General features: G+C 45.6%; 95 protein-coding genes and 3 pseudogenes (2 of these 98 only partly in view). 11 read left to right on the forward strand and 87 right to left on the reverse strand.

Features of this window, described 5'->3' with window-relative positions:
* The 8 genes from KB559_RS13410 to KB559_RS13445 all read right to left on the reverse strand — a co-directional run.
* Positions 1-13 carry the 5' end (the start) of a DUF2975 domain-containing protein gene (locus KB559_RS13410; protein WP_211022434.1) on the reverse strand. 506 nt of this gene lie to the left of the window's left edge, so only the first 13 of its 519 coding nucleotides appear in the window; it begins with the start codon at positions 11-13; its stop codon lies off the left edge, out of view.
* Between the two features lie 134 nt (positions 14-147).
* On the reverse strand, positions 148-567 hold the full coding sequence (locus tag KB559_RS13415) for a Na+/H+ antiporter subunit G (RefSeq protein ID WP_211022435.1): 420 nt from the start codon (positions 565-567) through the stop codon (positions 148-150).
* Positions 551-832 (reverse strand): Na(+)/H(+) antiporter subunit F1, encoded by a 282-nt coding sequence (locus tag KB559_RS13420; RefSeq protein ID WP_211022436.1) that lies wholly within the window; start codon positions 830-832, stop codon positions 551-553. The genes KB559_RS13415 and KB559_RS13420 overlap by 17 nt, the downstream gene beginning before the upstream one ends.
* Positions 829-1308, reverse strand: coding sequence for a Na+/H+ antiporter subunit E (locus KB559_RS13425; protein WP_211022437.1), 480 nt, complete (start codon positions 1306-1308; stop codon positions 829-831). The genes KB559_RS13420 and KB559_RS13425 overlap by 4 nt, the downstream gene beginning before the upstream one ends.
* Before the next feature lie 14 nt (positions 1309-1322).
* Positions 1323-2798 (reverse strand): Na+/H+ antiporter subunit D, encoded by a 1476-nt coding sequence (locus KB559_RS13430; RefSeq protein WP_211022438.1) that lies wholly within the window; start codon positions 2796-2798, stop codon positions 1323-1325.
* Complete coding sequence (locus KB559_RS13435; RefSeq protein WP_211022439.1) at positions 2791-3129, reverse strand: Na(+)/H(+) antiporter subunit C; 339 nt, start codon at positions 3127-3129, stop codon at positions 2791-2793. The genes KB559_RS13430 and KB559_RS13435 overlap by 8 nt, the downstream gene beginning before the upstream one ends.
* A 1-nt stretch (position 3130) precedes the next feature.
* Positions 3131-3553, reverse strand: coding sequence for a Na(+)/H(+) antiporter subunit B (locus KB559_RS13440; RefSeq protein ID WP_211022440.1), 423 nt, complete (start codon positions 3551-3553; stop codon positions 3131-3133).
* On the reverse strand, positions 3540-5951 hold the full coding sequence (locus tag KB559_RS13445) for a Na+/H+ antiporter subunit A (protein ID WP_211022441.1): 2412 nt from the start codon (positions 5949-5951) through the stop codon (positions 3540-3542). Before KB559_RS13445 ends, KB559_RS13440 begins: the two co-directional genes overlap by 14 nt.
* A gap of 124 nt (positions 5952-6075) precedes the next feature.
* Here KB559_RS13445 and KB559_RS13450 point away from each other — a divergent pair, with 124 nt between their 5' ends.
* The gene (locus KB559_RS13450; protein WP_211022442.1) at positions 6076-6759 is read left to right on the forward strand and encodes a universal stress protein; all 684 of its coding nucleotides are present in this window, start codon (positions 6076-6078) and stop codon (positions 6757-6759) included.
* A 98-nt stretch (positions 6760-6857) separates the two neighbouring features.
* On the opposite strand, the gene KB559_RS13455 is transcribed toward KB559_RS13450, so the two are convergent.
* The 3 genes from KB559_RS13455 to KB559_RS13465 form a co-directional block, all read right to left on the reverse strand.
* Entirely contained in the window at positions 6858-7421 is a 564-nt protein-coding gene (locus tag KB559_RS13455) for a tyrosine-type recombinase/integrase (protein WP_211022443.1), read from the reverse strand.
* A gap of 151 nt (positions 7422-7572) precedes the next feature.
* On the reverse strand, positions 7573-8691 hold the full coding sequence (locus KB559_RS13460; protein ID WP_211022444.1) for a response regulator: 1119 nt from the start codon (positions 8689-8691) through the stop codon (positions 7573-7575).
* A 275-nt stretch (positions 8692-8966) separates the two neighbouring features.
* Positions 8967-12089: an S-layer homology domain-containing protein gene (locus KB559_RS13465; protein WP_247681818.1), complete on the reverse strand. Its 3123-nt coding sequence runs from the start codon at positions 12087-12089 to the stop codon at positions 8967-8969.
* Between the two features lie 327 nt (positions 12090-12416).
* On the opposite strand from KB559_RS13465, the gene KB559_RS13470 reads away from it, so the two are divergent.
* On the forward strand, positions 12417-12785 hold the full coding sequence (locus KB559_RS13470; protein ID WP_211022446.1) for a hypothetical protein: 369 nt from the start codon (positions 12417-12419) through the stop codon (positions 12783-12785).
* Positions 12786-12890: 105 nt separating this feature from the next.
* Here KB559_RS13470 and KB559_RS13475 read toward each other — a convergent pair whose 3' ends face one another.
* The 23 genes and pseudogenes from KB559_RS13475 to KB559_RS13585 form a co-directional block, all read right to left on the reverse strand.
* On the reverse strand, positions 12891-14699 hold the full coding sequence (locus KB559_RS13475; RefSeq protein ID WP_211022447.1) for a sugar-binding protein: 1809 nt from the start codon (positions 14697-14699) through the stop codon (positions 12891-12893).
* Between the two features lie 190 nt (positions 14700-14889).
* Positions 14890-15177, reverse strand: a complete 288-nt coding sequence (locus KB559_RS13480) for a DUF6809 family protein (RefSeq protein ID WP_211022448.1) — start codon at positions 15175-15177, stop codon at positions 14890-14892.
* Between the two features lie 84 nt (positions 15178-15261).
* A complete protein-coding gene (locus KB559_RS13485; protein ID WP_341048842.1) occupies positions 15262-15594 on the reverse strand; it encodes a type II toxin-antitoxin system HicA family toxin in 333 nt (110 codons plus the stop codon).
* The gene (locus KB559_RS13490) at positions 15476-15892 is read right to left on the reverse strand and encodes a hypothetical protein (RefSeq protein WP_211022450.1); all 417 of its coding nucleotides are present in this window, start codon (positions 15890-15892) and stop codon (positions 15476-15478) included. The genes KB559_RS13485 and KB559_RS13490 overlap by 119 nt, the downstream gene beginning before the upstream one ends.
* 166 nt (positions 15893-16058) lie before the next feature.
* A pseudogene (locus KB559_RS13495) lies at positions 16059-16901 on the reverse strand (nuclease domain-containing protein); the annotation flags it as partial.
* A 339-nt stretch (positions 16902-17240) separates the two neighbouring features.
* A complete protein-coding gene (dpdD, locus tag KB559_RS13500) occupies positions 17241-19460 on the reverse strand; it encodes a protein DpdD (protein WP_211022451.1) in 2220 nt (739 codons plus the stop codon).
* On the reverse strand, positions 19457-19963 hold the full coding sequence (gene dpdK, locus KB559_RS13505; RefSeq protein ID WP_282103157.1) for a phospholipase D-like domain-containing protein DpdK: 507 nt from the start codon (positions 19961-19963) through the stop codon (positions 19457-19459). The genes dpdD and dpdK overlap by 4 nt, the downstream gene beginning before the upstream one ends.
* Positions 19956-24416, reverse strand: coding sequence for a protein DpdJ (dpdJ, locus tag KB559_RS13510; RefSeq protein WP_211022453.1), 4461 nt, complete (start codon positions 24414-24416; stop codon positions 19956-19958). The genes dpdK and dpdJ overlap by 8 nt, the downstream gene beginning before the upstream one ends.
* A gap of 1 nt (position 24417) precedes the next feature.
* Complete coding sequence (locus KB559_RS13515) at positions 24418-25080, reverse strand: hypothetical protein (protein ID WP_211022454.1); 663 nt, start codon at positions 25078-25080, stop codon at positions 24418-24420.
* Positions 25061-28336, reverse strand: coding sequence for a hypothetical protein (locus KB559_RS13520; RefSeq protein WP_211022455.1), 3276 nt, complete (start codon positions 28334-28336; stop codon positions 25061-25063). Before KB559_RS13520 ends, KB559_RS13515 begins: the two co-directional genes overlap by 20 nt.
* Before the next feature lie 5 nt (positions 28337-28341).
* Entirely contained in the window at positions 28342-29160 is an 819-nt protein-coding gene (locus KB559_RS13525; protein WP_211022456.1) for a hypothetical protein, read from the reverse strand.
* An 11-nt stretch (positions 29161-29171) separates the two neighbouring features.
* Positions 29172-31775, reverse strand: coding sequence for a protein DpdF (dpdF, locus tag KB559_RS13530; protein ID WP_282103158.1), 2604 nt, complete (start codon positions 31773-31775; stop codon positions 29172-29174).
* Entirely contained in the window at positions 31759-35088 is a 3330-nt protein-coding gene (locus KB559_RS13535; protein ID WP_211022458.1) for an SNF2-related protein, read from the reverse strand. The genes dpdF and KB559_RS13535 overlap by 17 nt, the downstream gene beginning before the upstream one ends.
* Positions 35089-35768: 680 nt before the next feature.
* On the reverse strand, positions 35769-38978 hold the full coding sequence (locus KB559_RS13540; protein ID WP_247681793.1) for a hypothetical protein: 3210 nt from the start codon (positions 38976-38978) through the stop codon (positions 35769-35771).
* Positions 38971-39735: a hypothetical protein gene (locus KB559_RS13545; protein ID WP_211022460.1), complete on the reverse strand. Its 765-nt coding sequence runs from the start codon at positions 39733-39735 to the stop codon at positions 38971-38973. The genes KB559_RS13540 and KB559_RS13545 overlap by 8 nt, the downstream gene beginning before the upstream one ends.
* Positions 39701-40630 carry a tRNA guanosine transglycosylase family protein gene (locus KB559_RS13550; RefSeq protein WP_211022461.1) on the reverse strand — a complete coding sequence of 310 codons (930 nt, stop codon included), beginning with the start codon at positions 40628-40630 and terminating at the stop codon, positions 39701-39703. Before KB559_RS13550 ends, KB559_RS13545 begins: the two co-directional genes overlap by 35 nt.
* Positions 40631-40734: 104 nt before the next feature.
* On the reverse strand, positions 40735-41532 hold the full coding sequence (locus KB559_RS13555; protein WP_211022462.1) for a hypothetical protein: 798 nt from the start codon (positions 41530-41532) through the stop codon (positions 40735-40737).
* A 65-nt stretch (positions 41533-41597) separates the two neighbouring features.
* Positions 41598-43634 (reverse strand): tRNA-guanine transglycosylase DpdA, encoded by a 2037-nt coding sequence (gene dpdA, locus KB559_RS13560; protein ID WP_211022463.1) that lies wholly within the window; start codon positions 43632-43634, stop codon positions 41598-41600.
* Between the two features lie 91 nt (positions 43635-43725).
* Complete coding sequence (locus KB559_RS13565) at positions 43726-44271, reverse strand: VUT family protein (protein ID WP_211022464.1); 546 nt, start codon at positions 44269-44271, stop codon at positions 43726-43728.
* Between the two features lie 1100 nt (positions 44272-45371).
* Positions 45372-46157 (reverse strand): sensor domain-containing protein, encoded by a 786-nt coding sequence (locus KB559_RS13570; protein WP_211022465.1) that lies wholly within the window; start codon positions 46155-46157, stop codon positions 45372-45374.
* A gap of 143 nt (positions 46158-46300) precedes the next feature.
* On the reverse strand, positions 46301-47200 hold the full coding sequence (locus KB559_RS13575; RefSeq protein ID WP_211022466.1) for an alpha/beta fold hydrolase: 900 nt from the start codon (positions 47198-47200) through the stop codon (positions 46301-46303).
* Entirely contained in the window at positions 47197-47820 is a 624-nt protein-coding gene (locus KB559_RS13580; protein WP_211022467.1) for a TetR/AcrR family transcriptional regulator, read from the reverse strand. Before KB559_RS13580 ends, KB559_RS13575 begins: the two co-directional genes overlap by 4 nt.
* A 159-nt stretch (positions 47821-47979) precedes the next feature.
* Positions 47980-49332 carry an ABC transporter substrate-binding protein gene (locus KB559_RS13585; RefSeq protein WP_211022468.1) on the reverse strand — a complete coding sequence of 451 codons (1353 nt, stop codon included), beginning with the start codon at positions 49330-49332 and terminating at the stop codon, positions 47980-47982.
* Positions 49333-49535: 203 nt separating this feature from the next.
* Between KB559_RS13585 and KB559_RS13590 the strand changes: the two genes are divergently transcribed.
* Both KB559_RS13590 and KB559_RS25585 read left to right on the forward strand, forming a co-directional pair.
* Complete coding sequence (locus KB559_RS13590) at positions 49536-50231, forward strand: response regulator transcription factor (protein ID WP_211022469.1); 696 nt, start codon at positions 49536-49538, stop codon at positions 50229-50231.
* A gap of 57 nt (positions 50232-50288) precedes the next feature.
* Positions 50289-51458: pseudogene (locus KB559_RS25585) on the forward strand (sensor histidine kinase); the annotation flags it as partial.
* An 890-nt stretch (positions 51459-52348) separates the two neighbouring features.
* Here KB559_RS25585 and KB559_RS13600 read toward each other — a convergent pair.
* The 9 genes from KB559_RS13600 to KB559_RS13640 all read right to left on the reverse strand — a co-directional run bounded on the left by KB559_RS13600 (position 52349) and on the right by KB559_RS13640 (position 59002).
* On the reverse strand, positions 52349-53422 hold the full coding sequence (locus KB559_RS13600; RefSeq protein ID WP_211022471.1) for an SGNH/GDSL hydrolase family protein: 1074 nt from the start codon (positions 53420-53422) through the stop codon (positions 52349-52351).
* 123 nt (positions 53423-53545) lie between these two features.
* Positions 53546-54244 carry an ABC transporter permease gene (locus KB559_RS13605; protein WP_211022472.1) on the reverse strand — a complete coding sequence of 233 codons (699 nt, stop codon included), beginning with the start codon at positions 54242-54244 and terminating at the stop codon, positions 53546-53548.
* Positions 54237-55160 carry an ATP-binding cassette domain-containing protein gene (locus KB559_RS13610; protein WP_211022473.1) on the reverse strand — a complete coding sequence of 308 codons (924 nt, stop codon included), beginning with the start codon at positions 55158-55160 and terminating at the stop codon, positions 54237-54239. The genes KB559_RS13605 and KB559_RS13610 overlap by 8 nt, the downstream gene beginning before the upstream one ends.
* 153 nt (positions 55161-55313) lie before the next feature.
* Entirely contained in the window at positions 55314-56249 is a 936-nt protein-coding gene (locus KB559_RS13615; protein ID WP_211022474.1) for a sensor histidine kinase, read from the reverse strand.
* A 3-nt stretch (positions 56250-56252) separates the two neighbouring features.
* On the reverse strand, positions 56253-56954 hold the full coding sequence (locus KB559_RS13620) for a response regulator transcription factor (RefSeq protein ID WP_282103159.1): 702 nt from the start codon (positions 56952-56954) through the stop codon (positions 56253-56255).
* A 237-nt stretch (positions 56955-57191) separates the two neighbouring features.
* Positions 57192-57482 carry a cold-shock protein gene (locus tag KB559_RS13625; RefSeq protein WP_348772918.1) on the reverse strand — a complete coding sequence of 97 codons (291 nt, stop codon included), beginning with the start codon at positions 57480-57482 and terminating at the stop codon, positions 57192-57194.
* Positions 57483-57484: 2 nt separating this feature from the next.
* Entirely contained in the window at positions 57485-57685 is a 201-nt protein-coding gene (locus KB559_RS13630) for a cold-shock protein (protein ID WP_114497440.1), read from the reverse strand.
* A 203-nt stretch (positions 57686-57888) separates the two neighbouring features.
* Positions 57889-58617 (reverse strand): alpha/beta fold hydrolase, encoded by a 729-nt coding sequence (locus tag KB559_RS13635; RefSeq protein ID WP_211022475.1) that lies wholly within the window; start codon positions 58615-58617, stop codon positions 57889-57891.
* A gap of 22 nt (positions 58618-58639) precedes the next feature.
* Complete coding sequence (locus tag KB559_RS13640; RefSeq protein WP_211022476.1) at positions 58640-59002, reverse strand: hypothetical protein; 363 nt, start codon at positions 59000-59002, stop codon at positions 58640-58642.
* Positions 59003-59146: 144 nt separating this feature from the next.
* On the opposite strand from KB559_RS13640, the gene KB559_RS13645 reads away from it, so the two are divergent.
* Complete coding sequence (locus KB559_RS13645; RefSeq protein ID WP_211022477.1) at positions 59147-60259, forward strand: DUF4303 domain-containing protein; 1113 nt, start codon at positions 59147-59149, stop codon at positions 60257-60259.
* 578 nt (positions 60260-60837) lie between these two features.
* Here the strand turns inward: KB559_RS13645 and KB559_RS13650 are convergent.
* The 15 genes from KB559_RS13650 to KB559_RS13720 all read right to left on the reverse strand — a co-directional run bounded on the left by KB559_RS13650 (position 60838) and on the right by KB559_RS13720 (position 78978).
* Positions 60838-64221: a GH36-type glycosyl hydrolase domain-containing protein gene (locus tag KB559_RS13650; protein WP_211022478.1), complete on the reverse strand. Its 3384-nt coding sequence runs from the start codon at positions 64219-64221 to the stop codon at positions 60838-60840.
* 49 nt (positions 64222-64270) lie between these two features.
* Positions 64271-66436 carry a glycoside hydrolase family 3 N-terminal domain-containing protein gene (locus KB559_RS13655; RefSeq protein ID WP_211022479.1) on the reverse strand — a complete coding sequence of 722 codons (2166 nt, stop codon included), beginning with the start codon at positions 66434-66436 and terminating at the stop codon, positions 64271-64273.
* 241 nt (positions 66437-66677) lie between these two features.
* On the reverse strand, positions 66678-67445 hold the full coding sequence (locus KB559_RS13660; protein WP_211022480.1) for an alpha/beta hydrolase: 768 nt from the start codon (positions 67443-67445) through the stop codon (positions 66678-66680).
* A 39-nt stretch (positions 67446-67484) separates the two neighbouring features.
* Positions 67485-68492, reverse strand: coding sequence for a LacI family DNA-binding transcriptional regulator (locus tag KB559_RS13665; RefSeq protein ID WP_211022481.1), 1008 nt, complete (start codon positions 68490-68492; stop codon positions 67485-67487).
* A gap of 43 nt (positions 68493-68535) precedes the next feature.
* Positions 68536-69354 carry a carbohydrate ABC transporter permease gene (locus tag KB559_RS13670; protein ID WP_211022482.1) on the reverse strand — a complete coding sequence of 273 codons (819 nt, stop codon included), beginning with the start codon at positions 69352-69354 and terminating at the stop codon, positions 68536-68538.
* 20 nt (positions 69355-69374) lie between these two features.
* A complete protein-coding gene (locus KB559_RS13675) occupies positions 69375-70274 on the reverse strand; it encodes a carbohydrate ABC transporter permease (RefSeq protein WP_211022483.1) in 900 nt (299 codons plus the stop codon).
* 118 nt (positions 70275-70392) lie between these two features.
* Positions 70393-71640 (reverse strand): sugar ABC transporter substrate-binding protein, encoded by a 1248-nt coding sequence (locus tag KB559_RS13680; protein WP_348772920.1) that lies wholly within the window; start codon positions 71638-71640, stop codon positions 70393-70395.
* Between the two features lie 524 nt (positions 71641-72164).
* Positions 72165-74699, reverse strand: a complete 2535-nt coding sequence (locus KB559_RS13685) for a M28 family peptidase (RefSeq protein WP_211022484.1) — start codon at positions 74697-74699, stop codon at positions 72165-72167.
* 152 nt (positions 74700-74851) lie between these two features.
* On the reverse strand, positions 74852-75115 hold the full coding sequence (locus tag KB559_RS13690; protein WP_211022485.1) for a hypothetical protein: 264 nt from the start codon (positions 75113-75115) through the stop codon (positions 74852-74854).
* Positions 75116-75221: 106 nt separating this feature from the next.
* Positions 75222-75641: a DUF1259 domain-containing protein gene (locus KB559_RS13695; RefSeq protein WP_211022486.1), complete on the reverse strand. Its 420-nt coding sequence runs from the start codon at positions 75639-75641 to the stop codon at positions 75222-75224.
* 56 nt (positions 75642-75697) lie between these two features.
* Positions 75698-76108: a DUF1259 domain-containing protein gene (locus tag KB559_RS13700; RefSeq protein WP_211022487.1), complete on the reverse strand. Its 411-nt coding sequence runs from the start codon at positions 76106-76108 to the stop codon at positions 75698-75700.
* A gap of 179 nt (positions 76109-76287) precedes the next feature.
* Positions 76288-76770, reverse strand: a complete 483-nt coding sequence (locus tag KB559_RS13705) for a GNAT family N-acetyltransferase (protein WP_211022488.1) — start codon at positions 76768-76770, stop codon at positions 76288-76290.
* A 59-nt stretch (positions 76771-76829) separates the two neighbouring features.
* Entirely contained in the window at positions 76830-78092 is a 1263-nt protein-coding gene (locus tag KB559_RS13710) for a mechanosensitive ion channel family protein (protein WP_211022489.1), read from the reverse strand.
* Positions 78093-78201: 109 nt separating this feature from the next.
* A complete protein-coding gene (locus KB559_RS13715) occupies positions 78202-78486 on the reverse strand; it encodes a hypothetical protein (protein WP_247681794.1) in 285 nt (94 codons plus the stop codon).
* A 42-nt stretch (positions 78487-78528) separates the two neighbouring features.
* A complete protein-coding gene (locus KB559_RS13720; RefSeq protein ID WP_211022490.1) occupies positions 78529-78978 on the reverse strand; it encodes a MerR family transcriptional regulator in 450 nt (149 codons plus the stop codon).
* A 171-nt stretch (positions 78979-79149) separates the two neighbouring features.
* On the opposite strand from KB559_RS13720, the gene KB559_RS13725 reads away from it, so the two are divergent.
* The gene (locus tag KB559_RS13725; protein ID WP_211022491.1) at positions 79150-80001 is read left to right on the forward strand and encodes an aldo/keto reductase; all 852 of its coding nucleotides are present in this window, start codon (positions 79150-79152) and stop codon (positions 79999-80001) included.
* Between the two features lie 118 nt (positions 80002-80119).
* On the opposite strand, the gene KB559_RS13730 is transcribed toward KB559_RS13725, so the two are convergent.
* From KB559_RS13730 to KB559_RS13785, 12 genes are all read right to left on the reverse strand, one after another.
* Positions 80120-80878 carry an ABC transporter ATP-binding protein gene (locus tag KB559_RS13730; protein WP_211022492.1) on the reverse strand — a complete coding sequence of 253 codons (759 nt, stop codon included), beginning with the start codon at positions 80876-80878 and terminating at the stop codon, positions 80120-80122.
* Positions 80879-80883: 5 nt separating this feature from the next.
* Entirely contained in the window at positions 80884-83202 is a 2319-nt protein-coding gene (locus tag KB559_RS13735) for an ABC transporter permease (RefSeq protein ID WP_211022493.1), read from the reverse strand.
* A gap of 24 nt (positions 83203-83226) precedes the next feature.
* On the reverse strand, positions 83227-83859 hold the full coding sequence (locus tag KB559_RS13740) for a TetR/AcrR family transcriptional regulator (RefSeq protein ID WP_211022494.1): 633 nt from the start codon (positions 83857-83859) through the stop codon (positions 83227-83229).
* Positions 83860-84047: 188 nt separating this feature from the next.
* Positions 84048-84683 (reverse strand): polysaccharide deacetylase family protein, encoded by a 636-nt coding sequence (locus tag KB559_RS13745; protein ID WP_211022495.1) that lies wholly within the window; start codon positions 84681-84683, stop codon positions 84048-84050.
* A gap of 34 nt (positions 84684-84717) precedes the next feature.
* The gene (locus KB559_RS13750) at positions 84718-85692 is read right to left on the reverse strand and encodes an aldo/keto reductase family protein (protein ID WP_211022496.1); all 975 of its coding nucleotides are present in this window, start codon (positions 85690-85692) and stop codon (positions 84718-84720) included.
* A 37-nt stretch (positions 85693-85729) separates the two neighbouring features.
* Positions 85730-87217: an alpha-N-arabinofuranosidase gene (locus tag KB559_RS13755; protein ID WP_211022497.1), complete on the reverse strand. Its 1488-nt coding sequence runs from the start codon at positions 87215-87217 to the stop codon at positions 85730-85732.
* 34 nt (positions 87218-87251) lie between these two features.
* Complete coding sequence (locus KB559_RS13760) at positions 87252-88109, reverse strand: carbohydrate ABC transporter permease (protein ID WP_211022498.1); 858 nt, start codon at positions 88107-88109, stop codon at positions 87252-87254.
* A gap of 11 nt (positions 88110-88120) precedes the next feature.
* Positions 88121-88990 carry a carbohydrate ABC transporter permease gene (locus KB559_RS13765; RefSeq protein WP_211022499.1) on the reverse strand — a complete coding sequence of 290 codons (870 nt, stop codon included), beginning with the start codon at positions 88988-88990 and terminating at the stop codon, positions 88121-88123.
* A gap of 70 nt (positions 88991-89060) precedes the next feature.
* Positions 89061-90380, reverse strand: coding sequence for an extracellular solute-binding protein (locus KB559_RS13770; RefSeq protein WP_211022500.1), 1320 nt, complete (start codon positions 90378-90380; stop codon positions 89061-89063).
* 120 nt (positions 90381-90500) lie between these two features.
* The gene (locus tag KB559_RS13775) at positions 90501-92081 is read right to left on the reverse strand and encodes a response regulator (RefSeq protein ID WP_211022501.1); all 1581 of its coding nucleotides are present in this window, start codon (positions 92079-92081) and stop codon (positions 90501-90503) included.
* Positions 92069-93772: a sensor histidine kinase gene (locus KB559_RS13780; RefSeq protein ID WP_247681795.1), complete on the reverse strand. Its 1704-nt coding sequence runs from the start codon at positions 93770-93772 to the stop codon at positions 92069-92071. Before KB559_RS13780 ends, KB559_RS13775 begins: the two co-directional genes overlap by 13 nt.
* Before the next feature lie 289 nt (positions 93773-94061).
* Positions 94062-95762 (reverse strand): ABC transporter substrate-binding protein, encoded by a 1701-nt coding sequence (locus KB559_RS13785; RefSeq protein ID WP_211022552.1) that lies wholly within the window; start codon positions 95760-95762, stop codon positions 94062-94064.
* 205 nt (positions 95763-95967) lie between these two features.
* On the opposite strand from KB559_RS13785, the gene KB559_RS13790 reads away from it, so the two are divergent.
* Positions 95968-96828: a helix-turn-helix domain-containing protein gene (locus KB559_RS13790; protein WP_211022502.1), complete on the forward strand. Its 861-nt coding sequence runs from the start codon at positions 95968-95970 to the stop codon at positions 96826-96828.
* 2 nt (positions 96829-96830) lie between these two features.
* Here the strand turns inward: KB559_RS13790 and KB559_RS13795 are convergent, their stop codons facing one another.
* Positions 96831-98330: a glycoside hydrolase family 43 protein gene (locus tag KB559_RS13795; protein ID WP_211022503.1), complete on the reverse strand. Its 1500-nt coding sequence runs from the start codon at positions 98328-98330 to the stop codon at positions 96831-96833.
* A gap of 146 nt (positions 98331-98476) precedes the next feature.
* On the opposite strand from KB559_RS13795, the gene KB559_RS13800 reads away from it, so the two are divergent.
* Positions 98477-99052 carry a hypothetical protein gene (locus tag KB559_RS13800; RefSeq protein WP_211022504.1) on the forward strand — a complete coding sequence of 192 codons (576 nt, stop codon included), beginning with the start codon at positions 98477-98479 and terminating at the stop codon, positions 99050-99052.
* Between the two features lie 9 nt (positions 99053-99061).
* On the opposite strand, the gene KB559_RS25475 is transcribed toward KB559_RS13800, so the two are convergent.
* The 7 genes and pseudogenes from KB559_RS25475 to KB559_RS13830 form a co-directional block, all read right to left on the reverse strand.
* Positions 99062-100024 carry an amidohydrolase family protein gene (locus KB559_RS25475; protein WP_211022505.1) on the reverse strand — a complete coding sequence of 321 codons (963 nt, stop codon included), beginning with the start codon at positions 100022-100024 and terminating at the stop codon, positions 99062-99064.
* A gap of 123 nt (positions 100025-100147) precedes the next feature.
* Entirely contained in the window at positions 100148-100516 is a 369-nt protein-coding gene (locus KB559_RS13810) for a PAS domain S-box protein (protein WP_211022506.1), read from the reverse strand.
* Positions 100503-101336 carry an alpha/beta fold hydrolase gene (locus KB559_RS13815; protein WP_211022507.1) on the reverse strand — a complete coding sequence of 278 codons (834 nt, stop codon included), beginning with the start codon at positions 101334-101336 and terminating at the stop codon, positions 100503-100505. Before KB559_RS13815 ends, KB559_RS13810 begins: the two co-directional genes overlap by 14 nt.
* A 380-nt stretch (positions 101337-101716) precedes the next feature.
* The gene (locus KB559_RS25175; RefSeq protein WP_348772922.1) at positions 101717-101947 is read right to left on the reverse strand and encodes a cold-shock protein; all 231 of its coding nucleotides are present in this window, start codon (positions 101945-101947) and stop codon (positions 101717-101719) included.
* A gap of 45 nt (positions 101948-101992) precedes the next feature.
* Positions 101993-103447, reverse strand: a pseudogene (locus KB559_RS25590) (P-loop ATPase, Sll1717 family); the annotation flags it as partial.
* A gap of 398 nt (positions 103448-103845) precedes the next feature.
* A complete protein-coding gene (locus KB559_RS13825) occupies positions 103846-104952 on the reverse strand; it encodes an endonuclease NucS domain-containing protein (RefSeq protein ID WP_211022508.1) in 1107 nt (368 codons plus the stop codon).
* A 282-nt stretch (positions 104953-105234) separates the two neighbouring features.
* A complete protein-coding gene (locus KB559_RS13830; RefSeq protein WP_211022509.1) occupies positions 105235-105723 on the reverse strand; it encodes a MarR family transcriptional regulator in 489 nt (162 codons plus the stop codon).
* 160 nt (positions 105724-105883) lie between these two features.
* Between KB559_RS13830 and KB559_RS13835 the strand changes: the two genes are divergently transcribed.
* Entirely contained in the window at positions 105884-106627 is a 744-nt protein-coding gene (locus tag KB559_RS13835; protein ID WP_211022510.1) for an NADPH-dependent oxidoreductase, read from the forward strand.
* Positions 106628-106687: 60 nt separating this feature from the next.
* On the opposite strand, the gene ptsP is transcribed toward KB559_RS13835, so the two are convergent.
* Genes ptsP through KB559_RS13865 form a run of 6 tightly spaced genes read right to left on the reverse strand, consistent with a single transcriptional unit; the run spans position 106688 to position 112086 of the window.
* On the reverse strand, positions 106688-108418 hold the full coding sequence (gene ptsP / locus KB559_RS13840) for a phosphoenolpyruvate--protein phosphotransferase (RefSeq protein ID WP_211022511.1): 1731 nt from the start codon (positions 108416-108418) through the stop codon (positions 106688-106690).
* Complete coding sequence (locus tag KB559_RS13845) at positions 108411-108683, reverse strand: HPr family phosphocarrier protein (RefSeq protein ID WP_211022512.1); 273 nt, start codon at positions 108681-108683, stop codon at positions 108411-108413. Before KB559_RS13845 ends, ptsP begins: the two co-directional genes overlap by 8 nt.
* Before the next feature lie 39 nt (positions 108684-108722).
* Positions 108723-110174, reverse strand: a complete 1452-nt coding sequence (locus KB559_RS13850; RefSeq protein WP_211022513.1) for a glycoside hydrolase family 1 protein — start codon at positions 110172-110174, stop codon at positions 108723-108725.
* Positions 110175-110179: 5 nt separating this feature from the next.
* The gene (locus tag KB559_RS13855) at positions 110180-111427 is read right to left on the reverse strand and encodes a PTS sugar transporter subunit IIC (RefSeq protein WP_211022514.1); all 1248 of its coding nucleotides are present in this window, start codon (positions 111425-111427) and stop codon (positions 110180-110182) included.
* 12 nt (positions 111428-111439) lie between these two features.
* Positions 111440-111766 carry a PTS sugar transporter subunit IIA gene (locus KB559_RS13860; RefSeq protein ID WP_211022515.1) on the reverse strand — a complete coding sequence of 109 codons (327 nt, stop codon included), beginning with the start codon at positions 111764-111766 and terminating at the stop codon, positions 111440-111442.
* Positions 111767-111768: 2 nt separating this feature from the next.
* Positions 111769-112086: a PTS sugar transporter subunit IIB gene (locus KB559_RS13865; RefSeq protein WP_211022516.1), complete on the reverse strand. Its 318-nt coding sequence runs from the start codon at positions 112084-112086 to the stop codon at positions 111769-111771.
* Positions 112087-112339: 253 nt separating this feature from the next.
* On the opposite strand from KB559_RS13865, the gene KB559_RS25180 reads away from it, so the two are divergent.
* A complete protein-coding gene (locus KB559_RS25180) occupies positions 112340-112945 on the forward strand; it encodes an HTH domain-containing protein (protein WP_348772921.1) in 606 nt (201 codons plus the stop codon).
* On the forward strand, positions 112888-114171 hold the full coding sequence (locus KB559_RS13870; RefSeq protein WP_247681796.1) for a BglG family transcription antiterminator: 1284 nt from the start codon (positions 112888-112890) through the stop codon (positions 114169-114171). The genes KB559_RS25180 and KB559_RS13870 overlap by 58 nt, the downstream gene beginning before the upstream one ends.
* A gap of 73 nt (positions 114172-114244) precedes the next feature.
* Here KB559_RS13870 and KB559_RS13875 read toward each other — a convergent pair whose 3' ends face one another.
* The 3 genes in view from KB559_RS13875 to KB559_RS13885 are tightly spaced (each overlapping or abutting the next) and all read right to left on the reverse strand, a layout consistent with a single transcriptional unit that may run on beyond the window.
* The gene (locus KB559_RS13875; RefSeq protein WP_211022517.1) at positions 114245-114607 is read right to left on the reverse strand and encodes a DMT family transporter; all 363 of its coding nucleotides are present in this window, start codon (positions 114605-114607) and stop codon (positions 114245-114247) included.
* Positions 114604-115197, reverse strand: coding sequence for a TetR/AcrR family transcriptional regulator (locus tag KB559_RS13880; RefSeq protein WP_211022518.1), 594 nt, complete (start codon positions 115195-115197; stop codon positions 114604-114606). The genes KB559_RS13875 and KB559_RS13880 overlap by 4 nt, the downstream gene beginning before the upstream one ends.
* Positions 115194-115343: the end of a YvaD family protein gene (locus tag KB559_RS13885; protein ID WP_211022519.1), read on the reverse strand. It continues 261 nt past the right edge of the window; only the last 150 of its 411 coding nucleotides appear in the window; the start codon falls outside the window, past its right edge; it ends in the stop codon at positions 115194-115196. The genes KB559_RS13880 and KB559_RS13885 overlap by 4 nt, the downstream gene beginning before the upstream one ends.

The following is a 115343-nucleotide window of genomic DNA, read 5'->3' on the forward strand; positions in this document are numbered from 1 at the left end:
TGATTATACACATTATTTATCGATAATCAATAAATAATTGTTAATTATCATGATATTATTATCGATTAATCAGCGAGTCATAATGAAATAAAAGGGCATCGAATTCATCATTATGGCTGATGAACCCGATGCCCTCATGCCGGTGCTTCAGTTTGTGGGTAGTGGTTTACTTCCTTGCTCCACTTCGTCCGTCAGATCTTCCGAATCTAACTCCATATTCTCATTCTCCATATAATAGTCCTTCAACTCGTCTTGAACCGTACTCTCGGTCATCGGCACGTGGTGCCGGTAGGCCGACCGACAGATCATATGCGCAGCCACCGGAGCCGTCAGGAATACAAAGAAGATTCCCAGAATGAGGCGGATGCTGAAATAACCGTCGGAGATTAAAAAGTACAGCAAGGTTCCAAGCAGCGCGCACAGCACGCCGAGCGTAGAACTTTTAGATGCAGCATGAGATCTTGTATATACATCCGGCAACCGGACATTCCCGATCGCGCTGATCAGACTGAAGATCGCCCCGATCAGGATCAGGACAGCTCCAATGACTTCACCGCTTCCGCTCAATGACAACACCCCTCTCCAGGAATTTGGCAAAGGCGGTCGTCCCTATAAAGGATAAAATTCCGATGAGCAGAATCAGGTCAAAGAAAGCATGCGTGTGAAAAAGGACGGAGAATACCGCGATACTGGCAATGATATTGATGCCGACCGAATCCAGCGCCTGCACGCGATCCGCACTGGACGGCCCTTTCACGATCCGGTACAGATTAGCCATGATCGCCAGTACCAGCAAGCATAAAGCAATAACCAAGATTGTCTCGAATATCATTTTCTTGTCACATCCTTTATTGCTTTTTCGAAAATCGATTTGGACTTGATGACAGATTCCTTAGAGTCAGGCATATTCAGGCCATGAATATACAGCATCTTCGAATCGGTGGATACTTCTATCACGACCGAGCCCGGCGTTAGGCAGATCAATAAGGATAGCAGCGTGATCTCCAAGTCCCCTTCCAAATCGGTCTCCACCTTAAAAATCCCCGGCTTTACATCCAGCTTGGGCTGAAGCACATGCTTCATGACCATGATGGAGGAAGTAAACAATTCGTGGATGAAAATCACGAACAGCTTGCCGACAGCCGCTAACGTAAATAAATAATACGGCTTCTTAAAAAACCGTCGCATGAAGAATAAAATAATCAAGCCGACAAAATAGCCGCTGATGAAGTTGAGAACACTCGTCTCATCCTGGAGAAACATCCATAAATATGCGATGAATATATTGAGCAAAACCTGAATGGGCATAGCCTTCTCCCCCTTTAGTCAAACACGGCTTGAATATAGAGACTCGGATTCAACAACTCCTCGGCAGCCTGGGTCACATAGCCCGCAATGCCTTCCGCTCCGATCCCGAGGGCGAGGCTGACGACGGTGAGCAGAACAATCGGAAGAATCAAGCCTTTCGTCGTCCCCAGCTCCTCCTCTTCGCTCAGCTTCATTTCACCCCAGAAAGCATTCATGAACAGCTTCATCATAGAGTAGAGGATGAATAAGCTGGCAACGAGCCCGATGGCCCCAAGCCAAAAGTAACCTCCCTCAAACGTACCGCGGGTAATGAAGACTTTACCTAGGAATCCGCTAAGCGGCGGAATGCCTACCATCGATAGTGCGGCAAGGAAGAACATCCAGCCCAGCCCGGGGTGCCGCCGGATCAAACCGCTGATTTCCTTCAAGTCGCTGGTTCCGGTCAAATGAATCACCGTACCGCCGATCAGGAAGATGAGCGCCTTGATGATCATGTCGTGGATCAAATAATAAATCGACCCGGTGATGCCTGCAGATGTTAAGGAGACCAGACCTGCCATAATAAATCCGACGCTGATGACGACATTGTAGGTCAGTATCTTTTTCAAATCCCAGAAGCCTATCGCCCCAAGCCCGCCTAAGATCATCGTGAGCGCAGCCAATATTCCTATGAACCAATGGGTAATCTGCGGTTCGTGATAGAAGATCAGCGTAAACATACGGAAGATCGCATAAATCCCTACCTTGGTCAGCAACGCGGCAAAGATAGCGGCGATCGCCGTCGGAGGCACACTATAGGACCCCGGAAGCCAGAAGAATAACAGCAGCCCCGCCTTTAGCGCGAATACGATTAAGAATAAAAAGGCAACGGTAGTGATCAGTCCGTCCTGACCCACTTCGGCTATCTTGAGAGACAAGTCGGCAAGGTTCAAGGTGCCGGTGATCGAGTATAGATAAGCAACTCCCATCAGGAAGAAGGCCGATGAAATGATGTTCGTGAAGATATATTTTAAAGACTCCCGAAGCTGTCTCTTCTCCCCGCCGAAAGTAATCAATACGTAAGAAGACACCAGGAACAGTTCAAAGAAGACATACAGATTAAATAGATCCCCGGTTAAGAACGAGCCGTTGACCCCCGTCACCAGGAACAGGAACAACGGATAGAAGTACAGCTTCTGCTGCTTCCTGCCCATCGTCGGGAAAGCATAGATCAGACAACATAAAGCAACGATGGACGTGGCCAACAGCAGCAATGCGCTGAACATATCTCCAACAAAACTGATGCCATACGGAGCCTCCCAGCCGCCCAACTGCAAGGTTTGGATCCCGTGATGATGAATCTGATTGATTAATAGAACAGAGACGGCTGTCGTAGCGAGCAAGGCAATTAAGCTTAGTACCCGCTGAAGCTTGATATTGGTATGAAAAATTATGAGCACCATGCCTATGATTAACGGGAGAACAACCGGCGCGATTAATAAGTTATTCATGCTCCTCCCCCCTTAGCTGTTCCAAATCATCGGTCCCGAAGCCCTGATAAGCGCGATAGCACAGAACCAGTACCAATGCGGTCACGGCAAAGTTGATGACGATAGCCGTCAGCACCAAGGCTTGGGGAAGAGCATCCGTGAAGTCCGTAATTTTTTCCCCAAGCAGCGGAGCAGCCCCTGTCTTCAACCCGCCGGAAGTAATGATTAACAGATTAACGGCATGACCAATGATGGATGTCCCCAGGACAATCCGCAAGAGATGTCTCGATAAGATCAAATAAGTGCCGATCGTGACTAAGATCCCGACCAGGATGACGATTAATGTATCCATATTAGCGGTCCTCACTTATGCTCAGAATAATATTGACCGCAGTGCCTATAACCGCCAAGGCAACCCCTGTATCAAAGATCAAGGCGGACGCAAGCTCAGTCTTTCCGAAAATCGGCAAATTGAAATAGTCGAACGCCTGAGTCAAGAAAGGCTTACCGAAGATGACGGACGTCATCCCTGTCCCGATGGCAATCAGCACGCCGATGGCAGCGAGTTTCTTGAAATCCATCCGGATATTCTCCCTGACCTTATCGATGCCAAAAGAAAGATATAGAAGAACAATCGCCGCTGCCGTGCTCAGCCCGCCAATGAAGCCCCCGCCGGGATGATGATGGCCGTTCATGAATAGATAGAACGAGAAGGTCAAAATGATCACAACGGCTACCCGTGTTACACTTTGCAAGATGACATCATTCTGCTTCATGTTCTTTCCCCCTTTTAGAACGTTGACGAATCAATACGTATACACCCAGTCCGGCAATCGCTAATACCGATATTTCCAGCATCGTATCGAAGCCCCGGAAATCGACCAGGATTGCGTTTACAATATTTTTGGCGCCGGCCAGCTTGTATGAATTCTCAAAAAACGAGGTGATCGGCTCGAATAACTTATGACCATTCGCGGACAATCCCAGAACGGTTACCGTCAGGCCGACCGCGATCGAGATGAATAAATTCGTCCATTTAAACGAAAGGCGTTCCATGCTTTTCTTCAGCTTCGGCAAGTGATAGAAGCACAGCAAGAACAGTACCGTGGTCACCGTCTCTACAACCATCTGGGTCAATGCCAAATCCGGAGCCCGGAAGATCACAAAGAACATGGAAACCATATAGCCTAACGCCCCAAGGGCAACAATGGCTACTATTCGATTACCTGCTAATAGCACCGTTAATGCGGAGATGATCATACAGATCACCAGCCCGGCATCAAACACACTAATCATCGCGTTATTGGAGAAATCGAAACGGAGCCCATAGAACCATAAGAGCGAGCCCATCAATAACAGGACGAAGAATACGAAAATATAGAGCAAATAGTGTCGCAGCGAGCCCGTCATATACCGGTTGGTCAACGAAGCCGACCATCGCTCGGCACCTAATAATCCTTCATTGAAAAAGTGATTTAGCGTCAGGCTCTGCGGGAATTTACGGGCCGCAGGGAGCCAACGCTTCTTGGCCATATAGAGCAGGCCCCCGAGGAGAATCACGCCGATCGTCATGAGCAGCTCATAGTTCACGCCATGCCAAGCGCTGATCTTCAGATCGTAAGAAGAGACGGTCATCATAGGCAGAACTGCGCTTAATGCCGGGGCAAGGATATATTTGCCCAGCACATTCGGGAAGAAGAAGATCAGTAAAACAAGCAGGCCAAGCACAATCGGAGCGATCAGCATGCCGATCGGCGCCTCATGCACCTTGCGGTTCAGCCGCTCGGGATGATATTTTCCCCCGAAGGTTTTGAACACGAAGATCATGCAGTACACAAAAGTCATGATGCTGGCTACCCAGGCAATGATCGGGAAGAGCGTACCGATGTTATTCAGGCCGAATACGCCTGCTTTGGATACATCGAGCACCGCGGCAAAGAACATTTCCTTACTAAGAAAGCCGTTGAACGGCGGTAACCCGGCCATGGACAGGCCACCGACCAGCGCAATCGTGAACGTGATCGGCATCACATGCATCAATCCGCCTAAATAGCGGATATCCCGCCGGCCTGTCTCATGGTCGATGATGCCGACCACCATAAACAGACTTCCTTTAAAGGTAGAATGATTAAACAAATGGAAGAGAGCCGCAAAAGTAGCTACGGTAAACACGGTTCCGCTCTCGCCGGGGCCGAAATAGACGGCTAGGGAACCGATCCCGAGCAGGCTCATGATTAAACCTAGCTGGCTAATGGTCGAATAGGCCAAGAGCGGCTTCAAATCCGTCTGCCGCAAGGCGGTCAATGAACCATATAACAGCGTAATGATCCCGACGCCGGATATTAGCCAGAACCAGACCGGGCTGCCGCCGAAGACGGGCGTCATTCTTGCCACCAAATAAATGCCGGCTTTAACCATCGTGGCCGAGTGGAGATAACTGCTTACAGGGGTAGGCGCCTCCATCGCGTCCGGCAGCCAAATGCTGAACGGAAATTGCGCCGACTTCGTAAAGGCCCCTAACAGGATACATAGCATGGCAGGAATAAACAGCGAATGTCCCTGGATAACCTCCATATTCGCAATCAATTCCCGAATGCTATACGTGTCCGCCATCATGATCAGCATAATGAAGCCGGCCAGCAGACCGAAACCGCCAAACACCGTAATCAGCATAGATTTCATAGCGCCTTGCCTGGAGCTTTTCCGCTCGTACCAATAGGAAATTAACAAGAAAGAAGATACGCTCGTCAGCTCCCAGAACCCGTAAAAGGCCAACAAGTGATCCGAGAACACCAATCCCAGCATGGCTCCCATAAACATCAGCAGGTAAATATAGAAGTTATGGAGCGCTTCCCGTACCTTGGACATATAAAAAATAGAATAAAGTATGACCAGAGCTCCGACGCCGGAAATCAGCAGACCGAACAGCAGGCCAAGACCGTCGACATAGGACGTGATATGAATACCGAAAGACGGAATCCAGGAGAACGTATATTCAAAAGTCTCTCCGGATGAAACAGCGGGTATAAATCGCAGCAAATAGATCAGGATAGATAATGGGACAACTAGCACGAACCAGCCTGTATGAACCTGGCGGTTCAAATATTTATACAAAAAGGGAACAATACACGCAAAGATAAACGGCAGAAAAATAAAGAGATATATTGTATTCACCGCACTCCTCCTCGCTAACCAATCAAATCCTCTTAAATACCGTTTGACTCTTGAGGTGACTTCTACTATAGTCTTACATAGTTTAAATAAGCTCCATTATTAACCTTGAGGTGAATGATTTAAAATGGATAATCTGTTCAATGAGAGCATACTTGTCTGCGTTTATTATGGGCCGAACGGAGAAAGATTACTCAAGCGCGGCTGCAAAATCGCCAATATGCTCCAGGCTCCGCTCTATGTCTTGACCATTGATCCGAAGCCGTTTGATGAATTGGATGCCGAGAAAACTTTTTATATCGAGAAATGGAAAGAGTTCGCCCATTCCCACCCTACGGCTCAATTCATAATGAAGGATAACGAACACCGTCCCGTGTCCAAGGTCATTGCCGAAGTAGCCAGAGAACATCAGGTTACGCAAATCATTTTGGGCCAGACGGCGCATAGCCGATGGGAACAAATTACGAAGGGGTCGATTATCAATTCGTTGGTGCGCGACATCCCCTTTGTCGACTTGCACATCGTTTCCGTCGCCCGTCATATCCGGGATGAAGAAGGACTGTATGAAAAGGGTGTTCGCGCCTATTTAGTTCAGGACGGAGACCAGTATCAGATCAGCTTTAACCATGATAAAGATACTCTATATGAAGGTATTTTCTTCAAAGAAGCCGATACGGACTTCGATAATGGTATCTTTCGCTTTATGAAAGACGCGGAAACGCTGCAGGTTCTTGTTATAGATGGGGTTGTTACGGAATTGAAGAATGTAGATATTCAAACAACAATGAACCTGAACGACGCAGATAATTAATTTAAAATTAGAGGTCTATTCCGTACCTGTTATCCAATGCTCTCTACATATTGATGTGGGGAGTTTCTTATTTTTATTGGCGGATGATGACATTCGATTTATAAGTCCACATCTACTTTGATAGGCAAGCCTTCGCTTTTATTCACGCCTAAGTACTTCAGCGTCTCTGCCGTAGAATGATGATTCAAAATCGACTTGATGATGGAAATGGCAATACCCCGATGGTACGCATGGTAACCGAACGTCTTCCTCAGCGTATGCGTCCCGATATTCTCCGAGATCCCAATCTCCCTTGCGGAATGATTAATAATCCGGTAGGCCTGCTGGCGGGTAATCGGGCCTCCATCCTTCTTGGATTTAAACAAATAATCATCCTCGTTCCAATCCTTACCGGACAAGTACTCATTTAAAACATCCCCGATCTTGCTGTTTAAGTAATAGGCCTTCTCCTCCCCTGTCTTCTCGTCCTTAATAAACAAAAACTGTCTCGGGCTCTGACCATCCCATACTTCCTGTACCGTAAGATTCAGCATATCCACAAGATTTAAACCCGTATTAATACCAAGTACAAACAGCAGCAAGTCTCTGATGGAGTGCTTTCTCAGCTCCTCCTTCATCGCTTGAATGGTCTGCATGTCTCGAATCGGATTCACATATTGCACCGATAATCCCTCCGAATTGATGTTACTTAATTGTAGCTTAACATATATTAAGTAACATCACAAATGAGAATTGAATGAAAATGAGCAGGAAATATCCCTGAAAAAAAATAAAAACGGCACCCTTTGGGTGCCTTAAATAAGGAAGATACGACTATGAATATATATCGGCGTGCATCTGCTTTAAAAATTCCGGTGGCTCTGCTCCCAGCTCCTCCAAAAATGCTTTCTCCATCTTTTCATAATGGAATAAGAACGCTGTTCGATCTTGTAAAATCTTATATGTCCGTAAAAGGAGTTCATGCGCCTCTTCATCCAAAGGGACATGGCTGAGCAAAGTAAGAAGGACTTCGGCCGACTGCCGGTGTTGATCGTTTTCCAAATGCCGTTTGGCTATTTCCTTGGCGAGGCCGGCAAAATATCGGGACATTCTCTCACGTTCCGCCTCGCACCAGGCGTAGTCCCTATTTGCGAAGAGCGGTCCTTTATACAAATCAAACGCTGTGGTTAAGGCTTCGGTAGTCTCTTTTTTTACATCCGCCATATTGGTCACTGCTTGCTCAAACAATACGTAATCGCAAATCTCGCCGCAATCCATTCGGTAGAAACCCTTCTGGGATGACATCCGCACTTTGATTCCGCTGTCTCGCAGTGTTTTCTTCATCCGATGCATGTTCACATGCAATTTATGTTCGACTTTATCCGTAGATGCAACCTCCGGCCATAGACTGTCGCACAGCGTCCATTTGGAAATCATCGTATTCCGGTGGATCAGGAAATAGGCAAACAGCTCTTCCGCCTTAACGGTAGGAAAACGAACGGGCTCCGTCTGTTCCCCTTCGTATATTTCAAACCCTCCAAAGCAAACAATCCGGGGTTCCGTTTCAGTCGCTGCAGGAGGTGTTGATGTCCCTTTTCTCTTCAATACTCTCTCTAGCGTACGATGCAGCATATCCGGCTCCACCGGCTTTACCAAGTAGTCTATCGCGCTTACGCGGAAAGCATCCAAGGCATACTGAGGATAGGCGGTAACAAAAATAATCTCGATATCCTCGCGCAGCTCCCGCAATCGGGCAGCCATTTGCAACCCGTTCATCTCCGGCATCTCAATATCCAGAAAGACGAGATCGGGCATCAGCCTGCTTACCTCGTTAAACATTTCCAATGGGTCTGTGTATGTTCCAACCACCTGCACAGCATGATGTTCCTCGATTAATTTACTCAACACCTTCAACGCGGGTCTTTCATCATCCAGCAGTATAACCCTCAGCATGTTGCATCACGTAGCTCCTGATGAAATTGAATCGCTGTGCCTGGAAGCCTTAAATCAAAATAGGACACTCGTTCATTCCTCCCTGCTACTCTCTATGTTCGAACCGGTTCCCATTTTACTCATACAAATCACAATCTATTCAACTAAAATCGACAAAATATTACAATTCCAATTATAGCATGACATGTCTCCGCTAAGGTATAGTGAAACTCGGAAAGAACCTTATACAGTAAGAAAAGCCCGCTCCAGGAGCGGGCTTTTCGTTTAAATCGGTCTTACTTCTTCCAGTCTTCGACCCCAGTCTCAAATTGCTCGAATGCATGCGGAATGGAAGCTTCCATGATATCCGAATAGTTACTGTGATTCACCGAAACATCGGACCATTTCGGATCTACTTTGATAAGCCATGGTTTACGACCCAGCAGCTCGTTAAAGATCCGTACAACTTCCAATCTCGTAATCGGTTGGTTCGGATTAAACTTTTGGCCCGTGAAGTCGAACAGCAGACCTTGTTTCTCGGCCGATGCAATAGCTTGTTCAGCCCAATGTCCCTTGATGTCGGAGTAGGTGCTTTCACTTGCAGCATCCCATTTGTACAAATTCATAAGAATTTGCGCGAATTCCGCCCGGGTAATCTGTTGCTTCGGCTTGAACGTATTCTTGCCGGAACCGACCATCCATTTGTTGCTGGTTGCCGTCGTGATCGCATTTACGGCCCAATAATTTGCGCTTACATCCGAATAAGAAACCTTAGTGGATTTCGCTTCAGGAGTATACAACCGGGACAAGATCGCCGCGACCTCTGCCCGGACAATACCACGATCCGCTTTGAAAGTGCCGTCAGGATATCCGACCATATACGCACTATGATCGCCTGCCGCTTTCACTTTCGGTTGTGCGGAGAAGCTGAATTTCACGATCGTATCGCCGACATGGATGATGCCGTCTTTTACATAACTGTCGTCCCCAAAGCTCTCTTCACGCTTATCGTTACGGCTGTCGAATACAATGTATCCGTTCTTCTCACCTAAGAAGTAATAATCGCCGTCCGCGTAAACCATCCAGCCGTATTGGCCTTCGTCTGTGCTAGCTTGCGGATTGTGGTTCTTGTTCGGCGAGAAATCCGGGAGCTCCGGCAAATTAACAACAGTTCCAGGCTTTCTGCCCTTGGCCCGGTTCAGTTCCGTATCGGCCCAATACAATTGCATGTTCACACCCGATACCGGCTGATTCGTTACAGAATCGAGAATCGTTCCATAAGGATCGACCAAATCGACCTTCAAGCTGGCATTACCTTTGCTATCAACCACCAGCGTGCCCGCAGGCCCAGCCAGCTTCTCCCCGTTAGGCGCGATCACGTTCAGCGACAATTTATATTCGCCAGGCGCCACTTTCGGAAGCGTAAAGCTTCCATCTTGATTCATTACAATATTCGGCAGATTCAGTTCTTTACCGTTTGCCGTTTTAATTTTCCCCGTTACCTTAAGACTGTCCCCAATTAACTTCGTAATTTTGTCTTGAACGACTTTGCCCCCATTGGCTTGGTCGGAAACAACGACATCCGTCTTCATCGTCGGCTGCGCTGCCGGAGGCGTCGAAGGTGCAGGAGCCGAAGGAGTTGTTGCAGGAGGCGTAGTTACCGGTGGTGCAGTTGGCGTAGCGGTAGCCACGTTGGATTCCCCAAGATAAAATCCGGATTTAACATTTAAACGGAAATGATAGGTCTTCCCATTCGTCAAGCCTGTTACTGTAGCGCTTGTGGAGCTTGCATTTAATGTCTCCTTCGGAGTGACCGGAGCGAATTCTTTTCCGTCCGTAGACATCTCAACCACAATATCTCCGTCCGCTGCACCCTTCAATGGAGGGAATTTCAGAGTAACTTCTCCATTTCCTGGCGTAGCCGAGAGGCTGGTTAATTTGCCGGGATCAGCCGCAAGAACGTACACCGTAAAGGTCTTCTCGCTGGTAAGCCCGCCTTTTGTGATCTTGGCTGTCAAGTTCACGTATTTCCCCTTTTGATCAAGGACTGGTCTCGTCACGGTTCCATCAGGAGCAATGGTCGATGTATCATCGGAATACCACGTGATATCATCATCTTCTGGCAAGAACGTGAGGTTTTTTCGAACTCCACTCTTCGAGTCACCTAGCTCGTACTGAATCGATACGTTTTTCTCTGCCGCTTCAATGGCATCAACAGCATCTTTCTTCTCAATAACTTTTTCTACTATGCCTTCAGCAATTCTCTTAATGAGAATGTCAGGATCAATGATCATTTCGAAATCAGGATCGTTTATATCGATATGCAGCCCGCCAGGAAGACCCTGAACGAACTCTTCTTCAATTTGCTTATAGGCCGCATCCGTTACCCCAACATAATGGGCTTCATCTCTAACGAGTATGTCCCCCAGATAAGGGACGTTATCTTTATCCAAGTCCTTCCGCGGGTCGTCGTTGATGTTCACGACATAGCGGTATGGGGCATAGGGATCCCAGTTAATTTCGTTTACCGCCACATTGATATCTTTCTCCGAAGTCGAGAACAGCTTCATATTGTCATATGCAAAAATAGATATGATCCCGCAGTCATGGTCCTTATGACTTACGAACGGACCAAATTCGTTCCCATCCATATCGCTAGACAATGGTTCATCTTTAAAGATTTGTTCACCATTATCCCACATATTCAACTTGTCAATTGTAGCGACAATTTTAATACTGTGTTGAGAAGGCCATTCATCGCCCTTTGAATAGGTCTTTACTAGAGAGACGCCTGGTATGCTACCTAATAAAAGGGGATACATATTTGATTGGAATTCCTCATTATGCAAAGCCATTGCGTCGACTCCGTTGATTTCATAAACAGTGATACTGTCCTGTTCATATAATATAGCGTAGCCACTCAGCTTCCCACTATTATCAATCTTTGTATTAAATAGAAAGCCTCCTCCTTCCATACTGTGATAATCAACTTTGGATTCATCCATATCGAAGGTGATGATCTTCTTTCCCGAAGGGCTTCCGCTTGTCAGCATGTAATCCTTATAACCGGGCTGAGTATATCCATAGAAGGTTAATGCTTTGCCATTATTGGAAATTTGTACGTGATTATAATTCTCAGTTTCAACCTGAGGCTGGTTGCCCATATACCAGGTTTCCTTACCTTTATGCACGTAAGTCTCGTCCGTGACCGTGGCCGGATTTGCACTTGCATCCATGGAGGTAACATACTTGGCGTATTTAGGATCAATACCCTCTTGTATCAACTTATTTTTAACAGCATCATTCAATTTACTTTCAAAGTCATCACCGAGATTAGCGGTACTCGTTCCGACATTATAATAAACCTCTGCTACCGACGATAAGGCATTCGCCATCGGTAAATTCGTGACTGTTAACATTAAAGCCACAGCCAATGATAAGATTTTTTTCTTCATCTGACTCTCCCATCTTGTTCAGTAAGTTACTAGTTACTAACTAACGACCCTTCCTTTATCTCTTAAGAAGTAACGATCTATGCGGACAACACCCTCCAATTAACTGTATTTTAAAAGTCTCAATTTTAATGCTATCAAAGAAATCTCTCAAAAAACTCTCAAACGCAGCTTGTTAGCGATCGATGAAGAATCCGGCCGATCTTACACTCTCGTTGTTAAATAATAGATGAGGATTTATAGTATAATCTGATGTAATTTTTTATACCGTTCAATGAATGAGGGGAAGAATACATGAAGCGCATTCTATCAAAAATGTTAAACACGAAACCTGATATAAGCACGATAAAAGAACATAAGTGGGTTTTGAATACGGTGATGATTATTGGGGGAATCCTCATCGGGGCCGGGGTTGCCGATTGCGTGAGATCATTTAACGAGGTAAATCTAGATCAGCTAGCCAGAGGCCTGACGATTTTCAGTGCCGGCGTTACCATTTGCGTACTGGTGGACAACACCAAAGCCCAAAAAGCAACGAATAAAATCCACCAGGAAACGCAGGTTCAATTGAAGAATGTGGAGAAACAGCTCGAAGCGATCCTGCATTCGCAGCAGCTAACGGAGCAGCAGATTCAGGAGATCCGAGAAAGAGCGTTGAGATAACAAAAACACAGCTCTGCTCAATCCATGATTACGTGAAAAAAGGCCCCCTGTCCCGTCAGGGACAAGAGGCCTTTGGTTTTTGCTATCATAACTCGCGGGTTAAACCTATTGGAACAGGTCCGGCAAAATGTCGTAAATATACTGGTTCACCCAGTTCCAGGCATGCGTCCCGCCGTCGCCCACGATGAAGTAGAAATTCCCTTTCTTTGTATCCGACGAATAAATGAAGGAATCCGTCAACTGCTTCATGGCCTCGATCTGCGGCTTCAAGTTTGGATACGCGATATCGAGATTACCGGTGGCGCTAAAAATGTAGTAATCCTGCGGCTTATAACCGGCATCTTTAGCGACTTTCGCAAGATATTCCGCCGTTTCCTTAGCCTTGCTTGCTCCGCCGCCCTGACCTAATACCCAACTGTCACCGCTTAATGGCAGGTAGTACTTGAAATAGTCGAGGTTATGGATAAAAGTATACCAGGTCGTGACAGACCCCATGGAGAATCCGCCGAACGCCCGATGTGACCGGGATGCCTTTAAATCATCCAAACTGGCCGATTTCGCATAGGTGTGATATTTGGTTTCCACCAACGGAACAATATTATTGATCAATTCCTCATGGAACAAGGCGGTATCATTTTTCCCTCCATAGAAGGTTGGCGTGACAACGATGAACGGTTCAATGTCCCCCTTAGCCATCATATTGTCCAAAATTCTCTTCAGTTCCTTGCTCTGGCCGGGTCCCCCGAAGATAAGATCTTCATTTTCCCCGCCGCCATGCATTAAGTAAAGTACGTTATATTTCTTATTCGAATCGGATGGATCATATCCATTCGGGAGATAAACATGCAGCTTCTTATCGTCCATCCCGTTCGTTAAATTAGGCGCTTTGTAGGTTAAGGTCTCGATGGTCCCCGGCCGGTTGCTCTCCATCCGATATTCGTCCGGCACCGCCTTGAAATATTTCTCATTGGCCGCTTCTTCCGTCATTTCCAATTTGCCTATCGCATTCTTGATCACCGCAACTTGGTCATCAATTTGTTGTTGGGTGGCTTGTTTGTCGTTAAGCACGTTAGAAGCAATCACATTCATCAGGGCGTCCGTAACTACGCCTGGATTCTTATATAGAGTGAAATCCATCTTGAGCGTGCTCTTGATCAAAATCAGGAGGTCATAGGGATTTACTCCGTTGACGGATCCCTTGCTTTTACCCGAAATCACGATTTCTCCGAATTTCCTTGTATCGTTCCACGCGCTGCCCGTCGAATCAAACAGATTCAGGGTACCGATCCGTTCAGATTCCTTGGCATCATTGATCTGTAATTCGATGCCAAGCACCTTTCCGTCTTCCGGCTTTGTCTTGAAGGCAATTCTGGACTCTATGACATAACCTCCATCCACCTTCTTGGCGGCCGTGTAAAACCGTTCGCTTTGTCCGTTGTCTACGGATTGGGCATTCTCGTAGTTTACGCGAAAGTGCAAATCGTCAAGACCATATTCCTGTGTCTTGTCATTGTTCTCGTCAAGAAACAGCTCCACAGAGTCTTGCATATAGGGAGTTCCGGATTTAATAGATAAGTGCTTATCCTTAACTTCCGCCAAAATGTACAGGGCACGATCATCCCATAAAGCTTTAAAAGTAGCTGTGGCCTCAGCCTTCTCCGAACCATGTGGAGGTGAAACCGCTTGGGCTTTGCTCCATGCCTTATCCACATTGCCGTCAATCACGGGCGATCCGAAATTCGCCACCATTCTGCCTTGAGAATCCAGACCATTCTTACCCGGCGGCACAGGCTTCCCTGGACCTCCAGCTGCAGAAGCTTCAGCCCCCGCGCTGGAAACATTCGTAAAAACCATGGATACAAAAACCAACAACATCAACATCGATTGCAGGAACAGTCTTTTTCTTTGCTTCATAAAAATATCTCCTCCCAATGCCAGTCTTGTTTACCCCTGTTTCTTACGACACTTCCGCCAGCGCCCTTATAGAAGCGCTTTCATAATTAACCTCCTTAAAAGTAATTTGTTGATTCATCCCATATTTTAGGCGGGCGCAATTAATTTTTACATTCAAAATACATGCATTTCCTTTTAAAATTCGAACATCTTAATGGGAAGCTTGCTTGGAACCTTCTGAATATACTTCAAAAACCAGCCCCGCTCCTAACCGGAACCCTTGTGCAAAAGAAGCCGCCAGTTCCATTCCTTGAAGCTGCTGGTATAAATCGAACAAAGATTCAAGCTCTTCGAAGTCCTTTTCGGAGAGCTTACTTTTCCATGCGTCCATGGATTCAGAGATTTGCCTGCTTAGTTGGCGATATTCCGGGTCTTGGGGGGCGGTCGTTTCACTGGGGATTAGCTTGCCGTAGTATAGGGATTCTAGAAGGGTGGGCATGGGGAGTACCTCCGTTTTACTTTTATGGTAGCAGAGGTGGGATTAAGGTGTGGTACGTGGATGCGTATATTGCGATAACTATATTTATTTCTTCGAATTAAAATATTCTTTATCTACTCGTAACTGCTGCTTTAAAATCCGGTTGAATAACCCTTTTCCGATCTCACCTGTTCCTTTCGAGACTGCTGATCGTAAGATTTCTCCATTAGGCAGAGTCTTTTGGTACAATTTATCTCTGCCTGTTTGCCGGACCATCACCCAACCGTCGCGCCGTAAGAAATTCTCAAGATCGCTCCAACTAGGCATGGAACATCCTTGCAACTGCATCCGTATCGTCCTCAAGCAAGACACGCAACACATAAGGTGCATGTTTACGACGGTTGGGGGTATTGTAGTATTGGGCATAATTATTTTCATAATCGATCGAATACTCGACCAAATGTCGTGCCAATTCGTTTCTAAGCTCCTCTAGAGTCTCACCATCTGCTACAATATCCTCGATTTGCTCTATAGATCCAGCATATCTTCCATCTTCATCTTGTTCATACTCAAACGTCAGTTCATATATCGAAAGCAATTCCCTAAGCTGTTGTTTCGAAAAGGCCATGATCACATCTCGATTTCTTTTGATCGCCTGAGGCTTCTCCCGAACGATCGTATCTATAAACCCACCAAAATTGGCTCTTACATCAGTTGCATTCAGCATCGTTTGCATGTTCATCCCTCCCACCTCCATTCTATACAATTATGTACATAATGTACACTATGTACTCATTATTCTATTCATTAACCACAAAAGTAATCACTAAAAATAAAAAAGACACCCTGAAGGTGTCTTATTAAATATATACTCTGCCACATGAAAGCTGCTTCCTCTACTATTAATCCTCTACCCGAATCCCCACCACAGGCCCCGCCAAATCCACATCCTTGTGATCCAGCTGAACCTTGACCTTGCCGACTCTCCGGGCTTCGCGCCACTGCCTTAAATCCTCTTCATTCTCCAGCTTCAGTTCCGCAATTTCGCTTGCCCGGTCGAACATATACTTGCTGGTGTATACGCAGGTATATATACCTTGCCCGCCTAAGGCAATCGGTTGGTCCCGTCGATTCCAACGCTCTATTGTAAACTTCACATACAATTCTTCTTCCGTTCCCGGCCTAGCAGGGCGTTCGGTGATTTCCCCTCTTCGAACGACCTTCCAGTCTAGGACCTTGCCAATCCAATGAATGCCCGTATTCCCTGGGCCTTGGAACTTCTTACGCGACTGGCATATCGCGATGTACTCGATCTGAGTTAAAAGTTTGTGATCCGCGATATTCTTAAGCGTCATATGGAAAAAGCGATGTTCTAAAGCCATAATCTGCTGGGACGGCCCCCTCAACGAACCGACAAGAACATTTTTGCCAGAGAATTTATTGTAGTAATATTCCTTTGTTCCGCGAGGCTGGGTAGAACGTTCGTAAGCCTTTTCCGGGCTGTCTTGAATCATCTCATCCAGGAGTTGCTCCATAAAACTCGTGGCATTCGGCAATAACGGGATAGCACCGATTTTAACTAGCTCAATACTTTTATAGAAAGGATGCTCCTTAAATTTCTCCTCATCCGGGTAAGGAAAAAGAACATAGGCACCAAACATACTCCGCTCATATTCGCCGTTTCGTTGGTCTTTGAAGATAATTGCATCCCGGTAACGATGCACTGTTTCAATGTCCTCGTCCTCCGGACCCGGCTGTTTCTATTTCGTCCAGTAAGAAGTCTCTTCATAGGCGGGATTTAAACTTTTATTGCATCCAAGGCTGAGTTCCTTCAATTTTGAGGATATTCGAATCAACGCCAGTGAACGAACCGTTTTTCCACCGTGCCTTTTCCTTCTGCTAAGATCAACACCGACCAGTCGATAGCAAGTTCCGTGCTAAAAAGAATGAAATTATGGGCAGTGGTATGCATAATGCTGGCCTAAACTATAAATGTTCTTCTGTGGGTTAGGTATTTGTCCCCTGCGCTAGTATATTCATTGAAAATGCTAATTTGTCTTTAGACTTTAAAATACTAAATACATTTAATATCCAATCGTAGTTGATCGAAAATAATTTTCAACTTCTTGAATTATTCCGGATGAACCGGAACTCCTCGGATACAGTGGATCTTTTACATAGGGTGATATTCCATAGAATAACGCATGACTTAGACACGTAGTGACGATCACAACGATGTCTGCATTACTGGCGATTGCTTTCGCCCCTGTCGTAAGCGTACTATCTGCACAAATATCGAATCGCATGTTAGGATTGCGTAATTTTAAGCGATCCACAGCTCGTTGTGCCGTATGCTCACGTAAAGTAAAGATGGCTATTCGTTTGGGGGCGGCATCATCAAAGGGATGACCCTCCTTTACTTCTGTAAGAACGCCCTGAATTTGCTGAAGTAACATGTACTGCCCGCCGATGGTCTTACCTACATCAAACCAAGATTCCAAATGAACTCGGTCTAGTGATAAAATGCGATCTCCTAGAGTTGCTGTCCAGTGGTCCCAAAGTTCGGTCAACTGATCATTTTCTGCACTGAAGTCGATCAGGAGTTCCAGCCCTTGTAGGAGCGAAGGCATCAATGACTTATTGGGCCGTATATTCATCCAATTCGCAAAGCGTACGCTTTGGACTTGGATTGCAACCGGATCAAGGCGCAAAATGCCCTCAAGCAAACGAAGGAGAAAGAACGTGTTGGCTTCATTTTGCTTACCATGTTCTAACATCAATTCACACGTGTAATCATAGACGCTGAGAGCCATTTCGTGAGGGAAGTGGTCCTGATCGATCAACTCCGTCACGAATTGAGATAACGTAGCTTCAAGCATCGCTCGCTGTTGATTTAATAACTGTTCACTTGCCAGTTCCGCTAGTTGTTCCGATAGAGACACTAAAGAAGGTTGCGTCCAAACAAAGCTTCGAGAAGGCTCCATTTTTAGGCGAAGAGAATCTAATTGCTCTAGTGTGTGATTAGGATCTAACAAGGCCTTAAACCAATAGTTCCACGTCACGGCTTCTGGTTCTTCACGCTTATACTCATTGGTTTGAAGTTGAATTCGGGATTGAACGAGTAATAAATCCGCTCGGCATTCGGGATCGAGCGTTAGGTCATTTCGCTCTTCTTCCGTGAGTTCAGATACTGACTGGAAAGCTGCCTGGTACACTTCATCTGCATCTGTCATCGTAGCGATTTTGCACAGATATTTGGCTTTTAGCTTCGATGTTGAAACTTGTATCCAGCAGTAATAGGAATCATCATAGCGACGTTCTTGGAATAAACACCGTCCCTTCTCTTCTATTGATTGAATATCAGGCTCAGGAGAAGAAGGTAATTGTCTTTTGACATAAGCAACTACTCGCTGAGTCAGCTCATCTTCAGCTTCTTTTTCAAGTCGATCTAATCGATCTTGTTGTTCATAAGATGCAGCCTCATATGCCGAGATACGAACCAAAAACGGTTCACGAAGGGAAATGACCCCTCGCGTTAGACTCCGCAGGCGGTAATGGGATTCCTCAAACGCCGTTAAACTGGCTGCAAAGTCTTCTTCAACATCCGTTTTGGCAAGCACCATTTGGTAATAGGCCATGAGCAAGGCATTGCGAATCGTTTGAGGGATGAGATCAAGACCTGCAACTGTATCGAATTCTTTAGAGAACCAGATTTCCTCCCATTTGCGTTGGTGGCTAAGTAGGTAAATGGTGAGGAATAAAACATTTTCGTCGCTGATGTAGTGGCCGTTCCTAATCGTACGAAGTGTTAGAGATGCGGCCTCATACTGCTGCAATGCGACTTCCTCTTGGAACTTCTGACGAAGAGTAAAGGCGCTTTGCTCGATTTCTTTTTGTTTTCTCTCCGGCCTACGTTCGTCGAGTTCGATCCAGTAGTTTAACAAACGCCATAACTGTTCTTGCTGCGAAGGAGCAGACTTAAAAGCAAAGTATCCATCCTGGAACAGGGTCGCCCCAATAGATGCGAATTTCGTTTTCCCAGTCACGAAATGCTTTCGCTCAAGACGCGTGCTTTTTATGTAGGGCATTATAAAGGGAGTGATTTCTTTTGCATGGTCTGCAGCAAGTTTTCCATCCTTTTGAACAAGCACCCAGTAAAGTTCATAACCTGCAGAAGTGGGAATTACAGCTGTTTTTCCAACTAGCAGTCGGTTGACCATCTTATGATAAATCATATTTGTTTTGGTAGTAGGAAGGGGGCCCAAATCGAGATACGCCTGAAGAAAAGCTTGGTAATCATTCATATTGGTTCTGCCTCCTGCCATCTAGCACGTGCTGATAAAAGAGCCTGCCGCACTTCGCCTTCTTCCCACGTAGAGCGCACGGTCTCTTTATTTACATAGACACCCCGATACGTGAAGTTCATGGACCCATGAATATAAAAGTGATCGGTAAAGAGGCCCTTTTCATGATTTTCTTCTAATTTTCGAAATGATACCACCCCGCGTAGTTCACTAAGGAGGGGCATCGTTTCGGGACGTTCAGGATCGCAGATGACACGTACATCCGTCCCTTTCCATGCGAGTGTTTGTAATATATCCGACAAATAGATTTGCTTACTTTTCACAAGCGGAAAGAGATCGGTATAATGACCGAATTGATTATCCATAAACGGAACATTACTCATAAAGGGAGAGATTAAGTACATCTCTTCACTCGGTTGAATGAGCTCTGCCGTAAAGATGGAGATAAGCATATCTTTTAACGTATGGGTTCCTCGGTTAGATCGTACCGTTCGACTATACATAAGCTACCTCTCGGATCTGAAGATCGTAATGCCATTCGCTACCCAAGTTTTTAACGCGTTCCACAAAAGGATAGAACACTTCAAGTTGGGCTTCGATCGGTTCATGAAGTAAACGAGCAAGTGCCATCTGAAACGGTCCGCGCCGCTCAGAAGGTGTAATCACCCTTAATCGTTTACCTGAAGCAAGATGCATTCTCGCGATGTTCTCCCAGTCGTTTTGTTCAAAGATTACCGTCTCATGTGTCGGTTGAACCATTAGTTGCAACATGAATCTTGAAGGTTTTAAAAAGGGCTGAAACGGACTGTACACTTCTAAACATTCTGGGCAAGAATCGTGACAATCGTTAAAAAGTAACGATTCAATAAAGAAATACTGCTGTTTTCTTCTACTTTCTTCATCCGATTCTACGACTCTTAACAACTGGTCTACTTTTGCGCGGATATCTGGATTGCCCAAACAGGAGACCGTAAATTCCTGGATGTCAATTTTACACCGAATACGACGTTCTTCAGAATGCCACAGTTCGTGTAAATCTTTACGAAGAGCGTCTGTTTCGGGTTGATCTTGGCCTCTTAATAGTTTACTGGAGAGACTAACTATAAACTCTCGCTTTGGCGATAATCCTCTTTTATCGAGTTCTTTTTGCAATTGCACTAAATATTGCTGTTGTTTCTCGACATGACGTTCTTTGCGAAGATTGGCAAATAATGAAGCCATTATTGGATCTTCAAAGTGACTTAATGTACTTGACAGTGCGGAAGCTAACTCATGTCGCTGACAACTGGTCAAACTTTGCATGAATAACTCTTCAAACATGCCAGGAGCATTTCGAAGTTTCCCCGTGACTTTATTTATGATGCCTAGGCCACCAGATTCGCCTTCGCTAAACCAAATGGTATGGTCTTCAATATCCAGCGTTAGATCTTCCGTATTGACATCGGGTAGCAGGTCACCGATGGCGGTTTGCAAACAAGCAGCGATGGTGGTTATGGTCGTCTCCTTGAGCCATTGCTGTATTTTAGGATGATGACCGATATCTCCTGTAATCGCCTCAAAATGCTTGATAAAGAGTTCCATTAAGGAAGCATTCCGGATCGCTAACTGAAGTTTTTGATACACTTTTCCATCCTCTTGTGTATCCACATCGCTTACATCCGTAACGGTCGATTGATAGATAACTTGAAGTGTTCGAATTGCGATCACTTCTGTCTTCTCTTTAAACTCTTCCAGCGCCTCACGTAAGCCATTTTGTCGACTAACCGCAGTTGCTACGACAGAAGAAAGCGTGATCTGCATGAGCCAGTCAATCTCAAAGCGGTTTAATGAACCTGTAATCGACGGATCTTGACTTAGTAAATAACGATAAAATGCCGGTTTAGATAGAATGGCAAGTTGTTCCCATTGTGGGTGATGGAAAAAGGCGTTTACATCGATAGGAAGCACGTCAAAGCGAATGGCATCCGACAAGCGCTGGAATCCAATCGCTGCCTTTTTCCCTTCGAACTGAAATTCAATTCTTCCTGCTTCCGATGGTTGCCGACTCTCTCGATATTTCAATTCAGTTTTAATTTGAGGCGTATAACGCGTAACTTTTACATATTGATTTTGATCACTGCTATAATACCGGATCCGATCAAACATGGGGGTCAACATACTGCGTTCTGGGAACACAAGTGAATGACCTATCTCGTCACTAGGCGTTAGTTCCACGTACCAAGTCGGGTATCCGGTTGAACGATCCGATACTTCTTTTGGAATCTGAGTGAGATTGAAAGCGTAAGGTTCAACTACGGCCATCTCTTCACCCTGACACAAGACCGTCTCTATATAAACAGATTTCATTTGGTCTCCATTAGTGTCGATCCAACCCGAAGCATTATGGATCCAATGCGCTTCAAATGTCTTTTGCGCATGCACAAAGCGTTTGGATACATTCCCCGGTGCAAACTCAAGAAGAGCCGATTGTATCGGCATAAACTCGGGCTTTGTTCGATTCGGTATTTTTAAGAGTAATTCAGATAGATCGAGTTGTGAGAATAAGGCACGCGGTACAAACCTCGCCAGGGCCACCTCATCTTCCGGAACATCTTTGAAGTTGGTTTCTAATTGGTTGAGCAACGTCGGTAAGAGCTCGAAATAGAAGGAGCGTGGTGGTGACCATAGAATTTGGGTGAGTTCCACTTCGGATAGACGTAAAGAGTCTCGGAGGAATGACCGGAACTCTTCGTCTTTTCCTTCTAGAATTTGATGAATCAAATGAATGACGTATTGTCGCGGGTAACGGTTGGCCGTGCTCCCTTTAGGTGTCAAAAGGTAGCGCACATCGAGTTTATCATTTTGATCGGCAAGTTTAAGAGTCAGCCAGTCCATTAACGTAAAGGCCATCTGTATCCGCTGAATATAAGTATTTCGAATGGGGAGCGAAAGATCGTTGAGAATCGGTTGGAACAAGAGTTCCGGATAATCATAGGCATACCGATCCCGTCCATAGGCCGAAGTTACCACGACCATCCATGGACGCATTCCACGAATGCGTCCTGCTCGCCCTTTTCGCTGTAAAAACGATGCCAAGTTCCGTGGAGCCTTATGCTGGATAACAGCTCCAACCTTGGTGTCGTTATAGCCAACTTCTAATGTGCTCGTCGCAATCACGAGTTTTGCAGACTCCTTTACTCCCTTATGTTGGGAGGAGGTGATTTCGATGTCTAACGGACGTCGCAAACTATATTTGTCAAGTAATTTCGCAACATTCCAAACTTGTCCCAGTTTACTTTGCTCCATAAACGTTGAAGCCATCACATCTGAATATAAATCGGGATCTCGTAATTTGCTTAAAATCTTTCTCTTCTCCGCATCGATTTCAATATGATACCAACGATTAATCACATCGAGTTTGTCGGTGAATCCAAACAACTTCGAACCCATCGCACCTCGTGACACATCGTTGTCTAATGGGTCAAGCATTCTTGCTAGTAGCATCGACGTTTGGACCGATGTCGATAAGAGCGATGCCGATGAAAACGGATCACCCCGCAAAACAAGGTTATACTCCATGCCTTCGATTGTTAGGTCTTGCTCAGATGGCGTCAAATAAGTCACTTGATTTTCCGCCAAACCGGTTAATTGCGAAAAGAAGGCCTCAGGGTTTGATAAGGTTGCCGATAACCCAACAAACTGAATCCCACGATCTTTATGATCCCCAACCATATTTCGCCATCTGCGAAGCAAATAGGCGACATGAGCGCCTGTTACCCCTTCGTAGATATGGACTTCATCCAATAGGACGTAATGCGGCATCTCGATCGCCCGAATTCCAAAGAGATGGTTTTCCTTTCCGCTTGTCATTTTGCGGTTTAGCATCTCTGTGGACGTAAAAATGATATCGGGAGGTTGCTTTAACATACGTTCTCGCGTCAGAAGTACATTTTGCGAGTCTACTTTATATGTGCACGCGTCGCTTTGACAAAATAGACGCTCATAGCGCCCCGTTGGGTTTGCAATTTCCTGCTGTAGGTCCTCACCCTTCCACAGCATGGACGAACCACACTCCGGACAAGTAAAGAAAGGACAGACATAGTTCCCGCCCACTTCAACCCATTTTCGATCTTGATGTTCTTTGACATCAATTGCTTTTTGAGGCGTATCTCCATAGTAACTACCAATTGTAAGCGTACGAATGTTTCGGGCTTGAAGAAGAGCATTGATTTTGGTCATCTCACTGATAGCTTCACAAAATTGATCTTTAAGCAATTCTACCCGCGGATAAATGCCTATGACTTTTGTATAGGCATCTGGATGCTTTGAAACAAGTTCAACCACATTAGCAAAGACAGGCAAATAAAATGCCTTCGTTTTACCTGAACCCGTTCCTGCTCCAACAACGGTGCCACGGTCTGCTTTGCTCGTGGACTGACTCATGAGATGAAGCACAGCGTCAACCTGAAAGCGAGCAAGGTTCATCGTTCCGTCTTGTAGTAGGGTATATAACACATCGCGTACGAGCACAGGATGATGTTTAGCCTGAAGTAGAGACTCCACATCTGCCCACGACTGATCACGAAGTGGATATTTTCGATAGCTTAAATGTGGTTTAATGTGACTTACGAGATTACGTCCGGAACGCCAATCTTGTGGCGAAAACCTTTGTTTGAGCAGGTAAAGAAGTCGGATTGTTTCGGCATAGCGGGTCCGATACCGACTCCCTACTAACTGAAATAACAACTTCCGATCTTCAAGGTTTTTAATGATCGCTTCCGGAGAAACGGGAGTGGCTTGAAGAAATTCACTTAGAGTTGTTGTTGGTGGGGCATCAAGTATCGCCTTGATTTCTTCTGGTGCATTGATGGCACCCCCAATAAAGCCCCACTCTAATAAGCGATTTTCGTTTCGCTCCAATTGAGACAACACTTCTTCTGCAATAATGTCTAGCGAGGGGCGTACCAATTCATTCACCTCATTTAAGCGTAATCGAGATATTGTTTGATAAGTGTTGCTGTTCGATCCACTTCATCACTTCCGCATTCAAATCCATTAATGTAGCCTGGCCTCGTCCTAACTTCTCAAGAAACTGCTGTACGGTTATGCTGACTCCGAGGGAAGCAATTTTTCGAGTCGCCTCCTCAACTTTGTTCTGATAATGCACCATTTTGGCCGGTGTCATTGGCCATTCTTTTTCGAAATCCGAGATGTCCATGATGAGGTCACCTATATTCGTGTCCTGCTTTAGAACACCACTTAGCATATTGAGCATCTTGATGGCATCGCGGTGATTTTTATTGGATAGTTCAGTCCAACGTTGTTGAACGACGTTTTTGAGTTCATCTACTGCCCCCATCGTTGCTTGAATCTTTTGCACTGATGGCGCCTCCGTTGTAATACTCGCCCTTGTTTCTTCAATTAAGTCAAGGATCTTTTGCAGAATAGGAGCTGGCACGGTAAAATAAGAAAATGCTTGATATATCGCACTGATACTCTTCATGGTTTGCGTAAGATCCTTAGATTGCTTTTGAACGTTGTTCGCAAATCCAGTATATCTTTTAACGCGGTCATCTTGTTTTTGCAGTTCTTTGGTTCGCTCAATAATGTCACGAGTCTGTTTAAATTGTTCCAGAAGCATGAGACACCTCCTTTACCACATGCATCACTGAATCCCTCAAACGATCCATTTCTTCAATCAATTGGCCGCGAAGTTCATCAATATTTACTTGTTTTAAAGTAGCACGGAGTTCATTGTTCTTTCGCTCGTATTTGGAATACGTACTCTCCACCAATTCATTGCAATTTATTAGTATTTCGATATACGGCTTTAGGGGCGCTGCGGGATTCGTGGAAAGCAATATGGCAATTTCCCCTGTTCCCTGTACCTGCTCGAGTTCCCTAAGAGTCAAAATGTGTTGCTGGATACTCTTTGGATTAAAACTCTCTTCCTTCCTAAAACCAAACTTACGTTCATCAACCGGTTCCTGCTCGGTGTGCAGGTAGGATAAAAAATCATTTAACTCGGAAAACAACTCTTCTACTGACTCTTCCCCCAGTAAAGATTGAACCTGACTAGCTATCTTTATAGTGCCGTTACGCTCACTTTCTACTGCCTGTTTAACTATATCCTTATAGCCATGCAGCATATTACTGGAGCGATACCAAGGAAGGTCACCACGGTCACGATGTGGAAGTAAGTTGGAATCATACAACCAGTGATGTTGTATGCTACGTTCAATGGTCGTTAACAATTCATAAGCATCTAGAAAGAATACGTCCGTTTTGAGACCAGATTTTATAATGTCCCCTTGTGTCATGTTGAAATACCTAAGAAACTGTTCATTATGTTCATCTACGCGGTGTTGGTCACTTTGTACACGATTTTGGACACTCTGCCACGCCTCACTTCTCGAAAAGTCTAACTGAACCTTCTTGCCCTTATTTGCAAGGGCCAAGTAAATGAGTTCCGCGTCTTTTTCGTTTCCTTTAAATCCATTCGTAAAGACGGTGTTCCAAAACTCTGCATTAACTATCCATTCAGTTAAACTTCTTCGATCAACCGTTTTCGGCGAACGAATATATGCGATGATACTCTCCTTTTCACTTTCAAACCATGAAAGTAGTGCGAGCAAATAATTGTGTGCCGGTGGAACAAATTTCTCAAGTTCTTGCGGGAACTCCCAATTCCGATTTCCCAACTCTCGCCACGCTACGAGGCCAAGTAAGGCAAGTCTTAGTTTTTCGCTACGTTGGAAGGTAAGTCGATCTGAAACTTGAACCTTCACGTACTGCCCTTCAATCTCTACATACCGACGCGTTAAATAGGAACTTACAAATGTGGAGGGGACCCCCTCATTCTCCCAATCAACCGCTTCACGAATAAAATCAAGAAGGTCATCAATTATCCTTTCATAGTTAACCAACTCTTGTTTAGCAAGAGCCCATTGTTCCAACTCTGTTGCGAGTGCCTTGTATTTGCGTATTTGGGCATTCTCAACTGGTTGAGAACCCGATTGCGCGGACCCAGTGGTTCCTGCCCCCGGTCGAGTAGATCCGCCTGTTAGAGATCCACTAGGTTCTATTTTTGGAGATAGCTCTCGTTTGATTTCTGTCCCCGTACTGATTCCTACGGCAGGGTCCGGTTCCATTGGACTGTTATCATCTTCCCCACCTGTTGTCGCTATTCCTTTTATTAGTGGTAACCCAAATGCTTGGAATACCTGCTCACCCAGTCCTCCAATCGTAGATCGATTGCCTGACTTAACATGAGCAATCGTCCCATTCCCCCATACTCGAAATAATGAGATATAGCGGTAGACGTATTTTTCATCTGCTTGTCTTTTAAGTTCTAGATCATCAGAAAGACTTCGCCAATCAGGTACTTGAATTGTTTTACTTAATTCCCTGAAATCAGGCGGAAGCGCATCCGGACCTTCCTGGAAATACAATTGCACATACTTTGAGATTACACGTTGCAAAAAACGCCGCGGGGTTCTTTCATCTTCATCTAGACTATGATAAAAGACACCTAACGCTCGTTTATTGAATGGAAATAATGTCATCGTATGTTCAGCGACCTTAACCATCGACCAAGTGTGCTTGCTAAAGGTGTCTGAAATAGGCAAGTGGGCATTACTTGCTCCTTGGGTGACCCATTGTTCCAGTTTTTCAGGTTCAATATAAATAGCATTTAGATATCGCGCAGCGAGATCGCATACATCATCCAGATTTCCAAATGCGGCTGCATCAACAAACAGTTGACCCGACACACGGTTTTTAAAGTTAGATGGAAAATGGCTATCGTAGTATGCATTCGTCACGCCTACAAGTGAGATAATTCGGCAAAGGGAGGCATCAAAGTCGTTCCCTTCATGGGTATTAGCGAGCACATCAACAAGAGCTTTATCAATTCCCGTAAACGAAGTAATATCCTCAATAAACAAGGTTAGATTCTTCCCTTGTTTTCGTAGTTCTTGCCGTAATTGGAAAAACACATCACGCAAGTCGGTTCCTCGAAGTTGGGTACAGTTCTGAACGACTTGATCCAGAAACTGATTCAAGTAATTAGCAAGTTTTTCACGCTGTTGCTTCACTTCTTGGGTTGGTTCAGAAGAACTGGCCTCCGCAATGGATTCAAGAAAACGTAGTGCTTTACGGTCAGTGTCGGATTGTTTGATTTTCGTTGCATCGCGATAGGTAACTTTAAAATCCTCCCCCTTAAAGAAAGGAGACACTTCATTCATCACTTCATTTTTTGCTTCCGAGGCGAGTTTCTTTTGAATTCGCTCAATAGGCCCCTCCGGTCCCATAAGAAGTAATTGGGTCTCTGTCCCCATGAGAAATGCGTAAAGTTGATTTCTTTCTCTTGAAGTTAAATTGACCTGTTTCACAATTTCGTCTTCATCTTTTTGAACCGCAATCGCAAACTGATGAAGAATATTATACTTTAAATCCTCTTTGCTCAGATGCTCGTTCGCTTGTACAAGCTTCTTTAATTTTTCCGATGTCTCTTCATTTTGAAATACACCAGAGGCAATTATTTGCTCAAGTGCACCACGCAAGGTGCTTTGTGCACGTGAAATGAATAGAATGGCCTCATCCACTTCAGATACTTGGCGTTTATACTTTTCTTTCATCCAGCGAATGAGGTGTGATTTACCTGAACCGTTATGCCCTTGAACAATAATAAATTGATGCTGATCTCGTTGTGAAATGACTTGTTTGAAAAATACATCTTCGTGAATAAATGGCATTTCGCTACGAACACTCGTCGTTGGCACATATTGAAGCCTTGTAAACGGTTTATGTGTGGCAAAAAAGTTCGCATTGCTTGTATCCTTGGCCTCGACTCGAATGACATTATGGAGTCTACGCAGATAAGTTTCATTTACCATTCGGTCTACCCCCTAATTACCACATTAGATATTTTATCTTGAATGACGTGCAAGTCATTTTTGTGTAAGTACCAAACATCCTTTGAGTCAGGAATAAACTGCAGTTCAATGATTCCTAAATCATGTAGCGTGCGTAGTCCCATCGACAGAGCAAACGATAACCGTTGAGCACTATAACTTTTTTGAAAGGATTGGTTATAGATCCCCCCATCAAGTTCTGGGAACGTCTTGGCGATCCATTGAAAGAACTGAGAGGCACTTACTCGTTCTCCCATAAATTCCGGTGGTTTTATTAGTATTTCCTCTTTAATGCGCATGGCGGGGTTCGGCAAAAAGGATCCATTATGGTTATAACCAAGTCCTAAATACTGCGCCCACGTACGCCAAGCCACAATATTGGTGTCATTATATTCCGTATTCTGGGTGGTTGCTTTAGAGACTTCGGTAAAGAATAATCCTGCTAACTTCTTATCACCCATGGAGTGTTCTCCGCGTGACATATACCAAGCCGTAAACTTGTTAAAGATCAGATCTGGATTTGAGTAGATCTTTTGAATTAATGCATGCCGAAACTGAGTCGGATCATGGATATCTTGAACTTCCATCGTAAGCATAAGCGTCTTATCTTCTGTTTCTTTAATCAACTGACCTCGGGTCGCCAGTGCGAATACCTCCTTAAATTGGTTGGAATTATTGTTGAGTGCACGTGGTTGCAACAAATTCTCAAGTTCATCACGAGAATATTTTTTATATTGAACAAGTTTACAAAGGGCATAAAGGCGTCCAGGTGTCTGTATATTCACTATCTTATCGATAAAGGGCATAGTCACCCTCCTTAAATTAAGATATTAGTATTAACTCGTTGCTGTTTGGTTAAAAATTGTTCTAGTGAAATGGAAGAAGCATCAATAAGATCTTCAATCCGTTTGTTTTCATAAGGAATATACGTGTTAGGATCGATTAGATGAATAACGTTATTGCTCTCCGATAAGCCCAAAAAGACTCGAGACCACCGGTACAAATGCTCACTTTCCATCTCGTTTGATGGATATAAGATAGCTATCGTCCCACGCATGCAAGAACTATAATAGGTTTGTAGTTCTTGTGTCTGCATTATTGTATAGAACTTCATCTCTCTTGTTCCCGGACAAGCAGATACGATAGTTTGCCACTGTTCCTTAGTAACTGAGGGAATAATAATCTGGCGAACATTAGCACGAACGAGTGCTGAAACATATTCCCCCCACCGAGACGTATCTTGATACTCTTGCACTGATATTGTCATTAAAAGATCTCGGTAACCGATAAAATAATAGCGTAGTGCACCCGTTAATGCATGATGAGGGCGTTCACCAGAAAACCGAAACGGAACCGCAGTTTTCGCTTCATGATACAGTAACGACTGTTTATGATGGTGACAATACGGACATCCTCCACAAACAGGAGCCGTATACGCGTAAGTTTTCTCAAATGAGTTGGTAATGCACTGTTCTAATGGATTTTTTACATAGTCCTTCATTAAGTTGAAGCCCTGCTGCAAGTAGTTCCGTTCAACATCCCGATCGGGTTGAATCCACTCCAGTAAAGCTTTCTCGTCATTGATGACAGAGAAGTTTAAAACCTGAAACTTCACGTATTCCATATACGTGTCATTTTGATCGTCGATTTCCGTCCTCACCTCAAGTAGATCGATGAGACGATGTCGATACAAAAGTAGCAGTGTACTTTCGTTCCAGTTCTCATTCTTTTTACCAGAAGGGCGATGACGAAGTCTTTCCGGTTGCGTATGGGTGCTAACAAGAAATTGGTCCATGCGTTCGGTTGGTATTGCCTCTTTAAACATGGCAATCCATCGATCAACGAGCAATTCCGCCGTGATGATTTGAGGATCTATAAAACTCTTCGCTATCTTGGCATCATTTTCAACATAACACATCAAACTAATAGAAGCGAATCCGTCCCGACCTGCTCGCCCCACCTCTTGATAGTAGCGGTTCATACTCTCTGGGAGGCAACAATGAATAATGGTGCGAACGTCCGGTTTATCGACGCCCATGCCGAACGCCGTTGTAGCCACCATGATATCGATTTCATTCCGATCCCATTGCTTTAATAAGCTTTGACGCTCTTTATCGGTCTCTTCAGCCGTAAAGCTTTCTACCGCCCGGTATCCTCTGTCATGGATAATTTCCTTCCATTCTGTTGCATGGACACGAGAATTGACATATAGAATAATCGGACGGGGCAGGTAGGCTAATAGCTCCAATACCTTTCCGCGCCTTTCCCTCTCGTTTTCACTATGATTGATCATATAGGAAGGCTCAAAACGCAAACCATCGCAACGGATTTCAGTATATCGACCTGGTTCAGAGAATAATTCCCGAAGTACCTTTGTGGTCTGATCGGTTAATGTAGCCGACATCAAAATGGTCTTCAAGCGGTTGTTACTTTCCGCCAGAAGCATTTTACGATAGGCAGAAAGCAATTGAAAATCCGTACGGAAACGATTTCCCCAGTCAACCACGATATGGGCTTCATCGATGACTAGTCGAGAGATATTTCCACGAGCAGCAGATTGCAAAATCCGCTCTCTCAAAACTCCACTTACAATCGACTCTGGATTGGTGAAAAGGATTGGAAGCGTCCCTTCCATTAATCCGTCTAAAATTATCTGTTTCTCGTCTTCTGGCATTTCACTTCGGTACGCTTGAGGACAATATTTTTCCCCAAACGCATCCTTGAAATAGTCGTGTGCAGCATTCCGCTGATCGAGGGCGAGAGCAATCGTAGGAACGACCACAATGGTCGTTCCTACATGTTCAAAGACATTCCCTTCTATGGTGCCACCCTGTGTATCTAAAAACGCTGGCAACAGCGACAGCAAACTTTTCCCCCCACCGGTTGGTAAACAGGCAAGTAACGTTTCACCAGGTTGCATATTTACACTGGCGTGTACGAGTTCTTTTTGTTTAAACGATTGATAATGGGTATACTCCGTCATCTCATACAAGATGCCATCCCCATAAACTTGAGGGGTCTCTCGACGAGGCGATAATTGATACGCCTGATGAACATAATCCCCATATTCAAACCATGCTGGATATTGATCGGTGACGCTTACTTCCCGGTCAATATCTATACGAAGCCCAAAGGAATCGCTTAATGGCATGAGATGCGACGCAAGCGACTCATGTATATATACCTTTTTCTTAAAAGTAAGAATGAACTGCCGCACTTGAGCAGCGAAGTCCATCAAACTTCCAGAATCCCCTTGGGACTCCCATTCGCGAAGCCTAAGAAATAAACGGTTCAAGCAAGAGGTCTTCGTCTGCTCCTCTTGTGTGAATCGCCCCCTCCTTTTTTGGAGATCTAGCAGCCCCTCATCCGGGGTTTGCTTTTTATTTAAGACGCTTTTCCCGATTTCATATAACCTCTGCATTCTGTTTCACCAACCTCACATAGGCCGCTGACTCTAGCCGAATTTCTGCCTGTTCGATCCCTCGTAGTAAAGCATCATAGATGGATTCCATTCGGCGGATTCGCTTTTCTTCGGCAGGATCGTTTCCGTAATAAAGGTTTGCAGCACGCATAGCATCTAATCGACGCTGGTAATCTGTTTTTGCCCGCTCTATGTCTCTGCTTACCTGAACATGCTCCAAGAACTTCTTTTTGCTATTTTCATACGACTCTTGAACAACAGATTGCCAGATCTCATGGGGGAAGTCCTCGATAAACTTCACAATACTTTGATTCGAACGCTTCCCTAAGTGCTTAATCCAGCTTTTAGGCACTTGCGTCGAAAGATAAGAGACAATGTCCGACAAGGCAATTTCAGAATCAGGGTTCAAACTTTCAGATGTCACGAAGTGTTCGAGCAGCGAGTAACCTTGTGTATGAACCAGGTGCTCAAGTGACTCTTGATTTTCTAAAAGCGGATTGGGATTGACACGCGTAGACCACGTATACAAGATGCCTTCCCAGTCCACATCCGCTTTCACTTCAAGTGCACAACACCGTCCCCAATCAGTTTCATATGCGTTGTTGACGATAGAGTCAAAAAAGGGATCCCCCGGTGCATAAAATACAAGTCCTTCTCGCTTAACGGCCAAATCCCTCATAAAAGTTCCGCGGACTTCCCCCGTCCGTTTTGCCCTTTTCAGTGCCTCTTTTGTATCCGGAAGGACATATAAGGTCCGCTTCATCGAATTGATGCTAGTTGAGTTTTTACTGAAAACGATGACTTGTCCCTGCTCGGATCCCCTACCGTTAAGGCCTGTTAGACTCGACCATTCCATCATCGTTCTCGCCAATGTCTTTCCGCCATTTTCATCGAACTTTTGAATCAAGCGCATAAGTTGTGCTTCAACATGGCGGTCCAGTTGACGGGCCATATCGAAATACCGCTCTTCTTCTACTCGACCTCTCATATACTCAAGATTCTTTCCCATGGATGGGATAATTTCTCTGAGGCCGGATCGGATATCCGAGTAGAGGGCTTCTGTGATTTGCTGCTGAATATCGCCAATGGCAATCTCGATTCCACTGAGCGACTCTTCGAAGATCCCTAGCCCACCTTGCCAAATTTGAAATAAATCTTCTTCAAGAGTGGCAGTCGATACAAGGACAACAGAAGTTACTTTACTCTTACGACCAATACGATCAAGACGACCAATGCGTTGTTCTAACATGGTGGGGGACCATGGCAGATCCAGATGGATAATGGAATCCGCCATCTGGAAGTTCCGCCCCTCTCCTCCAAGGGGATCACAAAGTAAGAATCGGCACGATTTTTGGCTTTGGAAGTCATCCACCGCATTTTGGAGTTCCACATCGGATTTTCCATGATAAAAGCTGCGCACCGCATCAGTACCAAATTGAGCAATTAAGGCCTGTTCCAATGGTACTAACGTCTCTTTCCATTCGGAGAAAATAACGATTTGTTCATTCATGGTTTCTGCTAAGATATAGTCCATTGCTTTTGCCAATCGACCATTAATAAGGTCTGGATCATCGTATAGTTCTTTGATCCGTTTTAACTCGAGTTCAACCCCCCTCATCCAACGCTCATTATAGTACGCAATGGACTCCAGGAGTTCGTGTTCTTCTTCCCGCTTGGGCAGAACCTGCAATGTCGCAGCAAATCGAGAAGTTAATGGACGATTCGCTAGCACGTTTATACGCTCCTTAATAAGTGTCTCAAGCGCCCAAGGTGAACTGAACGTGGCCGAAAGAAATAGGCGATAAACGTCACTCATGTCTACGCTGTGATTTCGTTGCTCATTCCAAAAGGAGAAGTACTCAAGTACCGCTTCGTACGTCTGGGTCTCGTAGAAGTTTACGTCGGTCCCTCTCATTTCGTACTCGACGACATGAAATGTGCGTTTTGCTAATTGTTGCTCAATACCATCTTCCTTACGTCGATGACGGATAATCTTTCGCTCGATCTGATAATGCTCTGCGATGTAGGCAAGAGCAAGTTTCACATCAGCAAGGCCACAATCCTCTGCATCCACATCGATATTGGTGACAATATTCGTCAGGATAGGATCTTGTAGGCGTCCACTGATGTCCTCTAGATCTTCCTTAAAATCCTCGGCTAAGCCATCTTCGAGATAGTCCACAAGATCTAGCATAAGTTTATGAACTTTAACACGTAAAAAGGCCTGCTTCTCTAAAATCGCACTAAACTGCTGCTCAGTCATGTTTTCATACTTTAGAGGCTCCAGTAATGATACGAGCCTTAAAAACTCTATTCGCCGATCTTGAATCGGCGTTGCACTTAGCAATAACAGATGTCGGACTTTTTCACTAAACTTATACAAGAGTGCATACTCCTTATCGAGTCTAAGGAGTCGGTGAGTTTCGTCTATAATGCATAGATCCCAAGACTGGCGAAGCAACTGTTCACCTGCAGTCGAATTGATTTTCTCTAACGGGAAGATGAGTTGCTTGGTATCAAGGGAAAATTCATCTTCGTAAAGAACAAAATCCGTCCAAAACTTATAGAACAGTTCATTTTTCCACTGATAGAGTAGAGATTCTGGAACGATAATCACAATTCGAATATCCCCGAGACGCTTTTGAAGGCCCTTCATAATGACGGCAGCTTCAATAGTTTTTCCCAGCCCCACTTCATCGGCCAGCATGAAGCGACATGGATCTTCTGAAATAGCCCTTACGATCGTATCCACTTGGTGTTTCATCAGAAATACGCGAGAACCAATTAATGTTTCAAAACCAAACGTGGCGTTTTTGAGCGTATGTAGAGAGTCCGCCACCACCTGACGATGTTGATACCAAACCGGTTGATGAAATTCATAATGGGTCAAGGCTTGAAGCACGTCCATATCCCCACGTGTGAAAGGAATGATTAGGTTATTCTCCGAAATTTTATAAATCGATGGTTTTCCCCCAACTTGTCTTTGGACGAAATATTCATAATATCCTTCCTCTGTCTCGGAAGCAAATGAGATAATCTCAACCTCTTCACCTGTTGTCGTCTTCGCCTCTGAATAGGAGAGGACTTTAATACGATTGATTTTCTCATATAGAAACACTTGGGCTTTGGGTACTTGATACACCTCGTATAAAGCGTCTTGTTGTTCATGCATATAAAAGGCTACAGTCGCTTCGCGTAGATTAGCATTTAACGCTACAATTCTACCAATAGCAAAGCGACGGGGGTATTCTTGAAATTCCAATTCAATAGAACAGCGAACATACATACCAATTTGCAAGGTGTGGGGTAACATTGCGTCCTCCTGATGTATTCTGAGAAATGCAAGTCTTTGTACCTAGTTCAATCGCAATATTCGCCTTGATCTTAACTAGGAAACATTTAAAGCAACAGCAACTTTTATAAATACCAAATCTTTTCATCGTCAGAAACATGCAATATATTTAATTTTAGTAGAACCTTATCTTGTTAATAAGATGTATTAGATATTTATATAACATTTCCTTCTTTAGTCCTAAAATATATCCTCTTTTTCTCGGATCACTATAGTAGAGTTTTCCGCTATTGGAATTCTATTCATAAGGTATCTGCTGCTGGATAAAATCCGAAATCCCCATCTAGGACAATTATATATTGTTTCGCATATATCAAATATATAATTAGGGCCATCGATGACTTTATTTCTCTTAGATACTGTATGTGTAAATCTCCCTTTAGACCTCTTTATCTAACAGGAAACGGTCACATAATAACAACAAAACCCAGTGTCCATATCTAAGACATCTGGGTTCCTTAAATGAATATTCCTTCAAGAAGTCATTCCTATTTTATACTCTGCATTTGTTTTCTCATAACCATATACGGAGTTGGGGCAGTGCACTCAGATGAAGCAGATCCTTCTCTTTATAACCCGATTCAGTGCTTGAGGAGCGAGTAATTTACCCAAAGAAGTGTATTTCGTAATTTCAATGCCTGTCAATATAGTATACCTTTACGAACAGGTTTGAGATAATCCAAACTATTCTCTTTGCATGTATCCGATGCGACGAGTCGAATTTCGATGATATCAAATAGGGAAGGAAATTTTTCTTGAAGTTCATCTAATAGTCTTTTCCATTGAACAGGGGGCAGTTTGCTGTAACCTTGTTCTAAGAGCGCTTTGAGTTGGCGCTTAATGGCCGGTCGAAGTTCTGCGCTCGTTTCGATTATGTTTAAAATATCCGTTAGATCGTTCGTCTGGTTGCACTTTAAGTCTTTTTGCAGATATTTGATGACATGCTGCTTCTTGGCCTCACGAATATTCATTTTTTCGACTTGGCGACGGAGTCCATGAAAATCGACCGCCTGCCACGCACTGACGCTGTGGACGAAATCACCCCTGACTGGATGCCTATCAAGCAAGTCATTTGCATGTTCAGCGAGTCGTAGCCAAATAGCTTTAACCTGCATGATATCGTCGGACTCGAAAGCTGATTGTTGGATTTGTTCCCACGCTCTTTGAGGGGTAACCGACAAACAATAGTTTAACTTCGTTAATGCATCAATAAGGACCAACAAGGACTCTTTTTCAGCGCGCAAGTTGGACCAAGTGGGTGTATGCGTCGGTAGTCTACTCGATCCTTCTCCCCCAAGTTCTAAGAAGTGAGTCTTGGTTGTTTGACACATGGCGTGATATTGTCGATTTAGCGACTCCACTTCGCTATACAACAATGCCTCTGTCCTGAACTGATCAACAACGTTACTTGTACTTAACTCTTCCTCTAACGCCGTATAGTTCAGATAGTCCTGAAGGACATAATCAGATTTCTCAAATTGTTTGATGGCCTCCGCAAACGTTTGATATGCGCTGTCGGAAGACTCGAGCAGAAACGGCACCATCGTGATTCTTTCTTGAGCAAGTTGTCTAAGTCTGCCATGAAGAAGCGTAAGGTAGGCATAATAATCCCCCTTCAAGCGTACAAGGAACGCATAAAGAGAAAGATCCCCGATTTGGTAGTACTCTAATTCTTTACTTGGTGTATAGCTTCTTATCCACTCATCAAAATCAATCTGTTTTGGGAGATCAGGGTTGATCGGTTCAAACATGTTATCCCGTAACATAAACCAGTCTTGATACACTTGCTCCACGAGGTCGATCGTTTCTTTAGTGAACGGTGATCTACTCTTGATTCCCTCTGTCCATCCTCCATTTACAATCAGGAGGCACCTTTCCACCCAATGTTTTAGTTGAAAAGCAAAAGTCTCTACCGGAATCATTAGTTCTTTCTCTAATATATCTCTCCAATTTGAACGTAAATCTTCCGTCTGATAGACCCAACTTGCGGTCTCATATTCACCCGATATTTTTTGCAGGACTCTCGCCTTTGCTTGAGCATTTAAAATTTGAAAATTCGAAATTTGCAAAGCTGCAACGCCTTTGTTTATACGGATCCCAAATCTTGATGTTTCCGAATCATCGAGTACAATCGGATATCGGGTACGATTTACAATTTCTTTTCTTTGAATGGTCGCCGAAGCTTTCGGTGTAAATGCTCTTGAGACATTTACTCCCCTCACAATGTCGTGAACAAACGCGGCGACACCCGATCTTACGGGTTCCAATAGCTCTATATTTGTTTGTTGCCCTTCGACCCACTCCCTGACTGATCCTTTCTCCGAGTCGACTTGTGGATGCTCATCGACTCCGATCGAGCTCAAAGTATAGGCGCTTTCCCCTTCTAAGGAGTGTAAACGTACAGTAACATCTCCTGATTGATATCCGAAGTGTTTCAACACTTCTCTAGGAACGAGACCCTCATCTTGTTCTTCGGATACGTACCATTCCGCAAGTGTCTTAATCAAAAGGTCCTCGTGCTCAGCAAACTTTTCGCGTTTGACGAGCGGAAGCATGCGTGAGGTCCACTCACGCTTTCCCTTTTGGAAAAAGCGAATAATTTCTTTGCTATGAAGAATCATATATCGAAGCTTGCCTTTTCCTAGAGGGATCGCATCAAACGTTCGCTTGATCATGGTTCTGTTAAAAGGAAGTAGATTTACATCCTGATTCATTTGCTCCTCTTCGGTTTCCACTGATGAACGAGCAATTCTTATACAATCCCAGTAGTGGTGGCACGCCTTAGAACAAATAAACCCCTGAGTCGCCTTAAGTTCAACGAGATAGTTGGACATATAAGCCACGACTTGACTGCGATCTAGATTGTAAAAGTCTTTCCCCGATTCGTCCGACAACCATAGTTTCTTGACGCGATCGGCTATCGTATCTAGATTTTGAATACGTTGCGTGAGATGGAAACCCTTATCGGAATCTTGGATCGCACCTGGGGTTAGACCAATAACGACATCCCAGTTTCCTTCTTCAAGCGTGATTAGTTGATCTAATAGTTCGGTGGCATAGATATTCACCGATTGAACAAGATCATCGATCAGTAACAAGGGCCGGATGTTTCTCATCTTCAATTGCTCGGAAAGTAGTTTAAATAAAGCGCCAATGTCGTACCCTTCAAAAAGGAATTGATCTAATTTGTGAGACAACGCCTGTCTAAAAGACAGATACTCTAACGGCATCGATAGGGATGTGCTTGCCATTAATTCATCAAATTGATCTGGGTGAAGCACTTCTAACGGCTTCTTAATGTGCCCTCTTTGAACTTGCAGGGTAAACTCTGTCACATTCTTTTCAATAATGGGTCTTACTAAAAGGGCTAAGGGAACGATCTCTTCATCTGTAGGCAAGGCTTCCGCAAGTGTTGTCCATACCATTTGATTAATCAAGGTGATCGGCTTTTTCAGGAGGAGCTCCCATCTGTTTTCATCAATTGGAATGGATAACGGGATCCCGATCGTGTCAAAGCACTTTTTGATCAAAACTTGGGGATTGAGTTCGCTTCGCGAGATACGGATAACCGGTCGATCCATTCGTTCCAAAAGCCACTTATCTCGAATCCAGCATAGCAATTCGGATTTACCGGAACCTGTGGAACCAAACACAAAATAGATGCGATTGCCTCTCGTATCGGATTCAATCAATTCCTCGAATAGTTCATTCTCTGTCACTTCGGCGAGTAGTTGATTACCCTGATAACGGTGCATCACTTGTGGGAAATGCGTGGAGCGAAAATAATCCGGCGAAACTTCATACCTCTCGTCTGCTGTCCCAGTAAGTAGTTTTAATGCCTCCTTATTCAAACAAGGTATCATAAGTCTCCACCTGCTTTCCGATTTGAATCCAGTTCCATTCGCTCTTCGGACCGTAAGACTTATAGGGTAAATCCTGCTTGTAACTGATTTCGACCCTGTTACGTTCATGTAGTGCCATTAAACCGAAGATTATCCCTTTAAAGATGTTACCTTCTGCCGTGATGCAAGGGAGTGTGGGATGTATCTTGGTTTCGCAAAACGGATGCAGGCCGCCTTCCCACTCACCAACATCCATTATGATTTGTTTCAGCAAGGATAGATGCGGTAGGGCATAAAATCCGGAGTAAACTCTTCTTCCTAAGCCCCAGCATTCCATCATTCGTTTCCAGGCGTTGATTTTTTCATGACCAACGAGTGTTTTTGTAAATTTACGATTGACCAGGTAGTGCAAGTTGGTGACAAACATACGGTCAGGTCGAACAAAAAACTGTTCGTAAAGGGAAGCAAAAATATAGTTTAGACTATCCTCACGACTTACCTCCTCATGAGCAATGACTTGGAGTCGACTAAACACCTCTATGTTACTCCATGGACGACCCTCCGTGGGGACAAAGCCCTTCTCTTCTTTTCGGATGAACTGAAGGTCCTCTAATATCGTCAATACGCTATCAATAAGAGAGGATATATCCCCTTTAGCATCATATTGATATTCATTTCGGAGGACGGGGGTGTCTAATCCCGGATTTTTTCGAATCGTTTCATAAATAACTTCAATTTCTGGACCGTAGCACATTTGAAATAGCACGTTCGTCTCCCCCTCTTTTTTCTTGAACTATATCGTTAAATGCAATACGCAAGTGGTAATAGTTATGGACCGATCGCAGTTTCATAAAATCTCGAGGCGAGGGTTTAAATATGTCTTCAGGATTTTGAATGCAAACTGGACATTCACAAGGAAGTGGTGCGCTAAGTCGTGGACTCGAAAGTTTTGCGTGTGAGGAAGAAAGAAAGTATGTTCGAAAGGGTCTACTGTAGAACACTTGAAAGAACGCTGCTGCCATAGTTGGTCGCGTGGAATCAAATGATCGAACTCCTAACTCCACCATAGCATGCATTTGAGGGATGCCCGTTACCCCAAACACATGTAAGTTTTGAGGACCGACCATGTCAGTTGCAAAACCAATCATTTCAATTTGTCTAGTGTAATGTTTTGCGAGTAAGGAACCAATACCAAAGCGTTGATATCCCATTTTGATTAATTCATAAGCCGAATATTCAATACTCGCCTTGTCATATCCCTGAATGACTCCCATCGGTTGAATATGCTGAGAGAATCCATATATGGAAAAGAGTTTTAAATATTCATAAGCATTAAATAATGTTCGTTCCATGGCTTTATAACGATCAGACAGAGTCGTTTTAGTGAGCATAGGTTCATCAAAGTGAACCAACTGTACCGATGTAGCCCCACTATCTTCAAGCAATGAAAGTTGAGCATTAAAAACATCTTTTAGGGTTGGTCGGTATTTTTGCTTTACATGAAAAACAGAACCACAATCAATTATGAGCTTTTGGGGTTTCAATCTAAACTTTTTCATTGTCCCTTTATTATCTGGCAACGCACTTACTAATAACGGACACTCAGGGAAGTACTCCGTAAATAACGCATCGCTATGTGACCAACTCATAAAAAATTCCATAGCCAACCACCTTTTAAATTATTACGTGATGTTACGTGATAAATGGAGTTTACCATAAATCCCTCCGCCTAACCACCCTTTTTCGAAATAAAAAAGAGCCTAATTCAGGCTCTCCTCATCCATTCTCTCCATATTCTATAGATAGATTCACGGTCAGCTTCATTAAATAGAAATTTACCATTCGAAGTGATATATGATTGCCAAAACGGATTATCTCGATCAAAGAAATCTCCTGTCCATCCTTCATAATTAAATGGCTTTCTTAAGTCGGGGACTTGACTAGGGCCTAACCGTATCATCCATTCTTCCAAGAAATAAACCAAATAAAACTCCCAGGCGATACTAGTATCGGCTATGGATCTCTTTCTAAATTGTTTCCTCTCCTTGATGGGTAGATAATTAAGAAATGGATATGAGGTCAATAAAGTTTGAATATAATCGATGAGATCCGTTACTAGTTTTGACCATTGATCACGATTAATTGATATTTTCAAATGACGGTTTAAGATTTCTTTAAACGAATGATAAACCATTAATTTGGTTGAATTTGAACTCAGATTTTTGCTTTGATCAATTAACCTATTAAAACTCTCATATTCGAGCAATCTCTCTTCGCAATATTTAGGTAAGGATCTATCATTTGCAACAAATAACACCGGATACTCATCTGCATCGTCACTTTGGGGTTTTTGGAAAAGAAGCATGGGGGCCGTTACTTCAATCTCATTTCGGTCATGATAAACAAGGGTATCATAACTGATAAGGATAATATTTGGACTTATTGTTGCCGATTTGATGACTGGCAAATTCCAGGAATTCAACGTCTGTACGGTAACCGTGGTTAAAAATACATCCTGTGCTTGTCTCTTGAGTTTCTTGACACCTTCAACTTTAAATAACATAGAAAAAAACCTCCAGGCACTATATGCCCTAGTGTATCACACTAGGGCCATAGCATGGAATGGTTCTACTTTTTCCAAGACTTTCTTAAGTCTTGCACTTGTTTGTAATATACGTGCGTATTGTGGAATCCTCTTCTCCGATTTCGATTATTCCCACGGAATACAACAACGTCGATTCCAATGTCCTTACAGATCACGCATTGGCACTCTTCCCAAGGTTTATCTGAGAGCAATTCCGTATACATATCCTCGTGCATATCGCGATTTTCACCCAATATTTTGTCGTATGCTAATATGGATTCAACCGCAGCAGACATCTCTTGCCGACCATCACTAAATTCCCTTAATGCCGTTAACGCTTCTTGCTCTAACCGTTTATATTCCGCAAACGGAATATCACTTTTCCCTTCTTGCATCATCTTTTTCACACGCCCCGCTGTTTCCTTTGCTTCCGGAATTCGGATAGCTGTATAATGCTTTTTCGGGGTGTGGTAGTTATGACCGGTACCCAACCAAGCTCTTCTCAACGGGGAAGAGGAGTCAAAGGAGGTTACCCCAAGTTTAATAAAAGAGTGCATCGTTCGCATATCTCGTGCTACTCCAAAAAGGTGCATACGGAAGTTCTCATTGGGAATAATCGGAGAGATAGCTTTCAAGATTTCGTAAATCTTGTCCGACTTTTCCCTGGCGAGGCCACCAAGAGCAATGTAATCATAACCTAGGCAAATGAGATGTTCGACTGCATCACGAAACGACTTAGGATCCCATCCTTGAACAATTCCGATTGGATGGAAAGTATACCCTCTAGATTCTTTATGCTCGTGGTATTTATTAATAAACTCTTCAGCCATTCGAAGCGTTAACTCATAACGCTGATTTCGGATGGTCTCATCCCGTTGAAAAGCACCGAATATCAAGTGGTCAATGGACACACCGTAATCAAACTTTAGTTCATGATAATACTCTAGAATTTCTTCAGTCGTATACGGTGGAACTTCCTGACCAACGTAACTAAAAGCACCGCAGTCGCCCATAATGGGGTAACTTTCTGGCAGTCGGTAAAAAGCATGCATGCCGAGTTCCTTCATCGTGACGCGCTTTTGTTGGGTCGAATTATCGATGTTTACTTTCGAGACAAGCATCCCATCATATTGCGGCCGTCCATAAATTTCGTGTGAGTATACATCATGTATTAATGGATTTCGATCCTTCTTAGTGAAATCCGTTAAAAAGTCATATTCAGGATCAACACGATCATCATTCTCTGGTAAGAAGAACATCGGTTCTACACCGAAGTTTTTGGCAATTAGTTCTTTTGGAACAGGATACATTTCACTTAAGAACTGGAGTAAATCTTCGCGACTGCCTTCATTCTGATCAAAGAGGGATAACTGCCGGTTATTGTTTGGGATCATGCTCAAAACGTATTCTCGAATAAGTTCAGGACGCTTAATAATGGATTCCCATGTGGAATGATCATTGTCTTTTGCTATTCGAAGAAGAAGTTGTGCAAACAAATATCCCTTAATACCAATCAATCCGTATTTAAACTCTTTAGCTTCCTTTTCTCCAATGGTAAGTACATGGTAATGATCCCAATTTAGGAGACGAGACTTACTTGAACTTCCGGCAAAAAAAATGGCCGTCTGATCTTCACGAAGGTTCAGTGGCCAATCAATAGCCTGAAGGTACTTGTCCCCCAGAAGAAAAAAAAGGAGATCGTAATTTTTGGCGATGTTCTGCAGATCCCCAGTAATGTTCTGATGAGCAGACCATCTTTTTATGGTTTGAGAGTCCATAGTATTAAATGTAACCTCATACGGAGCGATTTCATCATCTTCCGATAATAAACCGTATCCTGCAGATAAGATATTTAGCGTAATCTCGCCACCGGACTTACGATATTGTTGAATCCCCTCCATTAAAGCAAGGTGTTGGCTACCCGTATACATCTTGCCTGCCGTGCATCGATACTCCTTTAATTCCTCTTCTCTATGTTTAAGTGTGGCAAGATCTTTGAAATCTTCCAGCACAAGTTGATTCTCTGGTTTATGCCTTTTTTCTCCAGTACAGGATGTAACGACTAATATACGTGGGTTCATAGGTCCTCCAAAAGACTAATCATGTTGTGTTGACTCCATATTAACATAGTTTGAGTACATGAATCGTGACTCTCGAATAAACAATATTTGCTTATTGAATAAATTTAGAGATTCGTTGCATCGTCATTTTGACAAAAATTGCACCAATCAATTGAACAACGGTTTTAACAATGATTTGTCCAATGATGGCGTATCCAACAGCACTCCATGGCAAGAAGTTTGCTCCAAGTGGAGACAGTCCGACGACAACAAAAATAATACTGTCTAAAAATCCGCCAACAATCCCAGAGTAAGCGACTCTCCAAGCGAAAGGTAAGCGAAGTCGAGAGTAGATTTCAGTATCCGTAGTTTCGGAAACCAAAAAGGTTAGAATAGATGCAAAGACAATCCATAAAGTGTCGCCAAGCGCATATGATGATATTGCAGATAAAACAATGGCACATGAAATAGTATAATAAGTTTTCTTTTTGCCAATAAGGGATTGAACAAAATCTCTCAAAATGAAGGTCAATCCAATAATAAATGTCCCTGCAGGGACAATAAATATCCCAAATTGAAAAGGAACTGTACTCGCCGTTACAACATTAGCAGAAACAATGGCTAGGAGATAACAAAGAACAACAACTACTTTCTTCATGGTTAAGTTACACTTCCTTACGGGTTTTTCTCCATTATACAACGCATTTTGAAATCGAGCTACACTCTTCTTATTAAGAAGAAAAGAAGCCTTCTTATTAGCTTTATATATTGATTTGTAGACATTCGCTTACTAATAACTTCTATTGATTCTAATGTTAAACCTTTTTACTGGGGTTTCCCCATTATACAACCCGATTTGAGATCGGGCCACCCACTCTCTAGTAGCAAATGGAGGAAGAATTGGGTAACAATTAGAGCAGAGCAGAACTAAACCTATAAAAAACATTAAGAATACCCGATTTCCATAATTCCTCTCTCATTATACGCATGAATGAGTATATTGTTTGTTCACTGCTGTTAAATCAGCTACGCCCGACATGCAAGACCATAAAGATTTCATTTTCATTCTCTTCCCACTTTCCCATTTAGTAAGAAGTCATTTTAATTTGGCAATCCTTATAGCTAATTCATTTATTTTTTATTGCATATATCCTAACTCGATTCTAATATCAAGCATACTCTGAAAATCTGCAGAAACGTCATTTGAAAACATTATTCTCTCCGAGATTTTTTTCCATCTAGAGGTAGTTATTAATGATTTTACAGAACAAATTCGCTGTAACCAATTTTTTTATTCCACGTCGTTTTACTAGTTAGTTTCTTCCAATAGGAAGTGACTCGTCGCAAGGAGACCGGGAGAAGTTGGTGACGGTGTTAATGGAGTTAGGGGATGGGAGTCCCCCCGAGTCTTTAAGTAGCATGAAATATGCTGATGGATAATGGTCTTGCACTACGGTTCGCTCCATACTGAAAACCCGCTCATAGGGCGAGTCTTCATCTTTTCGTAGGTAGTTTTGTAAGTAGATTGCAGATAGTAGACTCTAGTGCCTAATATAAATCCCATCTTGGAGGCAAATTAAATAATAAATTGGTATTGCTTCACATAATCCGCCATTTATCGGATTCTCCTAAGTTTAGTTATCGTCATTCCTCTGCTAATATCTTCTACATATCATTGATACAGAAGCGAACATAGACATAAAAATCACAATTCGCCGTAGTGTGTTAATGGGACGCTAAGTAGTGGATTTACTAAACCTATCTCTGCGCAGCCTGCATCATCCCTTGAATGGACTGATCCTCTTCATACTCATAATATTGCGACGGAACAGACGCATATATTGGTGCTTCCTTTGCTACGCTCGGCTGCTGATAAGCCTCATCCACATACATAATTCTACGCTGAACTTGCATGAGCCCATTTACGACGCGCAGCGCGATCCAGAAAAGTACGAGGCCTACGCCGACGTACAGCAGATATTGCTGGTTATAAGTCCAGTCGATATGGAAATAACTGAACAAGCTATTTTCTAAGATATCGAGCTTCATTTCATTCATCAATATGATATGCACGGCCGGAAGAGCAATGAATCCTAATCCCAGTGCAAGCACGGTTACCATAATAGCAAAGAATACAATGCCTGTTACAAATCTCGAGAATACGAGCAACAGATTTCGAATGAATAGCCCGCCATCGAAACCTTTAACCATCCGCATAAACCAATTCTGCCCGGCTTCCGTCTGTGGTTTGTATATATGTGAAACAGATGGAGCAGGTAAACCCAAAATATGCCGAATCATGCTTTGTTCAAAAGTCACAATCCCATTCAACAGCTTGGCTACTCCAAAGAATAGCGGGATTCCGATAAATATCGGAATTAAACCGATGGATAAGGTAAGTCCCGTAAGTGCTACCGTAAAATAAATAATCCCTAACGGGAGAGAGATCAATAAATAGAGAATCGTGGCATAGGTTTTTGGATTAAAAAGCACCCAATTTACCTTTCCTGCCCGCGACGCCGCCGTCGCTTCTGTTGCCTTCATTTTCAAACACCCTTTCTGGCTTCATAAGTCACGCTCTGAGTTATAAACCCATTATATCTGCCTTATTTGCCTGACATAACCGTCTTAAGGGGTGTCTGAACCTAGACTTTAGGCTAGGGAATTCACCCGCCGCCCGATATGTTTTACTTATAAGTTCTCGGTTTGATCATAAATCTACGAATAGCTTCGTTCACCGATGATTTTTGCTCTAGAATTAGGCAGTGCCCTGCTTCTTTAATCAACACGGTCTCTGAATCTGGCAACGTTTCTCTGACACATTTCATCACGTTCTCTGCATCGTAAATTTTCTCTTCATCCCCGACCAGAAAGAGTACCGGTGCCGAAATCCTGCTCCAGGCTTCTTTCTCAATGACACGAGGGACAACCGGAAGCTGCGAGCGACCATATGTATAGGCTGCAATGACCATGTCCATAACCTGCGAAGGAAGAGAATATCCCTTCTTACAAAACCAATCCCACGCTTTCCGAATTCGATCAGGCTTGGGCCACAGCATGGCTGGGTAGACTTTTATGAGAAATTTCAGAAAGGGGACCGGCAAAAATGTCGCCACTGGAGCAATCAGAATTAATCGCTCGATTCGTTCCGGTCTGCTTGTAGCATAATTCGAGCAAAACCAACCTCCCATCGAGTGGCCGATGAATGTTGTCTTAGCAAGCCCAAGCGCATCTAGAACTTGATCCATCCAGTGAACAGCATCTTCCGGGGTGCTAATACGTTTAGCAACCCTGCTTTTGCCAAAATCCCCCGGCGTGTCGATACAATAGACTCGAAAATCCCCCAATGCTTCAATAGTTGGGTACCACATTGCTGAATTACTCGTCATACCATGAAACATCAGGACGGTCTCCCCGTCTTCGGGTCCACTAACGATCACATGGCAAACCCCAAATTCGGTTTGGATCTCCATCGTTTCATACTGACCTGGCCAATATTCCATCAGTTTATCGTATGAATGCATAAACAGCCCGGCCCCTGCCTCGCTTTTAAATACGGACAAATCATTCCGTCCCGTACCCGTCATATATTACCCTCCAGCCCGGATGGCATAAGTATGGAGCGGCAAACCGTTATTAACAACTCAAATTGCTGGGACAATTTTATATTTTCAGAACCATTAATTATACTCTCAATATATAGTCCTTCAAGTAACGAAATGAGCCAATGAACGAAAATATCCAGAGGCTGAGCAGGATGAAACTCCTCTCTCTGAACTCCATGATTGATTAAGTCAAAAAGAGCTCCGTACACAGACTGGGACCGTTCTTCAATTAGCTTGCGACGATGACCTTCTCTGCGACCCACGATAAAATATTCATACAGACAAGGGGATAACCCGGTATTCGCCTCTCTAACCCGTCTTTCTTGTCCCCTAATGAATTGCACAAATGTGTTCCACGCACTGCCCTGTTCTTCTAATACAAAATCCAGCGCCATGTTCTCATACTCCCGGCGAAGCAGATCAAGAAAAACATCCTCCTTACCGGAATAATATAAGTACACACCTCCGAAGCTTCTACTAGAGCTGGTTACAATATCGCTCATAGAAGTTGCTTCATATCCTTTTTCTATGAAAACACTTCGTGCTGAATTCAAGATGTCCATTCGGATAGCTTCTTTTTGTTGTTGTGAAATTTTAGGCATAAAGATGTCCTTCCCTCCACAAAAAAATAAACGAGAGTACTCTCTTTTATTATAAAGAGAGTACTCTCATTTTACAATCTTCGCCAGTTGCGGTTTTTCAGGATGAAGGGGAACCCATCCCTCCATCCCTTTAAACTTGCCTATAAAACTTGCATGAAATTACTTCGTCTGCTGAACCTTTTTCAGTTTATCTACAACAATTTGAGTACTTTTTTGAATGGAAGCTGCTGCTTGGTCTAGTGTTTTCTTCTTGTCCATTGCCAGTTTTAATTCTCTAGATAGAATGGACCGAAAATCTAACTCCAAGTTTTGCGACTTGTTCATGAGTACATAACTCGATATAGATGAATCAAAATTAGGTCTTAGTTTATAGAACGCATCCAGCTTGTAACCAGCGTACTCTTTTACCATACGAGATAAGGGAGCATCAACCGCAGAACTATTGGATTTGTAGTATTCTTTTGCGAAGTCGTCTCCCAGGAAATACTTGATGAAATCCCAAGCCGCATCCACATTCGTTGCGTTTGCCGGAATCGCGAGTATCTCAGGAACCCGAGCACTTCCTGTTGACTTTCGATCCTTAGGATCGGCAGGGCCGGCGACCATACCAAGTGTAAACGGTTTATAGTTCTTCACACCATTTTTTGCGGATTGTAAGGACTTCAGTCGACTAATAGGTGCTACGGTCATCGCGGAACGTCCCATAATGAACGGGCTGCTCTCCAAATAACTTTTTGCAGACAGGGTGATCCCTTCGTCAAGCACCCCGGACTTTGTTGCTTCGATCGATGAACGATATGCATTTTTCCATGCCGTTGAATTTGCAGTAGCCTTTAATGTATTTGGATCAAGGTATGTTAATCCTTCCGTTCTAGCGATATCCATGACCAAATTGCTGGACCCGAAAGAACTCAACCCCCAAATTCTTGAGTTTTTATCCCCTTTCGTAGGGAATTGACCCGCAAGTTTCAATATTTCTGCCCAAGTCATTCCGTCACTTGGTAATTTCACCTTGTGCTTTTTAAATAAATCCACATTGTATAAAAGAGCGTAGGATTCCACGGTGGGGCTTAACCCATAAAGCTGCCCACCGCCTTGTTTCTTTAATTCATCAAGCAAGCCAGGGTATAGCGTTGTCGTATCATACTTATCACGCTTAATTAGTGAATCTAAATCCACCAGCTTATTCTCCTTGGCTAATTGTTTGTAATTGTACGGATCCAGCATGACAAGGTCGGGTGAATGCTTGGTGATCAGCGCGCCATAATTTGTAATCGCACCCATGCCTCCAGGCGTAACTACCTGGATGTCTATATCAGGATACACCTTACTAAACGATTCCCCATACGTTTTATTGAATGCCTCTGCATTCCAGTACAGTACTTTTAAGGTGCGTTTCTGGCTGTCCGAATTGGCGGAAGCTTTCTGACCTGTACCAAAACCTACTGAAATAACGATTAACATCAAACTTAAACTAACAATGAATACCTTTTGTAATACACTGTGCTTCAAAGGTAAAACCTCCACTCTCTTTTTGTTTCAAGCGATTATTGGCTTGTGTCACAATAGTATAGTAAGAAAAGCTTATCAGCCGGCTATCGAACTTCTTATCAAATCCTTAAATAAGAGTGACATTTTTGTAACCTTCATAGCAACCTAAGAAAAATCGCCTATAATTCTCATGTGAGATGGATAAATGAACCAGGGGAGGATATATGACGGGAAGCACTATTTTGATGGTGGATGACGAAGCGGAAATTATCAAATTGATGAGTATATATTTCAAGAACGAGGGTTTTAAGCTCCTGCAAGCATCAAATGGCCTGGAAGCGCTGGAGATTCTGAGGTCACATCCAGTCGATTTAATCGTACTTGATCTGATGATGCCCCAGATGGACGGATTGGAGGCTTGTATGAAAATACGGGAAAGTAATCATATTCCCATCATCATACTATCGGCTAAAAGCCAAGACATCGATAAAATATCAGGTCTTAGTATCGGCGCTGACGACTACGTAACCAAACCGTTCAACCCGCTCGAACTGATTGCGCGGGTCAAGTCCCAGCTGCGAAGAATGAACTTGTGCAGTTCCATTCCGGCTAATGTGAACGAGATTTATATCGATAACATCGTTATTAATATAGCGTCCCATACAGTAACGGTTGATCAGCGGGAAATCAAGTTAACCCCACGCGAGTTCGCGCTCCTTCGCATGCTGGCAGTCAACAGAGGAACGGTGCTCAGCATGGATCGCATTTACGAAGAGGTCTGGAACGAACCCTTTATGGATTCGAAGAACAGCGTTATGGTTCACATCCGAAAGCTCCGCGAGAAGATCGAGCCTAACCCGCGCGAACCCCGAATCATTAAGACTGTGTGGGGGATTGGATACAAAATCGAGGCAATTTAAAAAAATGAGGTGAGTAAGATCCGACTACAATGGCTGGATACGATTCGTTGGAGATTGATGCTGATTATGATTGCAAGCCTGGCTTTAACAGGTGCAGCCATATATTTTGGATATTACTTGTCGGGAGCACTGCAGAAAAATAAGTTTTTTGCTACCCCGGTTAATTGGAGCATTGAGCATATTGGCTCTCTTCGTGTGATGATTATCGTCGGCATCATTCTGTTTCCCGTCAATCTCTTTCTTGCCAGCCGCCGTTTGGTAAAGGAGTTGCGCCAAATTAACGCAGGGTTGCAGGAGATATCGGCAGGTCGGTTTGGACGCGTGGTAAAAGTCAGGGGAAAAAATGAGTTAAGCGCTGTCGCAGAAAGTATGAATCAGCTAAGCAGCGAGTGGAATCATTATCTGGCTGAAATTACACATGGTTTTGACGGGATTGCCAAAGGGCAGTTCGACCATTCCATCCCGGAAAGAAACGGTAAACTGGGGGAGGTCGTTCTCAGCATCAACCAGATGCGTGAACAACTGAAACATTCGATCGCGGAGGAACGCAGGGCGGAAAAGACCAAGAACGATCTAATTACCGGTGTATCGCATGATCTGCGCACTCCATTGACCTCGATTCTCGGCTTTCTCGAAGTAATCGAGCAGGATCAGTATCAGGATGAAGTGGAGATGCGTTATTACGTTAATATCGCGTACGAGAAGTCTTTGGCGCTTCGGCGATTGATCGATGAACTGTTCGAATATACGCGAATCAATAACGGCATGCCTCTGGAAATGCGTGAGCTCGATCTCGCCGGGCTGCTCCGCCAGCTTGCCGAGGAATTCGTACCGGCTACAGAGAACGCAGGCATGGAAATCAGGTTGAACATCCCGAAAGGAGAGTTCAAGATTGATGCTGATGGAGGTTTGTTGGTGCGAGCGTATGAGAATCTAATCGCCAATGCCATCCGATACGGGAAGACGGGCAAATATATCGATATCGATGTTGTGCAGGATGAAGATATCCTGGTCGTGCGAATTCAAAATTATGGAGACCCAATTCCGGAACGGGATTTGCCCTTTATATTTGACCGCTTTTATCGGGCGGATAGTTCCAGATCGAAGCAGACCGGGGGTACAGGTCTCGGTCTGGCCATCACGAAGAGCATAGTCGAGGTACACGGGGGAAGCATTACGGCCCGTAGCAGCAGGACGTCAACCTCTTTCGAGACAAGGTTCTCGATGAATAGCCTCGCTCCTGCACATGCAGAAATTACGAATCGGAAAAACGCGGAGAACATGATGCCTCCCTCACTTCGAGACAAAATACAAATTGTTTCGGAAGAAACTCATTATGAAAATGGAAGGAACCATCTTTCGCTCTCTGAACAAGAAATGACGCCGAAACTTAGCCTCCGCCCTCGACAACAGCGTTTATCTCAATCCAGGCTAGTCCCGGTATTCATGATCGCGCTGCTCGTCTGTGCGGTGACCCTATTCAGCGTTAATAGTTCATTCACTTCCGCTCTCATGGCGAAAGTGTATTCTATCTTTGAAGAGGACGATTCAACCCAACTGCCGGTAAGTACAGACGGGATGGTCGTACTATCCAGCAAAACTGACAAAGGCTATACTCTTTTCATAAACGACGTAATGTTCGACGGCTATCGCCTAAGCTTCAGATACTCCGTGACTCATTCCGACGGGATACCGCAGTCACAGTGGGTGAGGCCGAATTTTCAATTGGATTCTTCCATAAAACAAGAATTTCCCGGCATCCGCGGTACCGATTCAGGGTTTATCCGGATTGATGCCAAAAATGGCGGCATCGGTTATGACTTCAATGGAACAACACCTCCAGACAAGTTCATGCTGAAAGTCAACGTGTTAAGCATCGTCCTGCTTGATGACTCGGCTCAGCAGCATACACTCGCCGGAGATTGGAGCTTCCAAATCCCTGTAAAGAAAACTCACCAACGAAAACCTAACGGTCAAAGCGAGCCCTTGTGGGATGCCCTGGGGTTACCGCAGTCTGCTGACAAAGCTAATCGGCTCGAACTGAAATAACTAAACCTTGAAAGTCTAGGGGGCGAAGGGTGTAGTGACACTACCCCCTACCCATTTTTAGTATTCCCTCACTCCCACCCCATTACTTCCTTAATCTCCGCCACCAGCTTCTCCGCCGCTTTCCGATGAGTCACTTCCGAGGGGTGGAAATTAACGACGTAACCGTCCGCTTCCGACTGCAAGTCAAACCTCATAGCCGAGATCTTCGTATCGCCCGTTTCTTCCATATAATCCTTGGCCGCCTGATCAACAAAAGGATACAGTCTGTCTCTCATAATCCCAAGCGTACAGAGGAGGGTGGATTCCGGGTTGTTTGATCTGATCATTTTCAGGAATTCCACGTACTGCTTCACGTAATCCGCCTGTTTATCGGGGTCGTCCTCGGTGTAGGTATCATCATTTGTCCCCAGATTCACGACGATCAGATCAGGTACAAACTTATTGAAATCCCAGCTCAGAGATTGAGGCACCAGTGTGCCGTCAAATTTACCTTCGGACTTGCCTACCTTTTCGTAGTAATCCGGAACGAGATGGGTGAGCAGCTTTTCGCCGTTTTCCGTGTACCCTGAAATAATGCCGTAACCGCTGAACGAAACCATGCTGTAATCGGCCTGAAGCTGCTGGGCTGCCAGATAAGCGTAGGTCTTCGTGACGTCTTCCGTCGCCGTGGTAAAAGTACCGGACACATTGTCATCGTCCACCCCATATCCGCATGTAATGGAATCGCCGATAAATTCAATTTTGTGTACGTTTGCCGGGGCAGGCTTAATCCCCTCTTTGGCATCGACCGTGATCTCCTGAATCCCCACCGTCGACATAGCCGCTTCCGATAGTTTAATGACTTTAATGGTCACATTTTGATCCGTGTTGCTTTCATATGCGGTATACTTTTTCACGGGTTGCTTCACCATGTCGTCAATAACCCGGTTTCCGTTTACGTAGATGCCGATTCGTGCTTCATTATTGCCACTGGTCGCAATAGGATCGCCTTCTATGGTGATTTCCGCTTTTTTACCGTAAAAAGAAAACTCCACCCCGCCGCCCGACAAAGCCAGCCAAAGGACATCGTTGTGCTCGTAGGTTCTTCCAATGATTTTTACATGGTTCTCTGTTGCTCTGAAAACTTGCGCTGCTTCTGACATATTCGGACCTTCCTCCCGGCTCTTTACCAGTAACTTCTGCCAATATTAATTTGTTATAATCATAACACTACCTAAACTTATTATAATATGAAGGATTATTGTTATGGATTATAAAAAACCGCGCTACTGATCCCCTAATCGATTCACCAATTTAACGGATAGGTATACGCTTGCCATCCCCATCAGACTAATGATCACATAAACGATGTCCAGGTTCAGCGTCAGTTTTAGAATACTGAGAATCGTAGGGAGCTGCATAAGAACTATGGCGCAAAGGACCGTGGGGATGACCAGCCTTTTCCAAAGCCCGAACCAGAATAGCGGGATCAAGCTGGCCAGTGCGATAACAATGGAGTGAGTAATTGCCCGAATCGCATAGGTCGCAAAATCCGCCAACGTTGGCTCACCGTGAATGACACCCATCATCTGATCGAGCACATAAGTAGTAATCCCCGACAGAATAAAGGATACCAGCGTGCAGATGAAGACCGCCACGGCAATGAACATCGCCTTAGCCTGAACCAACCTTTTCCGGCTGATCGGGTACCCGAAGGAAAGAGCTATCGTCTTATTCTTATACTCTTCTATGAATACATGATTGATCAGAGAGGCCCCGAACAGTAAGAACCCCATTTGAATCGGCAGCATGAGATGAATTGCATCGGAGTAGCTCCGCCCGAACGCAATCATGGGATCGTCGGCAAATACGACGGTAAGAAAAAAGGTCGGCATAAACATGATAATTACCAAATAAATAAGCACTTCCCCGATCACTTTATTTCGTTCTAATTTCCTCCACTCCAGCTCCATCAGCTTAACCAACTTTATCTCCTCCTTGGATTTGATTATAGAAATAATCCTCCAGCGTGCTTGAATGCTTCTGGATCCCCTGGATTTCAATCTCATGGGAGATCAACACTTTAGAAATCTCTCCGATAGATGCTCCTGCATCATAGATCCGTATTTTCTCGCCCTGAACAATTTTTATATTGGTCATATGAAGCTCATGCTCAAGCAGGTAGGCTGCCTTCTGCACATGGGATGTCGCAAGTTCAATGTAATCGCTCCGCTGCTGACGGATATCCGAGATCGCTACCTCATCGACCAGCTTGCCGGATTGAACGACGCCGATTCTGCCCGCAACCTGCTCAATTTCGCCTAATATGTGGCTGGAGAGGAGGAAGGTAATGCCGTACTCCTTGTTCAGTGACCGAATTAAATCTCTCATGTCTTTAATGCCGATCGGATCCAGGCCATTCGTTGGTTCATCCAGCACAATCAGTTCCGGCTTCGTGATCGCAGCCCGCACAATCCCTAGCCGCTGCTTCATACCGAGTGAAAATTCCTTCACCTTTTTATTTTCGTTTCCCTGCAATTGGACCATCTCCAGAGTTTGAAGAATCGCCTTCTTATCGTAAAAGCCCAGGTATTCACAATGAATCTGCAGGTTCTCCATTGCCGTTAAGTGCTCGAAGAAGATGGGGTATTCAATAATGCTGCCCATGCGTTTCAGACCTTCCTTGGTATCTTCCGTAAGCTTCTTGCCAAACAGCATGATCTCTCCGGAAGTCGGGATGATGAGCCCGGTGAGCATTTTCATAATCGTCGTTTTCCCGGCGCCGTTGGAGCCGAGCAATCCGTAGATATCGCCTTGTTTTACATGAAGATTAACACCAGATATGATTGTCTTTCCGTTTATTCTCTTAGTGAGATCATACGTTTGAAGGATGTTATTCATTTTGCCGAACCTCCCGTATTTTTCATATCGTCTTCATTTGTTCGTTAATCTTATAATAATTTAAAAATTGCGTTTTTTTCTTTCTCATTCCTTACATGTTTCTTTCGGCGATAAAAAAGAGACGTTCAGCAGAACATCTCTTCGAAATAAGGTTCATAATTTCATTTGTTTAAACTTGCAGGTGAAGGTCGTTTTCTCATACGGGGAACTACTGAGAGTAATCGTCCCTTTCATCCCTTCCGTTAAGCGTTTGGAAATGCTTAGCCCCAGACCGCTTCCCTGAAATTGCGGATTCCGCGCATCATCCAGGGTGTAGAGCCTTTCGAACACGCGGTCCTGGTTCACCTCGGCAATCCCTTTTCCGCGATCCCACACATCTACCGCTACGAATTCCCCTTCTTCCCGAAGGGTTAAACCAAATACGCCGCCGTCGCTTCCATACCGGATCGAATTGGAGATTAAATTACTGAATATTCGATGCAGCGCCTGCTCATTGCCGAAAATATAGATGGGCTGTTCCGGAATCTCAATCTCTACCCGAAGCCCCTTAGAAGATAGCAGGTCATAAAATTCAAGCACGATTTGCCGGCAAATCTCGTTGAGCGATATTTTGCTTAAAGGGATCTCATAGTCTTCCGACTCGATCTTTACCAGATCAAAAAATTGATTCAGCAAACCGACCAGACTATTCACTTTATGGTTCAGCCGCATAACGACATACTTCTGTTCCTCTTGGGTCATCGGCTGCTCTTGATTCAGTTTTTCCGCATATCCCAGAATGACCGTCAAAGGAGTCTTTAAATCATGAGACATGTTGGATATCATTTTCTTCATGCTCTCTTGGGTTTTCGCATAATCCGCAATCACCTTCTGCTTATGGAACAATAGACGGTTGATTTGAATGAGCAGCTGTTGAATCTTGTGCTGATCGGTTTGGATAAGCACCTTCTCGTCCGTTTCATCCTGGATGATCTCGGCTATTTTGCCCGTAATTTCATCTATATTCTGATTTAATCTTCTTCTGGAGTAAGATAAGCAAACTATCGTCACGGCCATAACGCCAAGGATCAGGCACAAAAGAACCATCATGATCTAATCCCCCAGTTTATATCCGATACCCCAAATGGTCCGAATATATTGAGGGCTTGAAGGATCCTCTTCTATTTTTTCTCGGAGTCTCCGAATATGTACGTTGATGGCATTCTCATTGCCTAAATAATCATCTTCCCAAATCAATTGATAGATTTGCTCTTTGGTAAACACCCTCGACGGATGGGACAGAAACAGTTTCAAGATTTGAAACTCCTTGGAAGTGAGCTGTATGACCTGCCCCCTGACCTGTACGGAGAACAAATGCAAATCAAGAATCAGATCTTTAAACTGAATGGTTCGGAGGTCTTCTTGATGGCTATTATCTGTTTGGATATATTGAGTGGCTCTGCGAATCGCAGCCTGCACTCTAGCGGTTAATACCGCCATGGAGAAAGGTTTGTTTAAATAATCATCCGCGCCAAAGCCAAGACCCATCACCTTGTCGAGGTCACTGTCTTTTGCAGAAATGATCAAGACCGGAACCACGCTAGTTTCGCGTATCCGTTTTAGCAGCTCCATTCCATTCAACTTAGGGAGCATTAAATCAAGCAATATAAGATCAAACTTCTCTCTTTGAAAAAGAGCGCTGGCTTCATCACCGTCGAATGCCGTACATACGATGTAGTTCTCCTGTGTCAGATGGCTTTCGATTAACTGGCTAATTTCCCGGTCATCCTCTACGAGCAGAATGCGGTTCGGCATGCGTTATGTTCCCCCTTTCAGATCTTACCGTTTTCTCTTCATTACTTTCCGGTTCGACTGATTTCATTGTATCGGAATAAGGGGTGTACTGTCTAAGTTCAAATAGCGAAAAAGGGGTCTCCTATCGTCATCTATTCATGACTTTTGAGACACCCTTTTCTGTGTTACGGAGTCGAAGGGGGTTGCACCCCTGTCCGAAGGCAACGCTACCCGCGTTTCTACATACGTTAATAGTATTTAAGACTTTGTCTGATTAGGACTTGTATTAGCCAGAATCGGCAGTACTTTCTCACCCTTCTCCATGAGGGAATTGCATTGGCCACAGATCGGCTGAATCGAAAAAACGAAGTTGTTCCTCATCCATCCGTTGCACTCTTTATTGGTGCAAGACCATATCATTGTCATTTCCTCTGGAAGATCAATCATCTGTCTTTTCCGTGAATAATACAAACAGCATCCCTCTTTCTCTTCTGGAATAATGAGTAAAAAAAAGGCCCCAAAACGATGTTTGGGACCTTTTAACAGCAATCTTATAGTTTAACAACATTCTCGGCCTGCGGGCCACGATTGCCTTGTACTACATTAAATTCAACGCGTTGACCTTCGTCCAACGATTTGAAGCCTTCGCTAACAATGGCGCTGAAGTGCACGAATACGTCGCCTCCGCCTTCAACCTCGATAAAACCAAAGCCTTTGTCTGCATTAAACCACTTTACTGTTCCTTGTTCCATGATCCATTACCTCCATATTTTCATTATTACATGATCTTCAAATCCCAAAAAAAAATCACATATTGTACAAGGTTACATAATCAAAATCATAACCCTCTACAATATGTGATCTCAGGTCGAAATTCCAATAAACTAAATATAACACAACTGGATCTGATTTACAACTTCTTTTTTTACTTCCCCCACGGTCATTCCGGTACCCTTTATTTCGTCGCGTCCACGATGAACTTAGTAATTTCCTCCACCGCTACCCGTTGCTGCTCTTCCCGAGTTATAGTTGCTTCGCCATCGCCCTTCTGAGCGCCGTAATTACCGAATTGGGCGTGATTGCCGCCTTCGATGACATATGGATTCAAAGAAGCGGACAGCTTGGATTTATTCAACACCTTATCTTCGCTTCCATAGATCGCAAGCGTCGGCAGGTCGCTATCCTTCACCGGGTAGGCGCCTAGCAGCACAAGCCCCTCAATTCGGTCCTGATTCTTCACCGCATAGCTGCTCGCCATCGCGCCGCCCAAAGAATGGCCGCCCATTACCCAATGTTTGATTTCAGGGAATTGAGCATAAAACTTATCAGCTGCGTTGATATCAAATACGGCTAGGTTAAACGGCATATGAACCAGGACGCCGGTGATTCCCTGCTGAGCAAGTTGTTGCAGCAAAACCGAGTAGGCCTTATCCTCTACTTTCCCGCCCGGATAGAAGATAAACCCGACGCCCTTGTCCTGCTCGGCACTTGGATGAAAGATCCACATATCGTCTTTCTTTTCAATCTGGGGCCCCGCCTCCGTACTCGAAAGTACAGCAACTGCATTATCATCGGCCCGATAGTAATCCAGGGTATAAATGTAGAAACCAACACACAGCAATATCAAGACGGTTACTACACTTAATAAGATGATTCTTAATCTTTTTTTGGCTTTTGGCTTCAATGTTGTGTCCTCCTGTTTCTTCTTATAGCGAAAAGTCGGTAACGCCCTTTTTGGCTGCATATTTCAGGGTGTACGCTGCTTCTGTTCCATAAGGCATGGTAGCAATTTTGATGCGGGTATGGTCCAGCCGGCTCTCTTTTAGAACTCTTTTTACCAAGCTTATGCTCCGCTCTTCATCCTTAACGACGCAAAAAATATTAAGATGATATTTCTTCGGGTCGGACACGGACTTGCCCAGATCAAAGCCGTCAACATGGCCTAAGTCGGCATTCGCCAGAGAGATTTCCAGGTATTCCATGACTTTATCCTTTAACCAGCCGTCGCGTTGGGTGCCTTTAGCGTTTTTCAAAGGATACTGTACCACTAACCAGAATTGTTCGCTCATGTGATCACCAGCTTATTATATTTATCTTTCATTGTGCATGTAATGGAGTATAAAGGGAAGATCCTTTATGATTGCAAAAGGAAATTTAATCCTCTCCGACGAAATGATAACTCTGATGAAATTTTATACAAAGGGAGGACGTTGATGAACACCTATTTCTCCATGCTTGGCAGACTGCTGCACGGTAAGACACCGATTCATAAAGAAGGTTACTACATACTGTATGAAGATGGGAGTGTCAGATTGAATCTGGACAGACCGCTGAACGTAAAGATCGTTGAGGCGGAGCAGTTTGTAGATACGCTGGTAAGAGGATGTAAGGAGATCATTCACTCTTTTTCAAAAAGCCCGGACAACCAGGAAGTTTATGCGTTCAGCCTGTATGTGAACGACTATAAGTCTATTTATGTATACATAAACAACATTTCTCAATTCGAGAATACACTGCAAGAGCAGTATTCACATTACGAGGATCGCAGCCAGATCAACTCATTGAAATATAGCTTAGGAGACTTTAACTTTCAGTTCTGGAGTCAACATATGGGGGACTTCGGTCATCTCCTGGATGATTTCGAGAAATTTGCGGACATTCATTCCTACAATAGCGGCGAAGAACCGCTCCAACCGGGGGATCAGCCCGTTATCGCATTTGAAGCGGGGATAATTTGCGATGGATATCATGCGCTTATCCTAGAAACCGTAGTTAGATTAAAGGCGGCGAATGCTTTTGATTCCCTGAACACGACGCCAAACTTTATAGCCTTCGCCTCCTCTGACAATGACTATATCGATTATGGTATTATGATGCGAAAAACGATTGAACCGGACTTACTTTACGAGGTCTTCCCCGATTTAAAAGAGAAAGATGTCCAATTCCAAGCATGGGTAGATCATAATCAACAATTATCGGCAAGCGAGGTTTTGGATCAATTACACGATACTTTTCACGATAGTTCTAGTCTAGGCGTACCCTTCTCTATGGATCGGTGCGAATATGATGTATTTGAACAACTGGAGCATCTGGGGAACACATTGGCAGAGGAATGCTTATCCCGACTGCATAATTACACAGGAATAGCAAAACTGAAACGAGAGCATTTTGATTTGATTTACTGTTATATCGAGGCTCTGCATTTTGCAGGAGAGCTAACCTCGGAACAAAAGCATGCCTGCTCCCAATTGGCTAACAAGTTTCAAGATCAAAGCGAAAATTTGGTCGACGCAGTCAAAGAGTTGCATGCAATATCTGCGTTATAGGAGAATGCAGGGGACCGGAGAAGCTGACCACGCTCTTAAAAAATGATCAAACAAGAAGGGGTGTCCCTAAAGTCATCGTAGATGACTGAGGGGCACCCCCTCACTCTCTAGAAGTTTGGCCTAGTAGAGGAACTCCCCCTAAGCGTCCGGTTAAGAGGCACGAATCGAATGAATTACTTTAAATAACTAATCACCACTCAGATCGATAGGAGTGAATGTTGTTGGGAGCAAATTAACTGTATTACCTACAGTTAATTACTTTGAATCCAGTCATTCTGGATACTTAGCTGTAATTTGTACAGTTAATTCTTATCCTTTCCGCTCTTTCCGCCGCAAGTGCCTAAATTAGCTGTAGGTTTTCCAGTTAGTTTGTCCGGATCTGGCCTACCGCGCGAAATAGCTGTAGGTTTTCCAGTTAATCTTCGTATAGCGGTTTAGGTGAACCTAGAGAGGAGAGCGGCATGGCGAAAGTCAGCTTGGTCAGAAGAAATAGGGGTGTCCGCTCCAGGTTCATTTCCTACAAAGAAGAGAGAGACCAACGACGGCCTCTCTCTTCTTTGTGTTTTTCTTTTACATTCCTACATCTCAATTTCCACAATCGCTTTGCCGTTCTCCCGCAGCTTATCGAATTCGGCCCGGGAAATGCGCAGTCCGCCCGTACGATACGGGTTGGAAATCCGCTCGGCTTCCACTTTGTGTCCGTTTATGGTTACGGACTCTACGACGCTGCCCTTAACCCGGTAAATGAAGGTGACCGGGCCGGCGAAATCAAACTCGAAGCGGGTGCCGTCCAGCTCATCCGGCAGCACGGGATCGATAAGCAAATCTCCGCCGTCCACCCGGATGCCGAGTACATTGGAAATCAACTGGTTCATGTAGATCCCGGGACCGCTGGAGTAAATCCGCCAGCCGCCTTTTACCTGAGCCGAACCGTCACGCAGGTCTTCAAAACGCTGCTGCGCCTCATACCGTGTATTGAATTTGCCGTCGGAGCTGCTGAAATACGTATTGCTTTGACGCAGCTCCGCATTCGGCACGACATCCCGGATGCCGATCGGGTTGATCGCGGCCAGATCATGCCAGATCTGCTCCCGCCGTCCGGTCTTCGCCATCGCTTCAATGTAGCGGATGTGCGCATGCACGTATTGCAGCCCGATTTCGCGGCCGAAGTTCGCCGCCTGCTCCGCGCGCTTGAAGTGCACGTTGACCCCGCCGACATATTGCGCCGGTCGGTCCATGAGCCGCACGCCGTCAGGGAACAGCAGCTTGTCCTGGATCAGCTGATAATGGCTCTCCGCCTGTTCCGGGGACAACAATTCGCTGATCATGCTTTGAATCATCGGCAGCAGCCGGTACTTGATGCCAGTCTCCCGGTCTTCCGGGTGCAGCATCAGCTTCACGTCGTTCGGATCCTCGAAATAGAGGAAGCCCGGAATGACGCCTTTTTCCAGCATGTAATGGTTATAATCGCGTTTGATGCCTTCGGCAATCTGCTTCAGATCGTTCGACCAGGCAGGATCCACCTGGCTTAACGCCTTCGACAACACATCTGCGGCTTGATACGTCAGGGCCACGGTCCAACTGCTGACCATGAACTGCTTCAATTGGGTATTAGCCGGTTGCAGCGTATCGTCCCAGTCGCCGTCTCCGTAGGAAGACAGGTAGGTGTCATGAAGGAAATGCTCTTTGATGTAACTCAGTTCTTTAAGCACATGCTCGCGAACCGAGGCGGTCTCCTCAGTAAAGTTGAAGCCATGCTTGCTCGTATATGGAATCTGCTCATCGAGAATCGAGAAGTCGCGGGTCGCCGTCAAGTAATCGCCGAGCACTTTAAGCGGCCAGACGATAATGTCCCCATGGCTTTCCTCTTGCTGGATTTGCGTATATTTATCGAACATGAACCACTGCGGCCAGTTGCCGTCCTCGGCATACTGATGGGCATAGACCGTCAGCAAAATATCCCGCACCTGCTCGTACTGATGAGTCGCCGAGAAATATTCCACCGGCCCCTGGCAGACGTCCCGCGTCCCCCAGGCCGCACCGCCGTATTGCTCCAAACCGTGCGGCACGGAGTAGTGAACGAGCATATTGTGGGTATACCACCAGGCGAGCGCGTTCACCTTAAAGAACTCGCCCTCGTCCCCGCTGTCTTTGGTCAATTTAAAGCCGCTCATGACTTTGGCGTAAAACTCTCTATAGCGCTCGATCTCAGCTTCGGCGGAGCGGTGCTCAACCGGCAGCTCGCCGCCGTTCAGCAGCCCTTGGTGCGTCAACGTCCATTCCGCGCTCGCATCCAGCTCCATCGCCACCAGCGAAGCGCAGCCTGGAGCGGCTCCTTCGGCCAAGACCGACTCGTCGCGTAAAGAGTACGTTGCTCCATCCAGTACCATCCGGTAAGTGAGCCGCGGATACACCTGCGCACTGATGCAGGAAGCGTCGGCCCGGAACGTAAGGGCTCCGCCCTCGCCGTCCTGTTCCATCACGTACGGAATTTCATACTCGGCCACGTTCATCGTGATTTGATTCGTCACCAGGAAGCGGTACTTAACCCCGTTTGCGGAACGCACCTGCAACCGCACCTCCGGCGTGTCGACCGTCGTGAAATTGGTAACGATCAGCGTATCGGCAGGCATTTTATAATACCAGCGAACGTAGTTGAACCCGATCTCGAATAAGGAAGGCAACGTGAGCAAGCGGTATTTGCCATCCAGCTCTACGTAGATCCGCTGCCCGGAAGTCTTCGGCACATTGAGCGCATTGCGGGCGTTGGACATCATCTTGTTGAGGTTCGTATTGCCCACGACCAGCTGCGAATTAAAAATACCGTACATATAAGAGGTGGTCGTAATGACCTCGGCACCGAACCGCACGTTATCTCCGCTCATTAAGATATGGCCATGCGGGCGTTCAACCAGCAGTTCTTTTTCCTTCAGAACGATATGTTCATAGCTATCCGTGAAAAAAGACAGCAGTTGCTCGCCGTCATATTCCACCTGCTGGCGCCGCGGGAACCATTGGTCCAGCTCTTCCATAGTCACTGGCAAAGTTTGCAGCGGTTCTCCGAGCTGCGGCGAAAGAGTTACCGCCGTACCGTTCTCGTCGCGATCACTTCCCTGCTCCAGATCGGCCGAAGCCGACTCCACCTCTTCCCATGCCTGACGGATAACGTCAGCGTATTCCAGCTCTGTAATCGCGGAAGGATGATCCCCGAGGAACAACCCGTAAAATACAAAGCGCGCGTCGCCGCTTAACTCCGTCTTGCGGGATTGCAGCGCCGTATAGGCGAACTCGTACTGATAAACCTCGTTTGCCAGCTTGTCCTTGGACAACGCCTCAGGCCGGTTGCTTTCCTTATAGGACAAGCCGAAAAACTGGAACCCGTCCGTGGAATAACCTTCGGCCTTGGTCAGCGAGCCTTGCTGCAAGTACGGGAACTTGCCTCCCTGCGGCTGGTTTTGCCGGGAACATACGACGAAGCCTTTGTTCGCATCCTCGAACACGGTATGGTCAATGTACTGCGACAAATAAGCTTCATTGCTGCGTACGGCGCCCGGATCGGCAAGGCCGACATCCTGTCCGTACACGATATCGGCGGTTACGCCGCTTCCTTCAAGCTGCACATCCCAGAACCACACGCCTTGGGCGGTCAGCGTGAACACGACCCGATACCCGATTGGCTTCTTCACTTCGCCCGGCGCTATTTCGCCTTCCCACACCAGCCGGTCACCAGCTTGACGGAATCGGCTGCCCGAATGAATGCCCAGCAGCGGGTAAGCCTGAATTCCTTCCGCCGTGTGCAGCCGGGCGTAAAGATTGCCCAGTGAACCGTCAATCGGATTGCTCAGGAGCTGATTAATCATCGTGGAGCCGCCGGTTGCTTCATACAGATCGCCGTTCTTATGAAAAGTGAATTCTAGCTCGCCTTGTTGAATCGACAGTTTGGTATCTGTTGACATCGCCATTCTCTTCACTCCCTGTCTCTCTATTATGTCAATTTATACATAGCCTCATTTATTGCTCCAACCGGAACGCCGCCTGCAGCGTATCGCGGCTGTTTCCTCCAACGTACAGCTCGAATTTCCCTGCATCGCTGGCAAAAGACAAGTCACTGTGATGATACCGCAGCTGCGCTTCGGTGATCTCGAACGCCACTTCCGTACTTTCGCCTGGAGCTAGCGTCACTTGGCGGAAATCCTTCAACTCTTTCATCGGACGAACGACCTCGCCGGAAACGTCGCGAATATAGAGCTGGACCGTTTCCGTTCCTGCCATGCCCCCGTCGTTGCTGACCCGGACCTTGGCCTCCAAGGTCTGCCCCGGCTTCAGCGTCTCCGACGACAATGTCAGCTCTCCATATGAATAATCCGTATAGCTCAAGCCATACCCGAAAGGGAATAACGGCGCATTCGGACTATCCAGATAATGCGAGACGTATTTCTCCTGCGAGTCTTCCGCTGGCTTCGGACGTCCCGTATTGAAGTGGTTGTAATACACCGGAATTTGTCCCACCGTGTATGGAAAAGACATGGTCAGCCGGCCCGAAGGATTGGCAACGCCATATAGCAAATCCGCGATCGCCGCCCCGCCCGCACTTCCCGGGAACCAGGCTTCGAGCACCGCATCGGCTTCTTCGTAGATGCCGTGCAGATCCAGCGGGCGGCCGTTGAACAGCACGGCAACCATAGGTTTGCCGAGCCGCTTCATGGCTTGCACCAGCTTAAGCTGCGCGTCCGGCAGCTTGATGTTGGTGCGGCTCGCCGCCTCGCCGCTCATCTCTGACGCTTCGCCGAGCGCCAGTACAATGACGTCGGCTTCCCCGGCGGCTTTGACAGCCTCTTCAAGCTGATGCTCCGTGATGTCATGGATGCCGCAGCCCTCGGCCACTACGAGACCGCCACCGCTGCGCTCCGCCATCGCCGTCCCCAACTGAATCGCCGTCTCCCTCGATCCGGTCCACGACCAGTTACCGAGAATGTCGCCGCTTTGTGCAAACGGACCGATCAGTGCGATTCTTTGTCCTTGCTTCAGCGGCAGAATGCCTTCATTTTTGAGCAAGACGCTGGATTTCACCGCGAGCTCCTTCGCGGCTTCAAGATGCTCCTTGCAGTACACGACTTTACTTTCCGCTTCCGGATCGGCGCCGCGCAGCGGGTTATCGAACAAGCCGAGCTTTTCTTTTAACTGCAAAATGCGCATGACCGCTTCGTCGATCAACGATTCGGGTACAAGCCCGTCTTCGACCAGCCGGGCCAGTTCCAGAACATATGCCGAAGTCATCATATCGATATCGACACCAGCCTGAATCGCCTTTAATGCCGCTTCGCGGTCATCTTCGGCGACGCCGTGCGCGATAAGCTCCCTGATGGCAGCCCAATCGGAAATGACGACGCCGTCAAATCCCCATTCGCCGCGCAGCAGATCCCGCATCAGCTTGACGTTGCCGCTGGCCGGGATACCTTCCACCGTGTTGAACGAAGTCATCACCATCTCGGCGCCCTCGTCGATAGCGGCTTTATAGGCCGGCAAATAATATTCGCGAAGCTGACGCTCCGAAAGATCGACCGTATTGTATTCCCGCCCGCCTTCCGCCAGCCCGTAGGCCGCGAAATGCTTCACGCAAGAAGCGACTCGGTCCGGATCGTTCTTTAAATCCTTACCCTGAAAACCCCGGACCATCGCCCGCGCGAACAAAGCGTTCAGGTAAGGGTCTTCTCCCGTCGACTCCATCACCCGGCCCCAGCGGGGGTCCCGCACCAGGTCCGCCATCGGAGCGAAGGTGACGTGCAGCCCGGAAACGGCCGCTTCCTTCGCCGCGATTTCCGCGCTGCGCTCGGCCAGTTCCAGATCCCAGGAACAGCCCATGGCCAGCGGAATCGGAAAAATCGTCTTGAACCCGTGCACGATATCCGCCATAAATAGCAGCGGAATGCCATGCCGGTTGTTCGCCATATGTGCCCGCTGTACGGAGATAACCTTCTCCGCGCCGGCTACGCCAAGCACCGAGCCGGCGTTCTTCACGGTATCCGCCGTAATGCCAAGCGATTCCATCGGCCCTGTAATTAGCCCCTCGTCTTCGGCATCCTCATAGAAGGGCGCAGCCAATTGCTGCAGCTGGGCGATTTTTTCGTCGAGCGTCATTTTCTGCAAAAGTTCTTCCAGTCGTCGTTGCTCGGACATGATTTCTCCCTCTCCTATACAAGTTGAATTATCGAGTGATTGTTTAAATCGAATCGTTTCTCAACTTAAATCTCTTTATATTCAAGCAATCTTTATCTAATTTATGTCTTAAAATAATAACGTTTCGACTCAGATTTACAGGTTTGCCCGGACAATGCCTACGCAATGCCTACGCAATGTCTGCGCAATGCCCGCGTTATACCTGCACAGATCATCAAGCCCCGGCTACTCCATCCATTCGCTAGCGGTTCTTATCCACCGGCAGCCAGTCAAACACTTTTTGAATGTTGCGGTCCCAATAGCTCCATTCATGGCCTCCGGGTTCTTCATTATAAGTCACCCGCAACCCAACCTTCTCGGCATGCTTCAGGAAATTCCGGTTGCCCTCGTACAAGAAGTCCTCCGTCCCGCAGCATTGATACAACTGCGGCTGATTCCCCGCCGCGGCGACCTTTCCCGCCAGCGCCAGCAAATCGTCATCACTGCCTTGAACCTCGGCCACGCTGCCAAACATCCGCTCTTCCTCGCGGTTTCGGAATACTTCAATCTCGCTTAAACGGTGGACGATGTCCAGACTCCCCGACAAGCTCGCCGCAGCCGCAAAACGTTCCGGCTGGCGAAGCGCCAGCTTAAACGCCCCATAACCGCCCATCGACAAGCCCGCGATGAACGTGTCTTCCCGGCGGTCCGAGATCGGGAACAAGGATTTGGCGATGGCGGGCAGCTCCTCCGACAAATACGTGTAATACGCCGCCCCTTGCTTCATATCCATATAGTAGCTGCGGTCCGCCCGCGGCAGAATGAGCGCGATGCCTTTGTCCTCCGCATAGCGCTCCACCGAGGCCTGCCGGGTCCATTCCGTATGGTCACCGCCCAGTCCGTGAAGCAAGTACAGGACGGGCAACTTGCCGTCCCGGCTGGACCGGAGCGCAGCCATCGGGATCACCACATCGATATCCGTTGACATTTCTAGCGTTTCAGCAAATAGAGCCGTTCGTATAAAAGCCAAACCGATCACTCCGCTTTCATTTCACCTTGATGTGTTTGTTCAACTCTTGATCTCTGACACGACCGTTTGAACCGATTGGCGTTCCGTCAATTCAACCTTTAATTTATACGAGTCGTTGACCTGTTCGTCATTCAGCAATTGAAACAGCAGGTGGCCCGCCAGCGAGCCGGAATCATACATCGGCTGATGAATCGTCGTCAGCGGGGGTTGAACATACTCGGCCAGCTGAATATCGTCAAAACCGATGACGGATATGTCGCCCGGCACGGAGTAGCCGCCTTCTTCCATCGCTTTGATGCCGCCGATCGCCATTTCGTCGTTGCCATAGAAGACGGCCGAAGGTATTTCGCCTTGCATCAGCATCATTTTCGTCGCCTTATAGCCGCCTTCCCGCACAAAATTGCCGCTCAGCCGCCATTTGGCTTTCTCCTCAAGCCCTGCCTCATGCATCGCCCGCAAATATCCTTGGTACCGGACGCTGTTATCGTAGGAATTGGCTGGTCCGCTAATAAAGGCAATGGAGCGATGCCCTTTGTCGATGAGATAACGGGTCGCTTTATACCCGCCGAGTTCCCCGTCTACAACGACGCTGATAAGGCCTTCGCCCGTCGTAAGCCGGTCCATCACGATGATCGGGAAGCTCGAGCTGGCCGCATTCAACAAGATTTCATCGGTAATGTTTTGCGCCAGCACGATCGCGCCATCCACTCTTTTTTCTCGCAAATATTTAACCGCCGTAGACCCTTTGCCCCCCATGGAGCTGCAAGCTACCAGGTCGTAACCGTTGGAGAGCGCCACATCCTGGACGCTGCGAATCAATTCCGAATAATAAGGCCCGGATAAATCCGTTAAAATGAGGGCAATCGTATTTGTGCGGCTCCGTTTTAAATCCATGGCGAAACCGTTCTTATAATAATTCAGCTGCCTAGCCGCTTCCAGCACCTTTTCCTTCGTCTTGGCACTGACTTTGCTGTCTCCGCTAAGTGCGTATGATGCCGTGGAAAGCGCCACGCCGGCCAATTTCGCCACATCCTTAATCGTAGCCATTGCTTATGTCATCCTTTCTAACCGTACAAAAAATCCTACTTACTTATTTCATCCCCGAAATCGTATATCCTTCAATAATATGCTTTTGGAAGAAAGAAAAAACGATAATGATCGGTACTACCATGAAGGCGGCGCCGGCCATTTGCAGACCGAATTTCGAGGCGTATTGTCCTTTCAAAAGGGACAGCCCGACCGACAGGGTGTACAAGCTTTCGTCGTTGGCGATGATTAACGGCCACAAGAAGCTGTTCCAGGCGCCGATAAACGTCAATATGCCTTGGACGGCGAAGACCGGTTTTACGATCGGCATGATCAATTGAAAGAAAATCCTTAATTCTCCCGCGCCGTCGAGTCTGGCAGCTTCCATCAAATCCGTCGGAATGGTTGACATGAACTGGCGGAACAGGAAGATACCGAACGCGCCGACCAACCCCGGCAGTACAATGCCTGCCATCGTATTTACCAACCCAAGCTTGTTGATGATCAGATAAGTAGGAATCATCGTTACTTGACCCGGAATCATCATCGTAGCCAGGATGAGATAGAAAAATTTGTTCTTGCCCGGAAAATCAAACTTCGCAAAGGCATATCCGGCAAGTGCGTTCAGGAAAAGCCCGACAAACGAACACAACACGATGATCAGCGTATTTTTGAGATACACCATAAAATCCATTTTCGCAAACAGATCCACATAGTTTTTGAAGGTCGGATGGTTCGGAATGATCGTCGGTGGAACAATGGTAAATTCATTTTCCGGCTTAAAGGACGAGCCAAGCATCCAGATAAACGGAATCATCATCAGAAGGCCGCCGGCAACCAGAAGAAATATCATAAAGCCCTTTTCAAATCTTTTCAACGCCATTTGCTTCCCCTCCTTTACCCTTAATATTCAACTTCCTTCCGCTTGACGAGGAACTGCACAATCGTTGCGATGATAATGATAATGAACAGAACAAAGGAACCGGATGCCGCGTAACCGAAGTCGCTTAGCTTAAATCCGTTGTTATAAATAAAGAGTGCCATAGACATCGTTGCGTTGAGCGGTCCGCCCTTCGTCATGACCAGCGGTTCTTCGAAGAACTGAATCCAGCCGATCAGCGTCGTAATCGTCACGAAGAAGGTAGCAAAGCTAAGCAAAGGAATGGTGATATAGCGGAGCTTCTTCCACCCGGTGGCGCCGTCAATTTCAGCCGCTTCATAATAGGAGCGGGGAATTCCTTGGAGCGCTGCCAGGAAAATGATCATATTCAGGCCGATCGCCTTCCATACCGCCATCATAATGAGCGACAGTTTGGCCAGCGTCGGATCCTGCAACCAGGCTTGCCCAGGGACTCCGAACCAGGAAAGGATATAGTTAAACAGCCCGTACCTGCTGTTATAGAGATAACCCCATACAACAGCCACGGCTACAATATTCGTAATGGATGGCAAGTAGTAAACAACCCGGAAGGTATTAAACAGCCAGCTCGTTCCATAATTCAGCAGCAGTGCGGCTGCCATAGAAAATAAGATGACCAGCGGCACCCCGATAATGACATAAATGCCGGTGTTCACTATGGATTTTATAAATACGGGATCCTTAAATAGCCCTAGATAATTTGTAAAGCCGGCGCCATTAATGTTAGAAAAGTCGGCCAGCCCCAACAGGTCCATATCGGTAAAGCTGATGACTAATGCGATAATAATCGGCAAAATCGAAAATACCGTGAGTAACAGTATGGCCGGAGCAATGAACAAATACGGATATTTATATTTGTGCCAGCTATTTGCATGCTGCTTCATTTATCCTCACCCCTTAAATTTGTCCACTCCCTTCCAGACGAAGAATCCTAAAGAGATAACCGGGACCCTCGCTTCTGTAGAGTCCCGGCGTCATCTTCGCAGGCGGAAGACAAAAAGATTAATTTCCTAGAATTCCGTTGGCTTCCTCATTCAATGCGTCCATCTCTGCTTGCACATCCGCTCCGCCAACCGTAATTCGTTCAAAGGCTGCGACCGAAGCTTGCGAAACTTCTTCCCATTCCTTGACCATCGGCGTCGGAATCGCACTTTCCAGTTGCTTACCGAATGCGGCGATCATCGGATCGGAGAATTGCTCGTTCTCCCAAGCCGTTTTCAAAGCAGGTAAGGAATTTGATGTTTCGTAAAATTTAAGCTGCGCTTCCTCGCTGCTCAGATAGGCGATAAATTTCGCCGCCCCTTCAGGGTTTTTGCTGTATTTAAAGATTGAAAGGTCGGAACCGCCCATCAGGGATTTATTGTTTTTGTTAGAAGGCAAGGTCTTAACTGTCCATTTGCCGTCAATTTCCGGATTTTGTTCCTTCACGGCTTGGATCATCCAAGGACCGCTGATAAACATTGGAACCGTGCCGTCTTTAAAGCCTGTAACGGTATCCAGGTCGGTCGGCGGAACGAGGTTTTCCTTATACAAGCTGTTCAGGAAGTTCATCGCCTCTACGTATTCCGGCTGATTAAACTGCGGTTTGCGGTCGGAGCCAATGACATCGCTGCCTGCTTGCCAAGCGAACATGGACAAATAGTTTTGGTCCTTCGCATCGACTGGCATCATATAGTTACCTTCGCCTCTCGCGGCCAGCTTCTTACCGGCATCTTTCAGTTCATCCCAAGTTTTCGGACCTTCAGGATACCCGACTTCGGCAAGCAAATCGGTACGATAGAACAATCCGCGTGTTTCAACATACCAAGGGATACCTACAGTAACACCGTCATATTGCGTAGTTTGAATGGCACCGTCAAAGAAGTTTTCCGTTTTAAGCTCCGGATATTTCTCGATGTATGGAGCCATATCCAACAAGGCACCTGCTGAAGCAAACTCCGGAATCCAGGTTGTACCCATTTGGATGACGTCCGGACCGTTCTTGGAAGCGACGGCCGTAAGGAGTTTGTCATGCGCGGAATCCCAAGGGATCGCCTGCACGTCTACCTTCACGCCGGGATTTTTCTCTTCATACATTTTTGCAATCGGCTCTACGCTCTCCGAGGTGCCCATGAACCAGACCTTTACCGTCTTGTTGTCGCCGCCTGAAGCCGAGTTGGAACCCGAGTTGTTATTTTTCGAGCCGCAGCCGGCCACGATAACAGAAACAGCAAGCAGTGTAATCAAAGCAACTAACCAATTTTTCTTCACTTTTCCTCACCTCTTCATTAGATTAAAAGTCTTGAATAAAAGCCGAAAAACTATGCGTTTGCCCTCTAACTCGAAACGTTTCGATTCATTTCGAAAAAAATATCGAACTTCTTCGAGCTGAATCTTCTCTAATTCGTGTGCAAACCCCCTGTAAAATGCTGTTTTGCTTGAAAGTTACCGCTTACATTTCCCTTTGATAGAATTGGAAGCCGTGTAGCTTCCATTTAGGATATTACAGTAAGTATTTAATTCGAAACGTTTCGTATTCACATTATAAACCCATCATTCCTGAAATTCAAGCTGTTTTGTTCTGCTTTTTTGGGAGAATATTGAGTGGAGTTTATGTTGTGGGTCTGGCTGCGCAGTTGTAAGAATTAATACCCCGAAGGAAAGGATTTGTAACAGGCCGGGGCTGAATGGAGTCTACCGGGAAATTAGTGGAACGTGGAACGAAAATAAAACCGCCCCCCGTTGTCAAGTATGTTCCGACAATGGGGGGGCGATTTATCTTACAGGATTTCCGCCTATTCCATAAGTTTCTTCAGTTCCGTCATGTCGACAATCATCATGTTGTATTGCTCATCTTCAAAAATGTTCAGATTAAGCTCCTTCACGTTTTTCAGTTTGGCGATTGGCACCTTAAACGTCAACAAGTTGGTTCCAGGTTCCAGCTTGTTGTTTAGGCGAAGGATCTCGGATTGCGGAGGAGTAAACAACAGCAAGGACCATTTCTTCTTACTCGTATACGAGATTGAAAATGAAAGATCGGTTCCTTTCTTGACCGCCGTAACCGAAGAGATCTTCAATTCTGCATTGCTGCTGATCAACGTAACCAGGTTGCCCTTAATCCGCGTCCCGTTGTCCAGAGCATCGTTCACGTTGCTGTTCCGGGTAGCGTCTCCGGCTTTTTGTGTATTTACTGGCGGACTATAAGGGGCGGTCTGGAAGCTCGAGACTTTCACTTCTTGCCCCCGATACCAATCATACCATTGCTGTAATACTTCCTGGAAAGGGACGCCCACTGTTTCTTCGACCAGTTCTTTTATTTTTTTTCCGTTTTCGGTGTACATACGATAGGCAAACTCTCTGCCCTTATCCTCGCTGTAATTACAATAGAGGAAAAAGATCAGACTTCCGGCTTGATTATAGGTGCTGTCCAATTCCTTTCCCTCTTCTAGTGACGTCGAATAGCTGTCCCAACGGATATCCGCTAGAGGCTTTTGCAGTGTAGAGGAAAGGCTGGCCGCTAGAATCCGTCGCCCTTGTTCTTTGGATTCGTAATTGTTGGCGTGCCCCTGAATTTCCTGTACCTCCGTATTGAACCAGTTCCCATATCCGAGGGATTTCAATTTATAGGTGGCCAAGTTATGGTTCAACTCGTGATAGATGGTTCCGACAGAGTCGCTTAATTTTTGCATAGTGCCGGGTGAATATACGACGCTCACACTATGGTAGTCCGGACTTTGTAGTGCGCCCGATGTTTTATTCTGAGGCTCGGGCGTCCTGTGGGCGGTAGCCCAATTGTCTTCATAGCTGTTCGTATAAAAAATTTTGATCCGTTCGCTATCTTGGGGGTAATAGTTCCACCAAGCGATGGCTTCATATATCGAGTCCACCTTCGCCTTCAACCCTTCGGGTTCTTTCCACCGGTCGGCTTCGTAATACACATCAAAGTAACGTGTCGAGAAAAAGCTCATTTTATGACCCACCTCCGGTACGTAAACCATGCCTTGGCTGTCCGGCTGAACCATAGACGGCTTCACATAGATCGCATGATGCGGATCCTTGGTATATAGATCGATCACGTTTTGAATCGTCTGGATATGGGCCTTAAGCGCCGATATCTGAATCCGGTCCGCTGTGTCGTTTGCTGCATCGATAGACTCCGAGCCTCTGAAGAACACATTGGGAACCCCCATTGTTTCAAAGAACGGATTATTGAAATTATAGAGCTCGGCCACGCCATTTTCTTCGTATAAAATTTTGCCTGATTCCTTTAAATAAGGAACAAGGGGACTCTGGTTTGTAGCCGTAGCATACATTTTCGGAAGCTGCTTACTACCTCCCAGATCGTATAGGTTGAAGAAGCCGATGATCTTTGCGGTGGAAACGGTATAATAATCCTTGATAAATTGCTGAATTCCATCCCGATTAGTTGTTTCGCTTCCGATAACCGCGAACAAGATGTTGGTTTCCGGCGGATGTTCCTTGTAATGCTTGGCCAAGGATAGCACTCCCGCTACACCGCTTGCATTCATACTAGCGGAACCGAAAACAGCTGTATTCGGGATGGAACCCAATCCATCGAGCGTCGCGCTAATGATCAAAGTCCGATGGGGGTCTTTACCGGGAATGAACCCTATAATATTTTGCGAATCGACTTTGGCGGTACGATTGATCGTCACGCTCATCTCAAACGGCTTCGCTATTTTATCTCCGGGCCTCAGTCCGGTTGTCTGAAATAGATTGTTCCGCACATACACGGATACGATCCCGCTTTCGCTTCCATTTAACGGCCGCTCAAAGGCCTCGATCGGGTATGTCTTCCTTGGCAGCATAAAAACCGCTTTAGCCCCTTCTTGTTTCAGTGCAACCATGCGATCCGCCACACCGAGAGAGTTGCCCGGTTTAACCTCTGCCTCCATCAGTACGGCCTGATCCTTTACGGATAACCCCGCTAGATCTTCAGGGTAACCATGGCCGACAAACACCAGCTCTTTACCCTTCACCGTTCCGGAGCTGCTCATTCCATGAGGCTTGAAGTCAGCCATGAGAGCCTGCTGCTTCCCGTCTATGGCTAATGTAGGCTTGCCGGAGAACGTGGCCAAGCTGGTTTGATACGGCATCAGATAATCCTTCCCAAAAGGCGCGATATCCAAATTTATAAATTGCTGTTTGATCAAATCTGCCGCCTTCGCGTATTCCGGTGAACCGGGGACCCGTCCTTTGTATGCGGAGCTGGCCAGTTCCTTGATCAGCGCCAATTCATCCAACGGTTGCTTCGCTGGAGCCGGATTAGCAACCACTGACGCATAAGGAACGCTTAAGCTAAGACACATGATAAAAGCTAAAAACGGGAGAAAATTAGACTTTTTAATTGTTAAATATTTTGATCTCATGTCGTCCTCCGATAATGAAATAATTGGAACATATCTTGAAGTATATAGTACTTTTGAACCGGAGGGTATAACTTGTTTGCTACAGATTATCCTTACAAGCTGATTGCCCGGTGGGGTTTGCTGTAATGACTGACGCCTCCGCCTCCCACGATGACTTTTCCGCCTTTATTAAATACAAGAAGCTTCCTGGAATTGTCGGCGAGAAGCACTTCCACCTTGGCCCGGTTTGCGGTAGCGATATAAATGACATACCCGCTCCTGGAAATGACCGTACGCCAGTTTCTATCAAATTCGGATCTCAACACACGGTTCGAATATACCTGGTTTTCCAGCCTGCCCGCTTGAGAGTTTTTCATCCCTATATCCCTCCTGTTTTCTGTACTTCCTACCAATCTATTCGATTGAGAAGCAACGGGTGAGGGTAGATGGAACCTATTTTAAAAGAATAGGGGTAAAGAGTGCCTAGCCCAAGAAAGCAATAGAGTTCTTAACTTTCCTTGCGAAATCAATCGGATTATCGATCGACTCCCAGTGGACATACATTAACCGCGGTTTCTCGAACAACCAGTGATTGTGAACCGCCGTTACTTTAATTCCGTTATTGCGGAGATTTGTCAGCAATCGATTGACCTGGTCCTGGAAGAGTGCCGTTTCCCCTAAACAGAGCGCGCGTCCTGAACTATCCAACGATTCAAACGAGAACAGTTGATAGCGAACCAAAGGAGATGTAGTTTTTCTTCCAAGAATGCTGGCATTTATTTTTCTGTTTCTGCTTACAAAACAAACCGGGCCTTTGGTGATTTCATGTTCCGTTCCGCCTAAAATCTTGGAGAATTGATTGCATAATCTTTTAAAACGAGGGCTTGCCTTCACTTGTTCCATCAGTCGGGTTCATCCTTTCAAGTCATAATTAAAATATGCTTCACTACCGGTCCGCATCAGCCCAGAAATGATATGGATTCTTTTGTTTTTCTGGCAAAAGTGACGGGATTCTCAATGGCTTCCCAGTGCATATACATTAAGCGCGGATTCTCGTTCAGCCAGTGATTATGAACAGCGGTTACCTTGATCCCCCGTTTGCGGAGATTCGAAATCAATCGATTAACCTGATTCTGATACACTGCCGTTTCACCCAAACAAAGGGCGCGACCCGACTTATCAAGAGACTCGAACGAAAACATTTGCATTTGAACCAAAGGGGATTGCGTTCTTCTTCTCAAAATCGTCTCGCTCAGATTCGTCATCCGCGTGACAAAACAGACCGGGCCTTCATCAATTTCGGACTCTCCCCCCAGGATTTTTCCGAATTGAGCGCACAGCCGTTTGAATTGCGGGCTTACCTTTGCCATGTAAATCCTCCTTTTATTGATTTCACAACATCCTATGACCAAGAGAAAAAAAGGAACAAGACAATGGCCCAACGGATCACAACAAATTAGGGCGAACAAAAAAACCACATCCTCTTGAGGATGTGGCTATACCGCATAAACGAAGCAAGACGCCCGCGAAGCTCGTCCGTACGTTTAAGTTAATCTTCTAATTTTCGAATATACCATGCATCGCATGCAAAGTGATCGGAACCGGCCAGTGGTGCATCCAACGGCTGAAAGCCGTGTTTTACATAAAAGCGGTTGGCCGCCTCCATTGTCTTAAGCGTCTCCAGATAGCAGGCGTTATAGTGCCGCTGTGCAAACAGGAGTGCCGTCTGCAGCAGTTCCGTCGCCGCCCCTGTTCCTCTGGCTTCCGGAAGCAGGTACATTTTCTGCAGCTCGCAAACTTTGTTCTCCGGAGAACCGAATTCGGCGATACCGCAGCCCCCAAGCATCTTGCCGCCGGCATCGAAGACAATCCAGTATTCCCGGCCGTCATGATTATAATAATCGGACAGATGGCTCAAGCTCTCGTCTTCCCAAGCCAATCCCTCGCGATTCCCGCCAAATTCGATCAGGCATTGCCGTATAATGACCTCGATCGTGCTGTTATCTTCCGCCTGAATGCTTCTTATCATCATAATGCTTGCCTCCAACCTCTAGCTTCCAGCTCTATAATAATCCTTCCCCAGGCGCCATATCAATAATGTACCGATCCTCGCGAGAATTCCGCGTTTTCTTTTAATTGAGCAATATCATGGCCCGTTGGATTTTGAAAGGCACGGAGTCCGAATGTCGGAGCCACCGCGAAAATGTGATCAAAAATATCCGCCTGTACCGATTCATACACTCCCCAATTAATATCATTGCTGAATGCGTAGACTTCCAACGGCAGTCCGTTATCTTCCGGAGCTAACTGTCTGACAATCAGCGTCATGTCCTTATTAATTTTGTGATGATTCCTCAAATATTGATGGATGTATTCTCGGAATACACCTATATTCGTAAGTTGTCTTCCGTTCACTTTGCTTTCCGTATTAATCTGGTGCTCCGTGTTGTATATGTTAATTTCATTTGTTTTTGTCGTGACATAATCGGTAAGATAGTGAATCTTCTTAAATTCCTCAATCATCTCCTCAGTGCAAAAGCTAATGCTGCTAGTATCGATAAATACGCTTCGCTTAATTCTTCTGCCGCCGGATAATTGCATACCTCTCCAATTTTTGAAAGAATCCGAGATCAGAGCGTAGCTTGGAATCATCGTAATGGTCTTGTCGAAATTCATGACCTTTACCGTGTTCAACGTAATGTCGATCACATCGCCGTTCGCATCATACTTCGGCATTTCAATCCAGTCTCCGACGCGCACCATATCATTCGAGGATAATTGAACGCCGGCCACCAGACCTAAAATGGAGTCCTTAAAAATTAGCATCAGAACAGCCGATAAAGCACCAAGGCCGCTGAGAATAATCAAGGGATTTTGGCCAATGAGATTCGCAATGACCACAATGCCCCCGATGATAAATAGAACGATCTTCGCCACCTGGATATATCCCTTAATCGGCCTGATCTTGGAAACCTCAAACGAACGATAAATGGCGTCAAAAGCATTGAGCAGTGCATTAAATACCATAATAGTTACGATAATTACGTACGTTAGTGCAGCCTTCTCAATCAAAGCTTGATAGGACGGAAAGATCGACGCGGAATAATAGATGATGATCGCCGGCACGAGATGCGACAGCTTATGGAACACTTTGTTCTCCAGAATGATATTATCCCATGTAAACCTGTTGCTGCGGATGATATAACTGCTGGTCTTTAATACGATTTTTTTGGTTATATAATTGGCAAGTATGGAGACCACAGCGATAAAAACAACCATGATCATATTTGAAAAATAAACTATGGCTTGGTCGCTCATGCCGTATCCGTCTAGTTGATGTTTGATAAAGTCCATTACTTCCTCCTGACCCGATTTATAATAGCCTATTATTATAAATTAGATCCTAGTACGAAGCAAAAAGAATCACATTCCAATTTCTCTCATTAGCTACCGGCAGATAAGTTTATCTGTTTTCGGATTTCAATTTATCAATATATTGTTTGCCTTCTAACAAAGAAAGGCCTAAAGTTTCCCTTGCCTTTTTAACGGCTTTAACGTCTTCGCCCTTCTGGATTAACTTGCGCAGCTCATCGTTTATTGGATTTTCCGGTAGTCCCGTTTGTCGGGTTAACCGGTCTATGGTATGTTGCATTCCTTTTATCCGGCCTTCCAATTTCCCCACCTTAGTCCATAAATTAATTATTGCAAGAAGAGATATAACTATAAGAAGGTATTCCACGTATTGCATGGATCCACTCACTCTCCCTCTATACTTAATTAGTTCCTTCCCTCATGCCTTCCGAACGGAAGGCGAGTAAAATACGTCACTATGCATGTGTTGAATTTTGTCCCAGTTGCCGGGATTGGACGTATCTGGAGAGCGGTGCTCCAGAATGGCCTGATATAGGGCGGTTTTTTGTTCCAAATGGTCGATGTGCCGTTTGGCTTCCTCGAGCTTAACGAGCGCCGCTTCTTTATGCTCCATCATGAGCGTATAGCGTTGCGGAATGGTCGAATCGCCTTCAAGACAAAGGTCGATGTACGTTTTGATAACTTCAATCGGCATCCCGGATTGCTTGAGACATTTGACGCCAAACAGCCAGTTGATCGATTCCTCGTCGAACATCCGAATGTTGTTTTGATTGCGCTGCACGCTCGGCACCAGACCTTTATCCGTGTAAAAGCGTACAGCATGCTCGGTGAGTCCCGTGATCAGAGCGGCTTCTTTAACCGTATGCATGTGAAACCTCCTTGAAAAAACATTTTTGGAAGCGGCTTGACTTCGTGTAACACGAAGGCTCTAGGCTTATTGTAATGCAAACCGGCCGTAAGCGAAATCCTCACACGGTGTCCGACACCAAGGATTCGCGGCCGTTGCAACTCAACAATTAAAGAAATGGGAGGAATTACAATGCAAACCGTAACACTAAACAACGGTGTGAAAATGCCGATCCTCGGCTTCGGAGTATACCAAGTTCCAGATGCTGAAGAATGCGAGAACGCGGTATATGAAGCGCTGATGGCCGGTTACCGCCTGATCGACACCGCCTCAGGTTATTTGAATGAGGAAGCGGTCGGACGTGCGATCAAAGGCAGCGGTATACCGCGCGAGGAGCTGTTCATCACGACCAAACTCTGGGTTCAGGATGCAAGCTACGAGAGTGCCAAGGTGGCGTTTGCCAAATCCTTAAGGAAGCTGAATCTCGACTATCTCGATCTATATCTGATTCACCAGCCGTTCGGCGATTACTACGGCGCTTGGCGCGCGATGGAAGACCTATACCGCGAGGGCAAAATTAAGGCGATCGGTGTCAGCAACTTCCTGCCCGACCGTCTAATGGATCTCATCGTGCATAACGAAATCGTACCCGCCATCAACCAGGTGGAAACACATCCGTTCTATCAACAGATCGAGAGCGCCGCTTTTATGAAAGAGCAGGGAGTGCAGCACCAGTCCTGGGCACCGTTCGCCGAAGGACTTAACAATTTGTTTGGCAACGAAGTGCTGTCTATGATCGCATTGAAATACAACAAGTCCGTCGCTCAAGTCGTGTTGCGTTGGCTTATTCAGAGAGATATCGTTGCCATTCCAAAATCCGTACGCAAAGAGCGTATACTCGAAAACTTCGATATTTTCAATTTCGAGCTACGCCAAGAGGATATGGAGCAAATTACTGCCCTTGATACGGGGAAAAGCCTTTTCATATCGTACCACGATCCAGAACTCGCCAAGAAGATGGGTAACTGGAAGTTTGATTACTAGGAACAAACCGTAAACGTATCACGGCATCCTCCTCATCTACGAAGAGAAGACAGGGCGGGCCCGCCCTGTCTTCTCTTTACTTAATTCGCATGGAAGCAAACAACCCTTAAGGGCATTATCAGATTCCGATTTCCCTCATCTTCACCGTTACTTTCTCGATTCTGTCATCCGGATTACTACCGTCAAACTTTGGAAGCGTCAGCTCGCTTGCGATAGTTCCATCGTTCATAAATAGGATGCGTTCCGCCCGTGCGGCAACTTTGGCGTCATGGGTAACCAGCATCACCGCGGTCCCCTCCGCATTGATCTCGGAAAACAGGTCCATGATTTCCTGCGCGGTTTGTGAGTTGAGCGCCCCAGTAGGCTCGTCGCCGAATATAACTTTCGGGCTGTTCATCAGCGCCCGGCAGATTCCCGCACGCTGAAGCTGACCTCCCGAGACCTGGGTAATGTCGCGCTTTTCAAGCTCCGCGATTCCAACTCTTTTCATCAGCGCTCTTGCTGTTTCCGTCATTTTGGCGCCATTTTTACGGTTCCCCCGCATGGACGGAAGAATGATGTTGTCGAGGATATTCAGGTTCTTCAGCATCGTCGGCTGCTGGAACACGAATCCCATCTTACTTCTGCGTAAATCCGACAACTCCGTCTCCCCGATCTCCGAAATATCCTTGCCGTCAACCATAACTTTGCCGCCATCAATGCCATCCGTCCCGCTTAGCGCAAATAGCAGCGTTGATTTCCCCGAACCCGATGGTCCCATCACCGCGACGAATTCGCCTTCGTTAATGTAGGCGGACACACCGCCCAGAACTCGGCGCTTCTCCTCGCCCTCCCCGAAGGATTTAACGATCTGATCCCCGATAATGATCTTCTTCATAGTCCCTACCCCTTTATATTTTCGGAAATTTTGATTTGTCCCGCGCCCGATGTGCCGATCAAAGTTGCAATCAGCACCGAGCCGATCATCATTAACGGACTAAGCAGATACGCTGAGAACGGATTGACCGTAAATTGAAATGTCGACGCTCCAAAAGAGGAGATTACCGCGCCCGCAAGCCTCTCGCCGAGCGTGTTGGCCAGAAGCGTACCGAGAACAATTCCGACGATCAGAACGAACGCCGAACGGGAAACGTACTGTGCCTGAATATCCGCCTTCGTGAAACCGAACGCCTTCATGACGCTAATGGAATATCTGTCTTTTGCGACAAGCAGCTTCATGAACAACAGCGTAACCAACACCATGATTACCAGTGCCACAACAATTGCGGATTTTGAGGCCTTTCCGACAGAGCTCATCGTCGAGCCGAAGGTCTGTGCAACAAATTCATCGATGTCCGACACCTTCGCATAACTGAACCGGTCAGCATATTCCGCAACCTTACCGCCGATCAGAGCGGGGTCCGTAAGCTCCGCACAGATCACATACCACATCACATCCGCCGACTGATCGGTAAAAACAGCCTTTGCGGTCTTGCCTCCGTTGGTAATGTCGGAGTAAATGCCGCTTACCGTCAGGTTTTTGTCCTGCCCCCCAACCACCAGGGTGATGATCTCGCCGACCTTTGTTCCCAGTTCGTTGGCGTTCAGGGCTGAAAGAGCAATTTCGTCTGCCGCTGTAGGCGCCCGGCCCTCGGAATATTTGACGGGAAATATGGAGTGGTCGCCGAGCTCAACTTTTATCCGTTCTTCCGAGCCGTCCTTCGTCTTGGCCTGGAATGTTTTCGTGGCAAGCACGACATAATGTAAAATGTCCCTGTCGTCGTTCAACGTTTGTGCAATTTCAGCCGCCTTTTCGGTAATCCGATCGGTCTGCTGAAGGTCCATTCGCATTTCGGCATCGCCTATCCCCATATACTGAGAGAAGCCCTTCGAGGAAATCGTGTTATGTAAATTTTGCGGAACAATTATGATAAATGCCGAAATCATCAGTACTGCAAGCATAGTGGCGTAGAGCTTTTTCCTTGCGAGAACATCCTTCACGCCGAGAAAAATATTCGTGCTGAGCAGCCTGTTTCCGCTCAAGCTAAAACGCTTTGCTCCCGCTGCTTTTTCCTGGGAAGTGCCAAAACGGATCGCTTCGGCCGGAGATATTCTCCGGAAGCGTCTCAGCACCCCGCTTACATAGCCTATGATGGCAAGAAATACCACCAGGATACCGATGATTCCGAAGGCTCCCGCCCAGGAAGAATGCTCGCTTTCCCCCATATAAAGCCGTATATTTTCAAGAAGCATGCCTTTGAATACGAAAGAGAGCCCGAACCCTAGAATGCTGCCAGCAGCCGCAACAGCCGCATATTTAGCGAGATAAATCTTCTTGATGTCCGAAATGCGCAGTCCGATGGCCTTCATGACCCCGATTTCACGATAATCGTCTTCGATTTTGGCAAGCAGCGTAAATCGAATGCACATTAAAGCAATGGCAACGACAAGCAAGCTGACAAGCAGAATTACTCCAATCATCATGCCGTCGGAAATGGCGTTGATCATTTTGAACAAGGGGTATGTAATTGTTGGTCCGTTCGCTTCAAGTCCTGCGGAGGCATAAGCGGTTTCGAAGGCGCCGAGCGCCGACAAATCCTTTAATCTGAACTCGATCAGATACTCCGTACTTCCCAGGTCTTTCATTTCCGCATAATCCTTGCTGCTTACAAGAAATCTCTTTGAAGAGGAAAGCGTGGAGTTCATCTGCGAATCGCGGAGAAATCCCGCCACGGTAAATTCCTTTCCGCTGATGACGGCCTGGTCGCCGACCTTTGTGCTGTTGTCCTTCATATAACTTAACGGCACATACAGCCCACCATCGGATACGTGGATGACGTTTCCGTTCAGATCAAGGAGATAGTCAAACTTTTCACTCTGGACGCTGAATCCGTTATCCTGAACACTATCCGCAAGCGAAGTATCGCCTAATCTGATCTGCGCACCGTCCATATTGAGAAATTCCAGCACCTGAAATTCATCGACATTCCCGTTCCGCTCCGCAAACTCCGCTAGGCGGCCAGTATCGATATCCCCCGTATGCATCTGCATAAAATGCGGCGTTTCCGCCTTCATCATCAACGTATTTATCGCACCTGAGAGATTTACGACGAGGATCACCGCCAGAGATACCAGCATTGCCGCCGCAGCCACAAATATCATCGTTGTCAACGTGATCAGCTTACTCCTGGCTATGTCATTGCGAATTAATCTGTAATACATGAGCCACCTCCGAATTCCAACTTTCTAACCCCCAAACATCCTCATGACGTCCATCAAACTTCCACTTTCGGCACCAAGCAGCCTTTCAACGTTGCATACAAAAGCCAGTATTCGCGATCCGCGCTCCTCCTCTGTCATAGGGACCATGTCATCATCAAATACCGTATTCGCATAGATCACGACCATTTCCATACATTCGTACGGGAACGGGGTGTTGAAAATTCCCTGCTCGATCCCCTCGCGGATGATTCCCGTAAGAATCGGCGTTACTCCAGTAATGATGCTCTTCTGGATTTTCTGGTGCATCAGCGCATTCTGCGGTTTATGAATATGCTCCATAATCTCCTTGCTGCTGCTTCCGCCATGGCTGATGTTCATAGCCATTACGGTGCGAATCACACGCTCGACGACGGGAATGCTCGTATCGGCGGCAACTGCCTGCGCCGCTCCTAAAATGTTGATATTATAGCGCTCAATCAGCGCGTCCATAATATCCTCCTTCGACTTGAAGTGATGATACAGAGTTCCCCTCGCAATGCCGACCTTGTCGAGCAGATCGTTAGTGCTTGTGCCATCAAAGCCCTTCTGTCCGAAAAGCTCATCCGCCGCATCCAGGATTTCATTTCTGCGCTCTTCCGCCTCTTTTTTAATTCTCATTTATCTGGTGCCTCCTTCATTACCGACCGACTGTCTGTCGGTTAGATATTAACAACGATGGTTTGGGATGTCAAGGGGGTGGAGGGTGGTTTTTCCAATTCAAATTATAATAAAAGAAGCGATCTCTTACCCCTGTAAGAGATCGCTCCTCTGATATTTCCGGCACGCTTATGAATAACCTTCGGGCCCTATTTCATCCAGGCTTGGTCAGCAAGCTCCAACAGCTCGCTCACCGTCAAGAACCGATACCCTTCGGCAGCAAGCTCTTCCAGCAAAACTTGTACAGCTTCAATCGTCTGGGCCCGTTCGCCATACCCGTCATGGAACATAAAAATGCTGCCATTCTCGATCGTCGGCCTCGTGTGATCCAAAATAAACTCTACTCCGGGTTGTTCCCAATCCTTCGCCCCGCCGTTGACGGTGCCGATCGAGGTGTATCCAAACTCTGCGGCAAGTGAAAGAATGTCCTCATTCACGCCAAAATATGGAGGTCTAAAACTCAATACAGGTTTTCCTGTAATCTGACGAATTCTTTCATCCGCCTGCTGAATTTCAGTCCTCGCTTCCTCCAGCGTCAGTCTGGTCAAATCAGGGTGCGAGTAAGTATGATTGGCAATCTCATGGCCGGCTTGATGAACTTCCGCCGCAATGTCTTCGAACGCATCGATTTCCTGACCGATCATAAAAAATGTCGCTTTCCCATTCGCCTTGCGAAAAATATCCAGCAACTGCCGAGTATACAAGGGATGCGGCCCGTCGTCGAATGTAAAAGCGACAGCCTTGTCCCGGGTTGAAACTCTATGAACCAGCGATAGTGTGGTCATTAGGCTACTCCTTTCGATTCATCATGAATCGTCATTAACCTATTTTACGAACCGTGGGTTTATAATCCAGAATTTGCTCGATTTCAGTTAATATTTCTTCCGAAAGTTCAAATCCGCTTGCAGCAATATTGTTTTCTATCTGTTCCGGTCTTGAAGCACCGGTGATCAGACTGCTGATTTGAGGTTTTCTAAGACACCATGCCAGTGCAAGTACGGAAAGGTTTGTACCCAATCCTTCCGCTACTTGAATTAATCTTTCCACCTTATCCAAATGATCCTCGGTAAGGAGATTGTTAATTTGCCTGTCCGCCTGATGCGTTGCCCGGGAACCCTCGGGGATGACCTGACCTTTCCGGTATTTGCCGGTAAGAAGCCCTTGTGACAGCGGACTGAACGGAACGATTCCCAATCCATGCTTCTGGCAGATCCCCATGATTTCGTCCTCAATATATCTGTCCATCATATTATATTGCGGCTGTATGACCGACATGGGGCGAAGCCCCATCTCCTTGATAAGATACAATGCTTCCGTAAGTTGTACGGGCGTCCATTCGCTTACGCCGTAATACAGCACCTTCCCTTGCGCGACTAAATCACTCATGGCTTGCAGAGTTTCTTCCAAAGGGGTGCTCTCATCATACCGATGACAAAAATACAGATCTAAATAGTCCACTTGGAGATTTGTAAGAGACTTGTCTATTTGTTCGATGATGTGCTTCCTGGACAGTCCTCTGTCGTTGACTCCGTTGCCGGTCGGAAAGAACACTTTACTTGAAACTGCAAAGGAGCTCCGTTCGAATTCCTTTAATATATTTCCGAGAAAAATTTCTGCTTGTCCGCCGCTATACGCATCTGCGCAGTCAAAAAAATTAACACCAAGATCATAAGCGCGTCTAATGCTCTTCTTCGCCGTGTCCACGGCTTCCGGAGTTTGAACATCAGTCATCCAGCTTCCCAGAGCAATTTCACTCACTTTTAGTCCCCACTTGCCAAGGCTTCGGTATTTCACAGCAACAACACCCCCCTATTCATGTCAAAAAATCCAATTATGAGTGTAGCGTCAGAACAACCACGGACATCGGTGGCAGCGTTGCCGACAATTCGTCAGCGCTTAGGTTCGTGACACCGTTGAACGCATGCGGCTTCACGGTCTCCGGTTGATCGAATGTGTTATGAGCATTCATATCTTCGTGAGTCAGCACCCGGGCGCTGACATTCAATTCTCCGCCCAATCCGCGCAACCGCAGAGATACGTCCGCCTGGCGGTGCGGGTCGACGTTGCACAGGCTGATGTCGATCGTTCCGTCCGGCCGCTTCGATGCCGAAGCGCTCACCTGAGGAATCGATTCGCTGCCCACTTGGTAATCGCCCGTCTCAAGATGAAGCGCAAGCGCCTCCGCATCTTGGTGCACCTTGAACATCTCAAACACGTGATACGTCGGCGTCAGCAGCATTTTGTCGCCTTCCGTTAAAATCATCGCCTGCAGCACATTGACGGTTTGGGCAATGTTCGCCATATGGACGCGATCACAATGACGATGGAACACGTGGAAATGCAGACCTGCAACAAGCGCATCCCGCAGGGAGTTCTGCTGATACAAGAAGCCCGGATTCGTACCCGGCTCCACCTGGAACCAGGTTCCCCACTCGTCGACGATTAGGCCGACCCGTTTCTTCGGATCGTATTGGTCCATGATCGCCGAATGTCGCACAATGAGTTCGTCCATATGGAGCGCTAACTGCATCGTCTCGAACCATTCCGCTTCATCGAATCCCAGCGCCGGACGTTTAACTTCAAATCCACCCGGTACCGTATAGTTATGCAGACTGAGGCCATCCATATGCCCGCCGGCTTCACGCATCAGCGTCTCCGTCCAGTGGTAGTCGTCGACGTTGGCTCCGCCGGCAATTTTATAAACGCGATTCTCGCCATAATTCCGGACATACGTCTGGAACCGGCGGTATTCGTCCGCGTAATACTCCGCCCGCATGTTGCCGCCGCAACCCCAGTTCTCATTTCCTACCCCGAAATATTTCAGCTTCCAGGGCTTCTCCCGGCCGTTCGCCTTCCGCCAGTCCGCCATCGGTGATTCACCGTCAAAGGTCATGTACTCGACCCATTCCTGCATCTCTTGAACCGTACCGCTGCCGACATTCCCGCAGATATACGGCTCTGTATCCAGCAGCTCGCACAGATCGAAAAACTCATGCGTGCCAAAGTGGTTGTTCTCCACGACGCCGCCCCAGTTTGTATTGACCATGCGTTTGCGCTGTTCCCTCGGGCCGACGCCGTCCTTCCAGTGATACTCATCGGCAAAGCACCCGCCCGGCCAGCGAAGCACCGGTATGCTGAGGTTGCGCAAAGCCTCCAGAACATCGTTCCGGATACCGCGGGTATTCGGGATCGGTGAGTCTTCGCCCACCCAGATGCCTTCGTAGATGCAGCGGCCGAGATGCTCGGCGAAATGCCCGTAAATATGACGGCTGATCGTACCCGAAGTCTGATCGGTATTGACCGTAATCGTTGCTTTCATCTTAATAACTCCCTTCTAGTCTTTCTTTCGGCCCTTATCCTTTGACAGCGCCTGCGATCATACTCTTCTGCACCTGTTTGTTGAGCAGCAAATAGATAATTATCGTTGGGATTGTAGCGATCATGAGTCCCGCTCCAATAATTCCCCATTGCGTAATATAGGTCCCGACCATCGACATCATCCCTACCGTCAAAGTCTGATAGGATTCATTATTGATGAAGGTCGTCGCAAACATTAACTCGTTCCAACAAGCCAGGAATGTAAATATCGCCACCGTCGCTATAGCTGGACTGACCAGCGGCAACATAATCGAAAAAAAGGTTTTGTAAATCCCGCATCCGTCCATCACCGCCGACTCTTCCATTTCGCGGGGCACTCCCTTAAAGAAGCTGCTAAGGATGAACACCGCGAGCGGGATACCAAAGGCGACATAAGGAATAATCAGGGACCAATAGGTATTCAATAAATGCAAGTTCTTCAGAACCATAAACAGCGGTAACAGAGCTGCATGAATCGGGACCATCATCCCGAGGAGGATCAGCGTCATCGTTAAGTTGCTTAACTTCCAATTCATTCTCGAAATGGCATACCCCGTCATTGCGGACAAGATCAATACAAGGATGATGGAAGCGGCAGTTACTAACACGCTGTTAAAAAAATAATTTAATACATGACCGTCCGATAATGCCTTAGCATAGTTGCTCCAGAGGAATTTCTTCGGAAGCCCCACGACATCGCCGCTGAATATTTCACTATTGTCTTTCAGTGAGAAAAATGCCAACCAGATAAGGGGGTAAATTTGTATGATCGTTACAATGATTAAAAACCCTTGCAGTAGTATTTTCCCAATGAAGTTTGGCCTTCTTTGCAACAGCCCTTTTGCAGTACTCACTTTGCTCCCCCCTATTCTGTTTTGAAAAACTTATTAATGATGACTGTAAATATTAAGCATTCCAATATAATAAAGACGGATATCGCACTGCCATAGCCATATCTGTAAGTATCAAATATGGTGGTATACATCAGCGTGCTCGGCACCTCCGTGGTAAATAAAGGCCCTCCGCCAGTCAATACATAAATGAGGTCGAACACTTTAAATGCTCCGATTACCGAGAAGACAAGACACACTTTGAGAATAGGGCGCATTAACGGAATTGTAATGGAAAATGCAGTCCGTATAGGGGAAGCTCCGTCAATTTTAGCCGCTTCAAAAATATCCTGCGAAATCGATTTGGCGCCGGCATACATCAACAACATATGGTAACCCACGTACTGCCAAAGCGTCGGAATAAAAGAAGCGACAAGCGCAGTATCCTTTTGTCCAAGCCAGTCTTGTGCCAAATTTGCAAGACCTATATTCTCGAGCAACCAGTTTAAAAGGCCATAATCCGCATTATAGATTTTGGACCACAGTTGAGCGATTACAACGGTCGAAATCAACACCGGAATGAAATATACCGTACGGTAAAACCCTTCACCCTTGATCGTGGATGCCAGTATAAGGGCAAGTACAAGAGAGATCGGCAACTGAATGAAAATAGACGCTGCCGCAAACAGCATGGAATTTTTGATGGAATTTAGTGCCCGTGTATCCGTGAACATCTCTTTATAATTATCCAGTCCAATAAACGCACCTTTGCCGACGCCATTCCAATCCAATAAACTATAGTAGCTGGAAACGAAGATCGGAACTAATACAATTCCACAGAATATGAGGAGGGTAGGCAGGACAAATATAGCAATAGCCTTCTTGTTGGAAAATACAGAATTCATTATGGTTCTCCTCTCAAAGATGTGGTCAGGGACAGTCCCTGACCACATCTCGTTTGGGTTTATTCAAGGATTAGAGACTTAGTTCCGTCGGTTTAAGCTGTGCCATTTGTTTGCAGAATTCCTCTGGAGTGATATCGTCCGCCAAGAGTTGTGCAATTAGGTTTTTGTGGGTTTCCGCAGATTCGGCCGGAAGAATATTATCCCACCATGCGATAAACGAGGTAGCTGTTTTCATGATGTCTGCAGCAGATTTGTCGAGTTCGGAAAGGCCTGAAGTATCAAGGCCATCAATGTTCCAGCTAGGAAGACCTGCTCCGGCAAGAAAGCCCTGCGTACCAAGTTGCTCGCTTAAATACATAAGGAACTCAACGGCTTCCTTCGGATGCTTTGTGGTGCTGCTGACATAGAAACCATCGACCGCCCCGCCGAAAATTTCAGTGTTCTTCCCTTTACCGTCTTCAAAAACCGGGAAAGGAATTACTTTTACCTTGCCTTTAACGGCCGAGGAGTCATCTTCGATGCCGGCATTCACCCAGTTCGCCTGGAACATCATGGCTCCGTTACCCGCATTAAACGCACCCAGCATTTCATCATAGCTCATGCTGAACATACTGCTGTTGAAGGCGCCTGCCTTTGCCAGCTCCTGCATTTTGGTAGCTGCAGCAATGAAATCCGGCGAATTCCATTTGGATGGATCCTTAAACGCTTCGATGACCGCTTCATTCCCTGCTTGCCGCATGGCAATAATGTCGTACCAGTACATCCCAGGCCACCGGTCTTTCTCTCCAATGAGAGCCGGAGTAATGTTCGCTGCCTTCAATTTCTCTACGGCATCCAGCAATTCTGTATAAGTCGTCGGGATTTGGGCTCCCGCTTTATCGAACAACTCGGTATTCACAAAAAGATTTGCAATGTGGGTGTAAACGGGCAGTGTATAGATTTTCCCATCCACTTCAATGGCTTCCGACATTCCTGGGGCCATTCTCGACTTCACGTCGTCCGTTAAATAGTTGGTGATTTCAAGAACATTTCCGGATTCAATATAAGGCTGCATGAAGCTGCCGCCACCCATACCGTAAAACAGGTCAGGCGCTTCGCTTGCGGCTAATGAGGTCTTGATTTTGGTCTTATACTGTTCGCCGGTTGTGCCTGTGCGTTCAATTTGGATATTTGGATGCTCACTATTCCATTTCTCAATAATTTGCGGCAACAATTTAGCCGATGGATCCGTATTACCAACCGACTGATCCCATAGTGTCAACTTTATGGAACCGCTTCCATCCTTGCCCGAAGATTTCCCACCGGACGAATCCGAGGAGCATGCGGCCAGGCTTCCTGCAATCCCTACCGCCAGAATAATGCTCAATGATTTTTTTAATAACGCTTTCATCTCTTTGACCTCCCTATTTGTGAAATCGCTGCTTCTAGTAGTCATTTTAGGGAAGTACCCTTAATAACTCCATTCAAAATCCGCACATCGTCTTTTAAAATTCGAACATCTCTTTACCCGTCATTTTCCGTTCCGATACTCATTCATAGACCTGCCGGTCGTTTTCTTAAAGAGAACACTGAAATAGTGCGGGTCCGGGATTCCTACCTGTTCACCAACCTCGTATCCTTTTAAATCAGTCGTTTTCAGAAGGTTTTCAGCTCTTTTCATGCGAACATGGGTAAGATACTCCACAAAGGTCTGCCCCGTCTCCTTCTTCATAAGCCGTCCCAAATGGCCTGGACTGATAAAGAATGCGGCAGCGGTACTGGCCAATCCAACCTGGGGATCACTCATATGATTCTCCAGATACTCTTTCACCTGGCTGATCAGGTTGCCTTCTTTGGTTTGGAATTTCGAATGAATCGTTTGGCAAACGTAAAGGACATACCTTTCCAGTATGTTCATCAATTCCGGAAGATTGTCTGCCGTGAGAATCGAGACCAGGGTTTCCGCATTCTGCGCTTGTTCATCTTCGATCTGCTGCTCCATCGCCGCCCGCTGACATTCGGTAATGACATCCATCGCCGCCATCCGGAATTGTGATACACCGGAGAACGAAACATTGAATATTTGCTCAAGAATCTCCGTCGCCCGCTCGGACGAACCGACACTGATGCAGAACTGCAGTTGCTGAAGAAGCTCCGGATTAGACCGATAGTACTCTTCCCGGTTGTCCACGATATCCTCAAAGCAAACTACCTGATTATGTCCGACGAACGCTTTGTAGTGAATTGCACGACAGGCTTCCTGATACCCCAGGTGCGCTTCTTGCATTTTATCGCGTCTTCGCCCGATCCCGATGTTCACCAAGCATTTGTACGATTTGAGCAAAGTGGCCTGAATCGATTCGCAATCGCTGACAAGATGCGTTGTCTGGCTGAATGAAATGATCACCATTTGATTTCGGGTATCTGGAATAATCATCACCCGGGAATCATCCTTATAGAACGTTTCTATCTTGTTCCTGCACTCCATTCCCAACAGAATCAACTGTTCCTCTGTCTGCTTCTCTGATATCGGAGAGATTTCTATCACGGCAATTTGATAGGTACCACCGCTGAAAAACACAGGCAGTTTGAAATACTCCGCCTTTTCATGGATTTCCTCTTTTGAAAGAGCACCTTCTAACCATTGATAGAGGAATTTCTCCCTGAGATACGGGAAATTCCTCTCCAGGTCTTTCTTCAGCCTCTCCAGTTCTTGATTTCGCGTCCGTTCCTCATAAATCTTCTGCGTTAACTTGGCGGTCACATGGAGCAGATCTGAAGCATGAATCGGTTTTAGAATGAAATCCGAAATTCCAATTTTGATACTCTGTTGGGCATACTCAAACTCATCGTGGCCGGTAACGACCACTATTTTGATATCCGGATATTTCTCTAGTACCTTGCCGCTAAACTCAATTCCGTTAATGTACGGCATATAAATGTCTGTGAAAATGATATCGGGTCTAAGCTCATCCACCATATCCATCGCTTCATGTGCATTGGAGGCTTCCCCTACGATTATCAGACCTTGGCTTTCCCAATCAATTCGCATTCTAATCAGATTACGTATCAGATGTTCATCGTCAACGATCAAAACCTTCAATTTTCCCATGATGCATCAACTCCATTCGGTATGATTAGCGTTATAATCGTTCCCTTTCCGGGTTCGCTCTCAATGGTTACACAGTCTTTATCCCCATAAAAAATTCGCAAGCGTTCCATGGTTCCCCACAGTCCAAAGCTCTTGATTTCACCCTTTCTTTCGGTATAGAGAATTTGCGTAATTTCTTCCTCTGACATGCCGACACCGTCATCAGCTATGGATAGGATCACTGCTCCTTCTGAATTTCGTGCGCTGATTCGTATCGTTCCTTTCACACCTTTGGGTCGTATGCCATGATAAAGGCTATTCTCAACCAATGGTTGCAGCACCAGTTTGGGAATCGGGGACTGATAACAGTCTTCGTCTACGTCAAATTGAGCCTCAAAAACATCCTGGTAACGTACATTTTGGATTTTTAAATAGTTTCGAACGATCTCAATTTCTTCACCGACCGTGATTACGTCTTTTCCTTTGCTGACACTCATCCGATAATAGCTTCCCAATGCTTCAATCAGATAACACACCTGATCGTTTAACCCGGACAGCGCCAAGGAAGTAATGGAATCCAGCGTGTTATATAAGAAGTGCGGTTTGATCTGGGATTGCAGTGTACTTAATTCCGCCTTACGAATGGTTCTCTGCTCCTCAATAACGCGCTTCAACAATTGATCGATTTGTTCAATCATCTGATTGTAGCCGTTGTAGAGCTGTTCAAATTCATAACTGTTCAACTCCACATTAACTTTCATAAAGTTGCCGCTCGGGGCCTTGTTCATGGAACGCAAAAGCTTATGGATCGGATTGATAATACTGCGCGAAATGACGAATGAGCTTACAAAGAAGATCGTCCCGTTAATCACCAGCAGGATCAGCGCCAACAGCACGATCGACTTGTTTCGTGACTCAATGGAGTTATGCGGCATGATACTCACGAATTTCCAATGATCCTGTCCGTCCGAAAGATAAGAAACACTATATTTCTGCGAATCCGAGCTCATTGTAAGAACCCCTGAATTTCCTTGCTGAAATTGTTGCTCCAGCGTATCTTTGTTCGTTGTCAGGAGCTCTTTAAAGACTGCATCACTTTGATCTTCCGTGGAATCGGCTACGATAATTTGATTGTTTTCATCCAAAATCGCAATTTCCAATGAATTCTGATCGAGCAAACTGGAATAAGCCTGGACAAATGCATCGTCTTTGATATTAATAACGAGGATTCCGAGGCGGGAGGTATCATCAATGTCCCGGATCAAACGAATGAAGGATACGAAATTATCATCCGTGGTCCCCTTCTGAAAGGTTCCACTGCCGTTTAGTCTCAAGATATACTTCCCTTTATTCTGTACCACTTGCTCATACCAGGGAGCATCCTCTATGTTCGCATCCATAAAAGTCGGCAATTCCTCTGTTCCAACCGAAAACCGATGACCGGAATTATCGAAAATATTGACCGAGTCAATAATAGGAACCGCTTGCATAAGATTATACAAGTAAGCGCTGACCTTAGACTGGGTTTGAAGGTTGGAATACACGTCCCCCTGTCTTAACAGGTTTTGCAGATTATGATCCGAAAATATCATTTTAGAATAGTTATTAACGTTTTCGATCATTAAATCCACGTTGGTCTGTATAGAGGTTATGGTCTGTAATGACGCCTCATTAATTTTCTTCTGCGCTGTATTCGTGGCTATTTGATTCATGACCAGATAGCTGAACCCCACCGTAAATAAGATGACTAAAAAATAGGCGAAGGGTATTTTGAATGCTAGTTTTCTCGGTTTGCCATAAAATATTGATTTTACGCTTCTTGTCATCCGTTCTATCACTTTTCGCTCCTCCGCCACTTATGTCATATTCAATGCCAAATAATTAAATCCCATTATAGCCATAACTCTTAATTTCGGACAATGAGAATTCGACATGAACATGAAGAGCACGGACCGTCGGGTCCGTGCTCTTACGTGTCTTAAACCATATATTCTATCAACTCTATTTTATTTCCTTGCCCGTAAAAAGTGAAACTCTCGCTTTTACCAATTCCGTATATTCCTCCTCCATCTTCTCGGCTCCGACTTTATCCAACTCGGCGAGGAAGTCGTCATAAACCTGGTCGAACTTATCCGCTTTGGCCAAAATCGCCTCCGGAATTCTTTTTTGGATGATATCCTGAGTCTTTTGATAAATGACCTGGTAGTCTCCGTCCGTTGGAACCTGCATGTTGTACAAAGCGCCCCACTCTTTGACAGGAAGCTCATCTTCGCTAGGGAACAGATCCTTCCATGTCGTTGCTTTATAAGCGGCTAATGTCTCTTTTTCAACATCCGAATATTTGGCGATGATTTGCTCCGGAAAATTGGTTGTATAGTAATTGCCTGTGGCATCTTTAACGCCATCCCCGTACCGTGGAGCGAGGGTCGTATACAAATCGATACCCGTTTCTTTGGTAAAAGTGCTGGCATCATTGACTTTTTTGTTGAGAACATCTTCAGGAATGACGCGGGTACCGTTTTCTACGTTATATTGCTTACCCTCGATCCCCCAGTTTCTAAGCACTTGACCCTCATCTGAGGCCAGCCAGTCGAGGAACTTGATCGCACGGACCGGATCCTTACAAGCGGTCGTAATGCTAATGCCGTAACCGTCAACCCCGAAAGATTGCATGGCATGATCCTTGTATTCTTCGCTCAGCGTAACCGGAAAGTGCGCATACGTGTATTCGTATTTGCCCGCAGCTTTCAAGGCATTTTCGGCTTCGCCGTATTCCCAGTCCACCGAAGTTAAGCCCAGCACACGCCCGCTTGCGATTTTCGCCTTATATTGATCTTCCTTTTGCACAAAAGAGTCTTTATCTAGCAATCCATCATTGTACAACTTGTTCAACCAGCGAAAATATTCCCTTTCTACCGGTCGTTTATAGTGAAGCATCGCCTCATAGGTTTCGGGATCTACATGATATTCACCGTCATTCATCCCGCCTGTCGTATTATTGGCCTGATTGGTGACCGTAATTAGCATTTTCCAGCCATCCGCATTCAGCGTAAGCGGAATTGTTGGTTGCCCGTCTGTGGTCGGGTGCTTCTCCGCATATTCTCTTAGCACATTTTCAAAATCATTGATCGTTCTGATTTCCGGATAACCCAGTTCCTTCAATACGCGATGCTGAACTTGAAAGCCATTCGTAGCGTCAAAATATTGCTGGCCCACTCCGATATTGGTCGGGATCGCATAAATGGCCTGGTCTTCATTGCTATATTTCAAACGATTCATATTTTCGCTCATAATCTTCTTGATATTCGGGGCATGCTCCTCGATCAGATCCGTAAGATCTATAATCGCGTCGGCATCCACCAGCTTACCGAGTTCGCCCTTGGCGTAAATGAGATCGGGATAATCGCCGCTTGCCGCCATCAAAGAGATTTTGTCCTGACCGCCGCCACTGCCGACATCAAACTCCGCTTCGAGGGTGACTCCGGTTTTGGCTGTTATTTCCTTGCCCACATCATCTTTCATGTTGTTCCAGCTCGGGTTCGCATCGGCCCCAAAAAAGGTAAATGAGATCGGGCTATTATCGTCTCCACCGGTTGAATTCCCTGGATTCACAGCTTTATCTCCCGAATTGCCGCAGCCTGCCGTAACGAGCAGCATACTTGCCAATAACAGAACTCCAAACTTCTTGTTCAAGCTTCGCATCAAATCATCCTTTCCCCCTGTTTATTTCTCGATACAACCTCAGTGAATACGCTTTCTTTAGTGGCTATAAGCCATTACTCCCAGCGAGTTCGGCCCTGCTTACATTCCTCATTCTATCGCATCATTTATGAGCAAACCTTGATTTTCAAGTCATTCAATAGCATGATATAGACATAAACATAGCCACCACAAGGCGGTGATCATTTTGACGGATGTGTATTTAAACTGGTTTACAAGGGATGAGCATTTCCCTTTTTTCATTCAGTACGGAGGTCATGAGGAAGACACCTTTGATCATAGTCATGTGGACTTCTCCGAATTAGTCATTGTTCTGAACGGACACGCTACCCATATCGTCAATAACGAAGAATCATTTATCAAAAAGGGTAACGTCTTTGTTATTAACGGCAGTACTTCTCATGCTTATAAAGAGCCTCAGGATTTTAAAATTTGCAACATTATGTACAAACCCGAGATGCTGGAATCCGCCGGCCCGGATCTCCGGACGTTAAATGGATTTCAGGCGCTTTTCATTCTGGAGCCGTTTTATCGGAATATCACCACCTATAAAAGCAAATTAAATTTATCGATATCAAGTCTGGAGTATGTTGCGTCCCTCATTTCCTTCATGGTCGGAGAATACGAGGCCAAGCTTCCCGGCCATCAAACCTTGCTCGCTTCGCGCTTTATGGAACTCGTCGTCTATTTGTCCAGACACTATGACAATGGGGAACCCGGCTTGGACAACGGTCTCATCCACCTGGCCAATGCGGTCTCCTATATTGAAGATCACTATCTCGAGCCAATTGCCTTGGAGGACGTTGCAGCAAAATCGAATATTTCCATAAGACACTTAAACCGGATTTTTAAAGCCTATTATCAGACGACCCCGATCGCTTATCTTCAACGGCTTCGGCTGGAAAGAGCCTGCATGCTCTTGAAACAGACCCATCTTTCCGTAACGGACATCTCCTATGCATGCGGATTTAACGACAGTAACTATCTGGCCCGCCAATTCAAAAAGGCTTACGGGATGTCCCCGCAAGCCTACCGAAAGAACCGGTGAAATTAATTCACCGGTTCATAATCAAACCAATCAAAATACGCAGGGGTAGCATGCTCCGATTCACTCACGGCATACATCGCCAAAAACACGCCGGTAAAACCACTCGCTACTTCTGTCGAGAGTAAATGAGTTTCGCCCCATCCTATCTCAACACGCTTCGAGTCCATCGTCCGGAATGACAACTCAAACCTCTCGGGAAGAGCTTTAATTTGAAGCTCTATTATTCCCTCTGGGCAGTCGAGCCTCTCTTCTACTTTCATTGAGCCGACCGACCGGCGAAAAACGACCACTTTCCGTCCTCCGTCGCGCCTTACGGCAAGGTCGTAATGATATTTCTCATTCATATACGCGGTTAACCCCGCCTCTTCCCCATCGTGCAACGGGTCAAATTCCATCGCCGCCCTAATATGGCTGGTGAAATGACAAAGTCGCCGTCCGACAAAAGCCGGGGAACCTATATCGTTCAATGACGTTGAATTGCCATAAAGAACAAGATAACCCGGACGTTCTTCCAACGACCAACAGCTTGAATGAGGATTGCGTAAAAAGGTCCACTCCATTCCCAGCCTGGATTGGTTAAAGTCGTCTCTGACCGGTTTTTCCGGCCAATGAACTTCCGGTAAATTAGGACCCTCCATGAGGGGGTGAATATGTCCGGAGTCCCCAATGATCGGCCATCCGTCCGCCGTCCAGGTTACATTCGCAAGGAAAACTTCTCTTCCCAGATGGTGCCGATATGGATAGGAGACGGGTCTTATTCCCAAGCAAACCGCCCACCAGCTGCCGTCCTGGGCTTGGACCAGATCCGCATGTCCTGTAGCATGTATCTTGCTATCCATGCTCCGGTTTGAAAGAATAGGATTATGGGGACAAGACTCATACGGCCCAAACGGATCACCGCTTCTGGAAATAGTCTCCATATGGCCATATTCGGTACCGCCTTCGGCGATCATCAAATAATACAGACCATTGATTTTGAATAAATGTGGCGCTTCGGGATGTGCCCCGCCCGATCCTGTCCAGATCAAGCGACTCTCGGTCAACATGCTTCCGGTTTCAATATCGATCTCGCATTGATATATACCGCCATTACGTGCAGACTGAAAATACACGCGTCCGTCATCGTCGAACAAAAGGGAAGGATCTATGCCGTCCTGAGCAACCTGAATCGGCTTCGACCAGGGTCCTTCCGGATTCATCGTTTTCACATAGAAGTTCCCGATTCCGCCTACATTGGTGGTCGCCATATAAAACCAGCCCTTATGATAACGGAGGGTCGGAGCATATATGCCCCCGGAACTTCTTATATTCCCAAGCGTCAGCTGGTCTTCGGTCGTTAAACAATGGCCGATCTGCCGCCAATGGACCAGATCCTTGCTATGAAATATAGGCACTCCGGGAAAATATTCAAACGAGCTCGTAACCAAATAATAGTCGTCACCGACCCGGCAAATACTGGGGTCAGGGTGAAAGCCAGGGATCACGGGATTGATAAACTGCATCCATTGCACTCCTGTCTAAATCTATTTTCAATCCCATTATATTTTACGCCATGATATAAAACCTTCACTTTAAAGTCATGCAACTAGCATGATCTAGACATAGGAGCGGACTGCCATTTATCTTCTAAGAGAGGGAGTTGGAAAACTTGAAAAGAATCATAGTTTGCGCTTGCTTAATTGCTGTCTTTCTAATGATTAGCGGATGCGGAATAGGTAAACAAAATGAGGTTCCACCTGTGTCTGAAGTTTCAAATGTGGACCAATCCCCTCCTAACTATGCAGGATTAACAATCGTAAACGATGGAGTAGAATGGGATCCTGGTTTAGAAAGCAGCAAATCTTTTGATGAAACCCTGCTTGAAATGCCTTTTGAGGTTCGGATTCCTGAGGTTCCTTTTCTGATTACCCATCAGGCTGCCGAAGTTGTTCCGGCCTCCTTCCAGATCCTTCGTCTGACTTTTGCAAATGTCGATCAAGGTGAACAACTTATGTTGTCTATCACCAATTCAACGGATAAATCGAAGCCGGAAGGGAAAAAAGGCCCTCCATTGGACAACGGGACACCAACCTGGATTCAAAGCAATCCGAACTTTAGCGGGTTATATTGGAGGGAAGATGGATTGACTTATGCCCTAGCGTCAAGCAAGGTGGAGGATCATGACTTTTATCCTTTGTATGATGTTTCTGAATTAGTTCAGATAGCAAACTCTTTGAAAAGGTGATCCCGACTTTTACCTTTTCAAACCTGTCAGACGAATCTCGTTGAGCTCCTCGGGTGTCATCAAACCGGATTTATAAAGATTCATATATTCCTGAGATACACTTTGGTTAAAGATCAATAAATCGTCGGTATTTAGGGTCACCGGGATTCCATGTTCATATAGCTTACGAATGGGATGGGTGCCATAGCTCTCAGCCACGCCGAGCATAATATTGCTTGTCGGACACACATTCAGTTGAATCTGATTCCGAGATAACCAACTCATGATTTGAGGCGAACTGACTGCCGCAATCCCATGATGGACTTCCTGAAGCTCCAACTCCTCGACGGCCTCCATGACGTGATCGGCGGTGCCAAACTCCCCCACGTGAGCTTTCAGGGTCAGTCCCGCAGCTTTTGCTGCCCTGTAAATAGACTTGAAGCATTCGATAGGCTGGGCAAATTCATCGCCGCAGATATCGATCGACCGGAACCATTGGCAATCCAATACAGCTTCCAGTCGTCCAAGCACTTCTTCTACATGACAGGCTCGATCCAAGGCCAGCTCGGGTAGAAATTTCGTTTGAGGAGCATAACGACGATGAAAATCATCCATGATCCGCGAAAAAGAATCCATCCCTCCCAAATTATCAATCTCATCGAGCCCGAAGCTTAACGCTAATATTTCTATATGGTCTTCTGCGGCCTGCACAAAAGAAGCCTCAATCCGTTTTAAATAACCTTGCATACCGGGGCAATGCCGTTTCACATGTCCATCAAACCAGCTCTGCATGTCGTGTAACGATTGAAAAGGCTCTGTTGGCGGTTGAATGCTAACGTTGGCCCACTCGCTTATATATTTAATATTTCCGCCGCGACCGGCGTGGTTGTGCAAATCGCTCTTTGGTATGGCCTGCAATCCCCTAAGAGATTCACTCATTAAGCTGTCTATAAAATCTTGTTTGATAAAGGATTCCTCAATATGAAGTGACACTCCCAACACCCCCTTCAACGTTTTGCAGTAGAGAACCATCCATATATTACATTAATGAAAACCCACAGCCTTAAGTGCTGTGGGTTTCTTATGAACCGGACATCGGTTAAACAGAGTGTCTCTTTAACCTTCGCCGTTATTATTATCGAATTTCTGTTGTAAGGGGGCAAGAAAAACGTTGTAGATCTCTTGACCCTCGGTTACTCTGGAAACCACATCCACCGTCATCGGTACGCTCTCACCAATGTTTGACTTAAAAGACAACTGCATCCCTTTGATTTCTCCATTTAACTTTATCATAGGCAAGAAGTAAATTTGGTAGAAGATGCGGCTGGAACGAGTGAGCAAGGATTCGAGCTTGGCGCCCTGGAGCCCGTTGATAGTGTAACCCAAGTTTTGTCTAAACGCTGCATTTATACTGACAATACACTGATCTTGATCAATAGAAAGAGAAGCTAAGCGGGTATAGTCCAGCTGCTCAGAGTAGTCCATGAACAGTAATGCGACCTTTTAACTCCAAATATTCCGATATAAGGGAGATCGTCTCCTCCGGATGGCTCATATGCGGGCAGTGCCCAGTAGCATCCATAATTTTAAGCATGCTGTCTTGAATTTTATCATGCATGTAAGCCCCTACTTCGAGAGGTGCAATCGCATCTTCGGAACACTGCAAAATCAAGGAAGGAGCAGAGACACTTGTCAGTTCATTTCTGTGATCGGAAAGAAAGGTGGCTCTGGCGAACCGGCGGGCAATTTCCGGCTCCATGGAGCAGAAGCTGTCTTTCAATTCTCCCGACAAATGAGGACGTTCGCCATTGGCCATAATGATCGGGGCGAAAACTTCAGCCCATTGTACAAAGTTCTGATCCATGATACCCAAAAGTTCCTCAATATCTTCTCTTTCAAATCCTCCGACATAATCAGGTAAATCATTGATATAACAAGGAGAGGCGCCGATGAGAATCAAGTCTTTGAAGTACTCCGGCTTACGGATGGACGCAAGCATGCCGATCGTGGCTCCAACGGAATGGCCTACATAGATCGGATTCTTCAGATCTAGAGCCGCGCAAATTTCCAGCACATCTTCCGCATAGCCATAAAGATCACTGTACTTTACCGGATCATATGCCGAAATATCCGAATTGCCGGCACCGGTGAAATCAAATAAGATCACTTTAAAGTTCTCTTCAAACGCCGGAGAAACAAAGCGCCACATATTCTGATCACAGCCAAAGCCATGTCCAAAAATAAGCGGCTGTTCCCCATTTCCTTTTATCTTTACTTGATTACGCGTCATAATATCCTTGGCCAAATGAGAAACCTCCTTTTCTAGATGTATTATTAAGCCTCTTCCTGTAGGATAAGTATAACATAGATGAAAATCCAGCAACCGGCAGGCAGCATTACTGATATGTCCAGCGTTTGTTGCAGAAGTTTGATGAAAGATTAGGGGCTTGTGGAATGCAAAAACCCAACCTTTTGATGTTGGGTTTTATATTTACCGTATGTATATTAAACAGTTGGGCATGGAGACTAACAATCCGCAACCTCAGAATAAGCAGCTCCCCAATGAAGATCAGCATTAATTCTTTGGCCAATAAACTTACTATCCAAAGACATACACCGCACCGTTTCACTATCCGGTGCGGTGTATTATTGAAGGATAATCATGTTTCAAAAACTACTCGACCCTTAACTTTCTTTTATGACCTTAGAGGCTGAGATACCTCGATCTGTTTTAATAATTTGAAACTCAACTTTCTGGCCTTCAGTTAAAGTTCTATAACCTTCACCAACGATTGAACTAAAATGGACAAAGATTTCTCTGTTATCATAGGTTTTAATAAATCCATACCCACGGGTATCATTAAACCATACTACAGTCCCTTTACTAACTTCCCCATTAGTAAAATCGTCAAATATCGGGACAATCCCTGTTGATTCTGCGACTCTAAGGATGGTGCGAAAACTTGGATGTATCTCCCATGAAAATCCTTTGTCTGGATTTACTGCGGAATTTAACAAGCTGTGATCATCTTCAAAATTATAGTGGTTATACTCATTTTCACTAATATCTTCTCTAGCTGTAATAAACCCCATTCGGAACAAAAAGTGCGCAATATCCATTTCGCTTGGTATTCCCATAATTCCCGCAATTGAAGGCTGAACTTTTGTTGTTATCTCATCGGTAATTAATTTTAATAGTTGCTGGGTTGAATATCTAACTTGTTTCTTAGCAAAGGCATTAATAAAATCTCTAATATTTGGACTTTGATGTTCGTGTTCTCTAACAATATCTGTGATTCTCCTCTTTCCGTAATCATCCAAGTTCTCTGTCAGTTCGTCTATACCAATGCGATTTCTTCTCTTCTTTATAGCAGCCTGTCCTGCAAGTGAACATAAGTGAATAGCCCATCTAGGTCTTCTATTCGATAACGTGTAAATAATAACTGACGGCTTACGGACACCGGTTCCCCAGGGCATTACAGGTTTAAAAACTTCATTCATTAATTGATCGTGATCCTGCGAATCGTTAGAGACATTCTTTAATCTTTGGTATTGTGGGTGAACAGGGTCGTTTGTTAAAATATAGCTCTTAATCCGATTGGCAATAATGTTCTTAACCTCGTTTTCAGACCAGCTAAGATCCATCATATAACCAGGCTGATCAACCTTATCTAGAGACTCGTCTTTGTCAGCAATAACTGACCATACATCAGTTCTAATAGACGCCCTAATGTATAGACCATCAACTTCTTGAATTAGGTATCTACAGGCTGTAAAAAAGCTAGACAATCGTTTTGCTTCTTCTTCTGAGTTTTTAAATGTTGCATCAATATCATCTACGAACAACCATACATTACGCCCCGTCTTCTCCTGGTATCTTTCTAGAAGAGCTATTGCGTTTGACATTTTCGGTTTGTCAAATTCAAGTTTGCTAATTTTTCTTTTCATTCTCTCAATTAAACAACCAATAATATTCTTTTCTCTAAAGCCCTCTAATTCTGAATTTTCTACTAATGTTATAGTATCATCAGTGTATGCAAGCCCAATAGTTTTACCTATTTCAACAGCAATTCTGCTACAAAGAGCAGTTTGCCAGTTATATATCAATTGTTGAACATCATTTGTAATAGGAAAGTTGTTTCTTATAATATCAGATCCCTTTACTTGAATAACTATATCATATGTATTTAGATTTCTTTTTTCATAAGCGACCTTCTTTAATAAAGCAGATTTCCCCATACCCTTTTTAGCTCTTACAATCCACAGTTTATCGTTACTTCTGAAATTAGCATATCCAGGCTTATCTACAAAATATGAATCTAATAAATCAATATCTTCGTCTTCTGCAGCATAATTCCCAAATAACTTATGATCATCCAGTCGAATACTCATTCTAATGCACCTCTTATTCTTCATAGTAATTTAGTATTATAGAATTATAGTACTGTAGAACCAAAACATTATGAACTACCATCATTCACAAAAATAGTTTGTATTCCTAAACTATATATCCTTAGGATTAGGGCTTTACCTATTAAAAATATAAAACACTCCTTAGAAGTTCAGCCTATTTTAGGCTAGTAGTGGAGAGCCATATCGGATCTGCCCTATTGAACCAAATAAAATATAATACTTTAGACTCATATATCTATAATGTTCGCTACCCGTCGTCAATTCCCCTCCTATCCAGGGAATTATTTCCTTATATTAATCATTAACGGATTTAACCATCAATTCTACAGAAATAAGAAAGAGACACCTTCGTCCGGTGTCTCTTCTGATAATCTTTATATCGTCAGGGGATGAATTAATTACTATTTTATTTGCCAAATTTCTTTTAAACGGTTTACAGTATGAACCCATTTGGATGCTCGGGGCTTACAGACTGTATTTTGATTCCCAAAAAAGCCGATTTCTGATGCGGCATTATTCTCAGTCATTGCTTTTAACCAGTTGACTTTCACAATATACTCCGCATTAATACCATCCTCCAAATACTCTTCATGATACTTTGCATTCTTGCTGAGCTTGTATATGCTTTTCTTTTCTCCATCAATATCATTAAAGAAGACTTCATCTGCCTTTTTGGCTGTATCAGCTACAGTCCCCACACCAACATAACCAACCTTCGGAATGTTCACCCATACACGGTCTCCAACAGATAACTGATTTAGTGTACGCGAATACCATTCCCCTCCTCCACCTGATATAAAGCCATACTTTAAAGCATCTATCCAACTTCGGTTATTTTCATCACCAAAAGAAACATAATACTCCCCGTTCCAAGGTTCCTTATCTCTTACAGAGTTTGTTGCGTTTTCTAAAGTTTCCTGCGGATCAATCATCCATGCACGGCTTATAAATTTAGTAGAATTCTCTTCAAAAACAGTAAAAAAGATGACGTTGATTGGAATTAATGAGTCGCTTAAATACTCTACAATTCTTTCCGTACTTGAATCCATTTCAGAAGCAACAATAACGATTTGATGCGAGTTATTAATGCTTTCTTCTTCAAGTTGTATACGAAACTTTTCATAATACTCTTCCTCTAAAGTATTTTGATTTTCATAATATCTTGATACATAATCATCATATATAGTTGATATTTGACTTGGAGATAAGGTTTTGACCCATGAAGCATAGTCGAGACCCTGTGCCACAACTTCCCGATTTGTTTTGTGCTTTTTCAGTTCGATAATGATAATGGAACCATTATTATCGATAGCTAGTAAATCAATGTATGTATTATAGACGGTCATTACTTGTCTACCAATTATAAGCCAATTGTCTTGTAGTATAGCAGGATTTGATTGAATGATTTCTTCGAGTTCGAATTCTGAATCTAAAGTAACCTGCTTTACTTGTCTTACCTCTTCACCAGCAACCTTCCATATGCCATGTTTAATAGCCAGGATACTCACCTCACTTTTGCTTTCCTATTAAATATGTTCGTTCTTTCATACCATAATCCTTCCATACTGTGTGTGAAGATTAGGCTTGATCAATTTTCTAGCAGCAGTTAGCACTGTGCCGAAGCCCGCATCGATTGTTCTTTAAATATGGAATAGCCTTCAAGCTCTAGCTTTTCAAAATAAACAAGCTCAATACTTATGCAGGAAGTCCAATATCGTCGAATCGCCCCTTCTGTAAACAAGAACCTTAGGTGTCCTAAAAAGCCCCCCTCATCCATTCCTATTTGAAACCTACCGCATACCCGCCAGCTTCTCGAGAAAATCCGCCACGATCTCGAGCGACGCCGTATCGAAACTGGCCAACAGTTTCGTCACTTTTTGATCCTTCTCCTCGTGAAATAGCCGATGCAGTCCGGCCAATTCGTCACCCAGCGGGGTCACAGAAAAATAAACTTCCTTCTGATTGTCCGGCAGCTGAGTTTTTCGAATTAGACCCTGATCCAGTAGCTTGCGGGTGATTTTCGAGACAGCACCTTTCGTTATGCCCATATCGCGGGCGATGTCGATCCCTTTAATGCTGTCATGCAAATGAATAACATCCAGCACGTGCAGGCTTGACACGGACAGATGGGGCAGCAGCCCTTTTAGCCTTTCGTCGGAGATCCGCTCCATCAGCCAAAGACGATCCTGGTCCTCCTCGCTTTCGCTAATGAGAATCCGGTACATTGAATTTTCGATGCGGTTTTTGAGCTCGAGCATATTATCGTTCTTATATGGCATAAGGCAGGCCTACCTTTTTTCTTTTTATTATAACATGGTTTCCTAAGAAACCATTTGACGTGATATCCTTTTCTTGTTAATATGGTTTCCAAGGAAACCATACAGCGAAAAGAGTCTTGCTGCGGCTTCTGTGAAAACCATGAATATGGAGGGAAACAAAATGAATGAGGTTTTACAAGTAATCCGCCAGCATCGCTCTATCCGCAAGTTTAAAAATATCCCGTTGACCGGCGAACAGATCGAAGCCATTGTCGATGCGGCGCAAATGGCGCCGACCTCGGCACATTTGCAGCCGTTCTCGATGATCGGCATCACAGATCGGGAACTGCGGAAGAAGATCGCGCTGCATTCGAATAATCCGTGGATTGAGGAGTGCGGGTACTTTTACATTTTTTGTACCGACCTTAACCGTTTGATGCTGGCCGCCAGCCCCGACCAACAGGAAAAAATGAGATCCAACCTGGGGTATTCGTATTTTTATCAAACCGCCGTGCTCAGTGCCGCTCTTGCCCTGCAAAATGCCAACTTGGCGGCCGAATCGATGGGACTCGGAGCCGTGATCATCGGCGGGATTAACGATGCCCTGCCCGCGTTGGACGAATGGCTTGATCTACCGGACTTCGTCATTCCTTTGGCCGGTCTTGCGGTAGGTGTTCCCGACGAGCTCCCCGAGCAGAAGCCGCGGCTGCCTCAGTCCGCCGTATTTTTCGAGAACCGGTATAATCGCGATCTTAAATCACAGGTCGAACAATATGATCGGGAAGTCGAGGATTATTACGGCGCACGAACCAATAACAAGCGGAAGGTAAGCTGGTCCGGAAAATTCATATCCATGCTAGAGAAGGATTTACCGCTCAGCGGATATACGGAATACGTGAATAGCAAAGGGTTTGATTTGAAGTAGCCAGCAAAAAAAATCCACAACCTCATAGGTTGTGGATTGTAATGTATGGAGGTGAACCTACTACATTGGAAAAGAAGAATGATGCCGAGTTTGAGTAACCAGTCTTGCGACCTCTTCCGCCGTACCGCAGCTCAAAGCTTCAAGCGCGAGAGTGCGCATCTCTTCGGCAGACAGCTTAGAAATTTGGCTACGCGCCGCCAGAATGGAACTGGCACTCATGCTGAATTCATCCAGACCTAGTCCGATCAGCAACGGGATCGCCGTCTCATCTCCCGCCATCTCTCCGCACATGCCCACCCACTTGCCTTCGGCATGGGCGGAGTCGATGACCCTTTTCACAAGCCGAAGAATCGCTGGATTGTAGGGCTGGTACAGATAGGAGACTCGCTCGTTCATACGGTCGGCTGCCATCGTGTACTGAATCAGATCGTTGGTCCCGATACTGAAGAAATCCACTTCCTTGGCGAAGAGATCCGCTAAAACAGCGGTCGAGGGAATTTCCACCATGATGCCCAACTGAATCTCGTTCGAAACCTGGATTCCCTCGGCCGCCAGCTTTGCCTTCTCCTCTAGCAGAATATTCTTAGCTTCGCGGAATTCGTCCAGCGTAGCGATCATCGGAAACATGATTCGCAGGTTACCATATACACTGGCGCGAAGCAGAGCACGCAGCTGTGTTCGGAAGATGTCCTGGCGTTCCAGACAGAGACGCACAGCCCGGAGGCCCAGGAACGGGTTCATCTCCTTCGGAAGTTCCAGATACGGGAGCTCCTTATCCCCGCCGATATCTAAGGTACGGACCACGACCGGCTTGCCTTCCATCCGTTCCAGGACGGTCTTGTAGGCGCCAAACTGTTCCTGCTCCGAAGGCATGCTGTCCCGGCCCATGTACAGAAATTCCGCCCGGTACAAGCCTACGGCCTCTCCCCCGTTTTCCAGTACTCCCGCGACGTCCGCCGGCGTTCCGATATTGACCGCCAGTTCCACATGAAGCCCGTCCATCGTAACGGTTGGCACATGCCGAAGCTTGGCATATTCCGCCCTTTGGGCTTCATACTGCTCCTTCTTCGCCCGATACTCAGCAATCGTTGCTTCATCGGGATTCAGCAGCACCGAGCCATCCATACCGTCCAGGATGAGCAAATCCCCATCCTTCACCTGATGCAGGATTTCCTTGGTACCCACCACGGCCGGGATCTCCAGAGATCGGGCCATAATAGCCGAATGGGATGTTCTGCCGCCGATGTTGGTAGCGAATCCTTTGACGAAGCTGCGATTCAATTGAGCGGTCTCCGAAGGGGTCAAATCCTCCGCGACCAGGATAACCTCCTCGTTAATGGCCGCCAAATCCTGTACTTTCACCTTCAAAAGATGAGCCAGCACCCGCTTCGTCACGTCCCGCATGTCCGCGGCGCGTTCCCGCAGGTAAGCGCTCTTCATGTTTTCGAACATGGAGATGAAGCCCGATGTCACCTCTTGCAGCGCGTATTCCGCGTTGAGGGATTCCGTACGGATCTTATCCTCGACGGGACCAAGCAGTTCCGGGTCGTTCAGCACCAGCAGGTGCGCCTCGAAGATCTCCGCCTTCTCTTCTCCGAGCTGCTCCAAGGTCCGCTGCTTCAACTTCCTTACCTCTGCTTCAGACAAGACCAGTGCTTCCCGCAGTCTTGTTACCTCTACCTCCGGGTCCTCAACGGTTCGCTTCTCCGTGACAAGCTCGGCCGCTTCCAGCACCAAAGCTTTAGCAATAGCAATGCCCGCCGCCGCTCCGATCCCCTTGATCTTAACCATGAACAATTCCTAGCCCTTCCTTAGTGAACACTTCGTCCAATGCCTTTAGCGCCTCGGATGCATCTTCTCCTTCCACGGAGATCGTGAGCAGGTCACCGGGCTCCAGCCCCAGAGAAAGCACCCCCAGGATGGACTTCATTGTGACCTTACGACCGTTAGCTTCCGCAAACACCTCGGATTTGAACTTATTTACCGTATTAATCAGAGCGGTAGCCGGACGAGCATGTATCCCGTCTTCGTCAGTAATCTTGTAGGTTTTTAGCATGGAACCTCACTCCTATCCTATTATCTCTATGGAATCTATCTAGATTTCCGCGCCATTGGTGGCAATGACCTGTTTGTACCAATGAAAACTGTCCTTACGGATACGCTCTCCGCTTCCTTGGCCTTCATCGTCCAGATCCACGTATATAAAACCGTACCGCTTGGACATTTGCTGTGAAGAACAGCTGACAATATCGATCGGCCCCCAAGCACAGTAGGCAATCACATCAGCGCCGTCATAAATCGCGCGGCCCACCTGCTCGATATGACTTCCCAGATAGGAGATCCGGTAATCATCATGAACCGTACCGTCTTCGAGCTTGTCATACATTCCGAATCCATTTTCCGCAATGATGATCGGTTTTTGATAGCGATCCCAGTACTGGGAAAGGGTATTGTACAAGCCTTGCGGGTCCACATTCCAGCCCCAAGGGTTTGCTTCCAAATGGGGATTTACGGTAGTAGAATCGGGCTTGTTCACATTTTTTGTCGAATCAACCATTTGAGAGAAATAGTAGGAAATCGCCATGTAATCCATGGTATTCTCTCTCAATAGTTGCTTCTCTTCTTCCGTAATTTCCAAATGGTAATTGTTTTCCCGGAAGTAATTCAGCGCATATTTCGGATACTCGCCGCGAAGTTGAACATCCGTAAACAGGTACTGCATCCGGTTATGCTGCATCGCCAAAATCACGTCATCGGGCCGGCAGGAATTAGGATACACCGTTCCGTCGGCAATCATCGTCCCGATTTGCAGGTCATAATTCAACGTCTTGGCATACTTTTGAATCAAGGCCGAGGCCACCATTTGGTTATGAACGGCTTGATACTCCGCTTCTTCAATCGGATCATACTGATCTTTGCAAATTCCCAAGGACAAGAACGGTTCGATCTGGATCATGTTGATTTGATTAATGACGATCCAATACTTCACCCGATCGCCAAAGCGGTCCAATAGCACTTTGCCGTAGCGTTCAAACATCTCGATTACAGCTTTATTCTTCCACCCGCCGTATTCCAACGTGAGGTGAACCGGTGTCTCATAATGCAGCATGGTGATGATCGGCTCAATGCCGAGCGACTTCATTTTATCGATCATCTTGTCATAATGCTTCAGAGCCAACTCATTAGGCTCGGTTTCATCCCCTTTAGGAAATACTCTCGACCAATCGATGGATGTTCTAAAGGTTTTAAATCCCATCTCCGCCAACAGCTCTAAATCGCTTTCAAAAGTGTTGTAGAAGTCGATTCCGAAGCGCTTTGGATAATAATGCACAGTATCTTCAAGGTTCTTCTTCACTTGATCCAGCGTCATTCCCTGCTTTTCCAACTGCTGAATCTCCATATTCGATAAACCCTTCAGGTAGGGCTGAACGTCGGACGAATTGGGCAGCTTGCCCTCCTCCGTGTATGCACCATCAGCCTGGCTGGCCGCGATTGCCCCACCCCATAGGAAGTCTTTTGGAAAATCCGAATAGTTATTTTTACGCATGGTTTTTATTCCTCCTCTAACAATTCCATATCTTGCTTGACTGCCTGCTTATCATAAATCTTGAAGAATGGGTAATAAATCAACCAACTGATCACAAACAAAATAACGACGAGCAATACACCACGAATGGATTCCGTAACGATCCAGCCTTGAGCTACCGTAGGCAGATACCAGAGTTGAAATGGCTTATACGGAATTGGAACTAAACCTATTTTCATAACAAGCCAAACTAATATCGGCCCTACGAGCCCGTTGATCCACATAGGAACCATCAAAATCGGGTTAAATGCAATCGGTGCGCCAAACACCACCGGTTCATTAATATTGAAAATAGCTGGAATAAGTGAAGCTTTGCCGATCATTTTTAACCGCTGCGATCTAGCCATAAAGGCCAGCATAATGACAAGCGCTAATGTTGCGCCGCCGCCGCCGATCAGGAACAGCGCTCCCGCCTCGTTCGTGAAAATACTAGTGACTGCCTTGCCTGCCTCAAAGTTGGCCTGATTCTCGGCAATAGCGGGTAAGGCAATGGCGCTCGTGACCGGATATAACACCCAACTCGAAATCCCGAACGTATACAAGAAGGCGAAGCCCAGGAAGTTAATAATTACAAATCCCCAGAAGCCTTGTCCCAAATGAATCAACGGGGTGAAGATGGAGTTGACTGCATTATACAAATTAATATTCAAGTGGAAGGTGAAAAACCAACCGATCAATAAAATGAGAGTAATCGGAATAAGCGTGTTAAACCAGGTAGCTACAAAATCCGGAATCGCGGAATCCTCACCGATGAGCTTCCACTTCGCGAACAGATTCATAACCACGCCTACGAAAAGTCCTGCAATCAGCGCAGAAATCATGCCGGCCGTACCGAAGGTACTGAGATCAAAGCTAATTCGACCATCATCACTCAACAAAGGAAATACCAGAATTAGAAAAAATGCTATTCCGGCAAGACCGGCTTGCTTGGCAGTACCTTTGTGTCCCTTGTTGTTCATGACAGCTTCCGGGATCAAATACGCCAGAAACAGCGAGAATAGTCCGAATGAAAAAGTGCTAAGCAACGAAAGGTCGGGAAAGCCCTTCCAATAATCTTTAACAATGGACAAGATCGTCGCGAACGAGCCGATAAAAACCATCGGCATTGACGTTAAAATTGCGCTTTGAACAGCAGCGATCCACGGATTTTTTGCCATCTTATTTACCTTTGGCGCAAAAACATCGGTCATCCATGACATCAATTTATCGAACATCTCTGCTCCTCCTTAAAGTCGCTTGTATAACTTTATAATTTCCCGCATGATATTCATTTCGGATTTCACCGTCATCATGGTATCCTGCGCATGAGCGAATAACGGCGAGAATGGAAATTCGATACCGTCGGCTTCCTTTTGCAATGTCTGGGTCTGGGCTTTATGAGCCGTGACGATTTCTTTATTAGCTTCAACCATGAGCTGATCCGCTTCATCAAACTCTCTTGCCGACGCTTTGTCCACGGCCTGATAGACGTAGTCGCGAGCTTTTCCGGCATGCAGGATCACATTCATAGATACTAAGGCAAGCTCCTCAAGCGTTACTTTTTCCGTTTCCATAATTACTTGCCACCTTCCAAAAGTTCCTTGGCGGTATTAACCAACCCTGGGCCGTCCAACGAACCATATACTTTTTGCGGAATCAGGCTGTATTTAACACCTGCTTGTTCACATGCGCCTTTTACATCGTCAATCATATATTTCAAATGCGGTGCCACCAGCAGCAAATCAATGCTGTTCAAATTCTCCATCAGTTCCGACTCGCTTTTGGCTTTAAACTCTATATCTTCACCTGTTTTCTTAACGGCCTTCCGCGCCGCTGCCGCCATAAAACCGGATGATGCGCCTGCCCCGCAAACCAACAATACTTTTTTTGTCATGATGTTTAACCTCCCTTTGTTTTACATGTTCAGTATGCCACCTTCCGAAAGCCCAAACCAACAATAAACCTTCCTACCCCCCGGAAAGTCAGGATGATATCGACCCAAGCGGGTTACTACTATAACGAGCGTTTGTTCAACACAAATAAACTTCCTAGGGATAGGAAATTTCTCAAGAGCCGTTCATTTGAGGACTCCTTTATACTGATACTTTAAAGAAAGAACATCTGGGATCATAAGCGAGGGATTGATGGTGAAGAGCGCCAAATTAACAGCCTTTTTGAACTATCTGGAGACCCAGAACGACTGGGTTACCGCTGCTGCCTTAGCCAATCATTTCAAGGTTTCGACCCGAACGATCCGTAACTATGTAAGTACGATCAACAGCGATGCCGATATGATCGCTTCCGCTCCGAACGGCTATAAATTAATAACAAAGAATAACCGGAAAGCAGTTGCCTCTCTTCAATCTCAAGATACTCCGTCCAAACGCATGAACATGATGCTGAAGGAGTTAATCGTAAACACCGAGGGCCTGGACATTTTCGATTTGAGCGAAAAGATCTTTGTCAGTACGTCCACAATCGAGAACGATATTATCATCACCAACAATTTGATCGTTCCCTTTCATTTAAAAGTGAAGCGCAGAGGCGACATGCTGATCTTGGTAGGAGAGGAATCGGATAAGCGGAAGCTCATGAGCCACATTCTTACTCAGGAAGCATCACCGCAATTTTTAAGTACGGTTCATGTGCAGGAGATTTTTGAAGGGTATGATATCGCGCAGTTAAAGCATTCACCATGGACAGAATCAAAAACAACAAATCGATCGAGCATAATCAACAGGCAAAGGACTTGAAGAGCAATCTGGAAATGAAGGCCGCCATAGAGATTGCCAATCGGATCGGAACCGAGTACGGGATTATCTTCAACGAAGCCGAAAGAGATTACTTAATGATTCTGCTTTCGAGCAAAACAACCTTATTGAATTATCAAACCTTAACTTCCGACAATTTAACGGGCTTTGTGGATAAGCACTATGTTGATCTGGCCCAAACGCTGCTGGACAAAGTGCATGAATCTTATTTTATTGACCTCTCCGACGATGAGTTCGTCGTCAAATTCACGCTCCACATCCGAAATCTGGTGTTCCGGGCGAGGAACAAGCAGTGGTCGAGAAATCCGCTAACCTCCAGCTTCAAAGACGCCTATCCGTTGATCCATGAAATATCGGTATTCATCTCCAATGAACTGCAAAAGCTGGAGCATATCTCAATCGTCGAGGATGAGATTACTTTTATTTCTTTTCATATCGGATCGTTTTTCGAGCGTAAAAAAGAACTGGAGACCAAACTGCTATGCGCCGTAGTATGCCCCAATTACTATGGTATGCAGCTGAACCTGGTTCAAAAAATCGATGCAAAGTTCAAGGATGTCATTGAAATTATGCAAGTGGCTTCGGAGATCGACAGCTTGAATCATACGGACAAAATTGATTTCATCATTACGACGCTTCCCGTTAAGCTGCTGCAAATCCCTACGATTTTTGTACACCCGTTTATCACGAAGGAAGACTTCGAGCAAATTCAGAATCTGATTGTTAAATTAAGCGAACGAAAAAGTGTTTTGAACGTGAAAAATTACCTGGAGATGTTCTTTAACGAGGAGTTGTTCCTGAAGAACGTTTATTTGGACAGCGACGTAGATTACATTAGATTTATGTCTCAAAAGCTCTACGAGAAGCATTATGTAAATGAGGATTATTGCGAATCCGTATTGGAACGGGAAAAAATGTCGTCCACGGCTTTCAACAACAATGTGGCGGTACCTCACTCCATGAAGATGGATGCCCATAGAACGGGGATCTGCATCATCATTAATGATAAGCCTGTGAGATGGGGAGAAGAGAAGGTTCAGATCATCATCATGATTGCCTTCAACAAAACGCAAAGGCAGTTATTCAGTCATGTATTCGAGAGCTTTATTAATATTCTTTCGGAATGGGAAAACATAAAGGAATTGACCCTGGCCGCGGATTATAAAGAGTTCGTCAATAAAATTGCCCATTTGATGGATAAAATATAAATTCGATGAGTTAGCAGCATACGAACAAATAAAACGGACACCCATGGTGCCCGTTTTTTGTACCGCATATCACTCACTGCGTCGAGGATACGTTCTGCACAGCCTCTTTTTCCATAGTAGAAGATCCAAGGTTGACCAATACAACGCCTGCAATAATGAACGCAATGCCAAAAACCGTGATGAACCCGACTTTTTCTTTCCATATCAGAATCCCGATTATGACCGTAGCCATCGTTCCAACCCCCGACCATATCGCGTAAGCAATGCCTAAGGGGATCTTTTGCAGACTCAGAGAGAGCATATAGAACGCCAACCCAAAACAGAGAACCGTCGCGATGCTCGGATATAATTTCGTAAATCCATTCGATAGCTTCAGCATTGATGTACCTAGCAGTTCACCAATAATCGCTACCAGCAAAAAAAGGTACGGCTTCATTCCGCTCCGCTCCTTTCTCCGCTTTTCACTTCGGGCCCTCCATCCAGGATTCCCTGCATCAAGAACTCAACCATTTGCTCTAACACCTTATCCAAAGACAATTCGATCTTGTTCGCAACATGTATATCCATAAGCTGATTCAAAGCCCCGATGTAAGTCTGGATGAACAGCTCGACATGAAACGGCCGCAGGATGCCTGCCGCTACTCCTTCCTGGATCAAGATCCGGATGTTATCCCATCCATGCTTTATATATGCATCCACCTCACGCCACAGTTGCGGATACCGTTGTTTCAATTCATGAAAAACATGAACGTCTTTAAATACAAATCCGCGAGGTAAAATAACTAGAGCCATTCTCAGTTTCTGGGCGGCATTCAACGACGTATCGTTCATCACTTCCTGCTCGGCTTCCCGCATATCCGCAATGGATTGATCGACGATGTGGCTAATCATGTGCTCTTTTGACTCAAAGAATTGGTATATCGTCTTTGTGCTCATCCCTAGACTTGCAGCGATATCCCGAAGCGAAAACTTCAACCCCCGCTTCATGATTTCTTCCCTTACGACTTCCGTAATTCTGTCCTTCATGGGTTCACGTCCAATCGTGCTGTAGTTTTGCAAACTAATCGAGGCAGGAAGAACAGAGGGTAGATCATTAAGAACAAATTCGGTATCCACCACGACGCATCAAAATCATGCCGCAGTCCCCAGAACGCGATAGCTTGCAAACCTGA

It is taken from the genome of Paenibacillus sp. Marseille-P2973 (genome assembly GCF_018101095.1).
Classification (GTDB): Bacteria; Bacillota; Bacilli; order Paenibacillales; family Paenibacillaceae; genus Fontibacillus; species Fontibacillus vini.

Bases quoted from the DNA above. Each gene is read 5' to 3' on its own strand.
- KB559_RS13420 (WP_211022436.1), bottom strand. From the start codon at position 832: ATGATATTCGAGACAATCTTGGTTATTGCTTTATGCTTGCTGGTACTG.
- KB559_RS13425 (WP_211022437.1), bottom strand. From the start codon at position 1,308: ATGCCCATTCAGGTTTTGCTCAATATATTCATCGCATATTTATGGATG.
- KB559_RS13430 (WP_211022438.1), bottom strand. From the start codon at position 2,798: ATGAATAACTTATTAATCGCGCCGGTTGTTCTCCCGTTAATCATAGGC.
- KB559_RS13435 (WP_211022439.1), bottom strand. From the start codon at position 3,129: ATGGATACATTAATCGTCATCCTGGTCGGGATCTTAGTCACGATCGGC.
- KB559_RS13440 (WP_211022440.1), bottom strand. From the start codon at position 3,553: ATGAAGCAGAATGATGTCATCTTGCAAAGTGTAACACGGGTAGCCGTT.
- KB559_RS13450 (WP_211022442.1), top strand. From the start codon at position 6,076: ATGGATAATCTGTTCAATGAGAGCATACTTGTCTGCGTTTATTATGGG.
- KB559_RS13460 (WP_211022444.1), bottom strand. From the start codon at position 8,691: ATGCTGAGGGTTATACTGCTGGATGATGAAAGACCCGCGTTGAAGGTG.
- KB559_RS13465 (WP_247681818.1), bottom strand. From the start codon at position 12,089: ATGTTAACAGTCACGAATTTACCGATGGCGAATGCCTTATCGTCGGTA.
- KB559_RS13470 (WP_211022446.1), top strand. From the start codon at position 12,417: ATGAAGCGCATTCTATCAAAAATGTTAAACACGAAACCTGATATAAGC.
- KB559_RS13475 (WP_211022447.1), bottom strand. From the start codon at position 14,699: ATGAAGCAAAGAAAAAGACTGTTCCTGCAATCGATGTTGATGTTGTTG.
- KB559_RS13480 (WP_211022448.1), bottom strand. From the start codon at position 15,177: ATGCCCACCCTTCTAGAATCCCTATACTACGGCAAGCTAATCCCCAGT.
- KB559_RS13485 (WP_341048842.1), bottom strand. From the start codon at position 15,594: ATGAAAATAATTATGCCCAATACTACAATACCCCCAACCGTCGTAAAC.
- KB559_RS13490 (WP_211022450.1), bottom strand. From the start codon at position 15,892: ATGCAAACGATGCTGAATGCAACTGATGTAAGAGCCAATTTTGGTGGG.
- dpdD (WP_211022451.1), bottom strand. From the start codon at position 19,460: ATGAATGATTACCAAGCTTTTCTTCAGGCGTATCTCGATTTGGGCCCC.
- dpdK (WP_282103157.1), bottom strand. From the start codon at position 19,963: ATGTATAGTCGAACGGTACGATCTAACCGAGGAACCCATACGTTAAAA.
- KB559_RS13515 (WP_211022454.1), bottom strand. From the start codon at position 25,080: ATGCTTCTGGAACAATTTAAACAGACTCGTGACATTATTGAGCGAACC.
- KB559_RS13520 (WP_211022455.1), bottom strand. From the start codon at position 28,336: ATGGTAAATGAAACTTATCTGCGTAGACTCCATAATGTCATTCGAGTC.
- KB559_RS13525 (WP_211022456.1), bottom strand. From the start codon at position 29,160: ATGCCCTTTATCGATAAGATAGTGAATATACAGACACCTGGACGCCTT.
- dpdF (WP_282103158.1), bottom strand. From the start codon at position 31,775: ATGCAGAGGTTATATGAAATCGGGAAAAGCGTCTTAAATAAAAAGCAA.
- KB559_RS13535 (WP_211022458.1), bottom strand. From the start codon at position 35,088: ATGTTACCCCACACCTTGCAAATTGGTATGTATGTTCGCTGTTCTATT.
- KB559_RS13550 (WP_211022461.1), bottom strand. From the start codon at position 40,630: ATGGAATTTTTTATGAGTTGGTCACATAGCGATGCGTTATTTACGGAG.
- KB559_RS13555 (WP_211022462.1), bottom strand. From the start codon at position 41,532: ATGTTATTTAAAGTTGAAGGTGTCAAGAAACTCAAGAGACAAGCACAG.
- dpdA (WP_211022463.1), bottom strand. From the start codon at position 43,634: ATGAACCCACGTATATTAGTCGTTACATCCTGTACTGGAGAAAAAAGG.
- KB559_RS13565 (WP_211022464.1), bottom strand. From the start codon at position 44,271: ATGAAGAAAGTAGTTGTTGTTCTTTGTTATCTCCTAGCCATTGTTTCT.
- KB559_RS13570 (WP_211022465.1), bottom strand. From the start codon at position 46,157: ATGAAGGCAACAGAAGCGACGGCGGCGTCGCGGGCAGGAAAGGTAAAT.
- KB559_RS13575 (WP_211022466.1), bottom strand. From the start codon at position 47,200: ATGACGGGTACGGGACGGAATGATTTGTCCGTATTTAAAAGCGAGGCA.
- KB559_RS13580 (WP_211022467.1), bottom strand. From the start codon at position 47,820: ATGCCTAAAATTTCACAACAACAAAAAGAAGCTATCCGAATGGACATC.
- KB559_RS13590 (WP_211022469.1), top strand. From the start codon at position 49,536: ATGACGGGAAGCACTATTTTGATGGTGGATGACGAAGCGGAAATTATC.
- KB559_RS13600 (WP_211022471.1), bottom strand. From the start codon at position 53,422: ATGTCAGAAGCAGCGCAAGTTTTCAGAGCAACAGAGAACCATGTAAAA.
- KB559_RS13610 (WP_211022473.1), bottom strand. From the start codon at position 55,160: ATGAATAACATCCTTCAAACGTATGATCTCACTAAGAGAATAAACGGA.
- KB559_RS13615 (WP_211022474.1), bottom strand. From the start codon at position 56,249: ATGATGGTTCTTTTGTGCCTGATCCTTGGCGTTATGGCCGTGACGATA.
- KB559_RS13620 (WP_282103159.1), bottom strand. From the start codon at position 56,954: ATGCCGAACCGCATTCTGCTCGTAGAGGATGACCGGGAAATTAGCCAG.
- KB559_RS13630 (WP_114497440.1), bottom strand. From the start codon at position 57,685: ATGGAACAAGGAACAGTAAAGTGGTTTAATGCAGACAAAGGCTTTGGT.
- KB559_RS13640 (WP_211022476.1), bottom strand. From the start codon at position 59,002: ATGAGCGAACAATTCTGGTTAGTGGTACAGTATCCTTTGAAAAACGCT.
- KB559_RS13645 (WP_211022477.1), top strand. From the start codon at position 59,147: ATGAACACCTATTTCTCCATGCTTGGCAGACTGCTGCACGGTAAGACA.
- KB559_RS13650 (WP_211022478.1), bottom strand. From the start codon at position 64,221: ATGGCGATGTCAACAGATACCAAACTGTCGATTCAACAAGGCGAGCTA.
- KB559_RS13655 (WP_211022479.1), bottom strand. From the start codon at position 66,436: ATGTCCGAGCAACGACGACTGGAAGAACTTTTGCAGAAAATGACGCTC.
- KB559_RS13665 (WP_211022481.1), bottom strand. From the start codon at position 68,492: ATGGCTACGATTAAGGATGTGGCGAAATTGGCCGGCGTGGCGCTTTCC.
- KB559_RS13670 (WP_211022482.1), bottom strand. From the start codon at position 69,354: ATGGCGTTGAAAAGATTTGAAAAGGGCTTTATGATATTTCTTCTGGTT.
- KB559_RS13675 (WP_211022483.1), bottom strand. From the start codon at position 70,274: ATGAAGCAGCATGCAAATAGCTGGCACAAATATAAATATCCGTATTTG.
- KB559_RS13685 (WP_211022484.1), bottom strand. From the start codon at position 74,699: ATGTGTCTTAGCTTAAGCGTTCCTTATGCGTCAGTGGTTGCTAATCCG.
- KB559_RS13690 (WP_211022485.1), bottom strand. From the start codon at position 75,115: ATGAAAAACTCTCAAGCGGGCAGGCTGGAAAACCAGGTATATTCGAAC.
- KB559_RS13695 (WP_211022486.1), bottom strand. From the start codon at position 75,641: ATGGAACAAGTGAAGGCAAGCCCTCGTTTTAAAAGATTATGCAATCAA.
- KB559_RS13700 (WP_211022487.1), bottom strand. From the start codon at position 76,108: ATGGCAAAGGTAAGCCCGCAATTCAAACGGCTGTGCGCTCAATTCGGA.
- KB559_RS13705 (WP_211022488.1), bottom strand. From the start codon at position 76,770: ATGATGATAAGAAGCATTCAGGCGGAAGATAACAGCACGATCGAGGTC.
- KB559_RS13710 (WP_211022489.1), bottom strand. From the start codon at position 78,092: ATGGACTTTATCAAACATCAACTAGACGGATACGGCATGAGCGACCAA.
- KB559_RS13715 (WP_247681794.1), bottom strand. From the start codon at position 78,486: ATGCAATACGTGGAATACCTTCTTATAGTTATATCTCTTCTTGCAATA.
- KB559_RS13720 (WP_211022490.1), bottom strand. From the start codon at position 78,978: ATGCATACGGTTAAAGAAGCCGCTCTGATCACGGGACTCACCGAGCAT.
- KB559_RS13725 (WP_211022491.1), top strand. From the start codon at position 79,150: ATGCAAACCGTAACACTAAACAACGGTGTGAAAATGCCGATCCTCGGC.
- KB559_RS13730 (WP_211022492.1), bottom strand. From the start codon at position 80,878: ATGAAGAAGATCATTATCGGGGATCAGATCGTTAAATCCTTCGGGGAG.
- KB559_RS13735 (WP_211022493.1), bottom strand. From the start codon at position 83,202: ATGTATTACAGATTAATTCGCAATGACATAGCCAGGAGTAAGCTGATC.
- KB559_RS13740 (WP_211022494.1), bottom strand. From the start codon at position 83,859: ATGAGAATTAAAAAAGAGGCGGAAGAGCGCAGAAATGAAATCCTGGAT.
- KB559_RS13745 (WP_211022495.1), bottom strand. From the start codon at position 84,683: ATGACCACACTATCGCTGGTTCATAGAGTTTCAACCCGGGACAAGGCT.
- KB559_RS13755 (WP_211022497.1), bottom strand. From the start codon at position 87,217: ATGAAAGCAACGATTACGGTCAATACCGATCAGACTTCGGGTACGATC.
- KB559_RS13765 (WP_211022499.1), bottom strand. From the start codon at position 88,990: ATGAATTCTGTATTTTCCAACAAGAAGGCTATTGCTATATTTGTCCTG.
- KB559_RS13770 (WP_211022500.1), bottom strand. From the start codon at position 90,380: ATGAAAGCGTTATTAAAAAAATCATTGAGCATTATTCTGGCGGTAGGG.
- KB559_RS13775 (WP_211022501.1), bottom strand. From the start codon at position 92,081: ATGGGAAAATTGAAGGTTTTGATCGTTGACGATGAACATCTGATACGT.
- KB559_RS13780 (WP_247681795.1), bottom strand. From the start codon at position 93,772: ATGAATCAAATAGCCACGAATACAGCGCAGAAGAAAATTAATGAGGCG.
- KB559_RS13785 (WP_211022552.1), bottom strand. From the start codon at position 95,762: ATGCGAAGCTTGAACAAGAAGTTTGGAGTTCTGTTATTGGCAAGTATG.
- KB559_RS13795 (WP_211022503.1), bottom strand. From the start codon at position 98,330: ATGCAGTTTATCAATCCCGTGATCCCTGGCTTTCACCCTGACCCCAGT.
- KB559_RS13810 (WP_211022506.1), bottom strand. From the start codon at position 100,516: ATGGACTACTCTGAGCAGCTGGACTATACCCGCTTAGCTTCTCTTTCT.
- KB559_RS13830 (WP_211022509.1), bottom strand. From the start codon at position 105,723: ATGCCATATAAGAACGATAATATGCTCGAGCTCAAAAACCGCATCGAA.
- KB559_RS13835 (WP_211022510.1), top strand. From the start codon at position 105,884: ATGAATGAGGTTTTACAAGTAATCCGCCAGCATCGCTCTATCCGCAAG.
- ptsP (WP_211022511.1), bottom strand. From the start codon at position 108,418: ATGGTTAAGATCAAGGGGATCGGAGCGGCGGCGGGCATTGCTATTGCT.
- KB559_RS13845 (WP_211022512.1), bottom strand. From the start codon at position 108,683: ATGCTAAAAACCTACAAGATTACTGACGAAGACGGGATACATGCTCGT.
- KB559_RS13850 (WP_211022513.1), bottom strand. From the start codon at position 110,174: ATGCGTAAAAATAACTATTCGGATTTTCCAAAAGACTTCCTATGGGGT.
- KB559_RS13855 (WP_211022514.1), bottom strand. From the start codon at position 111,427: ATGTTCGATAAATTGATGTCATGGATGACCGATGTTTTTGCGCCAAAG.
- KB559_RS13860 (WP_211022515.1), bottom strand. From the start codon at position 111,766: ATGGAAACGGAAAAAGTAACGCTTGAGGAGCTTGCCTTAGTATCTATG.
- KB559_RS13865 (WP_211022516.1), bottom strand. From the start codon at position 112,086: ATGACAAAAAAAGTATTGTTGGTTTGCGGGGCAGGCGCATCATCCGGT.
- KB559_RS13870 (WP_247681796.1), top strand. From the start codon at position 112,888: ATGGACAGAATCAAAAACAACAAATCGATCGAGCATAATCAACAGGCA.
- KB559_RS13875 (WP_211022517.1), bottom strand. From the start codon at position 114,607: ATGAAGCCGTACCTTTTTTTGCTGGTAGCGATTATTGGTGAACTGCTA.
- KB559_RS13880 (WP_211022518.1), bottom strand. From the start codon at position 115,197: ATGAAGGACAGAATTACGGAAGTCGTAAGGGAAGAAATCATGAAGCGG.